At 36.7% G+C, this 115,343-nt stretch carries 102 protein-coding genes and 7 pseudogenes (2 of these 109 running past the window's edge); 54 read left to right on the forward strand and 55 right to left on the reverse strand.

Features of this window, described 5'->3' with window-relative positions; genetic code table 11:
• The 30 genes and pseudogenes from FI644_RS22615 to FI644_RS22755 all read left to right on the forward strand — a co-directional run.
• A protein-coding gene (locus FI644_RS22615) for a DUF4256 domain-containing protein (protein WP_053476021.1) crosses the window boundary here: on the forward strand, positions 1-512 show its 3' portion. Its footprint begins 70 nt before the window's first position; only the last 512 of its 582 coding nucleotides appear in the window; its start codon lies off the left edge, out of view; its stop codon occupies positions 510-512.
• 275 nt (positions 513-787) lie between these two features.
• A complete protein-coding gene (locus tag FI644_RS22620; RefSeq protein WP_082446578.1) occupies positions 788-889 on the forward strand; it encodes a hypothetical protein in 102 nt (33 codons plus the stop codon).
• A gap of 146 nt (positions 890-1,035) precedes the next feature.
• On the forward strand, positions 1,036-1,479 hold the full coding sequence (locus tag FI644_RS22625; protein ID WP_053476020.1) for a MarR family winged helix-turn-helix transcriptional regulator: 444 nt from the start codon (positions 1,036-1,038) through the stop codon (positions 1,477-1,479).
• Between the two features lie 51 nt (positions 1,480-1,530).
• Positions 1,531-2,474: pseudogene (locus tag FI644_RS22630) on the forward strand (ring-cleaving dioxygenase).
• A 2-nt stretch (positions 2,475-2,476) separates the two neighbouring features.
• Entirely contained in the window at positions 2,477-3,532 is a 1,056-nt protein-coding gene (locus tag FI644_RS22635) for an LLM class flavin-dependent oxidoreductase (RefSeq protein WP_053476018.1), read from the forward strand.
• A gap of 180 nt (positions 3,533-3,712) precedes the next feature.
• Positions 3,713-4,279, forward strand: coding sequence for an NADPH-dependent FMN reductase (locus FI644_RS22640; RefSeq protein ID WP_053476017.1), 567 nt, complete (start codon positions 3,713-3,715; stop codon positions 4,277-4,279).
• A gap of 611 nt (positions 4,280-4,890) precedes the next feature.
• A complete protein-coding gene (gene speD, locus FI644_RS22645; protein ID WP_056684640.1) occupies positions 4,891-6,396 on the forward strand; it encodes an adenosylmethionine decarboxylase in 1,506 nt (501 codons plus the stop codon).
• A 275-nt stretch (positions 6,397-6,671) separates the two neighbouring features.
• Positions 6,672-7,550 carry an alpha/beta hydrolase gene (locus FI644_RS22650; RefSeq protein WP_056684637.1) on the forward strand — a complete coding sequence of 293 codons (879 nt, stop codon included), beginning with the start codon at positions 6,672-6,674 and terminating at the stop codon, positions 7,548-7,550.
• A gap of 468 nt (positions 7,551-8,018) precedes the next feature.
• A complete protein-coding gene (locus tag FI644_RS22655; RefSeq protein ID WP_056684635.1) occupies positions 8,019-8,828 on the forward strand; it encodes a CPBP family intramembrane glutamic endopeptidase in 810 nt (269 codons plus the stop codon).
• An 83-nt stretch (positions 8,829-8,911) separates the two neighbouring features.
• Entirely contained in the window at positions 8,912-11,170 is a 2,259-nt protein-coding gene (locus FI644_RS22660) for an ATP-binding protein (protein ID WP_142108845.1), read from the forward strand.
• Complete coding sequence (locus FI644_RS22665) at positions 11,085-11,759, forward strand: response regulator transcription factor (protein WP_245637787.1); 675 nt, start codon at positions 11,085-11,087, stop codon at positions 11,757-11,759. The genes FI644_RS22660 and FI644_RS22665 overlap by 86 nt, the downstream gene beginning before the upstream one ends.
• 215 nt (positions 11,760-11,974) lie before the next feature.
• Entirely contained in the window at positions 11,975-12,688 is a 714-nt protein-coding gene (locus tag FI644_RS22670) for a response regulator transcription factor (protein WP_053476011.1), read from the forward strand.
• On the forward strand, positions 12,685-13,842 hold the full coding sequence (locus FI644_RS22675; protein ID WP_142108846.1) for a sensor histidine kinase: 1,158 nt from the start codon (positions 12,685-12,687) through the stop codon (positions 13,840-13,842). Before FI644_RS22670 ends, FI644_RS22675 begins: the two co-directional genes overlap by 4 nt.
• A gap of 127 nt (positions 13,843-13,969) precedes the next feature.
• Positions 13,970-16,210: a poly(ethylene terephthalate) hydrolase family protein gene (locus FI644_RS22680; RefSeq protein ID WP_053476009.1), complete on the forward strand. Its 2,241-nt coding sequence runs from the start codon at positions 13,970-13,972 to the stop codon at positions 16,208-16,210.
• A gap of 27 nt (positions 16,211-16,237) precedes the next feature.
• Complete coding sequence (locus FI644_RS22685) at positions 16,238-16,675, forward strand: GNAT family N-acetyltransferase (RefSeq protein ID WP_053476008.1); 438 nt, start codon at positions 16,238-16,240, stop codon at positions 16,673-16,675.
• Positions 16,676-17,422: 747 nt separating this feature from the next.
• Positions 17,423-17,914, forward strand: coding sequence for an arsinothricin resistance N-acetyltransferase ArsN1 family A (locus FI644_RS22690; RefSeq protein WP_053476007.1), 492 nt, complete (start codon positions 17,423-17,425; stop codon positions 17,912-17,914).
• A 106-nt stretch (positions 17,915-18,020) separates the two neighbouring features.
• On the forward strand, positions 18,021-18,824 hold the full coding sequence (locus FI644_RS22695) for an arsenite methyltransferase (protein WP_056684626.1): 804 nt from the start codon (positions 18,021-18,023) through the stop codon (positions 18,822-18,824).
• A 147-nt stretch (positions 18,825-18,971) separates the two neighbouring features.
• Positions 18,972-19,421 (forward strand): MarR family winged helix-turn-helix transcriptional regulator, encoded by a 450-nt coding sequence (locus FI644_RS22700; RefSeq protein ID WP_053476005.1) that lies wholly within the window; start codon positions 18,972-18,974, stop codon positions 19,419-19,421.
• A 52-nt stretch (positions 19,422-19,473) separates the two neighbouring features.
• Positions 19,474-20,538: a flavin-containing monooxygenase gene (locus FI644_RS22705; RefSeq protein WP_053476004.1), complete on the forward strand. Its 1,065-nt coding sequence runs from the start codon at positions 19,474-19,476 to the stop codon at positions 20,536-20,538.
• A gap of 31 nt (positions 20,539-20,569) precedes the next feature.
• On the forward strand, positions 20,570-21,955 hold the full coding sequence (locus tag FI644_RS22710) for an NAD(P)-binding domain-containing protein (protein WP_053476003.1): 1,386 nt from the start codon (positions 20,570-20,572) through the stop codon (positions 21,953-21,955).
• A gap of 73 nt (positions 21,956-22,028) precedes the next feature.
• Entirely contained in the window at positions 22,029-22,226 is a 198-nt protein-coding gene (locus FI644_RS22715; protein WP_053476002.1) for a hypothetical protein, read from the forward strand.
• Between the two features lie 453 nt (positions 22,227-22,679).
• Complete coding sequence (locus tag FI644_RS26515; RefSeq protein WP_181758140.1) at positions 22,680-22,838, forward strand: hypothetical protein; 159 nt, start codon at positions 22,680-22,682, stop codon at positions 22,836-22,838.
• A 6-nt stretch (positions 22,839-22,844) separates the two neighbouring features.
• Entirely contained in the window at positions 22,845-23,195 is a 351-nt protein-coding gene (locus tag FI644_RS22720) for a GNAT family N-acetyltransferase (RefSeq protein ID WP_142108847.1), read from the forward strand.
• Positions 23,196-23,517: 322 nt separating this feature from the next.
• A complete protein-coding gene (locus FI644_RS22725) occupies positions 23,518-23,862 on the forward strand; it encodes an ArsR/SmtB family transcription factor (protein WP_053476000.1) in 345 nt (114 codons plus the stop codon).
• A 14-nt stretch (positions 23,863-23,876) separates the two neighbouring features.
• Positions 23,877-25,175 carry an arsenic transporter gene (locus FI644_RS22730; protein WP_142108848.1) on the forward strand — a complete coding sequence of 433 codons (1,299 nt, stop codon included), beginning with the start codon at positions 23,877-23,879 and terminating at the stop codon, positions 25,173-25,175.
• Between the two features lie 21 nt (positions 25,176-25,196).
• Positions 25,197-25,616, forward strand: coding sequence for an arsenate reductase (thioredoxin) (gene arsC, locus FI644_RS22735; protein ID WP_056684610.1), 420 nt, complete (start codon positions 25,197-25,199; stop codon positions 25,614-25,616).
• Between the two features lie 87 nt (positions 25,617-25,703).
• Positions 25,704-26,069, forward strand: a complete 366-nt coding sequence (arsD, locus tag FI644_RS22740; RefSeq protein WP_056684607.1) for an arsenite efflux transporter metallochaperone ArsD — start codon at positions 25,704-25,706, stop codon at positions 26,067-26,069.
• Between the two features lie 16 nt (positions 26,070-26,085).
• On the forward strand, positions 26,086-27,855 hold the full coding sequence (arsA, locus tag FI644_RS22745; protein WP_142108849.1) for an arsenical pump-driving ATPase: 1,770 nt from the start codon (positions 26,086-26,088) through the stop codon (positions 27,853-27,855).
• Between the two features lie 56 nt (positions 27,856-27,911).
• Positions 27,912-28,340: pseudogene (locus FI644_RS22750) on the forward strand (protein-tyrosine phosphatase family protein).
• Positions 28,341-28,363: 23 nt separating this feature from the next.
• Positions 28,364-28,639: an adhesin gene (locus FI644_RS22755; protein WP_053475994.1), complete on the forward strand. Its 276-nt coding sequence runs from the start codon at positions 28,364-28,366 to the stop codon at positions 28,637-28,639.
• A gap of 735 nt (positions 28,640-29,374) precedes the next feature.
• On the opposite strand, the pseudogene FI644_RS22760 reads toward FI644_RS22755, so the two are convergent.
• Positions 29,375-30,614 (reverse strand): annotated as a pseudogene (locus FI644_RS22760) (IS110 family RNA-guided transposase).
• Positions 30,615-31,093: 479 nt separating this feature from the next.
• On the opposite strand from FI644_RS22760, the gene FI644_RS26980 reads away from it, so the two are divergent.
• The 4 genes and pseudogenes from FI644_RS26980 (at position 31,094) to FI644_RS22780 (ending at position 34,928) form a co-directional block, all read left to right on the forward strand.
• Positions 31,094-31,351, forward strand: a complete 258-nt coding sequence (locus FI644_RS26980) for a hypothetical protein (RefSeq protein WP_075209145.1) — start codon at positions 31,094-31,096, stop codon at positions 31,349-31,351.
• 226 nt (positions 31,352-31,577) lie between these two features.
• A complete protein-coding gene (locus FI644_RS22770) occupies positions 31,578-31,838 on the forward strand; it encodes a hypothetical protein (RefSeq protein WP_053478146.1) in 261 nt (86 codons plus the stop codon).
• A gap of 482 nt (positions 31,839-32,320) precedes the next feature.
• Complete coding sequence (locus tag FI644_RS22775) at positions 32,321-33,799, forward strand: WD40/YVTN/BNR-like repeat-containing protein (RefSeq protein WP_142108850.1); 1,479 nt, start codon at positions 32,321-32,323, stop codon at positions 33,797-33,799.
• Positions 33,800-34,287: 488 nt separating this feature from the next.
• Positions 34,288-34,928, forward strand: a pseudogene (locus FI644_RS22780) (HAD hydrolase-like protein).
• Between the two features lie 644 nt (positions 34,929-35,572).
• Here the strand turns inward: FI644_RS22780 and FI644_RS22785 are convergent.
• Positions 35,573-36,481 (reverse strand): AraC family transcriptional regulator, encoded by a 909-nt coding sequence (locus tag FI644_RS22785; protein ID WP_053475991.1) that lies wholly within the window; start codon positions 36,479-36,481, stop codon positions 35,573-35,575.
• Positions 36,482-36,655: 174 nt separating this feature from the next.
• Here FI644_RS22785 and FI644_RS22790 point away from each other — a divergent pair, with 174 nt between their 5' ends.
• The 6 genes from FI644_RS22790 to FI644_RS22815 all read left to right on the forward strand — a co-directional run bounded on the left by FI644_RS22790 (position 36,656) and on the right by FI644_RS22815 (position 44,316).
• Positions 36,656-37,906: a Zn-dependent hydrolase gene (locus FI644_RS22790; protein ID WP_053475990.1), complete on the forward strand. Its 1,251-nt coding sequence runs from the start codon at positions 36,656-36,658 to the stop codon at positions 37,904-37,906.
• A gap of 172 nt (positions 37,907-38,078) precedes the next feature.
• Positions 38,079-38,459: a RidA family protein gene (locus tag FI644_RS22795; RefSeq protein WP_056684602.1), complete on the forward strand. Its 381-nt coding sequence runs from the start codon at positions 38,079-38,081 to the stop codon at positions 38,457-38,459.
• Between the two features lie 25 nt (positions 38,460-38,484).
• Positions 38,485-39,711, forward strand: coding sequence for a diaminopropionate ammonia-lyase (dpaL, locus tag FI644_RS22800; protein ID WP_053475988.1), 1,227 nt, complete (start codon positions 38,485-38,487; stop codon positions 39,709-39,711).
• 107 nt (positions 39,712-39,818) lie between these two features.
• Positions 39,819-40,982 carry a M20 aminoacylase family protein gene (locus FI644_RS22805; protein ID WP_053475987.1) on the forward strand — a complete coding sequence of 388 codons (1,164 nt, stop codon included), beginning with the start codon at positions 39,819-39,821 and terminating at the stop codon, positions 40,980-40,982.
• A 1,279-nt stretch (positions 40,983-42,261) separates the two neighbouring features.
• On the forward strand, positions 42,262-43,725 hold the full coding sequence (locus FI644_RS22810) for a pyridoxal phosphate-dependent decarboxylase family protein (protein ID WP_056684597.1): 1,464 nt from the start codon (positions 42,262-42,264) through the stop codon (positions 43,723-43,725).
• Between the two features lie 390 nt (positions 43,726-44,115).
• Complete coding sequence (locus tag FI644_RS22815; protein WP_053474558.1) at positions 44,116-44,316, forward strand: cold-shock protein; 201 nt, start codon at positions 44,116-44,118, stop codon at positions 44,314-44,316.
• Positions 44,317-45,227: 911 nt separating this feature from the next.
• Here FI644_RS22815 and FI644_RS22820 read toward each other — a convergent pair.
• Positions 45,228-45,545 (reverse strand): hypothetical protein, encoded by a 318-nt coding sequence (locus FI644_RS22820; RefSeq protein WP_053475983.1) that lies wholly within the window; start codon positions 45,543-45,545, stop codon positions 45,228-45,230.
• A gap of 302 nt (positions 45,546-45,847) precedes the next feature.
• The gene (locus FI644_RS22825) at positions 45,848-46,582 is read right to left on the reverse strand and encodes a polysaccharide deacetylase family protein (protein ID WP_053475982.1); all 735 of its coding nucleotides are present in this window, start codon (positions 46,580-46,582) and stop codon (positions 45,848-45,850) included.
• A gap of 161 nt (positions 46,583-46,743) precedes the next feature.
• Here FI644_RS22825 and FI644_RS26520 point away from each other — a divergent pair, with 161 nt between their 5' ends.
• The gene (locus FI644_RS26520; protein ID WP_156319113.1) at positions 46,744-46,956 is read left to right on the forward strand and encodes a hypothetical protein; all 213 of its coding nucleotides are present in this window, start codon (positions 46,744-46,746) and stop codon (positions 46,954-46,956) included.
• Between the two features lie 135 nt (positions 46,957-47,091).
• Here FI644_RS26520 and FI644_RS22830 read toward each other — a convergent pair whose 3' ends face one another.
• From FI644_RS22830 to FI644_RS22905, 17 genes and pseudogenes are all read right to left on the reverse strand, one after another.
• Positions 47,092-48,486, reverse strand: coding sequence for a M48 family metallopeptidase (locus tag FI644_RS22830; RefSeq protein WP_142108851.1), 1,395 nt, complete (start codon positions 48,484-48,486; stop codon positions 47,092-47,094).
• 125 nt (positions 48,487-48,611) lie between these two features.
• Positions 48,612-48,863 (reverse strand): annotated as a pseudogene (locus FI644_RS27420) (DUF5694 domain-containing protein); the annotation flags it as partial.
• 35 nt (positions 48,864-48,898) lie between these two features.
• Positions 48,899-49,276 (reverse strand): hypothetical protein, encoded by a 378-nt coding sequence (locus FI644_RS22835; RefSeq protein ID WP_142108852.1) that lies wholly within the window; start codon positions 49,274-49,276, stop codon positions 48,899-48,901.
• 418 nt (positions 49,277-49,694) lie between these two features.
• Positions 49,695-50,717 (reverse strand): stage II sporulation protein P, encoded by a 1,023-nt coding sequence (gene spoIIP, locus FI644_RS22840; protein ID WP_053475978.1) that lies wholly within the window; start codon positions 50,715-50,717, stop codon positions 49,695-49,697.
• A 281-nt stretch (positions 50,718-50,998) separates the two neighbouring features.
• Complete coding sequence (locus FI644_RS22845) at positions 50,999-51,619, reverse strand: YdhK family protein (protein WP_053475977.1); 621 nt, start codon at positions 51,617-51,619, stop codon at positions 50,999-51,001.
• Between the two features lie 225 nt (positions 51,620-51,844).
• Positions 51,845-52,242 (reverse strand): annotated as a pseudogene (locus FI644_RS22850) (prolipoprotein diacylglyceryl transferase family protein); the annotation flags it as partial.
• 161 nt (positions 52,243-52,403) lie between these two features.
• On the reverse strand, positions 52,404-53,588 hold the full coding sequence (locus FI644_RS22855) for a YncE family protein (protein WP_053475976.1): 1,185 nt from the start codon (positions 53,586-53,588) through the stop codon (positions 52,404-52,406).
• Positions 53,589-54,097: 509 nt separating this feature from the next.
• Positions 54,098-54,835 (reverse strand): urease accessory protein UreH domain-containing protein, encoded by a 738-nt coding sequence (locus FI644_RS22860; RefSeq protein ID WP_053475975.1) that lies wholly within the window; start codon positions 54,833-54,835, stop codon positions 54,098-54,100.
• Between the two features lie 368 nt (positions 54,836-55,203).
• The gene (locus FI644_RS22865) at positions 55,204-55,860 is read right to left on the reverse strand and encodes an HAD family hydrolase (RefSeq protein ID WP_142109084.1); all 657 of its coding nucleotides are present in this window, start codon (positions 55,858-55,860) and stop codon (positions 55,204-55,206) included.
• A gap of 629 nt (positions 55,861-56,489) precedes the next feature.
• The gene (locus tag FI644_RS22870) at positions 56,490-57,086 is read right to left on the reverse strand and encodes a cell wall hydrolase (protein WP_142108853.1); all 597 of its coding nucleotides are present in this window, start codon (positions 57,084-57,086) and stop codon (positions 56,490-56,492) included.
• 431 nt (positions 57,087-57,517) lie between these two features.
• Positions 57,518-58,003 (reverse strand): glutathione peroxidase, encoded by a 486-nt coding sequence (locus tag FI644_RS22875; RefSeq protein WP_056684585.1) that lies wholly within the window; start codon positions 58,001-58,003, stop codon positions 57,518-57,520.
• Positions 58,004-58,389: 386 nt separating this feature from the next.
• Positions 58,390-59,073, reverse strand: a complete 684-nt coding sequence (locus FI644_RS22880; RefSeq protein ID WP_142108854.1) for a response regulator transcription factor — start codon at positions 59,071-59,073, stop codon at positions 58,390-58,392.
• Positions 59,070-60,530, reverse strand: a complete 1,461-nt coding sequence (locus FI644_RS22885) for a sensor histidine kinase (RefSeq protein WP_142108855.1) — start codon at positions 60,528-60,530, stop codon at positions 59,070-59,072. The genes FI644_RS22880 and FI644_RS22885 overlap by 4 nt, the downstream gene beginning before the upstream one ends.
• 245 nt (positions 60,531-60,775) lie before the next feature.
• Positions 60,776-61,600: pseudogene (locus tag FI644_RS22890) on the reverse strand (DUF4822 domain-containing protein); the annotation flags it as partial.
• Positions 61,601-62,337: 737 nt separating this feature from the next.
• Positions 62,338-63,567: an amidohydrolase gene (locus FI644_RS22895; protein WP_142108856.1), complete on the reverse strand. Its 1,230-nt coding sequence runs from the start codon at positions 63,565-63,567 to the stop codon at positions 62,338-62,340.
• 33 nt (positions 63,568-63,600) lie between these two features.
• Positions 63,601-64,824: an amidohydrolase family protein gene (locus FI644_RS22900; RefSeq protein WP_056684574.1), complete on the reverse strand. Its 1,224-nt coding sequence runs from the start codon at positions 64,822-64,824 to the stop codon at positions 63,601-63,603.
• Between the two features lie 19 nt (positions 64,825-64,843).
• On the reverse strand, positions 64,844-65,440 hold the full coding sequence (locus tag FI644_RS22905) for an ankyrin repeat domain-containing protein (protein ID WP_246067092.1): 597 nt from the start codon (positions 65,438-65,440) through the stop codon (positions 64,844-64,846).
• 230 nt (positions 65,441-65,670) lie between these two features.
• Here FI644_RS22905 and FI644_RS22910 point away from each other — a divergent pair, with 230 nt between their 5' ends.
• A complete protein-coding gene (locus FI644_RS22910) occupies positions 65,671-66,552 on the forward strand; it encodes a LysR family transcriptional regulator (protein WP_056684571.1) in 882 nt (293 codons plus the stop codon).
• A 33-nt stretch (positions 66,553-66,585) separates the two neighbouring features.
• Here the strand turns inward: FI644_RS22910 and FI644_RS27210 are convergent, their stop codons facing one another.
• The 24 genes from FI644_RS27210 to FI644_RS23025 form a co-directional block, all read right to left on the reverse strand.
• Positions 66,586-66,720: a hypothetical protein gene (locus FI644_RS27210; RefSeq protein WP_256376273.1), complete on the reverse strand. Its 135-nt coding sequence runs from the start codon at positions 66,718-66,720 to the stop codon at positions 66,586-66,588.
• Positions 66,721-66,839: 119 nt separating this feature from the next.
• The gene (locus FI644_RS22915) at positions 66,840-67,319 is read right to left on the reverse strand and encodes a staygreen family protein (RefSeq protein WP_056684568.1); all 480 of its coding nucleotides are present in this window, start codon (positions 67,317-67,319) and stop codon (positions 66,840-66,842) included.
• 64 nt (positions 67,320-67,383) lie between these two features.
• Positions 67,384-68,151 (reverse strand): YybI family spore inner coat protein, encoded by a 768-nt coding sequence (locus tag FI644_RS22920; protein WP_056684565.1) that lies wholly within the window; start codon positions 68,149-68,151, stop codon positions 67,384-67,386.
• A 125-nt stretch (positions 68,152-68,276) separates the two neighbouring features.
• Positions 68,277-69,704: an alanine/glycine:cation symporter family protein gene (locus FI644_RS22925; protein WP_053475966.1), complete on the reverse strand. Its 1,428-nt coding sequence runs from the start codon at positions 69,702-69,704 to the stop codon at positions 68,277-68,279.
• 172 nt (positions 69,705-69,876) lie between these two features.
• On the reverse strand, positions 69,877-72,324 hold the full coding sequence (gene parC, locus FI644_RS22930) for a DNA topoisomerase IV subunit A (RefSeq protein ID WP_053475965.1): 2,448 nt from the start codon (positions 72,322-72,324) through the stop codon (positions 69,877-69,879).
• Entirely contained in the window at positions 72,324-74,300 is a 1,977-nt protein-coding gene (gene parE, locus FI644_RS22935; protein ID WP_053475964.1) for a DNA topoisomerase IV subunit B, read from the reverse strand. Before parE ends, parC begins: the two co-directional genes overlap by 1 nt.
• Positions 74,301-74,761: 461 nt before the next feature.
• On the reverse strand, positions 74,762-75,175 hold the full coding sequence (locus FI644_RS22940; RefSeq protein WP_053475963.1) for a CoA-binding protein: 414 nt from the start codon (positions 75,173-75,175) through the stop codon (positions 74,762-74,764).
• A 216-nt stretch (positions 75,176-75,391) separates the two neighbouring features.
• Entirely contained in the window at positions 75,392-76,729 is a 1,338-nt protein-coding gene (locus tag FI644_RS22945) for a 5'-deoxyadenosine deaminase (protein ID WP_053475962.1), read from the reverse strand.
• Positions 76,726-77,895: a M20 family metallopeptidase gene (locus FI644_RS22950; RefSeq protein ID WP_142108857.1), complete on the reverse strand. Its 1,170-nt coding sequence runs from the start codon at positions 77,893-77,895 to the stop codon at positions 76,726-76,728. The genes FI644_RS22945 and FI644_RS22950 overlap by 4 nt, the downstream gene beginning before the upstream one ends.
• Complete coding sequence (locus tag FI644_RS22955) at positions 77,895-78,509, reverse strand: DUF1989 domain-containing protein (protein ID WP_231690066.1); 615 nt, start codon at positions 78,507-78,509, stop codon at positions 77,895-77,897. The genes FI644_RS22950 and FI644_RS22955 overlap by 1 nt, the downstream gene beginning before the upstream one ends.
• A gap of 116 nt (positions 78,510-78,625) precedes the next feature.
• Positions 78,626-79,309 carry a cyclase family protein gene (locus FI644_RS22960; RefSeq protein WP_142108858.1) on the reverse strand — a complete coding sequence of 228 codons (684 nt, stop codon included), beginning with the start codon at positions 79,307-79,309 and terminating at the stop codon, positions 78,626-78,628.
• A 170-nt stretch (positions 79,310-79,479) separates the two neighbouring features.
• Entirely contained in the window at positions 79,480-81,288 is a 1,809-nt protein-coding gene (gene ade, locus FI644_RS22965; RefSeq protein ID WP_142108859.1) for an adenine deaminase, read from the reverse strand.
• A gap of 5 nt (positions 81,289-81,293) precedes the next feature.
• Complete coding sequence (locus FI644_RS22970) at positions 81,294-81,572, reverse strand: EutN/CcmL family microcompartment protein (RefSeq protein WP_053475957.1); 279 nt, start codon at positions 81,570-81,572, stop codon at positions 81,294-81,296.
• A gap of 13 nt (positions 81,573-81,585) precedes the next feature.
• A complete protein-coding gene (locus FI644_RS22975) occupies positions 81,586-82,311 on the reverse strand; it encodes a hypothetical protein (protein ID WP_053475956.1) in 726 nt (241 codons plus the stop codon).
• Between the two features lie 2 nt (positions 82,312-82,313).
• Positions 82,314-82,595 (reverse strand): BMC domain-containing protein, encoded by a 282-nt coding sequence (locus FI644_RS22980; RefSeq protein ID WP_053475955.1) that lies wholly within the window; start codon positions 82,593-82,595, stop codon positions 82,314-82,316.
• A 21-nt stretch (positions 82,596-82,616) separates the two neighbouring features.
• Positions 82,617-82,946 (reverse strand): BMC domain-containing protein, encoded by a 330-nt coding sequence (locus FI644_RS22985; RefSeq protein WP_053475954.1) that lies wholly within the window; start codon positions 82,944-82,946, stop codon positions 82,617-82,619.
• A gap of 27 nt (positions 82,947-82,973) precedes the next feature.
• A complete protein-coding gene (locus tag FI644_RS22990) occupies positions 82,974-83,951 on the reverse strand; it encodes a hypothetical protein (protein WP_142108860.1) in 978 nt (325 codons plus the stop codon).
• A gap of 16 nt (positions 83,952-83,967) precedes the next feature.
• Positions 83,968-84,231 carry a BMC domain-containing protein gene (locus tag FI644_RS22995; protein ID WP_053475952.1) on the reverse strand — a complete coding sequence of 88 codons (264 nt, stop codon included), beginning with the start codon at positions 84,229-84,231 and terminating at the stop codon, positions 83,968-83,970.
• 296 nt (positions 84,232-84,527) lie between these two features.
• A complete protein-coding gene (locus FI644_RS23000; RefSeq protein ID WP_056684531.1) occupies positions 84,528-85,865 on the reverse strand; it encodes a UbiD family decarboxylase in 1,338 nt (445 codons plus the stop codon).
• Positions 85,862-86,452: a UbiX family flavin prenyltransferase gene (locus tag FI644_RS23005; RefSeq protein ID WP_231690065.1), complete on the reverse strand. Its 591-nt coding sequence runs from the start codon at positions 86,450-86,452 to the stop codon at positions 85,862-85,864. The genes FI644_RS23000 and FI644_RS23005 overlap by 4 nt, the downstream gene beginning before the upstream one ends.
• Positions 86,445-87,035, reverse strand: a complete 591-nt coding sequence (locus tag FI644_RS23010) for a cysteine hydrolase family protein (RefSeq protein WP_082446572.1) — start codon at positions 87,033-87,035, stop codon at positions 86,445-86,447. The genes FI644_RS23005 and FI644_RS23010 overlap by 8 nt, the downstream gene beginning before the upstream one ends.
• A 140-nt stretch (positions 87,036-87,175) precedes the next feature.
• Positions 87,176-88,636 (reverse strand): dihydroorotase, encoded by a 1,461-nt coding sequence (locus FI644_RS23015; RefSeq protein WP_053475950.1) that lies wholly within the window; start codon positions 88,634-88,636, stop codon positions 87,176-87,178.
• Positions 88,637-88,760: 124 nt separating this feature from the next.
• Positions 88,761-90,089 carry a nucleobase:cation symporter-2 family protein gene (locus tag FI644_RS23020; protein WP_142108861.1) on the reverse strand — a complete coding sequence of 443 codons (1,329 nt, stop codon included), beginning with the start codon at positions 90,087-90,089 and terminating at the stop codon, positions 88,761-88,763.
• Between the two features lie 252 nt (positions 90,090-90,341).
• Positions 90,342-90,698 (reverse strand): Na-translocating system protein MpsC family protein, encoded by a 357-nt coding sequence (locus tag FI644_RS23025; RefSeq protein ID WP_053475948.1) that lies wholly within the window; start codon positions 90,696-90,698, stop codon positions 90,342-90,344.
• Positions 90,699-90,955: 257 nt separating this feature from the next.
• On the opposite strand from FI644_RS23025, the gene FI644_RS23030 reads away from it, so the two are divergent.
• From FI644_RS23030 to ade (FI644_RS23060), 7 genes are read left to right on the forward strand one after another with little or no spacing between them, the layout of a single operon-like run.
• Positions 90,956-91,450: a (2Fe-2S)-binding protein gene (locus FI644_RS23030; RefSeq protein ID WP_053475947.1), complete on the forward strand. Its 495-nt coding sequence runs from the start codon at positions 90,956-90,958 to the stop codon at positions 91,448-91,450.
• Positions 91,447-92,091: a nucleotidyltransferase family protein gene (locus FI644_RS23035; protein WP_053475946.1), complete on the forward strand. Its 645-nt coding sequence runs from the start codon at positions 91,447-91,449 to the stop codon at positions 92,089-92,091. The genes FI644_RS23030 and FI644_RS23035 overlap by 4 nt, the downstream gene beginning before the upstream one ends.
• Complete coding sequence (locus FI644_RS23040) at positions 92,045-92,920, forward strand: FAD binding domain-containing protein (RefSeq protein ID WP_053475945.1); 876 nt, start codon at positions 92,045-92,047, stop codon at positions 92,918-92,920. The genes FI644_RS23035 and FI644_RS23040 overlap by 47 nt, the downstream gene beginning before the upstream one ends.
• Positions 92,917-95,226, forward strand: coding sequence for a xanthine dehydrogenase family protein molybdopterin-binding subunit (locus FI644_RS23045; RefSeq protein WP_053475944.1), 2,310 nt, complete (start codon positions 92,917-92,919; stop codon positions 95,224-95,226). Before FI644_RS23040 ends, FI644_RS23045 begins: the two co-directional genes overlap by 4 nt.
• Positions 95,216-96,028 carry an XdhC family protein gene (locus FI644_RS23050; RefSeq protein WP_246066977.1) on the forward strand — a complete coding sequence of 271 codons (813 nt, stop codon included), beginning with the start codon at positions 95,216-95,218 and terminating at the stop codon, positions 96,026-96,028. The genes FI644_RS23045 and FI644_RS23050 overlap by 11 nt, the downstream gene beginning before the upstream one ends.
• Positions 96,028-96,357, forward strand: a complete 330-nt coding sequence (locus FI644_RS23055; protein ID WP_053475942.1) for an XdhC family protein — start codon at positions 96,028-96,030, stop codon at positions 96,355-96,357. The genes FI644_RS23050 and FI644_RS23055 overlap by 1 nt, the downstream gene beginning before the upstream one ends.
• Entirely contained in the window at positions 96,354-98,114 is a 1,761-nt protein-coding gene (gene ade / locus FI644_RS23060; RefSeq protein WP_053475941.1) for an adenine deaminase, read from the forward strand. The genes FI644_RS23055 and ade (FI644_RS23060) overlap by 4 nt, the downstream gene beginning before the upstream one ends.
• 52 nt (positions 98,115-98,166) lie before the next feature.
• Here ade (FI644_RS23060) and FI644_RS23065 read toward each other — a convergent pair whose 3' ends face one another.
• Complete coding sequence (locus tag FI644_RS23065; RefSeq protein ID WP_056684523.1) at positions 98,167-99,894, reverse strand: glycosyl hydrolase family 18 protein; 1,728 nt, start codon at positions 99,892-99,894, stop codon at positions 98,167-98,169.
• Between the two features lie 231 nt (positions 99,895-100,125).
• Between FI644_RS23065 and plsY the strand changes: the two genes are divergently transcribed.
• From plsY to FI644_RS23080, 3 genes are all read left to right on the forward strand, one after another.
• The gene (plsY, locus tag FI644_RS23070; protein WP_053475939.1) at positions 100,126-100,713 is read left to right on the forward strand and encodes a glycerol-3-phosphate 1-O-acyltransferase PlsY; all 588 of its coding nucleotides are present in this window, start codon (positions 100,126-100,128) and stop codon (positions 100,711-100,713) included.
• 323 nt (positions 100,714-101,036) lie between these two features.
• Positions 101,037-101,804: an ATP-binding protein gene (locus tag FI644_RS23075; RefSeq protein ID WP_053475938.1), complete on the forward strand. Its 768-nt coding sequence runs from the start codon at positions 101,037-101,039 to the stop codon at positions 101,802-101,804.
• Between the two features lie 118 nt (positions 101,805-101,922).
• Complete coding sequence (locus FI644_RS23080) at positions 101,923-103,098, forward strand: CapA family protein (RefSeq protein ID WP_053475937.1); 1,176 nt, start codon at positions 101,923-101,925, stop codon at positions 103,096-103,098.
• Between the two features lie 1,284 nt (positions 103,099-104,382).
• On the opposite strand, the gene FI644_RS23085 is transcribed toward FI644_RS23080, so the two are convergent.
• Positions 104,383-104,799 carry an Lrp/AsnC family transcriptional regulator gene (locus FI644_RS23085; protein ID WP_053475934.1) on the reverse strand — a complete coding sequence of 139 codons (417 nt, stop codon included), beginning with the start codon at positions 104,797-104,799 and terminating at the stop codon, positions 104,383-104,385.
• A 135-nt stretch (positions 104,800-104,934) separates the two neighbouring features.
• Here FI644_RS23085 and FI644_RS23090 point away from each other — a divergent pair, with 135 nt between their 5' ends.
• The gene (locus FI644_RS23090; protein WP_053475933.1) at positions 104,935-105,531 is read left to right on the forward strand and encodes a DJ-1/PfpI family protein; all 597 of its coding nucleotides are present in this window, start codon (positions 104,935-104,937) and stop codon (positions 105,529-105,531) included.
• Positions 105,532-105,691: 160 nt separating this feature from the next.
• On the opposite strand, the gene FI644_RS23095 is transcribed toward FI644_RS23090, so the two are convergent.
• The 8 genes from FI644_RS23095 to FI644_RS23130 form a co-directional block, all read right to left on the reverse strand.
• Complete coding sequence (locus tag FI644_RS23095) at positions 105,692-106,336, reverse strand: hypothetical protein (protein WP_053475932.1); 645 nt, start codon at positions 106,334-106,336, stop codon at positions 105,692-105,694.
• Positions 106,337-106,691: 355 nt separating this feature from the next.
• A complete protein-coding gene (locus FI644_RS23100; RefSeq protein ID WP_056684513.1) occupies positions 106,692-107,312 on the reverse strand; it encodes a DUF2238 domain-containing protein in 621 nt (206 codons plus the stop codon).
• A 368-nt stretch (positions 107,313-107,680) separates the two neighbouring features.
• On the reverse strand, positions 107,681-108,055 hold the full coding sequence (locus FI644_RS23105; protein ID WP_056684510.1) for a hypothetical protein: 375 nt from the start codon (positions 108,053-108,055) through the stop codon (positions 107,681-107,683).
• Between the two features lie 134 nt (positions 108,056-108,189).
• The gene (locus FI644_RS23110; protein WP_053475929.1) at positions 108,190-109,071 is read right to left on the reverse strand and encodes a CoB--CoM heterodisulfide reductase iron-sulfur subunit B family protein; all 882 of its coding nucleotides are present in this window, start codon (positions 109,069-109,071) and stop codon (positions 108,190-108,192) included.
• The gene (locus FI644_RS23115; RefSeq protein WP_053475928.1) at positions 109,068-110,024 is read right to left on the reverse strand and encodes a succinate dehydrogenase/fumarate reductase iron-sulfur subunit; all 957 of its coding nucleotides are present in this window, start codon (positions 110,022-110,024) and stop codon (positions 109,068-109,070) included. The genes FI644_RS23110 and FI644_RS23115 overlap by 4 nt, the downstream gene beginning before the upstream one ends.
• On the reverse strand, positions 110,024-111,733 hold the full coding sequence (locus FI644_RS23120; RefSeq protein WP_053475927.1) for an FAD-dependent oxidoreductase: 1,710 nt from the start codon (positions 111,731-111,733) through the stop codon (positions 110,024-110,026). The genes FI644_RS23115 and FI644_RS23120 overlap by 1 nt, the downstream gene beginning before the upstream one ends.
• A gap of 330 nt (positions 111,734-112,063) precedes the next feature.
• Complete coding sequence (gene aspA, locus FI644_RS23125) at positions 112,064-113,527, reverse strand: aspartate ammonia-lyase (RefSeq protein ID WP_053475926.1); 1,464 nt, start codon at positions 113,525-113,527, stop codon at positions 112,064-112,066.
• A gap of 124 nt (positions 113,528-113,651) precedes the next feature.
• Positions 113,652-114,968: an anaerobic C4-dicarboxylate transporter family protein gene (locus tag FI644_RS23130; RefSeq protein WP_053475925.1), complete on the reverse strand. Its 1,317-nt coding sequence runs from the start codon at positions 114,966-114,968 to the stop codon at positions 113,652-113,654.
• Positions 114,969-115,330: 362 nt separating this feature from the next.
• On the opposite strand from FI644_RS23130, the gene FI644_RS23135 reads away from it, so the two are divergent.
• A protein-coding gene (locus FI644_RS23135) for an ATP-binding protein (RefSeq protein WP_053475924.1) crosses the window boundary here: on the forward strand, positions 115,331-115,343 show its 5' end (the start). 1,256 nt of this gene lie beyond the right edge of the window; only the first 13 of its 1,269 coding nucleotides appear in the window; the start codon lies at positions 115,331-115,333; its stop codon lies off the right edge, out of view.

The raw sequence follows: 115,343 nt of genomic DNA on the forward strand, positions 1-115,343 counted from the left end.
TGTTGAAAGCTCGTTTTGAAAAAAATATGAACCGCCATAAAGGTCTTGAATGGGCTAAAATCCAAGCAAAGCTGGAAGATAATACAGAAAAACTGTGGTCGCTCAATGAAATGGAAAGAACTGGCGGAGAACCGGATGTTGTTGACCATGATGAAAAGAAAGACGAATACATTTTTTATGATTGTTCAGCGGAAAGTCCTTCAGGCCGCAGAAGTGTTTGTTTCGACCGTGAGGCCCTGGAGTCAAGAAAAAAACATAAACCAGAAAATAGCGCTATTGATATGGCAGCTGACATGGGCATTGAACTTTTAACCGAAGATCAATATCGAGCGCTGCAGAAACTTGGAAATTTCGATAATAAAACGTCGAGTTGGGTGCAAACGCCCACTGATATTAGAAAACTCGGCGGTGCCCTTTTTTGCGATTATCGTTTCGGGCACGTCTTCGTGTACCACAACGGAGCAGACTCTTACTATGCTGCCAGGGGCTTCCGTGGCTCGCTAAGGGTCTAAATCTTGCATAGAAAGCTAAATTTGAATTTAAGAATGGATCACTAAGGGAAAGACTATATTTTCTTTCTTTATAATTATAATAATAAAAAAATGGTATTTAATTAAACAAAAAACCGTCATTTTGATTAATCTTTTTTCAAAATAACGGTTTTTTAATTGAAATTGTATACGGAGAGAAGGGAGATTTTTATCATTTTTTTTGACCAAAAAGTACCTACAAACGTGCTCATGGTGTCGTAAAAAGTTCTGATAGCAAGCGACTCTATGAGACAAATATGTTTGAAAACACGGTGACGATTATCGATACAGAACAAAATAAAGTAATTGATACAATTGAAATCGGGGAAGTACCTAATGATATCAGTATCTTGAAATAAGGAATTTTAGATATTGTACTAGGAGGAAAATCTAATTCTAATAGATTTATGGAAAATAATAAAGTGTTTCGAATTTGAGATATTTTTCTTGCAATGTCATCAATTGAGTGGTAAAGTGATTATGACGAAAGGGAGTGATAAACAATATGCAAAAAAATACTCGCGGGTCATTAATCTGGCTGCGGCTTACTCGATTCACACATCAAAGTAATTTATTATCAAATGACTTTTTAAAGCAATTTGATTTAACAACTGCACAATTTGATGTTTTAATGCAAATCTCAACATATGAACCATTAACACAAAGTGAGCTTGCTGAGAAAGTCACAGTGACACAAGGTGGTATTTCGCGTATGCTCGCTCGACTTGAAAAAGAAGGACTCATTGAACGCAAGCAAGAGTGGAAAACGAAAACGATCTCGTTAACGAATAAGGGACGCGAAAAACTAGAAAACGCCTTTGAGGATCAGCTTGAGTTTCAATCCTCATTCTTTGATGAGTGTTTATCGGAAGAGGAACAAAAAATGTTGTATTTGCTCATGTCACGTGTACAAAAAAATAGTGAAAAAAAGAAATTGCCGAACAGGTAATTTTTTTACTTTATCACTTGACTATTCAAATGATAATAGGAGGAAATACTTATGATTACAATTCCTGGACATCATCATATTTCAATGATTACAAAAAATGCAAAACAAAATAATTACTTTTATCGTGATGTACTTGGTTTACGGCGTGTGAAAGTAACGGTAAACCAAGATGATCCGTCGATGTATCACTTATTTTACGGAGATAAAACAGGAAGTGCCGGCACAGAGTTATCATTCTTTGAGATCCCACTCGCTGGACGCACATATCGAGGCACAAATGCTATCACCCAAATCGGTTTGCTTGTACCAACAGAAGCGAGCTTAATCTATTGGAAAGGCCGTTTTGAGGAATACGGCGTACAACACAGTGACATCACAACGTATGCCAATAAACCAGCCCTTCACTTTGAAGATTCTGATGCCTTCGTATGGTACTACTTGTGTCGAGCGTTGAGAAAGCCCGGCATTGGGAAACGTGGGAAAAATCAACCGTTCCAATAGAATATCAAATTCAAGGGATGGGCTCCGTGGAAATGACGGTGCGCCGACTCGATAAACTAGCGGATACACTTACTCAAGTTTTTGGCTATATAGAAGTATCACGTATGAAAAATGAAGCAATTTTCCAATCGATACAAGGCCAAGTATTTGGAGAAATCGTTGTGAAATCTTTAGACGGTCCTTCTGAAAAACCAGGACGTGGCAGTATTCATCATTTAGCCATTCGTGTTAAAGATGAGGTAGAGCTTGCTTACTGGGATAAACAAGTACGAGCACGAGGTTTCCAATCGTCGGGCATTGTGGATCGATTCTACTTTAAGAGCTTATACTTCCGCGAATCAAATGGTATTCTATTTGAAATTGCTACAGACGGACCGGGTTTTACAATCGACGGTGACATCGAAACACTAGGAGATAAATTAGATTTACCACCGTTTTTAGAAGGTCATCGTGCTGAAATTGAAGAAAAGCTACAACCAATTGAGGGGGATTAATTATGGAACAATATCGAATCAATCCATCAAAAGGCATGGAATTTGGACTGTACTCGTTGGGAGACCATATTCCCAACCCAATTACAGGTGAGCGTATTTCAGCCGGGCAACGAATTAATGAATTAATTGAGGCAAGCAAGCTTGCAGAACAAGCTGGTATTGATGTATTTGGTGTTGGTGAAAGTCATCAGACATACTTTACAACTCAAGCTCATACCGTAGTTCTTGGTGCCATAGCACAAGCAACAAGTAAAATTAAAATTACAAGTTCTGCAACGGTATTAAGCGTATCAGACCCTGTACGTGTGTATGAGGACTTCGCCACAATCGATTTAATTTCAGACGGCCGTGCTGAAATCGTTGCAGGTCGTGGTTCTCGTGTTGGCGCTTATCACTTACTTGGGATTGATTTACAGGATTATGAGGAAATTTTCGAGGAGAAATTAGAACTTCTCAAAAAAATAAACGAAGAAGATCATGTTACATGGCAAGGCGAATTCCGTGCTCCATTACAAAATGCACATATTCTGCCACAGCCAAAAAATGGCTCACTTCCCATTTGGCGTGCTGTCGGTGGGCCACCTGCGAGTGCCATTAAAGCCGGCCATATGGGAATTCCAATGATGCTGACTACATTAGGCGGACCAGCAATCAACTTTAAGCACTCAGTTGATGCATATCGTGAGGCAGCTGAACTGAGTGGCTTTGATTCAAAATCATTACCAATTGCAACAACAAGCTTGTTCTATGTAGCAAATACAACTAAAGAAGCATTGCAAGGCATGTATCCACATATCAATGGTGGATTCCAGGCGATTCGTGGTAGTGGCTACCCTAAACAGCAATTTGCCCAAGCACCTGATACACGTGACGCATTAATGGTGGGCAGCACACAACAAATAATCGAAAAAATCCTATATCAAAATGAACTTTACGGTATGCAGCGTTTTATGGCACAAATTGACTTCGGTGGCGTCCCTTTTGAAAAGATCATGAAAAACATCGAAATCATCGGGAACGATATCATTCCAGCTATCAAAAAATATACAGCCAAATAATGGGGAGAGAACAACATGAAAACCCTCGCACGCAGGTCCAATCGTAGGCATGAAAACAAATACAGTAATTGAAGATAGTGGGTTACAAAAGATAGAGTTTTTTTGTCATCGAAATCATCACAAACAATTTCATTCTAGCAATCAAAAAAACATTTAACCATTAGAATAGAGGCGAATAACATGAAAATTGTAGCATTAGCGGGATCTATCGTCGGTTCAAAGACAAAAACAGCCATGCTTAAAACAGTTAAAATGCTTAAACAAAAGTACCCTGAGCATGAAGTCATACTTTTAGATTTAGCAGAATATACAGTGGAATTTAGTGATGGACGTAATTACTTTGAATATGAAGGGGATACAAAATACGTTACAGAGACAATAATGGCAGCAGATGCCCTTATCATTGGGACACCAACATTCCAAGCATCCATTCCGGCAACACTCAAAAATATCTTTGACTTGCTACCGGTTAACGCATTCCGTGACAAAGTTGTAAGTAGTGTTGTGACAGCTGGTACAGCGAAGCACTATTTAATGGTGGAGCAACAATTAAAGCCAATCTTAGCGTATATGAAAGCTCATATCGTTCCAACGTATGTATTTATTGAAGAAAAGGACTTTTTACGTAAAAAAATTGTAAATGATGATATCCTTTTCCGGTTAGAACGCCTAGTCGAAGATACAGTATTAACAGTTGAAGCCTTTGAGTCCATCCGTGCGAAAAAAGACGAAGAATATGATTTTTAAAGAGAACGGCAATAGGGCATTAAAAACATAATTAACCTGTGTCATTCTGTCAATCTTCAAACCAGCTGAATTACATCTTAATAATGTGAATCTTATGCTAGACTAAGTGATTGCTTGGAGCGGCGCATTAAAAAGCATAAGGTAAAAGCAACTATATATAAGCAAATAGGAGGATAATAATTTATCCTCCTTCTTGTGCATTAGGCTGTAGAATCAAGCATGCAAGGCAATAGACGAATCATTATTGACAATGAAGGAAATAAAATCCAGATCACCAATTTATACATTTCCAAGCAAATATTATACTATCAACTTATGATTTACGAAATATTTGAGAAATTTTTTTACATATTATATAGTAGAAGTACTATTTTATTAAAGGGTGAACTTTTTGTTAATTGTAGAATTCTAATCTGAATCAACATAATAGCTTAATTTTGTCGAACAAACCACCCGTCCGGGGTGTTATTTGTTGTACAAAAAAAGCAAGATTAGAATTAGGTAGCTTCTTATAAACATTAGGCGCGACTAATTTTAGTCGCGCTTTTTCTATTCGTTGATTCAGACAATTTTAATTTTTCACATATTAAAATTGAGAGGACGAATCTACAATGCAAAAACAATTACAACAAATTACAGCTGATATGCAGCTTGAAGAACATTATCACACATTAGAAAAAGCTCTACTTGCTTTATATTTCCATAAAAATTGCACAACTAAATCTTTAGCTCATACGACAGACTTACCAATACCTATCGTTTCAGCAATGAAGAAAGAATTTGCTAAAAGAGGTTGGGGGAAACATAGCTTAACGAAAAAGGGCCAGCTTGCTGTCTCGCAATATTTTCAACTCTCAGGTGCTGATGCTAAACTCTACCTTCAATTAACGACCGATGATGCATTTCGTACAGAATGGATTACTCAAAATATAAGTGAATTAAGCACTATTTATGACGCTAGACCTACAGCTGACGTGGCAATTGATCAAGCAAAATGTACAGTTGAGACGGCCTTAAAACGTGCATTGCTTGCACTAGACTATACGATGCTATTCAATAAGCGTATTTTGTGTTTAGGCGACGATGATTTCATCAGTGTTGCATTAGCGTTTTTACTAAAGAAAATTGCTCCATTTTCTACAACTGAAATTGTTGTGTTAGATATTGATAGACGAATTTTATGTACGATTTACAAAATAGCTAAAGACTATGAATTACCGATTAAAACAGATTATTATAACGTTCAGGAGCCTTTGCCTAAAACATACGCCCATCAGTTTGATTGCGTATACACAGATACACCGTATACCTTAATTGGCGCACAGCTTTTTTTATCACGTGCGATTAACGCACTAAAGCCAGAAGCAATGCGACATGTGTTTTTTTCCTACGCTAAACGTAGCTATCAAAAGCAGTGGCAACTACAACAAAGCTTACATGCTATGGGCTTCGTAATTGAAAGTATTCAATACGACATAAACACCTATGAAGGTGCACAGATTTTAGGTGCTACTAGCCAATTATTCGTATTACAAACAACAGAGCAAATGAATTCCTATATTCCTAATCAGCGTAAATTTACGCGACCAATTTATACAGGAGAAATTGAGCGGAAATCCGTTGTTTATCAGTGTATCCATTGTCAGCACGCACTTACAGTCGGCGCTGGCTATCAGTACACCACGATTGCCCAACTTCAAGCAAGTGGTTGCCCGAATTGCAAAAATAAAAAGTTTTCACAAATTAAGAGAACAGTACAAAAGATACAATCCCAGCATGTATTAGGGCATCATATTTTATTAGAGTTGCATGATTGCAATGATGCATTACTCAATGACGTGCAAAAAATTAAAACGATTATGTGCCAAGCTGTCCATAAAGCAAAGGCAACAATTGTGGCCGAACATTTCCATCATTTTTTACCTTACGGGGTTAGCGGTGTAGTCATTATTCAAGAATCACATTTAACGATTCATACGTGGCCAGAATACCGTTATGCTGCAATAGATATTTTCACTTGTAACAGTAAATTAGCCCTACAAGAAGCTGTTCAATATATTACTGAGGAATTTAATGCAGGAAATGCCACACAACAATACCTGCATCGGGGTAAATAGAAGAATTGCAAGGGCTGTCCATAAGTCCTTAAAATGAAACAGGAAAAAAAAAACAAGTTGTTTTTCTTTTCCTGTTTTTGTATTTTCACTTGATTGAAACGAACGTTTCTGGGGTATTTCAGCAAATTTAGATTGTAACGATAATACAGAAAATTAATTTTTTGGACTTTTAATAGATGTTAAAGAAACATAAGTGTTTAACAAAGATAGTAAATTATGGTATTTTTGTTTTATAGATTCATACATTATTAAACTATCCAGGGAGAGTGGTATATGTGTTTGAGTATGAGCGTTCTTTGCCTTTAGATTTTAAAGAATTTTCAATTATTAGGAAGGATGGTTATACAGTCAGGGATGTATCCTATTTAAGCCCACTTGGTGGGAACGTACCTGCTTATTTAGTTGTTCCAAATAAAGAAGGACAGTCTTTTCCAGCAGTCGTTTTTTTGCACCCCGGTCAAGGGAATCGAGCGACTTTTTTATCAGAAGCTGAGGATTTGGCTTCGAAAGGTGTGATTTCTCTATTAATTGACGCACCTTCTATGCGAAAGGCTCCTCCCCAGGATTTGTCTCAAGAACAGGTACTAACCCTTATTGTAGAGGGGGTAGTTGACATTCAGGGATACATTCAGACTGTAGTAGACCTTCAAAGGGGTATTGACCTTCTTTCAAGTTTAGACAATGTTGACTCTGAACGACTTGTATATGTTGGGCATAGCCTGGGAGCCACTTGGGGTGGAGTGCTTGCTGGAGTTGATGAACGTATTAAATCATACGTTCTTATTGCTGGGTTCTCTAGTGTGTCCAAGTGGCATAAAACAAGTGAACACCCATTAGCAGTTTTGATTCGTAATAAGTTATCGAGAGAACAATTTAATAAATTTATTTCTGAATTGGAGCCATTGGATGCAGTTCATTACATTAAAAAAGCTGCACCTGCATCACTGTTCTTTCAATTTAGTAGTAATGACGAATTTATATCGAAAGACCAAGCGAATACATATTACACTGTTGCAAGTTCACCGAAGGAAGTTGCTTGGTATGAAACTGACCATCTTTTTACAGAGTGCGATACTGCTTATAGAGAGCGATTGCAATGGATTATGGGACAATTTGGGCTTGATTCTTATAATCATTTACAGCCTGAAAGGTAATAAGTTTATTTAATTAAACAAAATTGAACAAAAATCTCAACAAGTGGATGAAGTAAACTTCATCCTTTTTTCTTGAACTAACTAGTGCGTTAGTTCAACAAGGACTAATCTATTTCTTATTATACTTTTATAGTTCTGACCTTCAGCAAAATGGCGCTATCCTGTGGCAAGTTTTAAAAATAAACTATAGTCATTAATATCTTGTTAATTTATTTGGCGATTTTGTAAATATTTTCAATATAATTAATGGAGAGTGATTAGTATTAATCTTGGTAGCAATTTATTGAACGAAGTTTGAGCATAACAATAGAGCGATACAGTTCTTTGCGTGAACACGCAAAAATAATGCGTGGGAAAACTGAAAGTTGACGGCCAATACGGATTCTGTTGACAGCGAATTCCGCTATGATCAATGAGTGTACTAAGGGGATTAACACTCATTTTGAGATTGTATGGAGGGATGTTGTCATGTCCAAGGTCTACTATAAATTTGTTAATTTTTTCAACTTGTCCGATCCGAACTATGTCGGTTTTGTGCGTAAGTTTGAAGCCAAGACAAAGAAAGAAATCTCCTTCTACTTGTTTCTTGGCTTGTTACCCGGTCTGATTGCATATTTGTTCATCTATCCGCTTCGAGAGTTGATGATGGCATGGACCGGCTTATCAGCTCACTATGTGCAGTTATATGTTCTCGTCCTAATGAGCGCTGGCTGGCATATGCTTGTTCCTTTCCTGATGCTGCGTTATAAGGACGGACTCTCATTCAAGGAATCGTTCGTATACTTAGGTTTTGCCAGACTTGATTTGAAAGGGCTGCTGCTCATCTTTCCGATTTTGACAATTCTATTCACGTTTTTAGCGTTGCCTTATGTAAAATACGTCTATCCTCCGTTGTTTGAATGGTTGAATGGATTCCCAGCTTTCCATATGGGGGAATGGCATGTTTTTTATCAAGGGTATTACGACCCGAACTTTCCCTTGCTGTTGTTGCTAATTGGCCTAATTGGCAACTTTATTGGCGAGGAAATTTATTTTCGAGGCTATTTACTCCGTAAGGTTGGACGCCTCAAACTTGACTGGCTATGGATTGCGATTATTTTTCAGTTCTATCATATGTGGCAAGCACCAATCAACTGGGCGTACGTTCCGTTAGCTGTAATTATCCCGGAAGAAATCTTAGTCAAGTTGCGGAAAAATATTTATGGGGCTATCTTGCTGCATCTGTTCGTCAATTTTTTATGGGGAATGATTAATATGTATTTGGTTGGTGTGCGATAAGCCCTAGTTTGTTATGTACCTTAGCTTTTATGAGCGACTTATTGATTTTTTAGAGTATTACATTCGAAGAGAGGTGATGCAATTTGCCGGAAATTGCACACAAATATAATTTGGCAGTATACAGCTCAGCCTTGTTATTCCTGCTTGTTGCGGTCTATATTCATGCCATCACATTAAAAAACCCATATACTGGTTTAATGTTCCGCGAAGATGGGGGCACCTGGGTCGTTACATCCATCGATCCGGCCGGTAAAGCGAGAGAGAACGTCCATATCGGTGACAGACTTCTGTCAGTTGACGGCCAAAAACCAGAAGTGATGAAGCTCGGTGATCGTGCTTATTTGAAGCGATTGGGGGCACTTGAATTTGAGCGTGAGGGTTTGAGTCGCTTCGAATTGAGCATCGACGCAGGAATGCCAGATTTGTATAAGAGTTTGTTTGCAGCCTGCGCGGAACTGTCGCTACTCGTTATCGGACTGGCTGCTTATCGGAACAAGCCTGAGTCCTATATGGTGCGCCGCTTTTATGCATTAAACGTATTCATGGCGGCGACGCTGCTATCGGTCTATTCGACAGAGATGGTGCTAACTGGACTGATGTTGCCTGTCGTTGCAAGTTGGTTGCCTTACCTGCTGTTTGCCTTCTTCGTTGCCTTCGTGTTTCGTACGGTCCCAGGGTGGATTGGTTTAGTGATGGCTGCCTACAGGGTATTGGCTTCCTTATTCGCCGTATACGCTTTACTGGTTTTCTCGCTGGGGGACATCCCAGGGTGGACCCGAAGCGCTCTTAATGCAGCTCTGATTGGTACATTACTTGCCATATTAGTAATTGCTATCGTATATTGGCGCGGGATGGATCGAGCTGAAAAAAACCGGTTGCTGACATTTGTTACCGCGTTGACATTTGGCCTGATGCCCTACCTGTTTCTGTATGCACTCCCCGACCTGCTATGGGGGGAATACATAGCGTTGCCAGATATGACATTGGCCGGTCTCGTTATCCTTCCTGCTTCCATACTATGGCTGTGGACTAGACAAAAGCTGCTCGACATCCGCTTCTATCTTCCCAGTTTAGTTATTCATGGTTTGTATGTTGGGCTTGCGACAATCCTGATTGCGGCTCTTATCCGTTCTAGTGCATCTTTGCTAACACTTACATTGTGTGGCGCGTTCGTTGGCCTGACATGGCTGCATCGAATCGGCCTTGATAACTTCAAACGGCAGCGGGAGAAACGGGAAAATCGTCTGGAACGACAGCGCTTGGAGATGTCGATAAGGTTCGCCGAGCATCGAAATAGCCGTGATCTACTACGAATGCCAACAGAGCTTGTCCATAGTGTGACAGACATTGAGGGACTTTGCTTCGCTTGGAAGCGGGGAAGTGAACCAATTTTCTATGGAACAGGGCCATTTGTCGAGATGCGGGAGTTAACCCATTTCCGTCAATCCGACCTGAGTGTTTTTGCACAAGTGATGGGTCTTGTGCAGCCAGACGGAATGGTCATTGGCTATTTGGGACTTGGTTCAAAAAAGAATAATACATCCTTTACACCAGAAGAGCTCGGCTTAATCGACAAAGTAAGGCTGGAAACCGTCCGTCTACTAATGGGTGCTGCCCTACTCGACGATTTACGAGAAGCGAAAAGTGGGTTACCAAAGGAAACCACGGAATTCAAAATGCTTGAGGCACAGCAGGCAGAGCGGGTTCGAATGTCATATTACTTGCATGATCATGTTTTGCAGAACCTAATCTTTCTTGCACGCGATTTAGAAGAATTACACGATACCGAACAAAGTGACAAGCAGTTGACTGCCGTCTGGTTGAAATGTTTGTATGATACGCAACGCGATATCCGAATGCTGTGTGATCATTTATACCCGCACATCATCGATCAGGCAGGGCTAGATGCAGCGCTGCTCTGGCTCGCACGCACAGTTAAGGAGAATGGAGGCCCTGCTATCAAATTGGAAAACAAACTGCCCGTTACGTTGCCTTCGTTATACAAGATGACGCTATTTCGCATTGTGCGTGAACTTGCTAATAATACGGTCAAGCATGCGAGGGCACAGAAGCTAGAGATTCGGTTATGGGAGATGGATGATGCGTTCTACGGACAAATTATCGATAACGGCATTGGATTCGATCCAGCAAATGTGAGCGGGATTCGGTCCGATTCTCAAGGATTCGGACTTGTCACGATCAGCAGTCAAATCGCCCAATTTGGAGGAGACATCGAAATTGATTCAGAAGCTGAACGTGGAACGATTGTGCGCATTAGGCTGCCGAAACAGGGAGGTGAAGCAAAATATGGAGCAACCAATCAAGGTGTTATTACTAGATGATCATCCGCTTGTCATGGAGGGATTGAAGAATCGGCTGGAGCGTGAGCAGGATATGCTGGTCGTAGGGACATTCAATGAACCGCACGTGTTGCTTAAACGTATCGGTGCTCTGAAGCCGGACGTCGCCATTATTGATATTTCAATGCCAGGTATGACGGGGTTCGACTTGGCAGTAGAAATAAAGAGGACTTACGATATGGCAATCAAGTTGATCGTGCTGTCAGGTTATGTCTACGATGAGTATGTGCATAAAGCGTATGAGATAGGAATTCACGCTTATTTATCTAAACAGGCGACCTATCCACAAATTATAAACGCCATCCGGCAGAGTATGCTTGGGCTGCGGATTGTACCGGAGAAAATGACTATATTACCGAGAGCTGACCAATTGACACCGACAGAGAAGAAAGTACTAAAGCGAGTCGCACTGGAGAAGACAAATAAGGAAATTGCTAGGGAGTTAGCGATGAGCCAGCGCACGGTAGAATATCATATGGCTGCTATTAACCGAAAACTTGATGTGAAGACGAGGGTTGGAGCAGTAGCAAAGGGTTATGAGATAGGATTGCTAGAACGCTTGTATGACTAAAACTGGCATAGAAGGGAGTCCGCCCTTAATTATAATGTCAATTTTGTGGCGTAGCGGGTTGATGGTGAATTGAAATTCAATTTTGGGTAATTTTAAAAAAAATGTTCAGTTCAGATATCTACTAATCTTTCATTTATCTTACAATACACACATCTAAAAGGAATTGAAGATTGAGAAATAGAATCCATTAAATGAAATGTGAAGGAGGATAGACTATGGTCAAAACGATAATGATAGTTGATGATGATCCTGATATTGTAGACTTGTTAAAACTTTACTTAAAAGCGGAAGGATATATTACATTAGAAGCGTTAGATGGCAAAACAGCTTTCGATGAGTTGAAAAATCACGCGATTGACCTTGCTATTATTGATATAATGATGCCAAACATCGATGGTTACCAATTGCTGCAAATGATCCGTCAAGAATATAAAATCCCTGTTATTTTACTATCAGCCAAAAGCCAAGACTTCGATAAAATAACAGGATTGAAATTAGGAGCAGATGATTATATTTCTAAACCATTTAGTCCTTTAGAAGTAATTGCTAGAATTCAAGCCCAGTTACGGAGGTTTTATGAATTTAATGACTCATTTTCTGCTCAACAGCCCTCTCACCTGAAGTTAGGGCATTTACTTTTGTCCCACAGCGAATGTGTATTATATATCAAAGACAAACCGATTCCACTCAGTGCTCGAGAATATGAACTGTTAAAACTCTTGATGAGTGAACCGGGACGGGTCTTTACAAAAAAACAAATTTTTGAACGTGCATGGGATGAGTATTATATCGCAGATGACAATGCAATAATGGTTCAAATCAGCAGAATTCGTGAAAAGATTGAAAAATGTCCTAGGAAACCGGTATATATAAAAACCATTCGCGGACTTGGTTATCGGTTTGCCAAGAAAGATGAGCTGATTCCATGAAATCAAAGAATCGCCTTCAGCGGATGTTAATTATTACATATAGTTATTTCTTTATTATAATTGCTCTTATTGCTGCCTTTTCATTGTTTTTATTAAATGAGCAGATTCTTAATTATTTTGCGGACATTACCCATGAAAACGATACAGTTCTATCTGAAACGGTTAACACTATGGATGGTCAGGATAATCAAAACCACGAACAGGACTTTTACAAAATGCTCTTGCAGACTCTTCTTCTCTTTCTCTCTTTATTGACGATTGCTGTATATATTTTTGGAAAATGGACGGCATCCAGGCTTACCACGCCACTTCGTTCAATTGCAGATGGCATCCAAGACATTGCTCGTGGTCAATACAATAAACGACTAAAATTTAAAGCAAGTTATGAACTTGCCCAAATCCAAGACGATTTTAACACCATGGCAGAAAAACTAGAACGAATGAAAAAGGAAAAGCAACACCTAGAGGAAAACAAGCAACGTATGCTTGTGGACCTCTCTCATGATCTAAAGACACCGATTACCACAATTAGAGGTTATATCGAAGCGATGGAATTAGGGCTAATTAATGAAGACGACCGACGGCAGCGAATTTTACGTTTAATCTCTGATAAAGCAGAGCTTCTATCAATACTTATTGACGACATTTTTGCTTTATCTAAACTGGATAGCCCTCAGTATCCTTTTAACTTTCAAATAGATGATATAGCCGAATTCACAAGAGAAATCGCTGCAGAATATTACGAAGTATTTGCAGAAAAAAAATTTATCTTTCAATTTGATATCCCTAAAGGCGAAATCAATTTTCCATTTAACTATACATGGTTATACAGAGCTATATCTAACATTCTCTCGAATGCATTAAAATATAATCCACAAGGTACAACCGTGCAATTGAAGCTTTCGACAACGGTAAAAGGCGTTAAAATTTATATTCAAGATGACGGGGTGGGCATTCCACTAGCTATTAAAGATAACATATTTGATGCTTTTGTTCGCGGGGATCAGTCGCGCAAGAGCGATGGTGGTACAGGGTTAGGACTTGCGATTGCCAAACAAGTTATCGAAAAACACGGTGGAAATATTACGCTGACATCGAATGGCGGGACAAATTTCATACTTTTCTTGCCAAAACATGCTCTAGCATCCAACTAATTTATTTTTCTAAATATACATGCATAAATGTAAGATTATTGAAAGACAGATGAAAGCAAGTAGAAAGAGTTATCCTGTAACCTACAATAGAGTGTTTTTTAAAAGATTGTAGGTAGGGGGATGAAAATTGGAAGTATTAAAAAAGAAACTCACATATTTTGTTAGAGAGTTATATGCAAAACGAAAGCGTATTGAGCCATTGTCATTTGGCTGGAAAGGTGCAGCCATTTCTATAGGTACTTTCGCATTTCTACTTATTTTGATTCAAGGAAAGTTTTTATTAGATCAGCGCAGTTTATTAGACTTCACTATTGGAATACTTATATTTATTTTATTCGTAGCACTCTTAAGTGGGGTTATCACTCTCTTATTATATGGAGTCAAAAAAATTCCTAGCCGTTATATATGGGTACTGTTTAGTTCACTTATATTTCTCTTGTTCTGCTTTTTCGGCCCTTTAAATTTAGCTATCCCATTTATTCTAATAGTAGCGGTTGCCGTTTCCTTATGGGGTGCACTACTATACAAATGGTTAAAGGGCAGTTATAGAAATGCAAAAAGAATTAAAAAAGTTAGCGTCCTCACTTGTTTATTTATGTTGACTATCGGCATAGGCGTATGGAGTTTTTGGCTGATTCACCCTGGGGAAGCGACCACTCCAGAAGTTGTATTAAAGAAGCTGAAAACATCGAATCGGTATGACAAGGCCTTGCTTAATAATCCAGCGAAACCAGGCAGCTATCCAGTTATGAAGCTCACTTACGGTAGTCCAAATACTTATCGGGAAGAATTTAACCAAAAAAACTCTCTATTAACTAAAACAGTAGATGCTAGCGATTATGTAGAAAAGTGGTCTTCTATTCGCACTAGAACACTTGGTTTTGGACCTGATACAATGCCGTTAAATGGGCATGTATGGTACCCAGAAGGAAAAGGAGATTTTCCTTTAGTAATGATTGTTCATGGAAACCATTTAATGACTGATTACTCTGATACAGGTTACGAATATTTAGGGAACCTTCTTGCGAGCAGAGGCTATATAGTCGTATCTATAGATGAGAATTTTCTAAACGCTTCACCTTACAATGATTTGTTTTTGGTCAGTCCACTAGTGAATGAGAGTCCAGCGAGAGGTTTATTATTACTGGAACATTTACAGACGTGGAAAGAATGGAATAGTACTAAAAATAATCTATTTTATCAAAAGGTGGATATGGAACAAATTGCATTGATCGGGCATTCCAGAGGTGGAGAAGCTATTGCGATTGCAGCTGCTTTTAACGAAATGCAACACCCGCCTAATAACGGAAATATTCAATTTGATTATAACTTCTCTATCCGCTCACTCATTTCTATTGCTGGAATAGATGGTCTATATTTACCTGCTGGAAAACCCATTCCGTTAAAAAACGTAAATTATTTGGCACTGCAAGGGGCGCATGATATGGATGTAAACAGCTTTGACAGCACTAATCAGCAAAACCGGATTTCCTACACTAATAAGGAAGATTATATGAATGCTTCCGTCTATATTTATGGAGCTAATCATGGACAATTTAATGAAGAATGGGGACGACGCGATGGAGCTGGAACAGCTAACCAACTCTTTAATCTAAAACAAATTATGCCGCGCGATCAGCAAGAAACCATCGCTAAAGTATTGATATCGGCTTTTCTAGATAGTACGTTGAAAGAAAAGAAACAATACAAAGAAGTATTTAAAGATTTAGGTTATGCTAAAGAGTGGCTTCCTGACACGCTGTATATCAATAATTATTACGATTCACAAACATCTTTAATTGCTGCGTATAACGAAGATATTGATCTAAACACAACCACTGTCCCAGGCGGCAAACTGTCAGGTGAAAATTTAAAGGAATGGAAAGAAGAAAAAGTCAAAATGAAATTAAAAGAGGCTGATTACAGTGCTGTGCATTTAGGTTGGGAATCAAATGACTCCCCTCCGGCATCTTACACAGTGACACTGCCTGATAAAGGGATTGAGTTACAGAAAAATGATTCTATAGTATTTTCTCTTGCAAATGATGGAAAGGCAGTGAAAAAAGAAAAGCTAATTGATTTTACAATCACTTTAGAAGATAGCGACGGTGAAAAAGCAAGTCTGCCTCTTCATCATATTTCCAAATTACCACCAGCAGTAAAGGGGAGATTGCTGAAAAGACCTTTTTCTAATATAGGCAATATTACAGAACCGGTATTTCAGCATTACGCTTTTTTATTAAATGATTTTAAGGACGTGAATCCTCAGTTTGATTCTTTGAAATTAGCAAAAATACATTTTCATTTTAATTTAACGAAGCAGGGGAAGGTTTTAATAAATAATATTGGTATTAGGAATGAAAAATGATGTGAATATGAATTGGGGGATTTAAATTTGATTAGTTTAAGATTGATTGACCAAAATAATTGGGAAGAGTGTATAAACCTGAAGTTAAAGCAGGAGCAGCAAGGTTTTATCGCTTCAAATTTATATTCAATTGCAGAAAGTAAATTTTCTCCACAGCTAGAGATTAAATCAATTTATTGTGAAGAGAAGCTAATAGGTTTCGCAATGTATGGGATAGATTCAGACGATCAAAACTACTGGATATATAGATTTATGATTGATGAGCGTTTTCAAGGACATGGATATGGAAAGAACGCAATGAAGCTAATTATAGAAGACATTGGGAGTAGAGATGATTGCACGGACGTCATATGGCTTGGCTACCAACCTGAAAATGAACAGGGTAGAAGACTATATGCAAGTGTAGGTTTTGAAGAAGTAGGAATGGCTCCATGGGGAGAAATGTTAGCAAAATATAGTTTTTAGTTTGAAAAGCAACTTATACCTAGAGGGCTTTTAAAATTGTTTAGTTTATGAGAAATCTAGCAATTTGTTTAAATAAAAGAAGAGGGTTACACTCAAAGAAATGGTTATCTGTGAATGTGCTTTTATATTTAGAGTTTAGAATTCATTATTGTGCTAGGTGCTAATAAAGTGTTCAAAACACCAGTTGCAGCAGTTTTAAGTCTTCAAAATTTATAACCAGATTCACATTTAAAAGTGTGTATCTGGTCTTTTTTTTTATGTAGCATTAAATTTTAAGGAATAAAGATAAAAGGATCCTTTTGATGTCGCTCGGGACGCCGACCGTTTACACTAATTAAAGCGCTGATATAGCCGTACTTATCGTAGGTACTTTTATGTCAACCGTTGACGAGTGACACAAAAGTACCTACTATTATATGAAATGACATAAAAGTACCTACAAACTTGCTAATAAAAGAAAGATATTAATTTAACAGGTTTATCTTTATTCAAAGTCTTAACCAAAACATATTAATTAATTCTTTCTTTGCGTATACTCCTGTTAGCAAATTATATTAAGAATTATTAGCATAAAAATACTTGAAATTTAAAGATACCTATAAAACTTCCTTATTCACACTTCTAAATTCATATTTACACATTTTCATTTTTATCGAATTATCTAAAAACAATACTTGCAAATTGCAAATTATTAATGTATATTTTTTATAAGCAAAAAGAAAATTTTGCACTAGTTAGGGGGATTGGATGACTATAATCAGGGATGCATTTATAAAGGATATCGGTTCTATACTTAACATTTATAACGAGGGTATTGAAGACAGAATCGCAACTTTAGAAACGGAAACAAAGGATTTATCATACATGCAAGAATGGTTTAACAACCATAAAGGTCGCTTCAAAGTACTTGTAGCTGAGCAAGAGGGGAATATTATCGGCTGGTCATCGCTAAACCAATATAATAATAGGTGTGCATTTGCAGGTGTAGCAGATTTGTCTGTATACGTTGCAAGAGAATACAGGGGAAAAGGCATTGGAAAATTACTACTAACAGCAATTGAGGAATGTGCTAAAGAAAATGATTTTCATAAAATAGTGCTCTTCACATTTCCATTTAACCAGTTGGGGCAAAGTTTGTATCATAAAAAAGGGTATCGTGAAGTTGGTATATTTGAAAACCAAGGAATACTTGATGGGAAATATGTAGATGTAATGGCCATGGAAAAGTTATTGGTTTGATTAATAGTTGCAATTTACAATTAGTTACTATAAAAAATAGAAGTGCTTACTAAAATAACAGCGATTAATACAATTTAGATAAAATTTATTAAAGGGTGGGTTTATTATGAGTGAAGTGCAAAACGATAAAATTCGTAATAATGTTCGTCAAAATTATAAAGAGATTGCATTAAGAGTAGTTAGTAATGATAATTGTTGTGCACCGAGTTGCTGCACACCAGAAGAAAATCAAAACATTTCTATTGAAGAAATTTCCAAAAAAATGGGCTACACGACAGAAGAATTAAAAAATATTCCAAACGGAGCTAACATGGGATTAGGTTGTGGAAACCCTCAAGCAATTGCAGAATTAAAAGAAGGGGAAACTGTTCTTGACCTTGGTAGTGGCGGAGGTTTTGACTGCTTCCTGGCCTCACCAAAAGTAGGGGATAAAGGTAGGGTAATTGGTGTCGATATGACTCCAGAAATGATTACCAAGTCTAGAAACAATGCTGAGAAAAGTCAATTTAATAATGTGGAATTTCGATTAGGAGAAATAGAAAACCTGCCAGTTGCTGACTCCTCCGTGGATGTGATTATTTCAAACTGTGTTATCAATTTATCACCAAACAAAAAAAGAGTATTTAATGAGGCATATCGTGTTTTAAAAGAAGGTGGTCGATTGGCAATTTCCGATGTTGTTATGACAACTGAGTTACCAGAAAAACTACAAGCTGATATCCAATTGTATTCAGGATGCATCTCAGGAGCATCTACGGTTGATAATCTTGCTGATCTAATCAATCAGGCTGGCTTTAAGAATATAGCTATTATTCCAAAAGATGAATCAAAAGAATTCATCAAAGAGTGGGCACCAGATCATAATGTGGAAGAGTATATTCTTTCTGCAATAATAACAGCAGTTAAGTAATTAAATTTAGATAATTAGTAAATAGCTTACCCTGACACGAGTGGAAATGGGGTAAACTTACCTGAATTTGCTCGTGTTTTTCTTTCCAATAGAATTTGATATTTATTACAACTCATTGTTGTTTGAATACAAAAGAGGTGAAAAATAGTGGGAAATCTCCGTGAAATGTTTCAGATCATGACACGACGGTTTGGCTTGTTAGATAAAAATTGTTGCAGTGTTGGGGGCTTTGATATTTCAATCATCCATAGCCATATTCTTTATGAGATCGATAATCAGCATAATCCATCAATGCAGCAAATTGCAGAATTATTAGGAACAGATATTACCACCTTTAGCCGCCAAGTCCAATCATTAGTTAAAATGAATTTGGTAAAAAAGACGCCACTCCCGGAAGATAAAAGAGTCTATATCCTATCACTTACAACTGAAGGGAAGTTTGTCGCGACAACGATTGATCAGCAAATGAATACTTACTTGAATGATGTATTTTCTCACATGAATGAGTTTGAGAAAGAGACAGTAATTCGGTCTATTAAGTTATTAAATGATGCAATGGTAAAAACAAGCAATTGTTGCACTATTCCATTGAGGTGAAAACCTCAAAATAAATACTTGTAATTTGCAAATAAATTTCAAGGAGGATCAAATGAATAAAATTTGGGATGCGATTGTAATTGGTGGAGGACAGGCCGGTCTTGCTACGGGCTATCATTTACAAAAAAGTAAATTGCAATTTTTGATATTAGAATCAGAAGAAAGGGCTGCTGGTTCATGGCCAAAGTATTATGACAGTCTCAAATTGTTTTCGCCAGCACGATTTTCATCTTTACCGGGTATGAAAATTCCAGGGGAGCCTGAACGTTACCCGACAAAGTCAGAAGTTATTAGCTATCTTGAAGATTATCAAAAATATTTTAATTTACCCATAGTAAAGAATTCGAAGGTAATATCTGTAGTACAAGAAAACCATGTGTTTACGATACAAACAGCATCAGGTAGTAAGTATAAATCTAAAACAATCATAAATGCGACAGGATCATTCAATAATCCATTTACTCCTTCTATAAAGGGACAGGAGTTATTTATGGGAAGAACCATACATTCAGCAGATTACCTAACACCAGAAGCTTTTACTAATCAAAGGGTTGTAGTGGTGGGTAGTAGAAATTCTGCAGTACAAATTGCAATTGAATTGGCAGATGTAAGTAATACTACGTTAGCTGTACGTCACCCGGTCAAAATAGTTAGTCAAAAAATATTAGGTAGAGACTTGCATTTTTGGCTTAGAATTATTGGTTTTGATACTTTTCCATTTTGGAAGTTCGGCAAAACGGTACCTACTTCAGATTCAGTTATTGATTCAGGAAATTTTAAAGAACCATTAGATAATGGAAAACCGGATCAGAAGCAAATGTTTACTTCTTTTTATTCAGAAGGAGTGATTTGGGCAGATGGAACAAAAGAACCGGTGGATACGGTCATATTTGCAACTGGATACCGAAGTAATTTTCCGTATTTATTGGAAGTGGAGGCTCTTGACGCAGAAGGAAACCCAATGCATGCAGGGGGTGTAAGTAGCTCTACTCCAGGACTTTATTATGTAGGAATAGAAGGTCAACGATCATTTGCTTCTGCAACATTAAGAGGAGTCGGTTCTGATGCACGTTATGTTGTTAGAAAACTGTTAGCCTATATAGAAACTCATAAATAAAATATAGCATAAAGAAAAGAGGAGAAGGAAAATGACAAATTTAAATAATCTATTAGTAAATGTAAACGGATTTTGTGCTCCACAAGAAAGATCCCTTAACACTAAGTCAGAAAATAATAATGAAAAAGAAAAACTACCAGTAGCTATTATTGGCGCCGGTCCTGTTGGTTTGGCTGCTGCAGCTCATTTAGTTAGTCGGGGGCAGACGTTTATCTTATTAGAAAGTGGCAGTCAAGTAGGTGCAAACATATTGACTTGGGGCCATATCCGATTATTTTCACCATGGCGTTATAACGTTGATAAAGTAGCAAAGAGTTTACTGGAACAGAATAATTGGACACATCCAGAATTAGAAAAATTGCCAACAGGGAAAGAACTCGTAGAACAATATTTAGAACCACTTTCAAATCTTAGCGAATTTCAGCCTTATATTCAATTAAATACTAAAGTTGTATCTATTGGTAAAAAAGATACAGATAAAATGAAAACACTTAATCGAGAAAATATCCCTTTTATTATTCATACAGAATCTAATGGAACATATAAAACGTTTGAGGCAAGAGCTGTAATTGATGCAACGGGAACTTGGGGGAATCCAAATCCAGCTACTTCAAGTGGGGTGTGGCTTAATGAGGAAAAATCACTCCATGAACAAGTATTTTACGGAATCCCCAATATATTAGAAAAAGAAAAGAAACGTTATGCTAATAAACGTGTTGCAGTTGTTGGAGGTGGACATTCAGCTATAAATGCGTTATTGGATTTAGCAAAACTTAAGGAGACGTATGATAAAACGGAAATTATATGGATAATGAGAAGGAAGCGTGTTGAAGATGCGTATGGTAGAGAAGAAAAGGATGCATTAGCTGCACGCGGTGAATTAGGAAGTCGTATCCATAGTTTAGTAGATGAACAGAAGATTAAGGTAGTTACTCCTTTTAGAATCCAAGAGGTAAGAAAAACTCAGGAAGGAATAATGATTAAAGGACATAAGGATAATGAGGAAAGCATTCTTAATGGGATTGAAGAGATAATTGTAAATGCAGGGAGCCGACCAGATTTAACTATTTTAGGAGAAGTTAGAATAGCAATTGACTCAGCTACGGAAAGTGTTGAAGCATTAGCTCCACTTATCGACCCGAATATCCACAGTTGTGGAACCGTTCGGCCACATGGAGAAAAGGAATTGCGCCAGCCCGAAAAAGATCTATATATAGTTGGAGCGAAAAGCTATGGACGTGCTCCAACATTTCTAATGGCGACAGGATACGAACAGGTAAGATCAATTGTAGCCTATCTTAGTGGGGATGTTGAATCTGCAGAAAAAGTGGAATTGGATTTACCTGAAACTGGTGTGTGTAGTGTAAACTTTAACGAGAAAAAATCTGGTTGTGATAATTCAACGTCATGTAATTAAATTGATATAGGGAAACTCATTGTTTCCCTATATCATATAAAATAAAGATTATCGAGTGATGGGGGAAAATAAAATGACCATTAATCATGCAGGAACTCTGGGGAAAGAATACTTTATTTCATATATAAAATTAATTATGAATGCTTGTGGATGTTCTGTGGATGAAGCGAAAGAGCAAACATTTAAGCGCTTGTTTAATAGTCAAGAAGAAAATATGGGACGAGAAACGTTCAAACAATTTTTGAATGCCTATAAGGAATTACAAGGATGACCATCATAAAAATCCCAATTTACCTATGAATTATAAAGAGAAATTGGGATTTTTTTATAAAAGCCCTAGTTACATCAGCAGTATTTAATGACGGGGGCAAACAACATAACCGAAACTCCAACGAAACAGCTGACAGCGCCAACCCAATCATTTTATACAGGGAGCATTTTTATCATTGCTCACCCCCATATTACGATAGGACGATAAGTACTCCATCTTCATAAAAGCTACCAAGGGAAGGAGTGAAATGTAGTAATTGCACCTAGATTAAAAATTCTGTGTTGAATATGCAGGATTTATTCTTGTTCCACAATAGGTCCAGATTGTTGAACAAAGAAGGAGTTAAATAGTCATTCTTGGAATTTCGTTAAAGAGTAAGGGTGAAGAAGGATTTAGGTACTTTTCACAGAATACTTTAAAATAATTTCTAATATTGAAGGAAAGTGAAAAGTTATGAATATCGGACTAATTGATTTTGAAAACAATGGGCTGGATTTGTATGTTCGTGTAGTGAATTTAGAAAATGACAAGGATACTCTTATTCGATTTAGGAAAGATACCGAAATTAATAATGTTGGAACATCGGATAATTTTGATTTTAATGCTTACTGAAATAGAGTGAGTGAAAGAGTTAATAAACTTCCTATTGGTCAATTAGTTATTGAAAAGGATAATATTCCAGTGGGACAAATGGGGCTTGGTATTACGGATCACGAAGGTATCGAAATTGGTTATATAGATTTACTCTATCTAATACCAGATTATCGTGGAAAAGGTCTTGGCAAGGTTTTGATAAGATATGCGGATAAATTTTTTAGGGCAATGAATATATCCGAATATCATTTGAGGGTATCTTCTAATAATAAAATAGCTATAAATTTATATAGCCTTTCAGGAATGGTCAAAATAAAAGAAGAATACGTTGAAAATGAGAAGTATCCCGTATGGAGAATGAGAAAAGTATTGTAAATTTTTGATTTATTAAAAATTAAAATAAAACTGCTGAATATCGAGTCCATTTTGATTTTTTATCAAAATGGATTTTTTTATATTTACCATAAATAACAGGTTTTAAACAAACTTTATTTCAAAGCAACATTGTTTTTATAAAAAATAATTGCAGGAAATACATAAGTGTTTTATTATATAAGTAAATTGTTATATGTTTATTGAATATTATTTATATTGGATAGTAACAGGATTCCATTATAATACTAAATTAAATGTACACATCTATATTTAATATAAGTAAATTATTATGTGTTTATAATAAGAATAGGAGGTGCTTTTAATGCAACAAACGCTTATCAATATTACAAATGCTTCGACAATCCTAAAACTTTTGGGCGATAAAACTCGGCTAACAATGGTGAAAATTTTAGACTCTCATGATTGTTGTGTTTGTGAATTTGTTGAAATGTTTAAAACAAGTCAGCCTGCAATTAGCCAACATTTAAGAAAGTTAAAAGACTTAGGAATCGTGAAAGAAACGAGAAGAGGACAATGGATTATCTATTCTTTAAATAAAGAAAGTGAGTATTATCCATTGGTGCAAAATATTCTTCAACACCTTCCTAATCAGGATTTTAAATTAAAAGAACTAGAAAAACAGGGTTTACGCATCTCTTGTGAGTGATAGGGGGGAACATATTGTCATCAATTATTTTAGCATCAGTGATTTTTTTAATCACACTTATTTTAGTGATTTGGCAACCTAAAGGATTATCCATTGGTTGGTCTGCTTGTGGGGGAGCGATCCTCGCTTTAATTATTGGAGTTGTTGATTTTAAAGATGTAATCGATGTGACATCTATTGTGTGGAATGCAACGTTAGCATTTATTGCTATCATCATTATTTCATTAATTCTTGATGAAATTGGATTCTTTGAGTGGGCAGCTCTTCATATGGCAAGGGCTGCTAGAGGAAATGGAGTAAGGATGTTTGTCTATGTTTCTGTACTTGGAGCATTAGTGGCAGCATTCTTTGCGAATGATGGAGCTGCACTGATATTGACTCCTATTGTTTTAGCGATGGTTCGAAATCTAAAGTTCAATGAAAAAATGGTTTTTCCATTTATTATCGCAAGTGGATTTATTGCGGATACAACCTCGCTTCCACTAGTAGTTAGTAACTTAGTAAATATTGTGTCTGCAGATTTCTTTGGGATAGGATTTGCGGAGTTTGCTTCAAGAATGATAATTCCTAATTTCTTTTCATTGGCAGCAAGTATTTTGGTTCTCTTTCTCTATTTCCGTAAAAGCATACCAAAGAATTACGATATGTCACAGTTGAAAAAACCTGTGGAAGCTATTCGGGACAAAAATATGTTTCGGTTATCTTGGATCGTGTTAGGGATTCTGCTAGTTGGTTATTTTGCTAGTGAATTTACAGGTATTCCAGTATCTATTATCGCTAGCATCGTAGCAATCTTTTTCCTTATCATGGCAAGAAGAAGTCAAGCAGTAAATACTCGCACTGTTATCAAAGGGGCACCTTGGGCGATCGTCTTTTTCTCAATTGGTATGTATGTTGTTGTTTATGGATTAAGAAACGTTGGTCTGACTAACATCTTAGCCGACCTAATTCAAGTAACTGCAGACAAAGGTTTATTTGTTGCAACAGTAGGAATGGGATTCATTGCAGCTATTCTTTCTTCAATTATGAACAATATGCCAACTGTTATGATTGATGCTCTGGCGATTGCTGATACAAGTACAACTGGGGTCATTCGCGAAGCTCTAATATATGCGAATGTTATTGGTTCAGATTTAGGACCTAAAATTACACCTATTGGCTCTCTAGCAACATTATTATGGCTTCATGTTTTATCCCAAAAAGGGGTTAAAATATCTTGGGGAACCTACTTCAAAACAGGTATTGTTCTAACCATTCCAACACTATTTATTACATTAGTTGGCCTATATATATGGTTGTTGATTATTCACTAAATAATAAAGGAGAAATACTTTATGTCTAAAAAAACAATCTACTTTTTATGTACTGGAAACTCTTGCAGAAGCCAAATGGCAGAAGGATGGTCAAAGAAGTACTTAGGTGAGGATTGGGATGTATACAGTGCAGGAATCGAAGCACACGGTTTAAATCCGAATGCAGTTAAAGCAATGAAAGAAGTTGATATTGATATTTCCAATCAAACATCCGACATAATTGATCCTAAAATATTAAATAACGCTGATTTAGTGGTTACATTATGTGGGGATGCAGCTGATAAGTGTCCGATTACACCACCTCAAGTAAAACGTGAACACTGGGGCTTTGATGACCCAGCAAAAGCAGAAGGCACAGAAGAGGAAAAATGGGTATTTTTCCAACGTGTCCGTGATGAAGTTGGCGAAAGAATCAAGAGGTTTGCTGAAACAGGAAAATAAACAAATAAATAACCAAGAGGTATCTCTTGGTTTTCTTTTAAAATAAATATAAGCATATGCTTATTTGATATTATAGGAGGATTTAATATGAAAAAAGTTGAAATTTTTGACCCAGCAATGTGTTGTTCTACAGGTGTTTGCGGTCCCAGTGTAGATCCGGAGTTAACGAGAGTGGCATCAGCCATTTATTCATTAAAGGAAAAAGGCTTTGATATTAAACGATACCAACTAACAAATGATCCTGGTAAATTTGCTGAAAACAGTGAAGTGAATAATGTTTTACATGAAAAAGGGCCTGATGCCTTACCAATTATCTTAGTGGACAATCAGGTTGCTAGAGTGGGGAGTTATCCTTCAAATGAAGAATTTGCAGAATGGTTTAATGTAACACCAGAGGAACTAAGAGAAAAACCAAAAGCTCGTGTTTCTATTGATATAAACTCACTGAAATAAGAAGGGAGGGGAAATCATGTTTCAAGCTTTCCATCCAAAGAATGTAGTTAATACGCCCTTTCTATTTTTAACTGGAAAAGGGGGAGTAGGAAAAACGTCAACGGCTTGTGCAACAGCTGTGGCACTAGCTGATAGTGGAAAAAAGGTGTTGCTGATTAGCACAGATCCAGCCTCTAATTTACAAGATGTTTTTGGTCTAGAGCTAACAAACTCACCAAAAGAAGTACCTGGAGTTGAAAATTTATTTGCGAGTAATTTAGATCCGGAAGCTGCAGCAAGAGCGTATCGTGAGAAAGTTGTCGGACCATATCGTGGAAAACTTCCTGAATCGGTTGTGGCTACAATGGAAGAACAATTATCAGGTGCTTGTACAGTTGAGATTGCAGCATTTGATGAATTTACAAATTTGCTTACAAATCCTGAAATAATTGAACAGTATGATCATATTATCTTTGATACGGCTCCAACAGGTCATACATTAAGACTTTTACAGCTTCCAACAGCTTGGAATGGGTTTCTAGAAGAAAGCACACATGGTGCTTCATGTTTAGGTCCATTATCTGGTTTAGCAGATAAAAAAAATCTTTATTCAAAATCAGTAGAAGTTTTGTCTGAACCTAGCATGACCACTTTACTACTAGTAACAAGGCCAGATGTTTCGTCCCTAGTTGAAGCTGACAGAGCATCAATGGAACTGAAAGAAATCGGTATAAAAAGTCAAATACTTATCGTCAATGGGCTTCTTCAGTCATATTTAAAAGAGGATGAAGTATCTTCTGCCTTTTATCATCGACAAAGAAATTCATTAAAACAGATTCCGGAAAATTTAAAGCAGAACGAAATTTATTCTTTGCCGTTTGTATCCTATTCCCTAACAGGGGTGGAAAATCTAAGATATTTATTCAAGCAATACTCTATTCCTTCAATGGAGTTGTCCTTTGAAAATGAAACTGATAACCTTCCACGGTTGAATGGAGTCATTAATGATGTCTCCTCTGATCATACAAGACTAATCTTTTCAATGGGAAAAGGGGGAGTAGGAAAAACAACTGTTGCTTCCGCGATTGCGATTGGTTTGGTTGAAACAGGGCATAAGGTACATTTAACTACAACGGATCCTGCTGCACACCTAAGTCACCAATTCCAAAGTGATGAACTGAATCAAAACTTAACGATCAGCAGCATTAATCCAAAAGTAGAAGTTGAAAAATATAAAGCTGATGTTTTAGCAAACGCAAGTAAAGACTTAGACGAAGAGGGGCTTGCATATTTAGAGGAAGATCTTAATTCTCCATGTACGGAGGAAATAGCAGTCTTCCGAGCATTTGCAGAAGTAGTAGCAAAAACTGAAAATGAAATTGTCGTTATTGACACAGCACCAACGGGACATACCTTACTGTTGTTAGATGCAGCTCAGTCTTACAGTAAAGAAATTGCTAGATCAACAGGAGATGTACCTGATAGTGTATTAAAATTGCTTCCTCGAATTCGCAATCCTAAAGAAACTGCAGTTGTGATAGTAACGCTTGCTGAAGCAACACCTGTGTTAGAAGCCTCACGATTGCAAGATGATCTCAGACGGGCAAATATTGAACCAAAATGGTGGGTAATTAACCAAAGTCTATATGCAACAAATACAATAGATCCTATTTTAAGAGGGAAAGCTATAGCAGAAATAGAGTGGATTCATGAAGTGAACGAAAAACTAGCTAAAAAATGCTCAATTATTCCTTGGCAACATGAAGAAAAGGTTGGGTACGAAAAGCTAAAGGACTATATCGACTAAGGGATATATGTATGATTTTATGTACATGGCAATCAGATATAATTGGAGGATGAAAAATGACAGTTAAGAATTATCATGAATTAATTAAAGATCGTATCTATATTGGGGGTGCAGATGATGTCGAAGGTATGATGGAAAATGAAAAAGTAGATATTATTTTTGACTTACGAGCAGAAGCACCTACAGATAAATTGAAATATAATCGTGTTCATAGCCCAATTGTTGATGATGAAACTCATTAAGATGAATCCGTTAAGGAATCTATTGATCGGGTAGTAAAAGCATATAATGAAGGTAAAAATGTGTATTTTCACTGTCAAGGTGGCAGTAACCGTACTGGAACCGTTGCGATAGGTACACTTTTAGCTTTAGGGAAGGCTAACAAGATTGAAGAAGCAGAAGAAAAAGCTAAAACAGTACGACCAAAAATTAATATAAAACCAGAGATGAAGGAAGCTTTGAAAAGAATATTTCAAAATGCATAGAAAAAATTTAGGAGGAGAAACAAATGAAAATTACAGACGGAGCTAAACAATTATTAGAAAATGTATTAAGTCAGAATGATGCAGAAGGGATTCGCCTTTACTCAGTAGCTGGTTGCTGTGGACCGCAATTTGCATTATCTTTAGATGCACCTTTAGAATCTGATACAGTAACTACTATTAACGGAATTAAAGTAGCGATAGATTCAAATGTAACTACAATCGAAGAATTAACTTTAGATAAAGAAGAGAACACAGAGGGTACAGGATTGGTTTTATTAGGTGTCAATAATTGTTGTTAAGTATGATTTCAAAGTGGTTAGTTCAATTTAGAACTAACCACTTTTTTATTCCATTAGAATTTTTTTCTTTTTGAATGTAATTCCTACTTTATTTCATAAAAATTGATTTTTCAGCAAAACTAGTGCTTAGTCGATAAAGGATTCGACAAGAAAAAATAGAACATTGTGGAGAAAATTCATGTAATCTGGCGACTTGACTTATCCCATTACTTTAATTATGAGAAAAAATTTTTAGGAGTTGCTGCCATTTGTACATGCCAGTGAAACAAAAATCCAACAGTCACTTTGGAAGTAACATCCTTAAAATATCTGTAGTAGGTACTTTTATGTCAACCGTCAAGAGGGGATGACGAACGACACAAGAATACTTAAACCAAAAAGCCTTAGAAATAAGGTTTTTTTCTATTTTATTCAGTAAATTCGTGTCATTTTAATTGACACAATTTTACTTAATATGTTGAAAAATGAAACAAAAATACTGAATATGCTGAGTGCCTTTTTTCTTAATGTTTCATGAAAATAAAGTTGTTTAAATCATAATAAAGTCGATTTAATAACAGTAAAGTTGTTTTTAAAAAAGCCCCGTCAATATATTCAACAAAACCAGCCAATAGTTGTCAACATTTTTCAATAAAAAAATGAAAAATTAGATGATATACTAAAGATGAGTATGCCAAATAACCTTCCTGATTTTCATTATTGGAAGGTTTTGTTTTATGTTGTTAAATATAGTTTTTAAGCTAACTCTTGGAAGATGGTTTTGTTCTTTAAAAGTGTATAAATCAAGTGTAAAAGCTTATTAACACAAGCAATTATCGCTACTCTATAGGGTTTACCTTCATCGCGTTTTTTATCGTAAAACTCTCTTAATTTTTTGTTTCGAGGAATAACGGTATCGCTCGTTTTTTGTTTACGGGCATCTCGAATTCCACAGTACACAGCCATATATAAAGCTTGCCTTAACCTTCTAGATCCTCTTTTCGTTATGCGATTGTTTGTCGCTGTGAACCTTCCAGAAGAGTAAACACTAGGATCTATTCCTGCAAAGGCAACTAACTTTTTAGGGTGATTAAACCGATCTATTTCTCCAACTTCGTAAATGATTGTTGCCGCAATCTTTTCTCCGATACCAGGGATAGACTGGATAATCTTATATTCTTCAATTTCTTTAGCGAGGGCATCTATTTCTGTTTCTAGTTTTGATAGATGCTCTTGATATTGAAGAACGATAGTAATTAACATCTTTAGGTTAAAAATATGGCTTTCATACAAATTGGTTTGAAAAGGATTTCGTAGTGCAACCTCAATAAGCTTTTGTGCTTTTTCTTTTGCCCACTTTTCTGAACGTCTGGTACATAACGATACAATCTTGTCAGTTAATACGGATTCAGTAGTATTTAGTACATGTTCAGAAGTAGGAAATAAGGAGAGAGTCTGTAAAGAGACTTTTGAATATAAATTACCAAAGACACCTCTATATTCAGGAAATACCTGATCTAACACTGTTAGAAGCTGTACCTTGGTTTGTGTAGAGATACTTGAAATTGTCTCTTGTTGCCTTGTAAGATTACGAAGGTTTAAGAGTTGAATACCTCTTTTCTTATACGGTTCAATTTCTTCTTTGTAGTATAGTTCACAAAGAAGATAGGCATCGACAGCGTCTGTTTTTACCTTTCTTAAACTTGTGCTCCTTGCTCGATGATAGATAAGGGGATTCACAATAATATAAACATATTGCTGTTCCTCTAAAAATTGAATAACAGGAGAGTGGTAATGTCCTGTTGATTCTAAGATAACCGAAGGTTGCTTACCATCAGCTACTCTTTCAATCTCTTTTAAGAAGCCCTAATAAATTCTCAAAGCCCTCGACTGTATGTTTTACACTAAAACTTTTACGAAAAGGTTGACCCTTATCCAAGAATGCTTGTACCCGACTTTCCCCTTTAGAAACATCAAGACCTACTACTGGATTCATCATCATCTCCTCCTTAGAAATTAAGATTAGTCGGTTGTCCCTAGATCTGCTTGTACTATCATAGGTTCGCTTGTTAAACGGGATCATTGTCCCAACCAGCCTGAAACATGCTTATACAAGTAGGGAATGAACAGTTTTGCTGACGGGATCAAGTCCCACGGGCGCTACGTTCTACTCCGACTACCGCTATAATAAAACTAAATAAAAAAAATTCAACCAGTAAAAACTGGTTAAACTTATATTACGATCGGGCGCTTTTCTGAAATAAGGAAAGTCATCTTTCTTTATGAAAAGGACCATTTAATTGAATAACACTTCTAAATTAAAATGGGGTTTTATGTTAATATTGGTGTGGGTTTGTGAAACGATGTACTTATGCTAACGAGTAATGCAGTAAGAAATGAAACTAAATTAGTTATGAAACGTTAATTTAGAAAAAAGAAATATGGTATATATTTCTATAAAGAGGGGGAGTTAAAATAGTACCGATTATTTTATCTATAATATTAATACTTGCACTTGTTTTTTCCATAACTCTTGTGGTTCAAAAAAGAAAGAAGGCAGGTATAACAGGGATAAAAAGTGCTTTAACTCCAATTTGTTTTTATCTTATTGGTATAACAAATCTTTTAGCCTATTGGTTTAATTTTATGGGGTTATTGAATTGGTCAATTACTGTTGTTTTGTTGATTTTAGGTGCTTATTTTACAAAATATATGCCTATATCTGAAAAATGATTGTTAGGCTAACGGGTGCAATAGTTGAAGATCAAAGCTGTCATGAGGGCAGCTTTTTCTTGTTGTATTAACGGGAGCAGGCTACATTAAAAAGCAGATAATAAACGAATTATGAAATTAATCTCCTAATCGAACTGTTTCGGTCTACGTCGAACCTCTTCTGTAAATATTTTTCTTCTCCTTGGACAAACTTATTTTGTTAGATTTAATCAAGGAGGATTCAGATATGGTAAATGATATTAAACAGGAGATGGAGCGTATTTGGGGTGAAACGTGTGGTTCATGGGAAAACTGTACTGAGGAAAACATTCAGTCTTTCTTAGCACATTGCCAAGAAAAGAGCATAGACCCACAATATTGTATGAGTTGGGTAGAGCAGCATAGCAACCAAATCCCTAATTGGTCAGCCGTTTCGAAGGTGTCTCTTGATTGGGTAAATGAACATACTTCAACTGGTTCGCCAATAAACGGACATGAACCTCAGTAACTAGGAGAGAAATACTCTCCTCTTTTTTTTTGCTTGAAGTTAATACCGTTTCTGCTTTGCAATATGGCTCTACCTCATAAATTTTTTATCTAAAGGAAAGTGTGTGCTGCTTCAACAACAATCATCACCTGTTGTTATTGTTCTAAAGGTGGCATTTCTCTACGAAGGAGATATGCCTTTTCTTATTGAAGTAAAGGGGGAGTATAGTTGAATAAGAAAAATGTTTAAAGAGCGATTATTTAGTAACATCACATTCCTGGGAGCTACTTCACGGTGAAGCCGTGATACTCTTTTGGGCTTAAAAGGTTAGAAACCGGCCTTTTTTCCTGTTTCCAATTTATGTAGTTAAGACTATTTTTAAGGGGCTTTTTTATATAAACACGGGTATTATTGACCTTCATGTATAACATGATAATCACGAATCATGCAAAAATCTAGTAAAACAAAGTATACTCAATATAGATAAATAAGATGAAATAGGGGTGATCTACATATTTAGGGGAAATGTAAAAAGAGTACTTATTTCATTATTAACAAATCCAATCTTCATAATTGGATACTGGATTTTTGGACATGAGTTAGCTTCAATATGCAAGTATGGAAGAATGAATAATAATCTATATATTTTATTATTAAGCATAGTCTTATTATTATCGATCATTTTGTTTACTACAATTAAAATGATAAAAGAAAGTGAACATAAATTAAAAAATTTAACTAATTTGAAGTCATGGAAATATATTTCGATTATCATCTTTGTTGCAATTACATTATTATATGGAGTGAACATTTATAAAAGTGCAACAAATTACGGCGGTAAACTTGCATGGTATATAGAACGATTAAAAAATGAAAGGTCAGTTAAATTTGAACATAACAATATATATAATTATGGTTTAAAAGGTATTTTTGAAGATATAAATAAAGATCATACTTTGCCCCAAGAATTATATATGGTAAATAATTTTTCCCTTAAATTTAATTCAGATGGAACAATTACATCATTTGATACATTTGTATATGGGAAAAATGAAGATGGAAAAGAAGAGAGTTACCTAATAACTTTTGATAAAAATAAATCAAAAAATATTACTTTAATATTAAATGGTTATGCTGGGCCCACTTATAATGTCGATAAGTTGGTAGAGCCTTTAGTTAAAACAGTTAGTATTATTCCGATTAAACAAAAAGTTAGTAAGTGGAACGAAAATCAGTATGGGTTGGTTTATTATGGAAAAAGAAACTGGGGATATAATACAAATGGAATCATTAATATTGATAAGGACGGAAAAGAGTATAGTCCGGAAGTTGCAACTTCAGAGATAATTGGATATACGGTATCAATATTCATCCCTGGGAAGGAAAAAATGATTACCCCTGCAAGATATAACTTAATAGGTGATCCGAATTGGAGTAAGCCATCTACTACTCAAAATCAAGCAAATTCTAATGAGAAGAAAAATGAATTAAAGAATACTAAGGAACAATTTTATCTATCTAAAGAAGTCGGATTTAAACTAAATGTTACGGATAAAGCATTAGGAAGTACGTTTTATTCACTAAGCAAGACCATGGATGGGGAAAAAACATGGACTGTTATAAATAATGACCCATTTAGCGGGACAATCGGAAGTGCCTCAGGATTAGTTTTTTTGGATGACAAACTTGGATTTTTAGGAGCAGTCAATCCCTCAGGTAATGAAGGAGCATTATATCGTACGGATGACGGAGGTACTTCATTTAAGAAGGTAAATTTTACACCTCATAAAGTGAAATTAGATAATGGACAATCTATAAGCCCTTTTGATTCTCCAGGTATGCCTTATGAAGAAGATGGAGTTTTTAATCTGTTGATAGGACAAGGTTCAGATGGAGACTATAATGGTAATAGTAGTGCACTTTATCAATCAAAAGATAAAGGTCAAACATGGGAATATATAAAAGAGGTTAAAAATAGTTAGCTTGACAAACATTTATATCTTTAAAATTTTAATAATGCTATGTTAATACTCATCGTAAAAGACCTATAATTAACCTAAAAATGTTAGTCTAAGATCTCTCAGAAATCTGAGAGGTCTTTTTAATTATTTTTCCCTTTTACCTTCCGAATCGTAAAACACTGCAACCCGAATAAGCTTCCGGCCGGTAGGACACTCAAACCTTTCCGGCAAGAAGCTAAGACAGCTAGTCAATCGGCCAAGGGAAAGTATTAGGTTATGGCAAGATCAAGGGAACGATATAGCTCCTGCGGAGTCAGAAAATTAGCTTATTTAAAATTAATGGTCGCTGTGGCGACGTCCTTTCTATTTGACTAATGTGCAAAAGATTGTGAAGAATTTCACTTAAACTAACGGGTAGCGTTAGCTTAAGATTGGAGCTGTCTCTATGGCAGCGCTTTTTAAAAATTATATTATGTTTTACTGAGAGATAGAGGGAGGGGGAATTTTCAATGAGTAAAGCAATTATTTTTGATATGGATGGAACCTTATTTCAAACAAATTTAATTTTAGATCCTGCCCTAGAAGAAACATTTGATGTACTACGAAAAAAAGTTTATGGGATACAAAAACACCGATTGAGCAATATAGGGGAATTATGGGTGTCCCTCTACCAGTGGTATGGGAAACACTTTGCCCAAACCACTCACTAGAAATACGAGTAAAGAGCAATGAGATTTTTCATAAAAAGCTTATTGAACTAATTCAAGCACAAAAAGGTGCATTATATGCTGATGTGGAGAGAACATTAAATGAGTTAAGTAAAAAGTATCCTTTATTTATTTCCAGCAATGGACAGATAGAATATTTACAAGCAATTGTAGAAACTTATAATTTGGATAGATTTATTCAAAATACATATAGTATCCAACTGATTAAATCTGGGCATAAGTCTGATTTAGTACAAATGGTGAAAAGTAAAAATCAAATTGGAAAAGGTTACGTTGTCGGAGATCGTTCTTCAGATATAACTGCTGCTAAGGATAATGAACTTATTGCCGTTGGTGTGAACTTTGACTTTGCTCAAGAAGATGAATTAAAACAAGCTGATTTTGTAGTGAATAATTTCAAAGAAATCTTAGAGTTAGTTTAAACTTCAAAGGGCTGCCAATTGGCGGCCTTTTGAAAATACAATTCTTAGCATTATCATACATTCGCATTAAAGTGAAAAACTACCCTTAAAGAACTATCGGGGCAGGATAGTTCTAGAGTGCGTTTGTACTTTGTTCAACAATTGGGTCAGATTCTTGAATAACACTAGGTGGTTGATTTGGATATTTATGAAAAAAATAGTTTATGAATGTTTTCACTTAGAATAACTGTTGTGTTTAACAAAACTTTTTCTTAAAAATATAAAATACCCTTCCTGTGGGGAAGAACAATATATTTCTTTTGCGATTTCGGTTTTATTTGGAGCAAGTAGGGGTTGTTCTAACCATTTATTTTTTTACCATCAAATCAAACCTTTATTTTAACCATCAGATTTTTTAGAATAGTTCCTTCTTTACGATGCCTTTCTTTTTCTCCTTTAGTGCTTCATTTCCCCACCGTTTTCTGGTTTGTTCTTCTGTCATTCGGTGAAAAATGATTTTAGCTGCTTTCGGGAAACGGGGCCTGTTATCGGTGTTCAACCAAAACCTGCAATCTCCGGGTCATACATATTGATTCAATTGCTGGAAATTCTTTAAAGATGCAAGGATTCTTCCTGAAGGACGGATTGGTAGCATTCATGAACATTTAGTAGACAAAACCAGCTTCGTCCTTATGCATTTTATTTTTTTTGTATGCTAAGGGAGTCATGTTCATGGAATTTCTAAATTCTTTAATAAAATAGCTTGTACTATTAAAACCAACTTGATAGGCAACTTCAGTAATAGTAGAATCACCTTGCTGCAGTAGATATAAGCTCTTTTGAATACGATAATCTATAACATAATTTAATGGTGTACATTTTAAAAAGCGCTTGAAATACCGACAGCATTCAGAACGGCTCAGCTGACCAGCCCTAGCAATATCTTCTAACATAATTTTTTCTGCATAATGCTGATGTATCCAACTTAACATTTCCTTCATTCTTTTACTCTTTAATACTTCTGTCTGAACATATTCTAGTTTAAAACCATTATCGATTAAGTTTTTCCAAATTAATGTTAGTTGCATGGTTATATCGATTTCATAGTATTGGGGCTTTTGCTCAATACTTTGATAGATTTCTAAAATTGCATCTAAAATATTTTTCCCCCAAATCTCATTTGCATCTACATATAGGTAAGGTAAATTAGTCGCTTGAATATAAGGCTTTACATATGTAGTATAAAGTTCTTGTGATATAACAAAATAAGGAGAGAGGTTTAAGCAAATATAGACACAACCCGACTGATCTTTTTCCTGTGCCATGTGCAGGCGTCCACTATTAATAAACAGTCCATCACCTTCTCGAACCACTATCCAATCTTCATTAATTTGAAAAATTGCTTCCCCTTTCACGATCAACACAAATTGAATTTCGTCATGCCAATGAAGTGGAATATAGCCATGTATATTTTGAGTAATGGTGGTTTGATAACATGCAATTGGCAATACAACTGTATGATGTTTAGTTAGCTCTTTTAAACTTTCATCAATCAGGAAGTTTTTTATTTGCATGGTGAGCACCTCAATATTTTTATATTTTTATATTCAATATTAGTATTTTCTGAACAATTAATAAACTATTATAACATTATAATTACATTTTTATAAATGTGATTTACTATAAATCAGCTGATTTACTTTATGTTTAACAAATTTTTCTTTACCTTTTAAAAAGGGGGAATGAACATGACAGTTACTAATTTAAAACTATCAATCAACTCTGAACGCCTACTTAACCGCATTCAAGAACTTGGCCGAATTGGTCTGGGTAATGACAACAAACGAACGAGATTAGCTGCTTCAGATGCAGATAAAGCTGGACGTGACCAATTAGTCACTTGGATGAAGGAAGCTGGATTGGAAGTCGAAATCGACAGAATCGGTAATATCTTTGGTATTTGGTATGGTACTGAAAATAGAAATGAAGCACCAATTTTACTGGGTTCACACATCGACACAGTCATTAACGCGGGTATGTATGACGGATGCTATGGAGTACTTTCTGGGCTTGAAGTAATAAACACTTTGCAGGAGAAAGCTTTTATTCCAACTCGTCCAATTGCAGTCGTAGCATTTACCAATGAGGAGGGAGTGCGCTATCAGCCCGACATGATGGGATCCCTTGTGTATGTTAGCGGGCTCTCAGTTGATGATGCGCTTAAATCAGTAGGTACGGATGGCACACTATTAGGCGAGGAACTCGAACGTATTGGATATGCTGGTACGAAGGAGCCTGGGTTTTTAAAGCCACACGCTTACATTGAGCTTCATATAGAACAAGGTCCAATTCTTGATAAAATGGGTATTCCAATTGGTGCTGTTGAGAATCTTCAAGGCATTTCTTGGCAGCGCATTACGATTGAAGGCGTTGCAAATCACGCTGGTACTACACCAACTGATATGCGACGTGATGCAGGACTTGAGGCGGCTCGAGTAATAACATATTTACGCGATCGTGCAGACGCTTCTAATGGGCAAACTGTTGCAACAGTTGGAACAATTAGTTTTAAGCCAAATGCTGTTAATGTCGTTCCATCTTCGGCAACATTTACTGTTGATTTGCGTGACCCAAGTGAGCAGAGATTGCAAGAGGAAGAGCAAGCACTTGCAAAATACCTTAAAGAACTAGCTGCATCCAAAGAAGTACAAATTAAATCAGAACAACTAGTACGTTTCAACCCAGTTTCTTTTGATGAAACAATCGTTAAACTGATAGAGCAAGTTGTTAGTAAACACGGACTCCAATCAAGACGAATGACATCTGGCGCGGGACATGATGCTCAAATGATGGCTCGTATATGCCCTACAGCTATGATTTTCGTTCCAAGTATAGATGGTATTAGTCATAATCCTAAGGAGTATACAAAAGATACCGATTTGGTAGATGGAACCAATGTATTACTTGACGTAGTTAGCACTCTTGCAGGTAATCAGTAATAATCTGTCGAGGTAAATAAAAAAAGCATGGCTTAAGAATTTGAGGTATCTTTCCTATTTAATTAGAATGGCACGGTTATATAAAGAAATGTAAGTGTTTGCAAGGATGATACTTATGAAAAGCATATCTTTTAGATAGACACATGAAGAAAACACAAGGAGGAATATATTAATGGTTAAAGAAGTAATTTCAACAAAAAATGCACCTGGAGCAATAGGACCATATTCTCAAGCAATTAAAAAGGATCAATCTATTTTTGTTTCAGGTCAACTTCCTGTAAATCCTCAAACTGGAGAAATACCAGAGGATATAAAAGAACAAACAAAACAATCTTTAAATAATGTAAAAGAAATTTTAGAGGCAGCTGGATCTTCTTTAGAAGATGTTGTAAAAGTAACAGTATTTTTAAAAGATTTATCCAATTTTTCTGAGGTAAATGAAGTATATGGAGAATTTTTTATAGAAAATTATCCTGCTAGATGTTGTGTCGAGGTATCTAGGTTACCTAAAGATGCGGGTGTAGAAATTGAGGTCATGGCAATTTTAGAATAGAACGCTTTATTTAGGAGGTGTAAAAATGAGAGATTTAACAGAAATTAAATATATTGTAAATGAAAATGCTAGAAAAACAGATACAGAGAAAGCATCTGTAGAATTTATTAATAGTGAAGTAGTTGAAAAGGTAAGAATTTTTCATAAAAGTTTTCCAGAATATAGAGTAACTCCACTTCACAGCTTAGATCAGTTGTCTAAACAATTAGGAGTTAGCAATATATGGGTGAAAGATGAATCTTATAGATTTGGACTTAATGCTTTTAAAGTATTAGGTGGTTCCTATGCCGTTGGTAAATATCTAGCAGAAAAATTAAACGTCGATATTTCAGAGCTTTCTTTTGAAAAACTAAGAAGTAAAGAAGTAAAAGAGAAACTTGGAGATATTACTTTTGTAACAGCAACTGATGGAAATCATGGAAGAGGAATTGCCTGGGCTGCAAACCATCTGGGACAAAAATCAGTAGTATTTATGCCAAAAGGGTCTTCGGAAATAAGATTAAACAATATTAGAAAAGAAGGAGCAGAAGCTTCTATAACTGATTTAAACTATGATGATGCTGTCAGATTAGCTAGTAAATATGCAGATGAATATAATGGAGTATTGATACAGGATAGTGCTTGGGAAGGTTATGAAAAAATTCCAACATGGATTATGCAGGGATATGTAACACTTGTTGATGAAGCATTTGACCAGATTAAGGCTAATGGAAAAGATATGCCTACTCATGTATTCCTTCAAGCAGGTGTTGGTTCTTTTGCAGGAACTGTACAAGGATATTTAGCCTCCAAATTTGGCAAAGATAGACCAACAACTGTTATCGTTGAGCCAAATGATGCAGCATGTATATATAAATCTGCTAAAGCAAATGATAGAAAGCCTCATGCAGTAACAGGTTTTATGCCAACTATAATGGCAGGACTTGCTTGTGGAGAGCCTAGCACTGTTGGTTGGAAAATTTTAAGAGAATATTCAGATATGTATATATCCTGTCCAGATTATGTAGCAGCAAGAGCAATGAGAATACTTGGTCATCCATTAAAAGGAGATCCTAAAGTTATATCTGGAGAATCTGGTGCAGTAGGTCTGGGTATTTTGAGCCTAATTTTAGATGAAAACGGTTTAAAAGAAATAGCTGAAATTTTAAATTTAAATAAAGACTCAAAAATACTTATTATCAGCACAGAAGGTGACACTGATCCAGATAATTATAGAAAAGTAGTATGGGATGGTGCATATCCATCTGTATAATAAATTTTTTAAGGAGAGGGCTGCTTCTGACATGTCTCGCCTTAGCATGTTGCACCCCTTTCCATGAAAAATTAATCAAAAGTAATTTATGAGGGATTGAGATTAATATGAGTAACGAAAATTTTGAAAAACAGCTTACTGAGTGGAGGCATTATCTTCATTCGCATCCTGAAAGCGCTTTTGAAGAAAAAAATACTTCTGAATTTCTTGCTAAAGTACTAAAAGATATGGGATTAGAGGTTCACAGAAATATTGGTGGTACTGGAATCGTTGCTAATCTTACAGTGGGCGATGGGGAAGGTATTATCGGTATTCGATCAGATATAGATGCTATTAACTTAACAGAGGTGGGGCAACATCCATACACCTCCCAGAATCCGGGCAAAATGCATGCGTGTGGTCATGATGGACATATGGCCACAGTATTGGGGGCAGCCAAGTTATTAACAGAGCGTAAAAATTTTAGCGGAACAGTTAGATTTATTTTTCAACCTGCAGAGGAACCTGGTAAAGGCGCTTCTGCGATGATAAAAGATGGACTTTTTGAACGTTTCCCAATGGATGAGATTTATGGAATGCACAATAGGCCAGGTATGCCTGCAGGTTCAATTTCAACTCGTGTGGGTGGAATTATGGGAAGTGAGGATAACTTTGTGATCCGTATTAAGGGGCAAGGCTCACATGCTTCAAGTCCTCATATGGGGAAAGATCCAATCGTTATTGCGTCTGAAATTGTCCTTGCTTTGCAGACCATTATATCCCGTAATATGGACCCAAGTGTTCCTGCTGTGATTTCATGTACTGAATTTATTACAGATGGGATTCACAATGCGATTCCTACGAATGTACTGATTAAAGGGGATACTAGAAGTTATACTCAAGAGGTATCAAAGTTGCTAGAAGAAAGGATGCAAACGATTAGTGAGGGAATTTGTAAAATAAATGGGGCAGAATGTCAATTTGAATATACCCATGAATTCGCACCAACGGTTAACTCGGAAAAGTGTGTTGATATTGCGGTAAGAGCAGCCCGAAATGTTGTTGGTGAAAATAATGTGGATGGAAATTGTCAACAGTGGATGGCTTCTGAAGATTTTGGTACGTTTTTACAGAATATTCCTGGGTGTTTTGTATTTATAGGAAATGGTGATGATTCTGAAGGAATAGGCAATGTTCCACTTCATAACTCACGCTATGACTATAATGATAAGATACTAACAATTGGAGCGGAATATTTTGCAGAGTTAATTAAAGAACGCCTGCCAAAATAAAATTTTAGATGCCAGGTATGTTTGGAACGGTATTTATTTAGGGTCTTAGAATAATTTTTCTGAGACTTTGCTTAACAATTTTGTGAAAGCGGTTTCAGTAGGAGTGTGATATTAATTATTTCAAGGAAATCTCTATTTATTAGCCTACTCAAACACAGTATATTTAATTCAATAAAAGCTCGCTCAAACATTATGCTTTTATGTGGAATCTTAATCGTGGTCATTTCCTTAATATTTACTCTGAATTCAAAAGTAATAAAAGAAGTTAATTGATTTTTGAAGACATAAGTAAAGGAATATACTTGATAATAATGGGACCTATAAAGAAAAAATTTATAAGTTAAAACTTGTTATAAAAGATAATAACTCTTTCTTTAAATAGCGAGTTGGTAGCTTTTTCTTATTCAACTAACGGGGGCGATTGTTCAACAAGAACAGTCGCTTTTTCACTAAAGGGGCAGGTTAGCACAATAATAAAATGGATTTTTGTGGTAAAGTAAAGAAAAAGATAAAAAGGGGGAGGAACGTGGAAAAAACTTTAATAAAAACAGCTATTTAAAGAACAGATAGTATATATCTGTTCTCAGACAACTAAGTCGTGACCTAAAGTCATTTGAAACATTGATTATTAAATGTAAAATTATTAATATTAAACAACTCAAATATGACCCATGATTTGTTCCCTTTTACTTTTTATAGACAATTAAGTATGACCTAGCTACGAAAACTACAAGGTTGCTCCTAATTTAATCAATCATAAGTTTGAAATTTAGAAATTTTTAAAGAGATATATAAAGAGTGGTGATTCTTCAAATATGAAGGATCACCTTTTTATTAAATTATCGCAGCAGCATAGTTGAGGAACATGTTTTACATTTGTTCAACAAACGGGCCATTTAATGGAGGAAGAATCCCAAGAAGAATCGAATAAATAAGGTAATGCTAGTGTGATTTTTGTAAAAGATTACAATTATACTATAGGGAAGAAGAGTTTAATAAGTGAACGAGGGGATTCTTTTGCCTGCCAATAAAATGTCATTTTTTTGTGTAGCATTCAATATAACGATAAGTATAATAAGCATTCTTGAACTATTTCGGTGGTGTTATTATTCATTTCGGCTGCCGTCGCTGGCGAGCGCCAACAGCATCGCCAAGTGGAGAGAGATTGTTTCGAAATATTGCGGTTTTATTCGAAGATGCATACCACCCGAGTTCTGCTAATGTATAATCTGAATTAGCAATGGAATTTTTACAAAATGAAGGGAGATGCATTTTCCACATGCTGAAGCATAATTCAATTCTTAATCTTGATACGGATGAACGCATGCACATTGGAACCTACCTGTTGGAGCAAATCAATGATTATATGACGCACATACGCGGGGTTCGTGTTTCACCTGAACTCAGTGTGGATGAGGTTGCAGAATATGTACGTAGAATATCTTTTGAGCATCCCGTCAGCGCACGCGAGGCGATTTATCATATCTTGGAGGGGTTAAGGCAATACCAGGTACATACGCCACACCCGCGATATTTCGGTCTGTATAATCCGCGGCCCAACTTCATGGGAATTATGGCGGATACGATTACTGCAGCATTCAATCCGCAGCTTGCAGCCTGGAGCCATGCGCCTGTAGCGGTCGAAATAGAGAACTATGTATTGAAAGAGATAGCTTCAAAATTCGGTTATTCAGCAGAGGCAGCAGATGGGACATTTACAACGGGGGGAGCGGAAGCAAATTTGACGGCCGTACTGACCGCACTAGTGCATTATTTCCCATCTTATGCCAAAGAAGGGCTGAGGTCACTCCCCACGCATCCTGTCATGTACGCTTCTGCTGAAAGCCACCATTCTCTGGTAAAGGCAGCGCGTTCCTGCGGACTAGGTACAGATTCCCTTCGTATTATTACGACGGACTCTGAAATGCATATAGATGTTCCTGCGCTTCATCATCAGATTCAAGTGGATCGCGCTGCTGGATACACTCCTTTTCTCATCATTGCGACGGGTGGAACGACCGGCGCCGGAGCGATTGATCCCATTAATGAAATCGCAAACTTGGCTGAACGTGAGCAACTGTGGCTGCATGTGGATGCTGCGTACGGTGGAGCCTCCGTGTTTGCACCAGAAATGCTTGATCTACTTCATGGTATTGACCGAGCTGACTCCATTACCTTCGATGCGCACAAGTGGATGTCTGTCCCGATGGGGGCGGGAATTTATATTACACGGCATAAGGACATCTTACATAGAACTTTCAGCATCACGGCAGATTATATGCCGAAAGAAGGGGTTGATCTGGATGTAATTGATCCGTTCACCCATTCGATTCAATGGTCGCGAAGGTTTATCGGTTTGAAAGTGTATTTATCACTTGTAACTGCTGGTTGGGAAGGCTATCGCAGCATGGTGCAGCACCAGACAGAGATGGGCAATCGGTTACGCAGGGAGCTTGCATGCTCTAACTGGAAGGTTGTCAATGATACCATATTGCCTGTTGTATGCTTTACTGATTTCAATATTCAATCAAAGATCCAATCGAATTTCGCATCATTTATATGTCAAGAGATATTACGTTCAGGGCAGGCATGGATTTCAGTATACGAAATAAACAAGGTTCCAGTACTGCGAGCTTGCATTACGAACTACGATTCAACTGAGGAAGATATTATGGTATTGATGGAGTTGTTAAATGGAGCAAGAGCAGAATATTTGAAGAGACATCCGAACGGTCTGAGCTGAATTTAGCCTTGGAAGACATTATAACATCAATGGGCTGTTCCAATAGTCATGTCACGACATAGAATAGTCCATTGTTTTTTTGAAACCTGTTCTATTCTTCAGCATTACCACAAAAAAATTTTTGTTTCTTCAAGAAAAGGGCTCCATTCTTGAAGAAGGTGTTCTTTTGTATCGGACCATTTTCTTCAATAACATTAACATTTGATAAAGAAATACCTTCATCAGAAATGAGAGATATACTATTTGCTATTTCATGATATGTCTGTTATTCTTAAGAAGAATTATTTTTGTTCTTTTTTCAGATTGAGAATAGATTTTGTTTTTCGTCTAAGGTATTTGAGCAAGGATAGTAACACAATGTGTGGAGATCCACACGAGGAGGCAACAATTATGGAACAAGGTAAAGTTAAGTGGTTTAATGCAGAAAAAGGTTTTGGATTCATCGAGCGTGAAGCAGGAGAAGACGTATTCGTACATTTCTCAGCAATCCAAAGCGAAGGTTTCAAATCTTTAGACGAAGGTCAAAGTGTAACGTTTGAAGTTGAACAAGGACAGCGTGGCCCACAAGCTACAAACGTTCAAAAAGCTTAAAAATAGCAGATAACAGACCCTAAATGAAGGGTCTGTTTTTTTATTTGCTTAAATTGCTTTTATCTGTATTTAGGGACAGTAGGATTGCCAATTTAAGATAATATACAGAACAAGAGACTTTATCAACAAAATGAAAGCCCTATTCAATAAATGAATAGGGCATGTGCAACAATCATGAAACACAATCAGTAATAGTACAAATGGTAGACTAAGTATAGCACACTGTAGCAGTAATCGCTAATTTAACATTTTTATGGATATTTTTCCTTCTACAATTAAGATTAAGATTAAGATCATGTTCTAGTTATTCCATTATAGGGCGCGATTGTTGAAGAAGGAATTAAATATTATAAGTTAGAAAAAAGGATTGTCTCCAAACAAGAGGAGACGTATCAGGTTGTCCTGTTTTTTTATTTCATTTTTCTAGTTTACATAATATATATTATAGGAAGTTGAATTTCGAATAACACTTTCTGTCTCAATTTAAAAGTATACTTAAGATAGTGAGACGAACTAAAAAAATTCATGAACTACATGTTTTTCATATGGAATTGTACGTTGAAACAAAGTTTTATACATATTGGAATCCAAGTTGTATACATAAGTAAATTTTTGATAAATAATCTATACAGGTCAATGTTTTCTGTCTGTTATTGTGAATCAAACCTGTATACATAAATTACATCGTGTGAACGAAATTTGTGTACATACCATATTTTGAAGCAAAGTTGTATACAATAATTCCTCTATTTTCTTCAGATCACACTTTCCATAATTACCCAATATCACTAAATAAAACTCAGATTATTATTAAACTTACCTTTCATTTCATATTCTATTTATCAAGTTATATAAGTAACACTGCATAAAATCCTTCTGCAGTGTTACTTATTGGTTTGTTGGAGAAGAAACTACTTTCGGGTTCTTACAAGTCGAAATATGCTTAGTAATAAAAACAAAATACTAAAAGTCCATAAGATACCTGCGATTGCTATATTAAATGAAGCCTTTTCTGAACCCATGCCCGTTGGATATTCAAACGTATTTATTGATATCAATAGGTTATATCCCGCAAATGTGAATAAGACTAAGTAAATTTTAAGGTAAACAAATGAAAGTATATCAAATTTACGATTCATCCAAAGAACAACAAAAAAAATTAATTGTGTTGCCATTACAATTCCAAATCCCCAATTCAACATTCCATAAATCTCTTCTTCTAAAAACAACGTTAGTCATTTCCCCCTTTTTTAATATATTTTTTATAAAATTATCCTACTTCGATTGTTTAAGTACATTTTTTCACGAACATCATACTATCATTACCATAGTATTCAATTTTTCTTAAAACTCATAGTCGGAAAACTACTTTCTGGGGCTTCCCAAGTATCTTCCCCATTCTTTACTTTCGTTAAATAACTTCTTTTGCTCAACAAATGACATAAACTGCTTTAAGCTCATATACTTGTACAGTTTAATTTCAGGTTTTAAATCAGTTGTTTGATCCCCTTCTTTTTTATAGTAACCGTCTTCATTCTCCGTTAACGATCTTTGCAAAGTCATCAAGAGTAGTTGAATACTTGATATAGATCCGTGGTAAAAGATAGAATTCGTCTTTTATGCCCTTCTCAGAAAATAGTTCAGGAGTTGTCGTAAGTCCAAACATAAAGTATTTCTTCGTTTCTGCTACGACCTTGTTACTAAAATTTCCGTATGGATACGCAAGAGCATTAACTGGTTTGCCCGTTATTTTTTGAATTTTTTCTTTGGACCCTTTCAGTTCATATTCATAATTTTTTATTTTCGTCAAATCAGGATGTGTAGCAGTATGAGATTGAATTGAGATAATCCCCGAATCAGCCATCATTTTTAAATCCGATTTCGATAATCGGTTGGAGCGACCGATAAAGTCAGAAATAATAAAAATGGTACCAGTTGGTTTAAAACGTTCGTTTTTCAGTTTTTGAAAGATACCAAATGCATTCAAATTGTTTTTATACCCATCATCAAAGGTAATGAAAATGGGTTTGTTTACTTTATAAATGTCTTGCCATCGATCAAAAGTTAATAATGTGTAGCCATGGTCTCTTAGATAAATCATTTGTTTCTCGAAACTCTTTGGTGTTACATATAACTCCTTAGAACCCTGCCCTTTAAATTCGTCAATCGAATGATATATTAAAATAGGTATTTTACGTTGAGCAAAAGCTTGTGATGGAAGATATAATATAAGAAGACATAGGAAAAACATTGCAACCTTTTTCATAAAACACCTCGCTTTTTATCCTTTTTATTATTTTCCAATATATTGTTCCTCAAAAACATAGGACTATTATGATTTCTCCAATATTACATTCCATCTACCATTGATCAATTGTGACTTTGATAATCCCAAATAACATGCTAATTTTTATTGCAAGTTTTATATTGAAGAGCAAATTGACGAGACTTGATGATAATCTTCCAATAAAATTCCAGAATCTTCAATATACGAATTTAGCTGAAATGGTACTGGGAAACTGGGAATTTGATAAGGAATCTATTGATGTATTTAATATTACAGAATTTCTTCAAATGCAATTTAAAAAAGAAATTTATGCCGCTATAGAAGAATTATTGTTTAGGTATTTTAAAGGATGATTCAATCAAAAACAGAACAAGCGTGTTTTGATCAATCCTTTTTCAAAACACGCTTGTTCTATTCGCTCTTTTATGAAAGTAGATTAAGTTACTATAGCAACCCTTATTCCAAGGATACATTCATAATTGGGCATTTCATCTTCTAGGTTCTAATAATTTTGCAATATTCTCATGACCCATTTCAATTGCATACATATATGCGGTCATATTTGAGTAGTCCATAAGATTTGGATCTGCACCTAGCTGAAGCAAAACTTTAATTGTCTCTTCACTTTCCCCTTGTGCTGCATACATTAATGCGGTCATGCTGCTCTCTGAATCTTGAAAATTAACCTCTGCTCCCGCTGAATGAAGAGTTTTAATGATGTCTGCCCGTCCTTTTGTAGCAGCTGTCATCAGTGGTGTCATCATATAACCTGATTCATTATTTGGATTTGCACCGTTTTCAAGCAGGATTTTTACCATTTCACTATCCCCTGCTTTTATAGCCCAATCCATTGCTGTGTAACCGTTATAGTCCTCAAGATCAATGTCTTCATGAGCTTTGGCCAATTTCTCTGCCATTTCCTGATCTCTATTGATGACAGCTTGGATAATTGGAGGAGTGTCGGATACTACTTCTACAGATTCATTCTCAAACTCCTCAAAAGGAGTAAAGGGATTCATGGCACTCAGTCCATAATAAAGACCGCCAAAAAACATTCCGAATCCGATTAAAGCAATGAAACCATATACCCAATTATTCCTTTTCGGAAGAATAATGGGAGAATCCGTCTCCTTAAAATACGTCTGGAGAGCATGAATCCGTTTAGGAAGTGGTGGATGCGTCGAGATAAATTCGCTCAGCCAGATAAAGAATCCTTTTTCATGATTGATTTGCTTTATATACTCCGACTGGTTAGTCCGATAAAATAGTTTTTTTCCGATGGCTAGCATCATCAAGCTGTTTTTTGATGATGGCAAATTGCCGCTATAGTAAGCCGCATATCGGTCACAAGTGTATTCACAGGCACGCAAGTAGGTCTCTGCTACACCAGGTATCCACATGGAAGGCAGGATAAACGCCATCTTTCCAATATGGTTTCGTTTAATATGTGCCAGCTCATGTGCCAGGATAAAATAAAGCTCATCCTCCAATTCATTTTCAATCAAATCAAATATCTCCGAATAAACGATGACCATATTCTTTCCAAAAAAGCGGGTTGCAAAAGCATTCAGCACCCCACCTGACTGCATAACATACACATCCGGAACCCTTTTGAGTTCCATTTTCCGGCATAGCTCTTCTACTTTAGAATAAATTTCTGGAAATTGGGCGATGGACAGCTTGACTGCATTCGTCCGAATTCGTCCGATTGCCATTCCATGCAGCAAAAAAGACAGCAAGAATAATACCAAAATAATAGGCAATCCGATAATAGACAAACAGAAAAAGATGTAAGAAATGACACTAATTAGACAAACAATCCAAAAATAAATTTTCTCTTTATGGTAAATCAAATCTTTAGGCAATATTTCTTGTGTATTCAAAGTTATCTGTTCTCCTTTTGTAAACTAAGGAAATTATATTTGGTTTGAAAAGGTTTGTCACTAATCCTCATTTTCCCATTTTTCAATAAAAGTCCCTCCTGAAAGTCAAAAATTCAGGAGGGATTTCATAAAAGTAAGTGAAGATGATCATTATGCCAAAGTAAATATTCTTTTAACGAGTGGTGTTGATAATATTCTTCAGGTTGGATGGTCATTTCTTGTCCTATTTTTACAACCTCATCGAAAATATCTGATTGATTATCCTCTGCCAATTTTTCAAAATCGGGAATACCATCTAAATGATCATTCCAATCTACTGCATAAACTTTATCAAGATTGCATTTTTTTGCTACTTGAAATCCAATTTGGCGGATTTCATTTGAAGATAAGCCCCTAGTGGTTGAATAAGGTACTAGCCTTCAACCATTTTTAAATATGGTATCTCTTCTCCATTAACAATTGCGATATATGCTGGTGTATCTGTTTTAAATATCTTTGTTCCAATGGGCAATTTATTCGCTGTTCCGCTTTCAAATTTGGATGCCTTATTTGCTTGCTTTGTTATCTCGCCTACCTGCTCGCCTAATTCATATTTCAATTCTTTTACCCATTCAACATCTTGTGCATTTGAAAACACATACCCATCAAGTAGAAAAATATCAGCATTGCCGTTCTTTAGATATTCTTTTGGAGTTGGATTACTGATGGAACTACTTATGTCGTCATTATTACAACCAACCAAAAAAATCAATAAAATACTAAGTCGAAGCAAGTCTTTTGAAAAATTCACTCTGATACCCCCTTCATGAGTAACAGACGAAATAATTTTGAGGTAATACCATTAAATGGACATAAATTTGAAATAGACGCAATCATTTTTAAATAATCGTGCCCTAGTTTAGTCATTGTAAAGCAAAGAAACAAAAACAATATGTTCTACTCCTCTTTCCCTTGCCTCTATTAAAAAGGCAACATATCTTCTTTTGGTGTAGCTAATTGTGGGGGACGCATTAGAAAAATTTTCGAGACACTCTCTAATGAATCTACATGCTTTTTGTAGTATTTAAGAATAACAATCAAAAAAAGATTAAATAAAATAATAAAGTTTTAAATTGAAATCTTTCTCTCGAATTATATTAAAAAATTATGAAACCCGCGGCTTAAGATAGCTCAGCCGCGGGTGTTTTTAAAATAAATTAAAAAATATGTTACTTATGTAAGTTTCCCCAGTAATATTGACTAATAGCAATACCTAGTACATCTGCAGTTCGATAAAGTTCTTCTAAATTATTCTCTATCCCACCTACTTCAATAATTACACTATTAGCTAATAAATCCTGATTATACACGCCATTCCCTTGTTTCTTATCTTTTATGATGACTCCTCTTGAAAGACCTGGATAATTTTTTTCAATTACTTCGTTAATACCTTTCGTAAATTTAATATTCTCCTTGTAATTGTCATGTGCACTTCCAATTACAAATGAAATCTTAGCAAATGAATTCCCGTTTATATTTACTGTAGATAAATTTCTTGGTAATGCATCGCGGTGAATATCAAACGTCATTTCTAAGTCGCGATTTATTCTCATTTCATTTAAAACAATCTCTCTAGACATTTGATAGGAACTACCAAAATTTAGATTTCGTTTATTCAGCATTTTTATTACATCCACATCATTAACCATATTCCATATACCATTACGTTTCAATGATTTTCCTAATCTTTTACCTATAAGTGATACATTTAACTTTGAGTGATAAGCTTTATTGGGAGTTGTTCCATCTTTAAAATAGGGCAAAAAAGATTCACGATTATGAGAAAAATATATAAAAGCAACCTTACGACCAAATGTACTATGATATTTTTCAGTATTAATCTTAGGCATTCTTAAAGAATTTTCATTAAATGCATCAATTTTTGTTTGATCTAGTGCAGCATCTTTTTGAAGCGCTGATTTGTCTGGTAATATTTCATTTGACTGTTTTTCATCTTCAATATTATTGTTTGGTATAGCTGCCTTATTTTTTGAAATTGATTTTGTATTATTACTGTCATTTGTATTTTCCATTTCCTTTTTTTCCTTGCTCTTATCCTCTATTACATGTTTTTCTTTGTTGACATCGAGCACCTTTCCATATTGAAAAATAATAAGCGCTAGTAAACAAAAAAATAGGATAATCGAAATTGCTAGTAATACTTTTATTGTCCTTATGTTAAAATTTCTCACTTTACTCCCTCAAGTACATTATTTTGACTCTTTTTTTATCGGATTAAATTAAACTTTATTAATGTAAAAACTATTTCCATTTATATTAACATGCAATCTTTATAATAGAGAGATATCACCATCAAAGGTATGATAATAAGATTAATTAAAACCCATAAAAAAATGGCCAAAAAATGACCATTTTTTTCATTTAATAAGAATATCAACCAATGGGCAATACTTATTAGAAATGGTTATCTTAATTTTCTAATGATTTTTAAACCCAAAGAATTGTGCTTATATTATTCAATCGGTGATAATTCACTTTCTGTTACCCATTTATGATTTTTCACTTCAATATCACTGGTAGTTGTTGTGAAATCAACCATATACACAGTAGTTTTTTCAGCAGTATCAATTACTGCTTTAGCACCATCCATCCCCTCCATATGAGAAGCATCAATAGTAAATTCGGATCCTGGATCTAATGGTTGGTCACCAGCATCTGGAATTTCCTCATGAATCACCCACTTATGATTCTTCACTCTTTCTCCGCCTGTAGTTGGGTCATAAGAAATGGCATATGCAGTAGTATCAAAGGCTCCTACAATGGTTGCTTCAGCTCCCTTCATACCTTCCATATGATCAGAATTGATTATCGCTTTACTTCCAACTTTATAAGTTGGATCTTCGGCAACTTTCAAACCTTCAGGTACTGCACCTGAGCTGGACATGTCCATATTGTTATGATCCATTCCTTCCATTTCCTCTGAACCTTCTTTATTTTCTTCACTGGCTGTAGAGTTCTTCTCTTCATTATTCTCTTTGCCATCATCCGTTCCATTAGAGCAGGCTCCTAACACTAAGAAAATGCTTGCTAATAGTGAAATTAACACTGGCTTTTTAATTTTTTTAATCAACATTTATATAACTCCTCCTTCAGTATTTAGTAGTAACATAACAAAAAAATGTGCAGAAGTTCTGCAGCAGTTTCAAAAAACTAATTAATATGGATCGCTTTATCTGTATTCCCTTTTATCAATAAAATATTCTTCTTTGTCCCCTTTCCCCCCTCTTTAGTTGAAATCTCTATTTCTTCTTACTACTAGGAAGAGAAGAAAACCCATTAAATTCCAAAGTGATTCTTACAAGAAGGTTGGATAATAGTCTACTCATTCTTTGTACATTTGATTGATGATGTATTCTGGTAAATTAAGATTTTCTAAAAAGGATCTCGTTACCTTTGTTCCGTTTGCTTCCTGATTTATAAAGTTTCCCCATCGGCCAATGACTTGCCTACGAATAGTACTAGGTGCTGTTATATCCGCTAATTGCAAAATGAAACACCCTTCTTTTTAGCAAAAATGATTGTAGTTAATATTCTTCCAATTAAAACGCCGTGAATATCAATTCCACCTCTCCTGATTGGGATAATTTCACTAGGGTTTTGGGAGAAATAGTTCCATTTAAACAGCACATAGTAAATTCTTGCGCTAATAATCGATTACGGATTTTCCCACAATAATAGATCTGCAATTAAGCTCTTTTTGGAACTACTTTAATATAGATTACAATACGTATACGGAAAATTTGTACAAAAATGATTAGTAGGTAGGCTTGTAAAACACTCTTAATGCGTTTCCTCTAAACACAAAGCCGTTACCCATTATTAGGTAACGGCAGTTAGAAATCTAATATTTTTATTCCTTAGTTCATGATACTAATCCCATTAGGCATTTCCCCGACTTCAATTGTATCAATCACTTTATTTTGTTTTGTATCGATAATCGTAACCGTATTTTCAAACATATTTGTCACATAGAGTCGCTTGTTATCAGAGCTTGTTACAACTCCATGAGCACCCTTGCCTGTTTCAATCGTAGCTGTTACTTTTTTTGCTACTAAGTCAACTACAGAGACTGAATTAGATGGAACTTCTTCTGTTCCTTGATTTGCAACATATGCAAATTTATTGTTTCCATCAATATAGACTTGTGCTGGACCATTTCCAACTTCTACTTTTTCAATCTGTTCAGTTTTTACATCTACGATTGCAAGCATATTTTCTGAATTCAAAGTAGCTACAAGCGTTTTACCATCAGATGTAATGCCTGTTGTAACTGGAGTTGAACCAACCTTAATTCTTTTCTCTTCTTTCAACAATTCTAAATTTACAACACTAATAGTATCTTCACTCATATTTGCAATATATGCCTTTTGACTATCTGCAGAAATTCTAAAACCATGTGGTCCTTTTCCCGTTTTAATCGTGTCTGTTACAGTAAAGCTTTTCATATCAATAACGGAGACATTATTATCTTCCGTATTTGTTACTAAAGCATACTTCCCATCCTCTGTGAAAACAAAGTTAGCTGGATGACTGCCTACTTCAACAGTATTTAACAGTTCATTTGTATCAGTGTCAAAAAACAGGGCTTTTCCCATTGAGCCTACCCCATGTGAATTATTGTTATGTGAACTATCTCCATTTGATTTTTCGTGAGAATCTCCATGTGAATCATTACCATCAGACTCACCATATGATTCTTCTCCATGTCCCTCACCACCTCCTAGGATAACTGTGGCACCTAGCATTTTTCCGTCTGGTGATACCTGAACATTATGGACTACTCCATCAACATCGATTGTATCTACAACCTTATTAGTAGCTGCCTCTATTTTGGAAATACTTCCTCCCTCATTTGCAGTAAAATAATATTGGATTGTTTCTAAGTCTGATTCACTTGTATCTTTGGTTTCCACTGAAGACTTATTTACTTCATTCTCTTTTGCTACTGGTTCAGAACTTTTATCCGACTCTGTACTACAACCTGCAAGTATTACCCCCAGAACCATTAGTAGTGTGATCAAACTCATTTTTACTTTTTTCACTATTATTCCTCCTTTTTTTATGACATTGTTATAATAATGACTGCAATTTCTTCAAAGTGTGATGCAGTTCACTCAGTTAAAAAAAGAATGTCAACATAGTAAAGTTCTGTGAAAATCCCTAGAAACTGCAAACTTTACTATTAAAATTAATTAATTTGCTAAATGATTTATCCAAAGATTTTTAAAGAACTAATTTACAATAGTCCTAATTTCAAATATTTTAAAACAAAAAAACTCGTCAATTACTGACGAGTTCAAGCTGATATTTTTCAGAAGATCAGCATTGTTATTTTTCCATTTTTAAGGAAACAAATAAAACAATATAAAATTAACTTAGACTCTCATACTCCAATTTTTTATTAACTTGTGGGTTATTCCAATTTAATTTGTTTGACCATTCCTTGTAAATGGCTACTAGTTGCTCTTGTGCTGAAGCCGCAACTTGAATCGAGTTTTGGTTATTTTCTTTAGAAATTAATAATAAGTCCAGTCAAGAGAACAGTCTACTTTTAAAACCCCCAGTAAGTAATAGTATCGAAAATTCCTAGAATAAGCATAAATCCTCCTGCAATTTTTTGAACTACTACACCAAGCTTTCGACCATTTCTTCTTATGAGTGACCCACCTAACTCTAGATACCATATAAGAATAATAGCAATGATTAATGGAAGTGAAGTCCCTATTGCAAAAATAATAGGTAAAATTGCACCGTAGCTTACTGCTGAAGCCATTGGCATAAGAGTAACAAAAAATAAAGTAAACATGGTTGGACAGAATCCTAACGTAAAGCTTACTCCCATTAAAAATGCACCTAAACTTCCCTTTTGTTGAAATTTCTCAGGTATACTACCAAAAGTGAATGTTTTATGAAATTTAATAAGACCAAGCATAAAGAATCCTATTAGGATAAACATCGGACCTACGATCCTTCTTATCCAGGGGAAATAAGTTATAAATGAAACTTTAATTTCACTTCCCAATAACCAGACTAAAAAACCTAGAACGGAAAATACTACTATTTTTCCTGAAATAAAGAAGAGGACTTTCTTCCAAGCTATAGTTTTTTGAACTGATTGATTTCCATATATCGTAATTGCTCCTAGATTCCCTGTAAACTGGCAAGGAGCTAAAGCACCGACAATACCTAGTATGAATGCTGATAAAATAGGAATACTTTTTGTACTTAAACCAATATTGACTAACGGTTGAGTAAATAGATTGCTAATTTGACTGAAAAATTCATACATCTTCTTTTCTCCTTATATAAGGAATTCATTCCCAATATCATTATAATTACAAAAATGTGTGCAGATTTAGTTGAGAAGATATGAATAATATCAAAATTTCTATCAAAAAATGCGGTATATCTCTTTAATATGTTTGGGGGGAGATTTCATTTTGGTAGTTCGAAAACACGGAGATATTAAATGCTTCGAGTCATTTATTCAATTCATCAAACTATAATAAATAAAACTACAGAAAGTAGTTCTGCAGTTTATTATAACGAGTAGCAAATGAATGTCTTATTTTATGAACAGTAAGTGCTAGTTTTCCAAATGCATTAAGTTTTATTCTTTCTTCTTCTTTTCAATAATCATTATATTATTTATATTTATTATGTAATATAACTTAATAATCTATCAAAAGAATTGATCTCAGCATATGGTTTTATTGCGGTATCATTCTTATTCATATGAGGATTGAACCATATGCCCTTTATATTTGCATTTTGACAACCACCAATATCCTTTTCTAAGTCATCTCCAACGAATAATGCGGCTTCCGGTTCCACATTAAGCTGATTTAATGCTAATTCAAATATGCGTTTGTCAGGTTTACTACATCCCACTTCTTCAGAAATAAATATGCTATCAAAACAACTATTTAAATGCGTGTTAATTATTTTAGCATTTTGTCTGTGAGTTGAGCCGTTTGTTATAATTGCAACTTTAACATGCATCTTTATAGCATTTACGATATTTATAGTATTTTGGTTTATAGTAAAACAATGAGGAAAATGAGTATTCCAAAAATCTTGAATGTCATTTCGTGGCAAATTATATTTGGGTGGAAACTCATCAAAAAAAGATTCAAAAACTTTTGTTTTATCAGTATATCTATAGCCTCTTCTATCATATTCCTTGAATTTTAGCAACATTTCATTTTTGGTTGAATTTTCAACACCCTCATAACACTTCTCTAAAATAATTAAAAACATTTTATCTACTGCCTTATCCCTGTTAAGTAAGGTATCATCTAAATCAAATAGCATTGCTTTATAACCTTTCAAATAACTTCACAACCTTTCTCACATTATATTAATAATCTCTAATTCGCACTTCAACCTTTTAGTTTACAAAAAAATGTCGTATTCAACTATCGCACCTTTATCTGAGTAACTTATCTATATTTTTAATGGGCAGAAACTGTTTTTATCTGCCATCAAAGACCTATATAATAACGAAGTTGTTGCCTACTAAATTAGTAGGCACAAAGATTACAAACTAGTCTTGGATACGATTAAAAAAGCCATAAAAAGATGAATTGTAAATGGAATCTTTCTTCATAGTGATCAAGGATACCAATACACGTTCAATAACTATTAACAGCTACTCTTAATATATAAAATGAAAGCTAGTATGTCTAGAAAGGGAAACTGTTGGGATTACGCTAATATGGAAAGTTTTTCAGCCTGATTCTTTAATATTTAGATTTATTGATCAGCTTACTCTCCCTCATATATGTAAGTGAGGAAGTTTAATTTGCGCTTCATTACATTATTGGTAGAAAAATATCTCTTTAAAAAGAAAAATACCTCTAGAAAGAATTAGAGGTAAAACAATGCTATAACCCTTTCTTCATTACCGCAGAAAGTTATAATACTATTTAGTTGTCTATTTATTACCGTGCGAAGCGATGATTACCAATAGTTATTGTCACTTGACGGGAAAGGATCCATTTACTCGTTGAGGTTTTGGGATTATAAAAATATAATGAGCCTCTTCCCTGTCCTCTAAACGCTATGGCTTCTTCTACAGCCTTCCTGGAAGCGGCATCTGCTTGACGATTGATTTCTCCGTTTTGAACAGGTGTAAATGCATAATGCCCACTTACTTTTTGATAGATTACTTCCTTTACAGTGTTTGGGAAGAGTGAACTGTCGACTCTGTTTAAAATCACTGTAGCAACTGCCACTTTTCCTGCATAGGATTCACCCTTAGCTTCCGCAGTTACAAGACGTGCCATGAGTTCCTTATCTGCTTTTGAAATTGCAGTATTTGGGATAATTAGTTTTTCTCCAGACACCAGTAAATCACTAGATTTGTTATTTGCTTTCATTAAGCTGGCCACAGGAACCCCATAATTTTTCGCTATGGTCCAATAAGTTTCGCCTTTATGTACTTGGTGAATATTTGTTGCTGCATCTGATTGTGAGCTAAAACCAAATAGTGAAACGGCTAGAACTGGTACAATCATTAATTTCTTAAACTTATTCATCTTATTAGCCTCCTATTTTCCTCATAGAATGATATATTAGTAGGCTAACAGATGTAATAATGTTATTCATGCTCCAAAATATGGTATTTTATTAAATATCCCTGTGTTTCCCAAGAATACTAATATGGTATTAGTTATGGTTAAATATGGAGTAGGTAATTTTCATACAAAGGTTTACTTTATATACTAAAATTGGTTTTAATGTAACAATAATTTCGAAAGTGTAACAACGTAATTTAGTGATTAATTTAATGAAACATCAGTCCAAAAAAATTGTTCATTTACTCTTCACTTTTTCATAACCGCTAAACCTGATTATCTTGAACTAATTTTTATTCATACTATCTGCATGTTTTACCTGCTACTAACTTGTTTCCGGCCTTAGCAGATTACACACAAACAAGCGCTCTGGTTTTTCCGAGGATCAATAGTTACCTGATTGCTAAACTTTTTACTATATCATCTTCTAGTCTGCTAGGTTCAGTTGTCGGTGAATATCGGTCAACCACGAGTCCGTTTGTATCTACCAAAAATTTTGTGAAATTCCATTTAATATTTTTCAATAAAATTCCACTCTTTTGTTCCTTTAAAAAAGTATATAATGGCTGTTCATTTTCTCCGTTCACATCAATTTTAGCAAATATAGGAAAAGTAACCCCGTAATTTCTTTGACAAAACTGTAGTGTTTCTTCTATATGATCAAACTCTTGTTTATTAAATTGATCACAAGGAAAACCTAAAATTTCAAGCCCCTGTTCTTTATATTTTTCGTATAGTTTTTGAAGTCCTTCAAACTGAGGAGTAAATCCACACTTGCTTGCTGTATTCACAATGAGCAGAGTTTTTCCTTCATAATCCCTCAAAGATTTTTCACTGCCGTCAGCCTTTTTCACATTAAAATCATATACTGTTTTCAATTAAACTCCTCCTAACAATTGACTAATTAGTATTTTTAATCCTCATGTTTATTATTAGATATTTTATAGGTAAGTATATCTGATAAAGGTATCCTATTTGATATCCTTTTAAGGATTTTTTACTATATTTATTTTTTTACTAAGTAATGTAAATCAACAAACGTTTCTGTTCCCATCTTTTTTTATCCTTTTATTTTCTTTTGCTCTTTCCTTATACACAACATCATTCTAGCCGCAGTATTCAAGGAAATGCAAATCACTAATTAAGAGGAAGGCTTTTTGTCAGTTTGGAGAAAAATAAATTAGCTGCTTCACACGATCAGCAATAAGCTTGGTTCTATACATTGATAAAATTTGTAATGTATCTTCCATTAAAAAAGAACATTTTAAACATTAAAACGATAGCCAGCCCCCCACACAGTTTCCAAATATTTTGGATGTGCAGCATCCCTTTCGATTTTTTCCCTGATCTTCCGAATATGAACAGTCACTGTTGAAACATCACCTGCTGAATCTTCACCCCAAACTCTTTCAAATAATTGTTCTTTACTTAAAACTTGATTAGGATGCATGACAAAGAATGCTAATAAATCAAACTCCTTAGTTGTAAAAAATACATACTCATTATTTATATGAACTTTCCGTGCCACTTTATCAATGGACATTCCATGAACATGAATGGTAGATGTGACATTTCCTCCTGCTAATCGCTCATAACGTGTTATATGTGCTTTTACCCTTGCCACAAGTTCACTTGGACTAAAAGGCTTTGTAATATAATCATCTGCTCCTAATCCAAGGCCTCGAATTTTATCAATATCCTCCTTTTTAGCTGATACAAAAAGGATAGGGATGTTTTTAACAGACCGTATTTTTTGACAAATTTCAAACCCGCTTATACCTGGAAGCATGATGTCTAAAATAATTAAATCGTAATTTTCCTGTAATGCACACTGTAGTCCGCTTTCACCAGAATGCTGTATATCCACACTAAAACTGTTCAATTCTAAATAGTCCTTTTGCAATTCTGCAATACTTACCTCATCCTCAACAAGCAGTATTCTTTTCACTTTTCATCACCTATTTCTATCACTTTATTTAATGTAAAGAAGATACTTGTCCCCTTAGCAAGCTCACTTGTAGCCCAAACTTCCCCTCCGTGCTCAATAATGATTTTTTTAACAATGGCTAAACCTAAGCCGCTTCCACCCGTTTGAGAGTTCCTCGACTGCTCTGCGCGGTAAAAGCGATTAAAAATATAAGGCAAGGCTTCTGGTTTAATCCCGCTCCCATTATCTATCACTTGAATAATTAAATCATTGGATCTTTCATGTAATGAAATACAAATATGTTTTTCATCTTTATTCATATTTTTAATACTATTATTTATTAAGTTCGACATCACTCGTTTTAACTTTTCTCTATCAGCTATAACATAGACTGGTTTTAATCCAGGGCTTATTTCTAAAAGGATACCCTGCTGAACTAGATCAAGCGATAGTTCTTCCACAAAATCCTTTAAGTATTGGGTTAGTTCTACCTTCTCAAATGAAAACTGCTCTTTTTGAAGATCTAATTTAGAAAATAAAAATAGTTCATCAATTAATAGATCTAAGTCTTTAGCTTTTGTATATACAGTATTCAAATATTTGTTCATTTTTTCCGGTGTGTTTGCTACTCCATCTTTAATCCCCTCAACATACCCAATTATAGATGTAATCGGAGTCTTTAGATCGTGAGATATATTAGACAATAATTCTTTTCTATTTTCTTCGTATTGTATCTGGAGATCTACAGATTCTTTTAATTTGATTCTCATTTCTTCAAAAGCCTGATTCAACTGTCCAATTTCATTCTTTGAAGAAGTAACAATTTGAAAGTTTAAATCTCCAGACTTTATCCGTTCGGCACCTTTTCTAAGAACAGATATGGGCTTAATAATGCTTCTTGAGACCAAATAATTCAATATTCCAATCAACATAAAAAAAAGGAGGAGCAACGAACCTAATAAAATTGGAAATAATTCCTTTGACAACTCTGCATAGGAACTTACTTTTCTTAGTACAAAAATACTCCCTTTCTCATCATCTGAAAAACGAAAATCAAACTTTACATAGGTAAAAAAAAGGCTTCCTACTTTTATTGTATCTCTCGTATTGATATTGGTTTCTTCAAAAGGAGGGAGTTCATTTTGTAAATTGTTCCCGCGATAGGAAGGTGATATATACGTGATTTTAGCGTTCTTTCTAACAACAATGCTTATACCTTTTTGATTAATTTGCTCGATTACCTCTTGATCCAGTAATTTCTCAGGGCTATGCTTTGCCAATAGTTTTAAATCGAGGAACGCATTTTCTTCTGCAGCAGTTAAAGGTTTTTGAACATACGTATTTTTGTAAAAATGCTCGATTGATTTTATATCCCCAGTTATCGAAAATATGATTAAAAAAGTAGCGGCCAACAATAATCCTATTGATATAATAGTTACTCCAATATACGACAACAAAAACCTTGTTTTAATTGACATGATCAATCATCCTATAAATCGCCTTTCGTTTTGAGTATGTAATCACACTTTACAAACTGATTGCTCCATAATTTTACATATACATTTTAAATACTGCCATTCTGATTGAATTTAACATGCTTTGTATCCAAATGCCTACCGACACATATGTAAAATAGCCGGTTGAGAAAATGAATTAAAAAACAGCTGAGGGAATGGTCTTCACCATTCCCTTTTTAACTCAGACTAATCTTATTTAATATGTCTTAATGTGTAAATTCTGGTTTTAGGTCCCCGTTATAAGGTTCATGCTCTACAAATACAGTTATATCATTCCCATCTTGGTCTTTGCCAGTTCTTTTATAAGTAAATTTATTATTATTCATCTCTGTAATTTCGAGAGCTGCACCATACTTATTATTTCCAATTGAAACATGTGCCCTTATTTTATTTTCATGTACAACAGCAAAGTACCCATAATCCCCACGGCTTTCACCTGTTTCCGCATTAAAGAACTCATATTTATTCGTCTTATCATCAAATTTTGCTAGACTTATAAAATTTGAATTATATTCTGTTACATTATTGCCATCTTCATCTAAGACAAGTGTACCATGCCATAGAGTACTTCCTAAAACCTTATCACCAGCTACCTCTTTAACAATATCTCCTGTTGTATTGTCCAATATCTTATCAGGATCGGTAAAAGCTAGCTCCTTTTCTTTGTAAGGGACATGTTCAACGAATACTTCTACATCGTTGCCATTCGCATCTTTCCCCATTCTTTTATAAGTAAACACTTCATTATTTAGTTCTATCATGTCAACAACCGCTTGGTAGTTCTTTGATTCTGAAATTAGAATTCTCATTTCACCATCATTAGTAATAAAGAATGTCCCTTTATCCCCGCGGCTTTCACCTGTTTTAGCATCAAAAAACTCATAATGCCCTGTCGTTTCATCGTATTTTGCGAGTCCAATGAAATTAGCATTCTCAGTCGTTAAATTATTATTATCTTTGTCATATACTTTTGTTCCTTGCCAATCTGTACTGCCAAGAATCTGACTCATTTCCTGACCTTTAGTCATACGATCTTCTTGCAGCTGGTTTTCATTTTTTACATCTTGGTCTACATTCGCTTTCGTTTCCTCTGCATTTGCTGCTTTTCCAATTGAAGAATTTTCGATTGTGCCCTGATTAGATTGACAAGCAGTAAGCAGGGCTATAGAAGAAATACCTAAAACCATCGCTAATTTTAATCTTTTCATAATAAACCTTCCTCCGAGTATCTTCTCTTTTATTTTATTCATTGAATCTAGTAAAAATCATATTACCTTCACCTAGTAATTGCTGAGAGGTAATATTTTCAGGATATTTCCAACTAATAGGAAAATTACTTAATAGCTAGAAATTCTTCATCATTCATATGATTTGGAAGATTAGTAGTATAAAACCTCCTTGAAAATACTATTCTTAATGATCACCGCCTGGTTACTTGCTTCGCGTTCCCTCCACACTTATAGATTAGAATTACTAACATCTTGATTGTACAAATAACAACTTAACTGGCTATAAACTGCATCTTAAAAATATAGAAAAAAAGTATAAAATAAATTTAATATTTACCTATTTAAAATCCCGTACATTCCAGAAATATGGCTGTCTTTTATAGGGAAGGATTATTATCATTAATAGAAGATAAAGTGTCAATATCCAATACAAACCTAAATGTAAGCTCTAAAAACAGAAAGACTCCATTGAATGGAGTCTTTGCTTGTAGAAGTATTTATTATTAATTTTGAGTTTATTAAATCACTTACTGCTATTCTTATTTAGATTCAAGAGTACCTGAAACAATATTTCCTTTAAACATGGTAGCAACTCGGTTAGATCTTCTAGCGACCGCTTCAGCGGAACACGATGCTTCAACGAAAGCAAAACTTGCTTCATCTCCAGCTTTTGGCCAAACTTGATCTCCATTTTGATTTAGAGGTGTTTTTCCACCGGTAATAAAATAGAGTGTTTGTGCTAATGACCGTTCATCTGTCCATCCTGAAATTTCTGCTAAACGACCTGCTCGTTCTAGAATGTCTCCATTTCCAAATGGGGACCAAACATCCAAAATATTATCACACCCAACTGCAACTGTTACCCCTTTCCTATGTAATAAGCCCACAGGTGGAAACTTTCTCCCTAAAGGGACACTCGTAATAATTGTAATTCCTGCATCAGCCAATCGTTCTGCCATTTCTTCTGCTTGATATTGAGATATATCGCCAAGTCCAAATGCATGACTAATTGAAACTTTTCCTTGTAGACCAGCATCCTTTGTAAGCTGAGCCAACCTTTTCATAGTAAAGATCCCTAAATAGTCAGCATCATGTAAATGCAAATCTATTCCCGCTTCACCTTCCAAAGCCAGTGCGACCATTTCTTGAAGAGAGGCTTCAATATCTCCATCAACTGTAGCTGGATCTACACCTCCTATAAAGCTGACTCCTTGTTGAAGAGCTTCTCTAACTAATTCTTTGGCATTTGATCGTAATAAACCATGTTGCGGGAATGCAACAATTTCATATGATAACTTACCATTAAAAGTTTGAAGTGCTTTTTGAACCTCTTCTAAATTCTTTAATCCCACTTCAGGATAGATATCGACATGTGTCCTTACATGTGTAACTCCGGCTTTTAAATAAACATCGAGTAATTTTTCTGCCCGTTCCTGTGTAGTCGTTCCCAATGCAGGAAGAGTATCCTTCTCTATTTGAAGGCGTTCAAAAATACTTTTAACTGGTGTAACCGGACGCCATCTATCTCCTAGTAAAGTTTTATCTAAATGACAATGTTTTTCGATAAACGATGGAAGAACCAACAAGTGGTTTGCATCTATTTTCGGTAAATTGTCTGTAATGGCTTCGTAAGCAGCAATAATCTTCTCAATCTTCCCAGCCTTAATTAATAGATGGCAGGATTCAGTATTTGTTCCTGTTATAACTTCATTTTCTTTATGGTAGCTACTCTCTAACCGCGAATTTATTAACCAAAATTCAGAACTCATCTTAAACCAAACCTTTCTGTTATATATATATAATTATAGTGAACCGGAAACTACTTTCCCTTTAAAAAATACAGCAATTCTCCTTGCTCTTCTTGCTACAGCCTCAGCTGAACAACTCGCGTCAACAAAAACGAAGTCAGCATCGTCTCCAACTTTCGGCCAAACTCGTTCTCCTTCATCGTTTAAAGGGGTTACGCCTCCAGTAATAAACCTTAAGGTTTGCCCTAATGAACGTTCATCGCTGAAACCAAAACGTTCTGCTAACATACCTGCTTTTTCTAAACTATCTCCTTTTCCAAATGGGGACCAGTGATCGGTTATACTGTCATCACCTAATGAAATCTCTACTCCTTTTTCCTGTAAGAGAGGAATTGGAATCGTTCTTCTAATAGGAACAGAGGATGTAATTGATATCCCATTATGAGCCAGCAGTTGAGCAACTTCACCTGCTTCTTGTGGGGAGATGTTCGCTAAAGCTAACGCATGGCTTATCGTCACCCTTCCTTGCCATGCTGCTTCCTCTGTTAAAGATGCCAATCTCTTAAACGTAAAAATTCCGAGTTGACCTGGATCATGAATATGGAGATCAATGTTTGCATTTGCCTCAACCGCAAGTTCCATTACCGTTTGTAATGATTTCTCAATATTTTCGTCAATAGATGCTGGGTCAACACCACCTACTAAGGAAGCGCCATTACGCAATGCTTCTCGAATAAGTGAAACAGATTGACTTCGTAATAAGCCATGTTGCGGGAAAGCGACAATTTCGATGGAAACTTTACCTTTGTAAGCCTCTATGGCTCGTATAGTGGCTTCAAGATTTTTCAACCCGATATAAGGATCAATATTACAATGAGTACGAATATGGGTAGAACCGGCATGCAAGAGTAAATCTATTAATTTTTTTGCTCTTTCCTCTGCAACAGGTAATAAGCTCGGAAGTAGTTCCTTCTCTTCTTCTAATCTTGTCACAATTCCCTTCGTTGGAACAGTTGGTGCTTTCCACGGGCCGCCATAGTATGTTTTGTCAATATGGATATGCATATCTCTAAAGGATGGCAGCATTAAAAAATGATTTGCATTCCATCTAGGTAAATCGGTTTCTAACTCTTTATCTGCTGAAACAATTTCAATTACTCTTCCATCTTGAATTCTCACATGGAAACTTTCTGTTTTTGTTCCTGTAATAGTTTCATTTTCATAGTAATAACCAACTTCTAATCTAAGATTAGTTAACCAGTAATTATTATTTGTCACTTTCGTTTGCCCTCCTTTATTAGTTACTGCCACGCTTAAGCAGGATTGCTTCTATTTCTCGGAATCCTCGATTTTGAGCATGTTTTAGCGGTGTAATCCCATCTTTATCCGCTATAGAAACATTCGCTCCGTGGTCAACTAATAATTGAACTATTTCTTGATATTCCTTTTCCCCGTCTCCTAAAATAATCGCTTCCAATAATGCCGTCCAATGCAAATCATTGATATGATTAACATCTATATCCGAATTAGTGAGAAGTTCTTTCACAACCTCAACATGTCCACGTTCAGATGCTGGAATAAGGGCTGTGCCTCCAAATCGATTTGTAAGTGAAGTATCTGCCTCTGCTTCGATTGCTAATTTGACAACTTCGATTATCCCTTCAGCACCAGCGTACAACAGTACGTTATTCAGATTTTTATCACGAATATTAATGTCTGCTCCCTTTTCTATTAGAGTTCTTACCATTTCTGTCTGATTGTTATAGGTTGCTGCCATTACAGCTGTTCTTCCGCTGTTATCTGTCAAATTGATGTCCACTCCTCTATCAAGTAACTTCAATACGTTCTCAATGTCTCCTTTCTCCGCTGATTCAATTAATTGTTTTTGATCCATCATCTTTACCCCCTGATCTGTTTGTAATCTATTTGAAGGACTTTGTAATGATTCCTCATTTGACTGACACGCAGTGAGCAGAAAAACATATAAAACCAAGAGAATTCGATCTTTCATCATTTCTTTTCCCTCCGATACTAATATGCTATCATTGGATTAACTATATGAAAAATATAAAGAAAATAAGTCTTACTAATATTTTTCATATAGTTAAAAGGAGGCTCTTTCAAATGGATATTAGACAGCTGCGATATTTTATAGCCATTGTTGAGGAAGGGAAGATCTCTGCAGCTGCAGAGAAACTTCATATGTCACAACCGCCATTGAGCCAGCAATTGAAAACGATGGAAGAGGAACTTGGGACGAAATTAGTAGAAAGAAGTGGAAAATATTTTAAAGTTACAAATGCAGGGAAAATCTTATATAAATATGCATTACAAATGACCCAATTGATGGAAGAGGCGAAAATTGAGGTAAAAGAAGTCGGAAATGGGGTAAGCGGTCCACTAACAATAGGTGTTAATACATTTTCTGTAGATAGGTTATCTGAGATTCTACAAGAAATTCAAAAACAATATCCTAAAGTTTCATATAAAATACTCCAAAATGAATCCTTTCATCTCTGTCAACTAGTTAGAAATAGAACGATAGAACTGGCATTCATTCGTTTGCCGCTTAATGTGGATGATTTTTCAATTCTTCACCTATATACTGAGCCGTTTTATTTTGTTACATCCAACAAACGGAAAATAATTGATGAAGAAGTAACTCTTGATAAAATTAAAAAATGTCCACTTATTTTACCAAGCACGGAAGGTTTAGGTGTACATTATTTGATTTCCGAGGCATTTTCACGGCTTACCTTACAACCTCATATCATTGGCGAGTGTTCAGATATTACACTTTTGCTCGATCTAATTTCAGCCGATTTTGGCACATCCATTGTTCCAGAAACAGTTCTTAATCGGCATAGAGGATATCCTATACATGCATATAAAATAGAAAGTAATGCGTTTTCTTCCCCAATAGGTTTAATATGGTTAAAAAATCATAGTTTATCTAAAGCCGCACTCAATTTTGTTGATTTATTCAAATCTGACCAAAAGGAATGAGTAAAAAAACAGGCACATGTTGTGCCTGTTTTTTTATTCACTATTTTGCGTATTATTAAAGAAGATTTCTGCAGATTCTTTTTTCAAATTTGATACTTTCTTGCTCTTACCCATTTTCCCATCGGACTCATAGCTCAATTTAAATGATTTTTCCTTTTTCTTTTCCACTATATAATCACTCCCTTTACTATTATCTTGTTTCAGCTTAATAACCTTATACGATATTTCTTAAAAAGATCAAAAAACAAAAAAACACAGGTATCCATTCCTGTGCTTGAGCGGAGGAGTTACGTTCCTATAAGCTGCATGGCTTCATTTAGATATTGACGAGGGGTTTCATAATAGATAATTTTATTATATTCTTTATAATTTGATTGAAAATGAATATAAATCGGTGAATCTAATAGCCATGGATAGTTAGTGAAAAACGTTCGATCACCATATATCATTCCCGCTAGAGCCTGTCTTGCCTCCCGTTGAAAGATCAAGAAACGTATTTGAGCATATTTTTCATCAAATGATTCATCACTAATAAAAATCTTTCCACTAAGGACGTATTGACCCATTTGCGGTATCCATTCAGCAAGCACCTCATCACGGTATTCTACTTGTATGACGTTGAAATCATAATGATAGCCAATAGATAAACAAGATTCTCCTGTTGTTTTTGATTGTGACCACGTATACTTTCTACGATCAACTGGTCGAAATTCAGTAGCAGGAGGCAAGTATTGGACAGTGATTTTCGTTGGATCCCAATGACTCATTCTATGTGACCCCCTTTTACAGCTCCATTTTCAATAGTTTATGAAAACTACATACAAAATGTGATTAATGCCTATTTTTCTTTCTTTTTCCTTCCATAATTTTCGTGTCCTTTAAGATCCATTTCCCATTTTCATATATCCATGTAGATTGAACATTTGCAATCCAATCTGCATGGTAAGCGCCGCTTATAGCTTGAACTCCCATTAATCCATAATTTTCCCCTTCTACAATAACAGGTTTTAAAATAGAGTATCCATTCACCATTAGCTCTGTAGGTTCACTAAGCTTCCCATTTATAAAAAGACCGCTTTTTTCATAATCCATGCCCCTATTCCTTAAATCAAAGGTAACTGATTTTCCTGTCTCCTGAATTGTGATTGATGCTTTATAGCCATTATTAAATTGCCCATTAATTACTAGTGGATCAGGAACTGTTAAATCTGTGATCTTATAGTCCTTTAAGGTATACAAATAATGATTAGAAATTCCACCACTTCCACCTGTTTCTATACTCACATACATATCCTTCACGGCATCATGGTTCAAATCAACAAACTGAACCTGTGGATTATAACCGCCATCAATTTCTGCTTCGTATTCTTTCCCATTTGATGCAGAAATGTGCAGTTGAATTTCTTTTAAAAATTGCTGCCCTTCCTCATATGGAATCCCATTTATTTCAATTAAATCTTCTTTTCCATCCCCTGTTACATCGCTGTTATTCTCTGAAACAGTTATCCACTTATTTTTATTTTCACCTGCATAAACGCCCGTAATCGAAAGTGTCATAAAGAAAAGAGCTGCAAGCGCAAAAATCATTTCTTTTTTCATTCAAAATACCTCCCTTGCATTCTTATTATATTATGTCCACTTTTGGAAAAATAATGTAAGAATATAAGGGTTATTAAAGAAAAAAGCCCCCTGTATCTTATACATCAGGAGGCTTCCATTTGATATTACCCTTTATTTTTCAATGCTTCTTCCTTTGTTTCCCAGCATTCAATCCCATCTAATCCAGGAATGGAATCTGCATAGAAAACAGGATCTTTCCCTTCTTTACGCTGAGCCTTGTAATCCTTTAAAGCAGCGAAAGCTATTTTTCCTAGCATAACAATGGCAACTAGATTGATTAATGCCATAATCCCCATAAATAAATCGGCAAGATTCCAAACAATCGCTAAATCAACAACTGCACCGAAGATCACCATTCCGATAACGGCTAAACGATAGACGAATAAAGCCGTTGGGCTGTTTTTAATAAATTCAATATTTGTTTCCCCATAATAATAGTTACCAATTACTGATGTAAATGCGAATAAGAAGATTGCTACAGCAACAAAAATTGGTGCCCATGAACCAATATGGGAACTTAACGCAGCTTGAGTTAATTGAATCCCCGTTAAATCGGATGTTGAAAAGTCTCCATATAGTAGAATAATAAACGCTGTTGCTGAACAAATAAGAATTGTATCAACAAACACACCTAATGTTTGAATCAATCCCTGTTTGACTGGATGGCTAACAGCGGCAGTTGCAGCCGCATTCGGCGCACTACCCATTCCTGCTTCATTTGAGAACAGGCCTCGTTTAACCCCCATCATAATTGCAGCACCAATCGTTCCACCGAGTACCTCATCCAGTCCAAATGCCCCTTTAACAATCATAACGATCAGATTTGGAATTTCAGAGATATTCATGATGACCACTGCAATAGCAACGAATAAATAAATGACAGCCATAATTGGCACAACTACTTGCGAGACATTGGCAATACGCTTAACTCCACCAAAAATGATAATTGCTGTTAGTACAGCAAGAATAATTCCCATCGTTAAACGGCTAGTTCCAAAAGCTTCATTAAAAGCTAGAGAAATTGTATTTGATTGGACAGAGTTAAACACAAGACCAAAACAGAATGTAATAATAATAGCAAAAATAATCCCCATCCAGCGTTTATTTAGCCCTTTTTCCATATAATATGCAGGCCCGCCTCGGAAGCCGTCCTTATCCTTTACTTTGTAAATTTGAGCAAGCGTACTCTCGACAAAGCTCGATGCAGCACCTAAAAAGGCAATTAACCACATCCAGAATACAGCTCCAGGTCCACCAGCAGCAATAGCCGTTGCAACCCCAGCTATATTCCCAGTTCCTACTCGTGAGGCTGCACTAATACAGAAAGCCTGAAAAGAAGATATTCCTCTTTTCCCATCTGCGGAGACCATTGACTTGTCGCCCAATATACGAAACATTTCCCCAAAATAGCGCAATTGAACAAATTTACTTCTGAAACTAAAGTATAGACCTAATATAATTAATGCTGCAATTAAAATGTAGGTCCAAATGATGTCATTCAAAAATCCAATTATTGATTCTAATAATTCCATGCTTTTCCTCCCATGAGTTGTCGAATCTTGTTAGATGTCTTGCTATTTCAAAATAATATTACTTTTTTTAATCTATCAAAATTATAATTAATAGACAAGTTGATTTTTTTCCCTATAGGTTTTTTCTTCTTAGAAAAAAAGATAATCCCCCACCTTAGGCAGGGGATTTCATTTATTCACTAGATGTATTTTCTTCTTCCAATACAGTTACTTTCCAAACATCTGTCACTTGACCGAATTCTGATTCGTCAATCATAAATGAACCATTTGAATACCGGTCATTAAATCTAATGTTAACAGCTTTCGTTGATTCGATATGGCCTTTGTCCGTTTCAATAAAGACATCATCCTTACCCGATACAATAACAGATCCAATTACACGATGAGGATTTGATTTCAATTCTCTCAGCATGACAACACCGCGCTTCGCTCTGGAAGTTCGTTCAAATTCAGTTAATTTCATTTTTTTGATGGAACCTCGTTGGGTAACGATGACAACGGCTTGATTTTTTGATGGATCAATTAATTGACCACCACTAACAAAGTCACCGTCTTTTAAATTTATCCCTTTGACTCCAGCAGCTCTTGTACCAACGATGTTCACCTCTTCTTCATGGAACCAGAGGCCGTAGCCATTATATGTTGATAGAAAGAGTTCCTTCGTCCCGTCTGTTTCATATACATCAATGACCTCGTCATCACCTTTAACATTGATCGCAACTAACGGTTTTGAATAGCGCTGAGCCTTATAATCCTTCAATTCCGTTTTCTTCGCCATCCCATTTTTTGTTACAAAAAGTAAAAATGAAGAAGTGTCAAAGTCCTTTATAGGCATTGCCTTTATAATTGTTTCATCACTGTCGATCGGAATAATGTTGGCGATATGCTGACCAAGATCCTTCCAGCGAATATCTGGGAGTGTATGAACAGGGCAATATAAATAATTTCCCTTATTAGTGAATACAAGCAGCACATCTGTTGTATTCATCTCAAGCTGTGCAAGCAAACGATCCGAATCCTTCATTCCAAAATCCTGCCCATTTGAGGCCGCAAATGAACGCTGGCTCGTCCGCTTCACATATCCTTCCTTCGTAACAGTTACGATTACGTCCTCGCTTGCAACGAGGACTTCAAGATTAATTTTTATCTCTTCAATTTCCGCTTCAATCTTTGTTCGACGTTCATCTGCAAAACGCTTTTTCACATCTTTTAACTCTTTTTGAATAACAGCATAAAGCTTCTTTTCACTTTGTAAAATAGACGTCAGCTCAGCAATTTTCTTTGCTAATTCTTCTGCCTCGGCACGCAATGCTGTAATATCTGTATTCGTTAAGCGATAAAGCTGTAAGGAAACGATCGCTTCTGCCTGCGGTTCGGTGAACGCAAATTTGGCAATTAAGTTGTCTTTCGCATCCCGCTTATCCTTCGATGCACGGATAGCAGCAATAACTTCATCCAAAATGGAGAGCGCCTTCATTAAACCCTCAACAATATGCTGTCTTGCCTGAGCTTTTTCTAAATCAAACTCTGATCTTCTTGTGATAACTTCTTTACGATGACCAATATAGGCATCTAATAATTCTCTGAGGCCCATCAGCTTTGGATGACGGTTATGAATGGCAACCATATTAAAATTATACGTTATTTGCAAATCACTATTTTTATAAAGATAATGAAGGACACCTTCCGGATCTGCATCTTTCTTTAACTCTATAACAATACGCAAACCTGTTCGATCCGTTTCATCACGGACCTCTGCTATTCCCTCAACTTTGCGATCTAAGCGAAACTCGTCAATTTTCTTAACGAGGTTTGCTTTATTCACCTCATAAGGAATTTCCGTAATAACAATCTGTTTTTTACCGCCGCGAATATCTTCAAACTCAGCTTTTCCGCGAACAATGATTTTTCCTTTTCCTGTTTCATATGCCTTCTTAATCCCTTCAATTCCTTGGATTATTCCGCCTGTAGGAAAATCTGGACCTTTTACATGCTCCATAAGTTCATCAACAGTACAATTTGGATGGTCCATTCGGTGAATCACTCCATCAATCACTTCATTCAGGTGATGTGGGGGAATCTCTGTGGCATAACCTGCTGAAATCCCTGTTGAACCGTTGACGAGAAGATTCGGATACATGGCTGGAAGTACTGTTGGTTCCTCCGATGTATCATCGAAGTTTGGGATAAAATCGACTGTTCTTTTTTCAATATCCTTCAGTAATTCTGCCGAAATTGCTGACAATCTTGCTTCTGTATAACGCATCGCCGCAGGCGGGTCCCCGTCAATGCTGCCGTTATTCCCATGCATTTGAACGAGTACATTACGAACCTTCCAATCCTGGCTCATTCGAACCATTGCTTCATACACAGAAGAGTCGCCATGCGGGTGATAATTACCGATAACGTTACCAACCGTTTTCGCCGATTTTCTAAATCCTTTTTCATGCGTATTTCCTTCCACATGCATAGCATATAGGATTCTGCGCTGAACAGGCTTTAGCCCGTCACGTGCATCCGGTAATGCACGTTCTTGAATAATATATTTACTATATCTGCCAAAACGATCACCAAGTACGTCTTCAAGAGGGAGGTCACGAAATTTTTCTGATGCACTCATTATTCATTTTCCTCCTCTAATACAGAAATATTCTCATTTTCAAGAATACTAGCATCTTCTTCAAGGCCAAATGCCACATTTGATTCTATCCATTTACGCCGCGGCTCAACCTTGTCTCCCATAAGGGTTGTCACACGTCGCTCTGCTCTTGCAGCATCATCAATTCTCACTCGAATCAAAGTTCTTGTTTCTGGATCCATTGTCGTTTCCCAAAGCTGGTCCGCATTCATTTCTCCTAGCCCTTTGTACCGCTGCAGAATATATCCTTTGCCAACTTTTTTAATCGTATCCTGCAGGTCATCATCACTCCATGCATATTCAATGATTTCCTTTTTCCCTGTGCCTTTGCTTACTTTGTATAAAGGAGGTAAGGCGATGAAAATTTTTCCTGCGTCAATTAAAGGTCTCATATAACGATAAAAGAAGGTTAGAAGAAGCACTTGTATATGGGCTCCATCCGTATCTGCATCTGTCATGATAATAACTTTATCATAATTGATATCTTGAACGTTGAAATCCGCTCCTACTCCGCCGCCGACAGCATGAATAATTGTGTTAATCTCTTCGTTTTTGAAAATATCGGCAAGCTTGGCCTTCTCCGTATTAATTACTTTACCTCTCAGTGGCAGTACAGCCTGAAAGCGTCGATCTCTACCTTGCTTAGCGGAACCTCCAGCTGAATCACCCTCAACTAAATATAATTCATTCCTTTCAGGATTACGTGATTGTGCAGGCGTTAATTTACCTGAAAGGACAGCCTCTGATCGTTTCCTTTTCTTTCCGCTTCTTGCATCCTCTCGTGCTTTTCGAGCAGCTTCTCTCGCTTGATACGCTTTAATTGCCTTTTTTATCAACAACGAACTAACGTTCGGATTCTCTTCAAGGAAATAGGAAAGATGTTCAGATACAACAGAATCAACTGCTGACCTAGCTTCACTCGTCCCTAGCTTCCCTTTTGTTTGCCCTTCAAATTGAAGCTGGTCCTCAGGTACGCGCACAGATATGATCGAAGTGAACCCTTCGCGAATATCTGAACCGTCAAGATTTTTGTCTTTTTCTTTTAAGAGATTCACTTTTCTCGCATACTCATTAAAAATTCGAGTCATGGCTGTTTTTGATCCCGCTTCGTGTGTACCGCCATCTTTCGTCCGGACATTATTAACAAACGAAAGAACATTTTCTGAATAACCATCATTAAATTGAAAGGCAAACTCCACTTCAATTTCGTTATGCTGCCCTTCAAAGCTTATAACTGGATGAAGGACGTCTTTTTCCTCATTTAAATATTCCACAAATGCTTCTATCCCATTTTCATAATGGAAGATTTCCTGCACACTATTTCGATCATCAATGATTTCAATTTTCATCCCTTTTAATAGAAATGCCGATTCCCGCAAGCGCTCACAAAGGGTTTCATAATTATAAGTAGTTGTCGAAAAAATGGATGGATCTGGTTTAAAATGAATGGTTGTTCCTGATTGGTTTGTCTTTCCTACCTTTTCGAGGGTAGTAACCGGTTTTCCACCATCTTCAAACCGCTGTTCATACACAATTCCATCACGCTTAATCTTAACAACAAGCCATTCTGATAGTGCGTTCACAACCGAAGCTCCTACACCATGTAAGCCTCCGCTCGTTTTATAGCCGCCCTGTCCAAATTTACCGCCGGCATGAAGGACGGTTAAAATTACTTCTGGAGTTGGTTTTCCCATGCGGTGCATTCCAGTCGGCATTCCCCGGCCTTTATCAACTACACTTATAGAGTTATCTTTATGTATTTTGACAATAATATGGTCTCCAAATCCTGCCAACGCTTCATCCACCGCATTGTCGACAATTTCATAAACAAGATGATGAAGACCTCTTGCATCTGTGCTTCCAATGTACATCCCAGGGCGTTTTCTTACAGCTTCAAGCCCTTCGAGTACTTGTATGGCATCATCATTATAATCAAAAATTTCTTGATTCCTTGCCACAAACATACCCCTTTCATTTACCAAGAACGCAGGTTAACAACTTGCTTGTATATAGAAAACCTTTTGCGATTAGAAAAACTTGGCATTCACCAAGCCTTTCGGCGAATGCCTTAGTTTTTCTTATGCGTTCAGAATTTATGGATCTAATTCTGATTAGCTAAACAAAATTTTATTCTATGTATACAGTTAAACACTCGTTTATGTATTCGTTTAAAATAAAAAATATCCTTTATTTATATGGAAAAATCAGCATCGAGAACGAATGTTCCATTACTTTATTTTACCATAATTTTTATTGTTGCCTATTGTTTATTGTATCTATTTATTCAGTTTTGGCAAATGACGTATCTGTTAATTCTTTGTATCATCTACGCTTTTATCGCGTATAAAGCCCTTTGTTTCAACGTTTTTGAAGAATAATTAAAAAACATGAGACCTGAATCGATCTCATGCAAATTTGCTTATTTTGTTAAGGCATGCTCAACTTTAATACAGCGATCCATCACTACTGTATAACCCTTTTCCTTTAGAAAATGATAGGCTTCCTCATCGATACATCCTAACTGTGCCCAAAAGACTTCTGCATCAATGTCCGCAAATTCCTTAGCAACCTGAAGCAGGTGCTCTGAACGGCGAAAAACGTTGACGATATCAATATGGCCTTCAATTTCCTTTAATGATTTAACAGCTTTCACTCCTAGTACTTCATCCACCGTCGGATTAACGGGAATAATTTCATAGCCAGCATCCTGCATAGCCTTTGAAACCATATAAGAAGTTCTTTCAGGATTGCCGCTAAGACCTACGACAGCAATACGCTTTGCTTTTTTTAAAATGACACCGAGTTCATCCCGGCTAGGAACTTCAATCGTCAATTTTATGAACCTCCCTTGTTTAAAAGTGTAAGCGCCTTGCTCAGCCCCGACAAGCATAAGACAAGCCTTTCAGAAAGGTGTTCTTTACCTTTTTGGGAGGATTGGCTTATGACCTCGAGGGGCTAGGCGCTGAAGCTAGATATTTTTAATCTATCTCTATTTTACCGAAAAGATGGTCCATTTTCTAATCATTGACATTAAATATTTTTGAATGTGCTAATTTGCCACATTTTCAAGCTTACTCAGCAGCCGTTTAATCGCCCGGTTAGATTCTTGTAAAATAATTTTTTTATCGATTGTTTTCAACTGCCGATTTTCCATTAACACTTTCCCATTTACAATTGTCGATTCTACATCAGCACGAGTCGCTGAATAGACAATACGTGAAATTGGATCAATATCATACGAAGGATACACATGAAAATCGTTTAAGTTTAAGATCGCTAAATCAGCTTTTTTCCCCGGCTCAATGCTGCCAATCTCTTTCTCCATTCCTACAGCTTTAGCTCCCCCAATTGTCGCCATCCTGAAAACTGTTCTTGCATTCATCGCTGTTGGTCCATGAATCGGCTTCTGAATGATGGCAGCTAACCTCATCTCATTAAACATATCTAAATTATTATTGCATGGGGCACCATCAGCACCTAAACTCACATGTGCATGCTGATCAAGTAGGCCAGGCAAATCAGCTACCCCTGAAGCAAGCTTTAGATTGGAGCCTGGACAATGACTCACCTTTACGCCACGCTCTTTAATAATTCTTTTCTCTTCCTCGTCCAGCCATACGCAATGAGCTAGAATCAAACGTTCATTCGCTAGGCCGAGATGGTCTAAATAGACGACATTGCGCATTCCATGTTCTTTTTCAACGAGTAAGATTTCATTCGCATTCTCTGAAGCATGTGTATGGACTCTTACATTGTATTTTGCGGAAAGGTCCCTTACATTTGTTAATAATTCCTCTGTACATGAGACAACAAATCTAGGGCAAAAAGCATATTGAATACGTCCGCTCTCATACCCATGCCATTTTTCAAGCAAATCAACACTTTCTTGAAGGGAGAATTTTGTATTTTCTCGTAAGCGGATAGGAACCTCATTTCCCTTATCCATCATGACCTTACCTGCTAAGGCACGAATGCCGCTCTCTGCCAGAGCCTGGAATGCATATTCAGTATGGTGGACAGTTTCCATATCAACGACCGTTGTCGTTCCACTCTGCAAAAGTTCACCAATGCCTAGCATGGCCGAATAATAAATAGATTCTTCATCATGTGATGCTTCAAGCGGCCAAATTCGTTGTTTTAGCCAATCCATCAGTTCAAGATCATCAGCTTGCCCTCGAAATAATGTTTGACAAAGGTGAATATGTGTTTGAACAAAGCCTGGTATAACTGTTCGGCCGGCAGCATCGATTATTTTATTTGCCGAATGAGAGAGAGAATGTCCAATTTCCACAATCCTGTCATCTACAATATAAATATCACCGGTGATAATTTCTTCGTTCGCATTCATCGTGATGATTTCAGCATTTTTAATCAGGATGCTGCTCATTCTGTTCCTCCTTGCGCTAGGCTCTTATGCCCATTCATTGTGGTGTCAAAAGAGAGTGCAAGATTCTTATAAAATTCGATTGAACGTTTGAATGCATCAATTGCCACTGATTCATTTGGCTGATGGGCTAGTTTTTCATCGCCCGGCCCATAAATTAAAGTAGGGATTTCACTTCTCGGATTAAGTACTGCACCGTCAGTATAATAAGATACGCCGAAGCATTGAGCATCTGTTTCACCCTTAATGGCTAAGGCACATTGAATAAGGTCTGCGGATGATGACGTAATGATGGATGGCCGGTCTAATACTTTTGTTAATTTATATTCATAAAGCTTCTGTTTCTCGATAAGCTTATCTAATTTTCCCCTTAGTTCTTCGATTAGCTTTTCATGAGCTTGCGGAGGCACCGTGCGAATATCCACCCGGATGATACAACGATCAGGAATAACATTAGTCTGAATACCGCCCTCAATCATCGTCACAGCCAAACTGCTGCTGCCGAGTGGCTCTTTTGCTATTGTCCAGGTTAATTTCAATGATGTTAGTTCATTGATCACATGTACCATATGATCGACTGCATTAATTCCTTGATCTGGCATTGAACCATGAGCTGTTTTCCCAAAGGTTGTAATTTCTAGCCAAAGCGCACCTTTATGACCAACGACAACCTTCTCATTCGTCGGTTCACCGATTACGAGTGCATCAATCGTACGATTCTCGGTTTCTTCTAGGAATGCTCTAGCTCCACAGCTGTCTACCTCTTCACCAGCTGTAGCAAGGAACGTAATAGTTGGTATAGGAGTGATTTTTTCTAAATATATAGATTCAATAGCTAAAAACATCGCTGCTAATCCGCTCTTCATATCGGAAGCGCCTCTGCCATAAATCTTGTTATCAATAATCTCACCAGAAAAAGGAGGATACGTCCATTCCGTTTCCCCAGGGGATACCGTATCCATATGACCGCAAAAGAATAAATGTTTGTCTCCAGTGCCTTTCAGTGTTAGCTCAAAATTACTGCGGTTATTTCCAAGATTCGTTACTTTAAAAGGAAGCTCATTCATCTTACATCTTTCGATAAAGGCCTTTGTTACTTCATGCTCATTTCCTGGGGGATTAGAACTATTAATTCGGAGCAAGCTTTGGAGAAAGTGAACATCATCCATTATCTCGCCTCCACAATTTGCATTTTTAACGAAGTAACCTTCCATCCATTGACAGGAGCAAGGTCTTGGGAACATGTAGTGCATGCAATGACAGTATCATCCAACGCTTTCAGCCGCACATAATCACCTGGCTTCGAAAGCGGTTCAGCAATAAAATAATCTCCTAAATCATCTACAACATTATTCATAAATAGATTAATTGGATCCGGGATGACTGGAGGATGAATATTGTATTTTTTCAAAGCCATTTGCAGATTATCATGACAGTTCGGATGATCCTCTTGGTTAAAATCCATCTTATAGCGGTAATAATCACATGCTGGGAAGAAGAAGTCATGCTTACCTACCGTATCTTCAACAAGCTGCATAAGCGGGCGCCGTCTGTTGCTGTAAAGATAATCACCAATTTTCAGCCGAATGCTGCTTAAGGATGCCCTCATATGAACAGGAGAAACATATTCGCTCGGATCGGAGTGATTAAAGCAGACAAAATCCCCCACTTGCTTTCCATCCATATCGATAATAATGAGCTCTTCCCCTTTTCGTAAAAATGCACTTCTACCTTCATATGGAGGAATGATAATTTCCTCACGTATTCGTTCTTGATTATACATTTCATCACCTGCCATGCTATTTTATTTTGCGGGAACGCCTTATTTGGGAAGGAATTCATTATATTTGCAAAATACATAGTTTTATTTGCAATCTAACATAATAATTTTGCAAATACTTATTCGATAAAGACTGCTACAGCTCTGATCGGAGAACCGGTTCCTTTTCTGATCCGAAGCGGTAAGCCAAAATAAAGGAAACGCATCCCTGCAATTTGATCAAGATTACATAAATTCTCTGTATTCGTTATTCCATATTCCCTGCATACAAGATGCCCTGAATAGCTAGGATCATCTGGATGATCAATTGCAGGCGCATCAATGCCAATATTGACTGCACCTTTATCAGCAATCCACTTGGCCGCTTGATAATCAAGTCCTGTATATGTTGTCAGCCACTCATCTGTTCCATAAGAGCGATTGTAGTGTCCTGTGTAGAGGAGAACAATATCTCCTTTTTCGATAAATTGGCCTGATTGTGCTATGGCAGCTTCAAGATCACGGTTTGTAATGGAGCGATCAGCAGGAATATGAGAAAGATCCAAACATACAGCAGGTCCATAAAAATATTCAAGCGGCATTTCATCAATGTACTTTCCATTTGGGTCAAATTCATATGTAGCATCACTGTGGGTAGGACCGTGTTCATTGATGATTAGATTGTTAGTGGCAAAAGGGAAACCAATCTTTTCTATCGTTTCCTCATGTGTAATATTTGAAAAAATCATGGTGGTAGGATGAAGGGGGAAAACAGGCATGCCATGATAGATTTCTTGTGTCAGATCAACTAATTTGACGCCCATGATAATCTCCTTTCAAGTGTTTTTTACTAGTAAGCTACGAAATGTTCGATAAAAATTTAAAAGTGCTCAATAAATTGCGAAGTTTGCTAGATAATTTGCGATAAATGCTTGATAACATTCCTAAATTACTAGATAAATTGGATTCCCCAAATAGATATTTTCTATTTTCATCATAAAATCGTTGGAATAACCTCAAATTTATCCACATCAATCAAACCTTTATCAGTAATTTTCCATTTAGGACTTGTAACTAATGACCAGAAGGATAAATGCATAAATGGCACTTCCATTCCACAGCCAAGCACTTCTTTTGCAAGTCTTGACAATTCATCAACCTTCTCGCTCATTTCTTTTCCTGTTAATTCATCGGTCATTAGCCCGCCAATACGGAGCGGCAAGTCTCCTACGACCTTGCCATCCTTAATCATCGCAATTCCGCCGTCCATCGCAATTACTCGGTTAACAGCTGTCACCATATCCTCATAATTCGTTCCAGTCACAATAATATTATGTGTATCATGGGCAACACTTTCAGCAATAGCACCGCTTTTCAAATCGAAGCCCTGTAAAAAGGTTTTGCCGATTTTTCCAGTGCGTCCGTGGCGCTCGATAACGAGTAAAGGCAGCACATCCTGCTTCAAACAAGGCTGGACAATGCCATCCTTTACATTGAGGGTGAACTCACTTCCACCGGTTAAGTTCTGAAAAGGAATCGCTTCAATCGCACGCACCTTTGCCCGGCTTCCACTTGCTTTTACTGTAACTTCATCTTTTTTAACAGGCTTACGCTTCACAGATTTCTTTACACTTTCAGGATAGATATAGGAAGGGATCTCAATCGTTAATTCTCCTTTTTCCGCGACTTTTTTTCCTGCTAAATACACTTGGTCAATCGTCATATTCATTAAATCGCTAATGACTGCTATGTCTGCACGTTTACCGGGTGCAATCACGCCGACATCCTTAAAGCCAAAATGTGTAGCAGGATTAATCGTTGCCATTTGTATTGCTTCAACAGGATCAATGCCCTCCGCAATCGTACGGCGAATAATGTCATTCATATGGCCGTATTTTAAAAGATCGGCTGGCACCATATCATCAGAAACGACAATTGCGCGTCTGGAATCGAGCCCCTCCTCTGTAATCGCACGGATACACTCAGCCATATTGCGCTGTGAGGAACCTTCACGCATGAAAACACTCACACCATACCTAAGCTTCTCTACAGTTTCTTCTTTAGTCGTTGTTTCATGGCAGGATACATGTGTACCGCCGCTAATAATATGCGCAGCAAGTTCCCGTCCAAACAGCCCTGGTGCGTTTCCTTCCACTGTTTTTCCGATGGCATTTGCATACGAAACAGCAGCTACCAGATCATCAATTAACTCTGGCGCATGCTCATATACAGGTTTAATATTACTGAAGCTTTGTATCTCTCCGATTCCCTGGACATATGGGTCTGTCAGTAAATTCTTCATATCCTTTGCTGTTACATCAAATCCTGAAGTTTCAAGTCCCGGTGCATCTGGAACTGCACATGGAACAGTAAAAAGGATTCGGTTCGGCAGTGTCTTCGCTTCTTCAATCATTTCCTTCATTCCTGCAACACCAAGCACATTGCCGATTTCATGCGGATCACCGATTAAAGTCGTTGTTCCAGTAGGAATCGAGAGCTTCGAAAACTCTGTACACGTAAGCATTGCACTTTCGAAATGCATATGCGAATCGATAAATCCCGGACTGACGAATTTCCCCCTGATTTCTTCAATCCTTGTTTTCGGACCAATTAAATCCTTCACATCGCCGACCATTAATACATGCTCACCCTTGATTGCTACATCTGCTTCATAAATTTCTCGCGTAATGACATTGATAAAATAACCGCCCTGAAGTACGATGTCTGCGAAGAGGTTCGAGTCAAGTAAAACATCGATTAATTTGCGATACTCCAATGCCTTCTTTATTTGTAGTGCATCCACAAGCTTTAACCCCCCAACGTTGTTCCTTCTAAACTATCAATAATGCCAATGATTGCTGCATCAATTGGTGCTTCTTTATTTTTGATGGCTCTTCCCGCCATACTGCCTGATACAAATATCACTCGCTCACCTATTCCAGCACCTACTGTATCTACTGTAATAATGGGGTTCGATAACACATTGCCATCTATTCCAATCGGCTGAGTAATCAGCAGCTTTGTTCCTACTAAATTTTCATCCTTTTTTGTTGCTGTTACCCGACCGACTACTACGCCCATTTGCATTTTTACCGTCCCCTTATTCAAACTTAAGCGTTATATTTAGTTCCTTCGCTGTATCTTTAGCAAGTGGTGTAATAATCATTTCTTCTGACACGACAAAACTATGAATATTTTGCTGATGAAAATATCGAATAGCTTCCTTGTTTATGACTGTTTTTTTTTCTGAAAGATTAGGTAATTTTTCATTCTCACCTATTAAATTAATCCCCATATTCTTCAACTGGATCATTTGGTTATATAGATTTCTTTTTAATCCATTTGATCCTTTATCTATGCCTTTCAGACGCCAAAGCGGATGATATGGATCTGTTCCAGTTTTCAAGGCAATTACTGTTTTTCCTGTTAACAAGGCAGTTAAAACGAGGCGTACAAATGGCCGTTGTTCATTAAAAGAAAGGATATCTGACACAATTGAAAAAGAAAGAATGGGAATTAGAACAATATCTGCATGTGAGAGAGTCTTCTCTGTCAGCGAATGTTGAGGAATCCAGTTGTCCGATTGAGAGACCCTTACTAATTCTTCAATAGAAATATACGTTAATACCTCTTCTTCAATAGAGAAACGAATGATCGCTTCCTCACCGCTTATCCTTCTTAAAAAAGAAAGTCCTGAATCCATTCCAATCAGATGAGTGGTAATTAGAGCCAGAACAGTTAGCTTCCGCCTTTTGATTCCAGAATTACGGTAAATAAGTTCTTGCAGAGTATGCTCCATTAAGACACTCTGCTTTTCAGATGCCATCGTTATTCACCTTTTTTGGATAATAATGCTCTTTCTACTTCACTATGCGGTCTTGGAATAACATGAACAGATACAAGTTCACCTACACGGCTTGCTGCTTCCGCACCAGCATCAGTTGCCGCCTTCACTGCACCCACATCCCCTCTAACCATGACAGTGACAAGTCCGAAACCAACCTTTTCGTAGCCGCAAATTTCTACATTTGCTGCCTTTACCATCGCGTCTGCCGCTTCAACAGCACCAACTAACCCTTTCGTTTCAACCAAGCCTAATGCTTCACCCATTTCGTTCCCTCCTAAAATTGATTATTGTTCGGTGTTATCCGGTATATTTACTGCCTTCTCTTTTAATTTAAAGTGTGGCAGCAGTTTTCCTGCTACTTCCTGATGTGCCCTAGGAATCACATGTGAGGAAATTACTTTCCCTACTCGTTCAGCTGCATCTTTTCCAGACTCAACTGCTGATTTTACAGCGGCAACATCTCCACTAAAATGAACGGTCACTCCAAGATAGCCGCTCACTCCAATAACTTTTTCAATTCCGACAATTTCTACATCTGCTGCTTTTACTGCGGCATCTGCAGCCGAAACAGCTGTTAAATAGCCAACCGTTTCAATCAAACCAAGTGCTTGCAATCTTTTTCCCGCCTTTCAAGTTGAAAATTAGCTTAAACGCTCTGCTTGCTTTAGCAATTCTCCTGAGACTTCTTTAACAGTTTCATAGTTTCCGTACATTAATAGATAATTTGTTTCAATTTGGTAATGGATGTTTTTATCCGCTGATCTTTTCAATAAACGATCTAACAGAAATACAGCTGTATAATACTCAATCCCTTCGAGCACAGCTACGCCTTCCACTTGTGTTTTTAAATCTAATTGCTTTGTTAGCCAAGGACTTGGCGAATGAGCCTGATACACTTGGATTTGCTTATATGAAGACTGTGAAAGGCGCTGGAACATAACCTTTAATCCCTGCTTTAGCAGCTCTGCATTGTCTTCATACAATTCAAGAACGAAGCTTTGCTTACTTTCTTTATCCCATAATAAAAAATACTTCATTGAAGGATATTCTCTTAATAGTTCATTTAATATAAAAAGCTGAGCCGGCTGACATTTTTGAGAGGTAATAACCCCTATTGCATTTGATTTAATGGAACGCTGAAAATTTTGCAGCAATTTTGGATGGGGACTTGAATATATCCAAGCTTTCATGCCGTCCCTTGTCTGTCCAATCAATTGACTTTCTTCCTCGACATTGTTTTTTCTCATAGGTGAGTGGTGCCATTTTTGATGAATCGGCTGATTTCCTTGAACGAGTGACAGCGTTTGAAGCCTGGTAAGCGGATCCTTGTCATACCCATTTACTGGAGGAAGGGACTCTTTTTTAACAACTGATTCATTATTAGATCTACTCTCTGCACGATGATCAGCCAGCTCTTCTTTTATAAAAGATAAATTCTTCTGCCTGTTTTTTTGTTGATAGTTAGGCCGGTTAATTTTTGGAATCGTCTGTGGAGATTTATTTTCAACCGTTGATTTCGAATAGAGAAAACGAGTCTCACTGCCGAAAAGAGGATTCTCTTTCGGTTTCTGATTCGGTTTCATTACTTCCTGGACAATGCTTTTCATAAAATCAGACAATGTTTATTCACCTCCATTAAAGGATCTTGCTAAGCTCAGAATGCGGGCGAGGAATCACATTGAATGATACAAGCTCCCCGCCTGTTCTGCTGTGGGCTGTTTTGCCAATTTCAACGGCAGCTGAAACGGCTGCTACATCACCTTCCACGATAACGGTCACAAGACCAGAGCCTACTCTTTTTAAATCTACTAAACTGACATTCGCTGCCTTCGCCATAGAATCAAGCGCTTCAATGGCAGCAATTAATCCCCGGGTTTCAATCATGCCGATTGCCTTCATACGTTCTCACTCCCTACCAAGAAAAGCTCAAGCGCCTTGCTCAGCGCCGTATGGACTGGAGCGCCCCCGACGAGATAAAGGAAACACGAAGAGCGATAGCGATTCGATGTTGACTTATCGTAGGAGGGGAAGGGAAGTCCAATAGGCGCTAGGCGTTGGTGCTAGACAGTTCTCAAATTTGAAAAATGTTATACTTACTTAATCTGTAAAAAACGCAAATCCTCTAATATGTCCATCCTTCACGTACAAACACCCTAAAATGTCCACGAACGGTGCCAGGCACCGGTGAATGTTAGTTATAGATAGTCTGCTAGATTGATATCTATTGGAATGGAAGTTCTTCGGAAAAGTTCCTCTTTGCCAAGCGGATAGGTTGCATCAACCCCCATTTTGTCAGTAACCCCTCTTAAATTGTGGGAAGATTCAAGTGGCGAACCCTTTGCACCAGGAACAATGAAAATATCTTCAGATGCCTGTACTCTTGTAGCAACCGCCCATTCCACATCATCAGAATCAAAGATATTTACGTCATCATTTACAACAACTACATGTTTTAAATCTTTATCACTGGCAAATGCTGCAAGGGCTGCTTGCTTTCCATCACCCTCTGATTTCTTTTTAATCTGGATGACTGCATGGTAGCGGGCTACACCTCCCATTGGAATATGTACACCCGTAATATTCGGAACGACCTGCCGAACAGTACTAAGCAGAGTTGCTTCCCGAACAAGTGCCATCGGCAGTCTTTCTTCATAACTGGATGGGAAAATCGTTTGATTTATGGCCTGATTTCGATAGGTAACCGCTGATATCTCAACTACAGGCTGTGGAGATTGTGTGCCATAATATCCAGCCAGCTCTCCAAATGGACCTTCCATTTCTCTTTCATGTGGAAGCATATGTCCTTCGAAGACAATTTCAGCCTCGGCAAGAACATCCAAATCAACGGTTTTGCACCGGACCACATCTAAGGATTGTCCAAGCAAAGCACCTGCAACATTGAGCTTATCTGTATGATAGAGATGTGTGCTTATTTGGGAGCTTAATACGACAGCCGGAACAACGCCAAACATAACAGCTATTTCCATCGGCTGCCCTAATCTCTCAAAATAACTATATTGCTCCATTAATTCTGGAGAAGTAATTAAGATATTTGTCCGATTGCCTCCCAAATACTGCATTCTTCTAATTGATGTATACCTTTTTTGTCCAGTAATATCTTTAACAATTAAAATACCTGAAACATAATAGGCTCCCGAATCCTCTACATGGTAAGTAGGAATCGGAAATAGATCTGCTAGATCAAAATCTCCGGTTACTAAATTTTCTTGGACAGGACCTGACTCTTTTAAGGTTGTTGGAATCGGGTTCACGATTGAATCAATAATTTTTGGAATTAATTCTGAAGAAGGAATACCTATGCTATCCGCTAGCAGTTCTCTGTCTCCTCCAAGCCCCGCTGCCATTTGTGATTGATACCCTTTTACTTTTTCAAAGAGGAATGGCTGTTTCCCATTTTTCGTATTAATTATCGCTCCTAGTTCATAAAGGGGGTCCACTTCTTTCTTAATTCTGTACAATAGCCCTCTATTTTCCCAATCATCTAATAAAGCCCTCATCGTTACAGGATTCATGCCTTCTCACCCCATCTTTCAAGCAAACGATGATCGATCCCTAACATATCGAGAATGCGAGCCACCATGAAATTCGCAAGCTCCCAAATTTCCGTTGGTTTATGATAAAATCCCGGTGAAGCCGGCATGATGCAGGCGCCCGATTCAGCTAACCTGGTCATATTACGCAAATGAATAAGATTAAAAGGAGCTTCACGCGGAACGATGATGAAATTTCTCTTTTCCTTTAAAATAACACTAGCCGATCTGCTTAAAAGAGTGTCCCCAACCCCATTTGCAATTGATCCAAGCGTATTCATTGAACAAGGGACGATGACCATTCCATCTGTAAGATAAGAGCCGCTCGCTATGGATGCAAACAAGTTCTGGTTGCTATGAATCGTGGCATATTCCTTAAGCTCCTTCATCCCGATTCCGCACTCAAATTGCATGACTTTTTCTCCCATTTCCGTCGCAATGACATGCGTCTCAACACCTAATTGATGAAGGGCGCGGACCAATGTATATCCATAGATTGATCCGCTCGCTCCAGTAATTCCCACTAAAATCCGTATTTTTCTTTCACTTGTTTGCTTGAAATTAGACAACCTGTTCATCTTGGGAGAATTTACTTTTAACTGCCTCTTTATACTCCTCTGTTGAGAAAATATCACCAAAAATATCGATATCTCTTAAACCTGATACATGCATATCTTCATCCTGAGAAGTTGTTCCATCAGAAATACAGATGACATTATAGCCATGGTAAAGAGCATCTGATGCCGTGCTTCGTACACAAACATTTGTCCAAACCCCTGTTAATACAACAGTATCAATCTCTTCTTCTCTTAGAAATAAGTCAAAATCTGTAAAGCTGAAGGCACTATGTCTTCTTTTCTGAACGATATAATCGCCCTTCTCTTCTTCCGGCTTCAGCTCTGGGATGAAATCAGAACCCCACGTGCCTTTTACCGCATGCACCGGTCTCACCCGGAAATCGCGGTCATTTTTTCGATGTGCTTCTTGCACATGAACAACTTGAATATTATTGTCATGTGCAAAATCAACGAGTTCTCTAATTTTCGGGACAATTTTTACGCCATTTTTACAGCAAAGCGCGCCCTTTTCATCAATAAAATCGTTCAACATATCAATAACGACGATGCAATGCTTATTTCCTCTCAATTCCACTATAGAATCATCCTTTCTAGTTTTATCTACGAAATGCACCTGTTTATCTACGAAATTTATAAAATATCTACGGAATCGGCTAATATATCTACGAAATTTCAGATATATCGATTAATCGACAAAACTCAATGAGTTTCTGATTAATTTTGCTTAACCGTTTCCTTTGCTTCCACCTTCACTGCTTCAAATTTCTCATACTTAAATGTTCTTTCAAGACGCTGAATACTTTGGCGAGGTACATATTGACCATATCCCGCTTGCCCTAGGACACCTTTTCCATCTTCATATACAACATTGCCGCGGATTATCGTTTGAACTGGCTTTCCTTTTAATTTCATTCCATGCAGCGGATTATATTTTGCCATTGATTCTGTTTTTTGTTCATCGATCACATATTCTTTTTCAAGGTCAATTACCGTAAAATCTGCATCACTGCCAATTTCCATGGAGCCTTTCTTCGGATAAATGCCATAGTGAATAGCCGCATTTCGGCTTGTCACCTCAACAAAGCGAGATAGAGATAGGCGTCCTTTATTTAATCCTTCACTTACGAGAATCGGAACCATCGTTTCAACCCCAGGAATACCTGGGAATGTATTCCAAATCGTTGCACCTGGAAAATCCTTTTCTGTAGCAATTTCGTATGGGGCATGGTCTGTTCCAACAAAGTCGATCGTCCCATCTGCTAATGCTTGCCAGTGTGCTTCATTGTCTTCTTTTCCGCGTAAAGGCGGAGCAATTTTAGCAAAAGAACCTCTTTCAGACATTGAATCCTTTGCATTTAACACTAAATAGTGCGGGCAAGTTTCAGCCGTTACTTTTACTCCTCGTTTTTTCGCTGCTTTAACGAGCTCGGCGCCTCCCTTAGTAGTCATATGCACTACATGAACACGGGCATCTGTTGCTTCGGCAAAGCTAATGATTAATTCAATGGCCACCTTTTCAGCAAGAGTAGAGCGCGCTTCTGCCCATGCAGGTCCATCAAAACGACCTTCTTTTTCTAATTTCTTAGAATTAAACGTGCAAATATCATAGTTCTCAGCGTGTACTCCAATCGGCAATCCAGTTTTAGAGACAGCCTTAAAAATCTCCAGCATTTCTGCATCTGAAACACGAGGGAAGGTTGGGACGGATGGTGTCATATATACCTTGAATGCAACAACACCTTCATCTATTTGCGGGTAAACGTTATCAAGCCAGCCTTCACGAGCATCCTCGCCTGTCATCCCGCCCCAAAAGCAATAATCTACATACGCTTGATCACGGATTGGCCCAATTTTCTTTTGGAAGCTTTCCCCGTCCCGGACAGATGGCTTGCTGCAGCAAGGCATATCAATAATCGTAGTCAATCCGCCAGCAATAGCCGAGCGGCTTCCAGTCGCAAACGTTTCCCGATGAGTAAAACCAGGATCCATGAAATGTGTATGTGGATCAATACAGCCAGGAACAACGAGCTTACCGCCGATATCTATCACTTTCTCTGCATTTAGAAAGCTAATATCATTTGAAAAACCTACAATCTTACCATCATTGATAAGAATATTTGTTAATACTTGACGATCCCCCTGTGGGATATTTGCATTTTTCAAAATTAATTCCATATAAAGACCTCCACTTATTAAAATATGATTGCTTCTTTGGATCGAAGAATCGGCAATTGGATTGAACTTGTTTCTCAGCCTCTAATCTATTAAAAAAGAAGCTTGCAGATCCAAACTCAAATTGTCAAATGACATCAATTGAATGATCATTTTTCAATTGTTCAAACTGCTCATTCTTACTACTATTAATTTCTTTATAATTAAATACCAGATTTAATAAAATTGCTGTTAAACTTCCGACAACAATCCCATTTTCAACTAGTAAACGGACGCTTTCTGGAAGATTTCCAAAAATAGCTGGTTCAACGGCTGAACCAAGACCGATTCCAATCGAGCATGCCACAATAAGCAGATTTTCATTCTTACTGAAATCGACACTGGAAAGCATGCGAATCCCCGAAGAAATGACCATTCCAAACATCGGTATCATCGCTCCTCCCAATACAGCCATCGGAATAATCGTTGTTAAGGCAGCCACTTTTGGCAATAGTCCAAGAATCATGAGAATAACACCAGCAGCAATGACAACATTTCTTGTTTTTACCTTTGTGAGCGCAACAAGACCAACATTTTGTGAGAATGATGTATATGGAAAAGAATTAAATATTCCTCCAATTACAACCGCAAGACCTTCTGCCCGCAGCCCTTTTTTAATATCCTTTGAATCTAGCTTTCTTTCACAGACATCCCCTAATGCTAGAAACACTCCGGTTGATTCAATCATGCTCACAATGGCCACAAGGGTCATCGTAAGAATGGCTGATACATTAAAGGTCGGGAAGCCAAAGTAAAAAGGCTGAACTATATGAAACCAGGAAGCGTTGGACACTTCAGCAAAACTGACGATCCCCATAAAATAGGCAACAATTGTTCCTGCAATTAATGAAAGCAGAACCGAGATTGCCCGCATATACCCCTTAAAAAATCGATTCATCACAATAATCAAGACAAGAGTCAATGTTGCTAAAAATAAATTTTCTAAGCTTCCAAAGCTAGGAGCTCCCTGGCCTCCTGCTGCATTATTCATTGCAACAGGAATTAAAGACACCCCAATAATCGCTACAACAGAGCCAGTAACAATTGGCGGGAAAAATCGCATAATTTTACTCATAAACTGCGATAAAATCATAACGATAATTCCTGAGGCAATGATGGCTCCATAAATAGCTGTGATCCCTTGCATGTTCCCGATTGCAATCATTGGGCCAACTGCGGTAAACGTGCACCCTAGTATGACCGGCAGCCTAATCCCAAAATGCTTCCCGCCAATAACTTGCAGTAAGGTGGCAATCCCACAAGTAAATAAATCAATGGAGATTAAATAAGCTAGCTGTTCGGCATTTAATCCGATCGCAGGTCCAACAATTAGCGGTACGATTACAGCACCTGCATACATTGCAAGTACATGCTGGAATCCTAATGTACCCACTTTCCAAGAATTTAGCTTTTCCAAAGACATCCCCCCTGGTTTTTTCTTTGTTAAGCTTTTCCATGAAGACCATATACACGTATCAACTTTCACCTCCCTAATATGGAATAAAAGTTTATATAAAAAACCGCAGCAATAGAGCACATCCTTGAAGTAGAATGGTCTATTGCTGCGGTTTCAATTAACTTTCGATCAACAAAAGCTAGCGTAACCGCTTTCAATATAAGATTAAAGACAAATGCGCGCTGCACATCGATCTCTAAGTAAATCTTTCTCTTACATATATTCAGCAAGATAAATAATAGTACACGCTTCTTCCGTAATGGGGTCATAATCTTTTAAGATCGTTTTTACTTTCAAATGGAGAGTGCTTTCAATCTGACCTTTAAATAATGATTTAAATTCAGCAATCAATGCAGAATCAACCGAAATGGTCAGATGATGAAAATTTTTGCTAAGCATTTTCAGTGCCTGTACTCGTTTATGCTGGGCAAAAATAATTACACGGTCATCAAATATTTCAATTCGCTGTTTTTTCACACCCACACCATAAATTTCTTGATTTACCCGATTGTACAAAAAAGCGAGATCCTTTTTAAAGGTGTGCTGGAAATGTGTTGAAATAGTAGACATATTTGCCTCCTGTTCATCACTATATTAAATTAATCCACTTTTCATACCAATATAGTTATTGGGAATTTTGCATTACGTCGAAATAGATCTGAATAATAGGAACGAAACATTCTAGCATCTTACAATCTATTCTATCTAATTCTTTTTGGGAAAGATGTCAAAGGATGTCTACCATATCTTATTTCCGTTCGACGTCTTCTTACAATTTGCCCCCTGTTTTTCATGGTTTAATTATTTTTAGTCAAGGAGGAAAAAGGATGAAAGAACTAAATTTCACTGTAAATGGTTCCCTCCACTCTGTGTCATGCCATCCAGCGAAAACATTATTGGATGTATTGCGTGAGGATTTGGATATGACAGCAAGTAAAGAGTGCTGCGGGAAGGGCGAATGTGGATCATGCTCTGTCTTGCTAAATGGTGAGGTTGTCTGTTCATGTCTAGTACTCGTTGGTCAGTTAGAAAATGAAGAAATTACAACATGTGAAGGGATAGGCTTAACTGCCAATATGGATGTCATCCAAGAATCCTTTGTTGAAGAAGGAGCGACTCAATGCGGTTACTGTACCCCTGGAATCATTGTCGCATCAAAAGCGTTCCTTAAAAATATTGATCAAGTACCAACGATTGATGAAATTAAAACCGCTCTTGGAGGAAACCTCTGCCGCTGTACTGGTTACACAAAAATTATTAATGCTATCCAAATGGCAGCAAAAAAGGAGCTCCAAGAAAAAGGAGCAATGCCGGCCGTATGAAAGTTGCTGCTATACTTCTTGCTGCAGGCAAATCTACTCGTATGGGCTGTCTGAAAGGTATCCTTCCCTGGCAAGGAACGACATTATTCGAGCATCAGCTTGAAATTTTGGAAGCTTCTAATCTATCACAAATCGTCATTGTAACTGGCTACAAGTCTGAACGTTTTTTGAAGTTAGCTGCAAATTACGATGTACAAACCGTTTTAAACACCAACTATTTGAAAGGAAAATGCTCCTCCATTTTGACAGGACTTCGGAATATTAACAATGAAGCTGAAGCGGTATTAATTGCTGCAGTTGATCAGCCGACAGACTCTCTCATTATTAAAAAGCTTATTAAAACGCTGCAAATGACTAATTCATCCATTGTGGTCCCAGTTTATGGCGGAAAAAGAGGACATCCTATTCTTTTTTCTACAAAAATTATGACAGACTTATTATCAATCCAGGAGGAAACAAAGGGACTTCGCTCCTTATTTAAAAAACACCAGGTATATGAGATTCCTATTAATCATTCGCTCGTAGAAATTAATATCAACACTCCATCCGATTATCAAAAAGCACTGAATTTGAACAACTTAAAGGAGGGACAAAATGCTAATTTCAGAAATGGATATTATCACACCACAAACAGTAAATGATTGCTTGCTCATTCTATCAAAAAAAGAAACTGAACATCGCATAATCGCTGGTGGCACAGACGCAGTTGTGCGTATGAAAGAAGGAAAATGGCTGCCTTCTACTTGGATTAACATTAAGGGATTAAAAGAATTGCGCTATATTAAAGAAATAAATGGAACGATACATATCGGTCCTTTAATAACCCATACAGATATTATCCACTCCTCCCTTTTACAAAAAAAAGCGAATATACTTGTTGAAGCTGCTCGTGAAGTTGGAGCAATACAAATGCAAAATATGGGTACTATAGGCGGGAATATTGGAACAGCTTCTCCTGCAGGTGATACCATTCCTGCTCTTTATGTACTGAATGCAGCTGTCGAGCTTCAATCACTGCATAACAAAAGGCTCATACCAATCAATCTTTTGTTTACTGGTCCTGGGCGAACAGTAATTAAACCAAATGAAATGATAACAAATATTATCATCCAGCCACAAACTGAAAACGAAATTGGGATATTCCAAAAATTAGGTCCGCGTAAGGCTCAATCAATTTCAATTGTGAATGTTGCAATCATGCTTAGCATGGCTAAGGATCGCGAGTGCTTAGGAGGAAAAATCGCCTTTGGCTCCGTCGCACCAACCATTATCCGCGCAAAAAAATGTGAAGCACTCCTACCCTTGAATCCATTAACAGATGACATCATTGAAAATATCGCAAAGATCGCTTGGAAGGAAGTTATGCCGATTACCGATGGGAGAGCAACGGCTGAATACCGGCGCGACATGGCAAGCGCACTGCTAGAGAGAGGTCTTTATCGCTTAATGAGGAGATGGGAAAGGAAATGAAACCATCATTGAATTGGGTAGGAAAGCGCGTGAAGCGTATTGACGGACCAGAAAAAGTAACCGGTGAATTAAAATATATGACAGATTATCATTTTGAAAATATGGTTTGGGGCAAAGTGCTTCGTGCGAAATACCCATACGCTAGAATCCATTCAATACAAACTGAAAAGGCCCGGCAGCTTCCAGGAGTCATTTGCGTTCTTACACACGAAGACATTCCCGGATTTAATGGCTTTGGCATCGTTATCCCCGATCAGCCTGTCCTTGCTTCAGATATTGTCAGGTGTACAGGTGATGCTGTTGCATTAGTGGCTGCCGAAACACAGGAAATTGCTGAACAAGCACTTAGATTAATCGAAGTTGATTATGAACTGCTCGAAGCCATTACAGATGCAGAGCTAGCAATGTCCTCTTCAGCACCCAAGCTCCATCCTGACGGTAATATTCATAGCCACGTAAAAATAATAAATGGCGACACCGATGCAGCTTTTAAAGAAGCGGATATCATCATTGAAAACACATTCTATTCACCTAGACAAATGCATGCCTTCATCGAAACGGAGGGCGGATGGGGTGTGATGGATGATGAAGGATTGATTACAATCCGCTGCCCTGGCCAATATGCATACAGAGATCGAATGCAAATCGCTCGTGCACTCGCCTATAATCCAGAGCTCATAAGAGTAATTTCTAGTCCAATTGGTGGTGCATTTGGCGGGAAGGATGAAATTACTGTCCAGATTTACCTTGCACTCCTTGCAATGTACACGAACGGACGACCAGTGAAAATCCACTTAAGCCGTGAAGAATCCGTTATTGCAGGCATCAAAAGGCATCCTTTCAAAGTACAAATGAGAACTGCTGCCAAAAAGGACGGAACCTTGCTTGCCAACGAAGTAAGGGCGGTTGCCGATACAGGTGCCTACGCTTCCCTTGGCGGTGCTGTGATTGCCCTAGCCATCGAACATTCCTGCGGTCCATACAAAATTCCAAATGTAAATCTTGAAGGTTTTTGCGTATATACAAATAACGGCATCTCTGGTGCATTCAGAGGTTTTGGCGTTAATCAAGTCTGCATAGGAATTGAAACCCATCTGGATATGATCGCTGAGCAGCTCGAATTAGACCCAGTCGAGATTCGTAAGAAAAATGTGTATCATCAAGGAGACATTTCAAGCATGGGGCATGTTGTGAAGACAAGTGTCGGCACCTTTAAAACGCTTGAAATCGCGGAAAATTGTGACCTTTGGAAGAATCGCAGTCAATTCAAAAAAGAGGTTAGCGAGCCTTGGAAAAAAAGAGGCGTTGCCTTAGCAACCTCCTTCCATGGGATCGGTATGGGAATCGGATTGCCAGACTATGGAGCAGCTTCTATTGAACTATTGCCAAATGGAAAATTTTTAGTCGCTGTTGGCTGTGAAGAAATTGGCGGTGGAAACGGAACCACCTATGCACAGATTGCTGCAGAAATACTAAATTGTGATATTAGTAAAATAAAAGTTGTTCAAGGTGACACTTCTAAAACGCTTGATGGCGGGACAGTAACCGCTTCCCGCTCCACTTATACAGGCGGAAGAGCCGTTGCAGCGGCCGCACCGAAAATGATCAAGCTTCTCACAAGTGCTGCTGCTGAAATTCTCCAAGTTCCTTTATCTGATATAATCGTTCAGCGTGACTGCTTAACTGCCAAGGAGGAAAGTCTCACATACAAAGCGATCTATGAATATCTTTATATCCACCATAAGCCAGCTAAAGTAGAAGGACATTTCCTCCTCCCAAAAGAAAAAGTAGAAATTAAAGGTTCCGGTGGAGCTCCCCACCACTTGTATGGCTATTTAACTCATGTGGTGATGGTTGAGGTTGATACATTAACGGGTGAAACAGACGTCCTTCGAGTTGTCTCTATCCCTGATGCTGGAAAAGTGATAAATCCTCAAGGATTAGAAGGCCAGGCTGAAGGCGGTGCAGTCATGGGGATTGGCTACACACTTTATGAGGACGTAATCATCGAGGAAGGCTTCCATAAGACAAAAAATTTTACTGATTATATCATTCCTACCATCCGAGAAACGCCCGTGATTGAAACCTTCCCTGTTGAGGATGCGGAGCAAACGGGACCATTCGGTGCAAAAGGAATTGGTGAAGTAGTGATGATTCCAATCATTCCAGCGATTATGTCTGCTATTTATGATGCAACTGGAGCAAGAATTTATCATCTGCCAGCAACTCCCGAAAGAATTTTCAATGCGTTAAAAGACGTAAAAAACAAAATGCCCAACATTCAAGGTGATAAAAATGATGAATGACAGCTTATACCTGAATCTTTCTGAATCAATAAAACAGCGCAAAGAAGTCTTTTTACTTACGATTACTGATTGTGACAATCACGAGCTAATAGGACGAAAAGTACTTTTAAACCCTATGGGGGAAATTTATTCAACTTCCCCCTTCCCTCCTTCTTTACAGCAAATGATCATAAATTATTCTGAAAAATTGATTAGGAAAAAACGCTCGGGCACATTTACTTTTTCTTGGAACGGTTCAATGGTTGAATGTTTTGCTGAACATTTTCCGGTGCCAATCCATTTAATTGTTGCAGGTGCTGGACATGTTTGTGAACCTGTTGCTATGATCGGGAAATCGCTTGGATTCTATGTAACCGTCATAGACGATCGAAAGGAATTTGCTAACAGGGATCGATTTCCTCATGTTGATGAAGTTGTCTGCCAATCCTTTCTTCATTTTTTCCAAAAGGCCGAGTTAACAGCGCAAACCTATATTCTTCTTCTGACAAGAGGACATAAATACGATGTTTTAAGCTTGCAGGAACTGTTAAACCGGAAAGAAAAGCCTGCCTATATCGGAATGATTGGCAGCAGACGACGAATTTCGGGTGTCTTTGAACAATTAAAGAATGACTTTCCTAACGAAAGCTTCGATCATTTTTTTACCCCAGTAGGACTAGATATTGGAGCACAAACGCCTGCAGAAATTGCTATAAGTATTATGGCGGAAATTTTGAAGGTGAAAAATCAAGCATCGGGTGTCTCACTAAGCACGAAGTTTCACAAATTTACGAGAATGGGGTTTCGTGAGGGGGCAATTTAATGGAACAACTTCACCTAATCAAACGGACTATGGAGATTAGAGCTGCTGGTGAGAATGCAGCACTAGCAACGATTATCCGAACAAAAGGCTCGACTCCCCGAAAAACTGGCAGCAAGATGATTATTTTTCCATCCGGAAGAATTGAAGGGACAATCGGTGGTGGCTGTGGAGAAGCGGAGGTGATTGAAAAGGCGATCGAAGTCATACAATCAAGTAATCCAGCTAAACATATCGTCGATCTCACAAAAGGACTTTTCTACGAAGATGGAGGAATTTGTGGCGGAATCATGGAAGTATATATAGAAATAGTTTTAGAAAGGGGGATATGAGATTGAAGCTCACAATGGATCGGCTAAAAAGAAGGATTGCTGTTGCGGCAAAAAGAGTTCCTGCTGATTTAGTTATCAAAAACGCAAAGATCATCAATGTTTTTACGAGAGAAATTTTAGAAGATAATATCGCAGTAGTAGATGGTTTTATTGCTGGGATTGGCCAGTTTGAAGGATACGAAACGATTGATGCGAGTGGAAAATACATCGTCCCTGGTTTTATTGATGGTCATGTGCATATTGAATCAGCGATGGTTACCCCAGCTGAATTTTCTAATGTTGTCGTTCCCCATGGAGTAACAACAATCATTGCAGATCCTCACGAAATTGCCAATGTAAGTGGAACGAACGGCATTGAATATATGCTGAATGCATCGGAAGGTATCCCATTGGAAGTTTTGATAAAGCTGCCATCCTGTGTTCCTGCTACTCCATTCGAAAACGCAGGAGCCACGCTTGACTATGCAGATCTAACCCCTTTTTATAACCATCCTCGAGTGATCGGACTTGGGGAAGTAATGGATTACCCATCTGTTATGCAAAATGCTGAAAACATGCTCCATAAGCTGATCGATGCCCATTCAAAAGACAAACATATTGATGGCCACGCGGCTGGTTTAAATGGAGATGGGATTAATGTTTATATGGCTGCCGGCATTCGAACAGACCATGAATGTGTTACTTCTGATGAGGCATTGGAACGCCTCCGGAAAGGGATGTACGTCATGCTCCGAGAAGGATCTGCTGCTAAAGACTTAATCACTCTCCTCAAAGCAGTGAATGAAAACAATGCAAGACGTTGTTTATTCGTAACGGATGACAAGCATTTAGATGAACTAATTAATCAAGGAAGTATCGACTACAATATTAAGCTTGCAATTAATCAAGGGCTAGATCCCCTTCTGGCCATTCAAATGGCCACATTAAATGCGGCAGAATGCTTTGGCCTGAAAAGCAAAGGGGCGATTGCTCCTGGGTATGAAGCTGACTTTTTAATAGTAAACGATCTCCATTTAATCGAAATTGATCAAGTTTATAAATCTGGTAAACTCGTTGCCAAAAACGGAAAAGTAACAAATTCTCCGGTTTTAAAAATTGAACCCGATCCTTCAATCGTTAATAGTGTGAAAATAAAACCACTTTCAAGGGAACAACTGCAGATTAAAATAGGCAATGGAAGCCTTGCGAATATTATTGAAATCCTGCCAAACATGATAATAACGAAGCATCTTATTGAGGAAGTCGATTCTCATAAAGGTCTATTCCAATATAATTTGGAGAAAGACTTGTTAAAAATAGCTGTACTCGAGCGGCACAAAATGACTGGCAATATCGGTTTAGGAATTATTAAAGGACTTGGCATTAAAAATGGAGCTATTTCTGCAACCGTTGCTCATGATTCACATAACATTGTCGCGGCTGGTTCGTCTGATGAGGATCTTTTAGAAGCAATTGCCCATACCTCAGAAATGAAAGGCGGCTTAGCTGTTGTTCAGAACGGAAAACTTCTCGCCTCCCTTCCGCTATCAATCGCAGGTCTTATGTCTGATATGCAGTCAATCGAAATTTATGAACGATTAAAGGAAATCACTCAAGCCTTAATAAAAATCGGCTGTACTTTTGAATTTAATCCGTTTATCACTCTCTCCTTTTTAGCCCTGCCAGTGATACCCGAACTTAAGATCACGGATCTTGGCTTATTTGATGTTAAAACATTTAGGCATATTGAGATCGAAATACAAAAGATGATGAACTAACTAAAACTATGATCTAAAAAAGCTAGGGGTTTATCCCCCTAGCCTGATCAACTTACTTCTTCGTCACTTGTCCTTCTTCTTCTTTTAAAGAAAGTGCGGTCCAAGCGGATTCATCCGCAAAAAATCTTGACCAGCTGGCCACACCCGCCAGATCATATTTCATTGCCAAATCCGCACGTTTGCTTAATGACAATTCATCTTCCAGCCAAATTTTGTACGTTGTTTGTTCTGCTTCTAAATAAAGCTCGGCATAGTTCTGCCCACTTGCTTCATCATACGCAGGTGTTAATCCATTTTCTGTAAGCCACTCCTGTACTTTGCTCATTGAAAGCGCCTTAGATGAAACCTCTCCAGTATCTTTTTCTGCCCAAAGTCTTGCATATAATGGTACACCCAATATTAAGTGGTCGTTCGGAACAATATCCAATAGCTTCTGCAAATTAGCCTCAACCCATGGAAGGCTAGCAACACTTCCAGCTACTGGAGATGATCCCCAATGCTCGTCATATGCCATAACAATCATATAGTCTACGAGACTAGCAAGCTTATCTCTTTCATAAAAGGCAGACCAATTTCCACTTGCAATAAACGTAACATCCATTGAGACGACAAGACCTGCTTCATGAAAATACGGAACAGCTTCACGAACAAATTGTGTAATAAGCGGGCCATCATCTGGATTTACATTTTCTATATCGAGATTAATTCCGTTTAATTGATAAATTTGACTGAAATGCAGGAGCTGTCTAATCATCTTCTGTCTTGTTTCAAAGTCTTTAAAGGCTTCATGGGTTAGCTTCGGATCAAACGCGTTAGAAAATAAGCCCCATACTTGATAGCCTTGCTTCCCAGCCCAAGTAGAAAAATCAAGTGAACCTAGATTTTTTATCGCCCCACTGCTATCTCCTAATTCAAACCATGTTGGTGAAATCACGTTGACACCTGGCATTTTGGGCATCTTTGCCGGATCCGGATTTTTTGTATAGACTGCTTCCCATGTGAGATGGATTGGTCCATCTATTTTCGGAACAACGATTTCTTCTTTTTCATGTGTGATCGAAACTTTTTCAATGAGATCCTCTTTCATAACAAAATCCTTTTTTAAATATCCAGCGATTCCATTTTCTTTTCTAACAAAATAGTAATCTTCCTTTTCCCCTTCAATAAATAGCTTGTCATCCTTCCCTGCTTGAACAGTATAAGGAGATTGTAAATTAGAATCCGTTCGCAATCGAAGCTTTTCCTCGTTAATCTTCTTGTCTGTCACATGTCCGTGAACTATTTTCTCGCCATCTTTTTTCAGCCAGATGGCATTCGTTTCCGGCATGATTGAGTATTCGATTGGATAATAAGCCAATATCGGTTCAAGAGCAATATACTTTTCACCGTTATTCACTTTAAAAACGGAAAAGTGTAATTGAACGGGTTTTTCATTCACATAATAGGTCAGTGATTCAGAAGGCATTTGTATAACCTTGTTTTTCGTTGTCAAAATAATAGAATTAGACTTTTCATCAAATGTAATCGAGTCATCAATATATTCTTTTAGGAAAGTATATGGCATATAGACACTATCGTTTTCAATGATTGCATTTCCTGCCTGTTTTCCTTCGAATAAAATGGGATTATCCCCTTGAAAATATGCTTCCTTTTCAGAGGATGCAAAGGGATAAAATAATAAAATAATACTTGAAATAATTAATAAAAAGGCAATTAATAGTCCAGCAATAATCCAGCCTATTGAATGCGTTTTTTGTTTATGAAATTCTACACGAGCCATTGTAAACTTCCCCCTCAAAACTATCGTATCGAAAAATGCCGGAATATGAAAGGCATAAGAGCAAAAACATCCTTTAATGATAACGAAAACGGTAATAGGAAAGTTTCAAAGTTTTCATTTTGCAGATAATAATATCATTCTGGGGTATTTCATTACGATTGTACATAGTATTTTTTATTTTCCTCATGGTACAATATAGGCACCGTACTTAAAGATTGAAGGAGAGTTTACATGGTAACAAACGGAATAATCATTGTATTAGCTTATTTACTCGGCTCTATCCCCTCTGGTTTAATTATCGGAAAGGTTTTTCATGGAGTGGACATTCGTGAGCATGGCAGCGGAAATTTGGGCGGGACAAACTCTTTTCGAGTACTCGGCAAGAAAGCTGGATTAGTTGTTACAATTGCAGATATCTTAAAAGGAACCATTGCCGTATTACTGCCATTTATTTTTGGTTCAGAGGATATGCATAAGCTAATTCCAGGTATTTTTGCCGTCATCGGGCATATGTACCCGATCTTTGCTGGCTTTAAAGGAGGAAAAGCGGTAGCCACATCAGGTGGAGTTCTGCTGGGATACGCATTTCCTATGTTTATTATTATGTTAATTGTATTTTTTGTTTGTTTATATATTACAAAATACGTTTCTTTATCATCTATGCTAGCAGCAATTGTTGCTGTCATATACTCATTAATTGTTTGGGATCTCGCTCTTATTATAGTGGTCTCGATCATGTCCACCTTTGTTATTTATCGGCATCGGGCAAATATTAAACGAATAATCAACAAAACTGAGCCAAAAGTAAAATGGATATAGATCCACTACATTTTTTATTTTCTAAGCAGCAGAGTATTCTGCTGTTTTTCTTTTGCCTTTGTCTCCTCATTTGTTTTTTACAATTTTGTGATTTTTTGTTGTTCTAATTAAAAGTAATTATCGTTCGTTATTGATAACTTTATAATATTTAGTATAATATAGTCAGAAAGTCATATTTTTACTTTTTTTCATTCCTTACGTAGAAAATATTACATATCTGAACATAATTAGATTTTTTTCGTCATAGTTTAGATTAAGAAAAAAATTCTTGTTAGTTAGCCGCCGTGTGTTTTAAGAAATAATCATAGTAAGGATGATTAATTATGAAAGATTCAAACAAGCCATTCCTTGAAAAAGATAACAGAGTTAAGCTAGATTCGACTGAATTACTTGAAACCTTCATTTATCCGCAATATTTAGAGAATATTAACACACTTGCTGCTGGAATTGCTCATGAAATTAGGAATCCATTAACATCAGTTAAAGGCTTCCTTCAGCTGTTAAGACCGTATTTAATTGATAGCGGCAAGGAACAGTATATTGATATCGCTCTTGATGAATTAAACAGAGCAAATAATCTCATATTTGAATATTTAAATGCATCGAAACCGCAAATAAATAAAAAAGAGGAGCTTTCTTTACGCAAAATTATTCATGAGACAGGCTTATTATATGAAAGTGAAGCAATGTTTCATGACATTATACTGAACATACAACTCCCAGATCATATACCAGCCATATTTGCAAATGGAATGCAATTGAAACAAGTACTCGTGAATCTCTTAAAAAATGCCATTGATGCCATTAAAGAAAAAAATGAAAAGATTCCTGGGAAAATAGAAATCTTCATAGAAATAGAGGATTTATCAACTGTTTCCATTTGTATTTCTGACAATGGCTGTGGAATGACAAATGAAACATTAAACCATCTATTTACCCCTTTTTATACGACAAAGACTACTGGAACGGGTATTGGGCTCCCGATATGCAAGAAAATTATTGAAGAACATTCAGGTCAAATATTTATAACTAGCAAACTCGGAAAAGGATCAACATTTAAAATTGTATTACCGATCCACAAAAAATTATAGTTTTAATGAATTAAGCGGCACCTTATGGCGGCCGCTTATTTTTTATCTTCATATTATTAAAGAATAATTCCTATTTTTATATTATATTTAACGTAAACAATAAACTAAGGAGTACGCGATGAAAAGGAAGCTATCATTCTTATTTTCTATCTTATTCTGTATAGCATTAATTACACTATCTTCCCTTCTCATTCTAAATATGTACAAAGAATCAAAGGAAAGTGAGTTTGTCTTCCTGCCTATTCAATCACATGAGCCAAGAATAACATTTGTTGAAGCAAAAACTTACAGCGAAACAATTACTCTCGGTGCGATCGGCGATATTCTTATACATGATTGGGTATATAATGATGCAAAAACATCTGCTGGTTACGATTTCACCCCCATGTTTCAGCATATTAAACAAACCCTCCAGCAGCCAGATCTTCTGCTTGCCAACCAGGAAACCATACTAGGAGGAAATGAAATTGGAATATCAAGCTATCCATTATTTAATAGCCCTCAAGAGATTGGAGATGCCTTAAAAGATGCTGGTGTGGATATCGTCTCAACAGCCAATAATCATTCTTTGGATAAAGGAGAAAAGGGTCTAGTTACTTCTCTGCATTATTTGGATACAATCAGCTTGCCGCATGTAGGTACAAATAGAAATGCAAGTGAAAAACAACAACTGAAAATATTAAACTCAAAAGGGATCCAAGTCGCATATTTATCTTATACTTACGGGACAAACGGCATTCCCGTCCCTAATGGGAAAGAGTTTCTCGTAAATTTAATTGATCGAAAAGCAATGAAAGAGGAAATTACTCGGGCTAAAAAGGAAGCAGACATCATAGTAATGAGCATTCATTGGGGAAATGAGTATCAACGTTTTCCAAATGTAGAACAGAAAGAATTGGCACAATTTCTCGCTGATGAAGGTATCGATATAGTTTTCGGACATCACCCTCATGTCCTGCAGCCAATGGAATGGAGAACAGGTGCTGATGGACATCAGACTCTCGTCGTCTACTCCTTAGGAAATTTCATTTCAGGACAAAATAATAATTATAAAGATATCGGTGGAATGGCGACGATTGAGGTGACAAAGACCGTAGATACTGCTGGAGTAAATATTACTTTAAAGAACCCGCATTTTTACCCTACATATGTTTCAAATATTGAACGTATTCGAAACTATCGTGTAGTGCCTCTTATGAATGCAGATAAATTTGGTATGAAGAATGCCAAAACAAAATATAAAGAAATCCAACAGCATATGTTAGGAAATTTATCAAAATTTAATGGACAGTAAGACCCTAATAAATTGAGTTTCACTTTAAAAATGTTACACAACTTTCGAAAATCCAAAATAGTACCTCTTACCTATAGATTATAATTAAGTTAGAAAGAAAAGTTTCTTATAGGGTTTAGGGGGCAATCCTTATTTCAGAATAGCGCCCGATCGTAATATAAGTTTAACCAGTTTTTACTGGCTGAACTTTTTTTATTTGGTTTTATAATAGCGGTAATCGGAGTAGAACGTAGCGCCCGTGGGACTTGATCCCGTCCGCGAAACTGTTCACTCCCTACTTGTATAAGCATGTTTCAGGCTGGTTGGTGTCAAATACTCTAAATATAAAACGCACAATGATGCCCTAATTTAACCCCCTGCACATTTGCTTTTTATTTTAATAATCTTATTAAGTACCAATAGTTTCAATCCATCCATGTATTTCCTTTTGTAGTGCTAATGACATTTTTACCACTAATTCTTTATCTATATTCATACTTGCATTCACTTTATGAGTTGTATCATTACCCAATAATCGAATTGATTTTAATAGGTCATAAGATTGGTTTGTAAGTAAACCTTCCGAAAGCTAATATTTTAGGCGCACATCTTGATCACTAAAACCCCGCTTAATATTATTTAAACTTAAAATTTCTTTTGAATAGAATTCCGCTATTGAACGTAATGTCCTTGCTGCAGGTCCAAATAATTCACTAGCAATGCTTTTTTGTAATTCGGCTAAATTCCAAACAATAACATGAAAATTCAGCATAAAAACGATAATTTAGATAAGAATGTTATTAAAAAATTTATTAAAGCTCATAATCAAAGAAATTTCCTAGAAGATCACTCTGTATTCAGTTTTGTTGAACAGTCAAGCAAGGGATATGGAAAAAATATTATAATAAAATCCTCCTTGGCTTCAACTCAAAAAGAAGCGATACAAAATAATATAACGGTGTACGAACAATTAATATGGGGTAAAAAAGCCCTTATCATTGTTTATGTATCAAAAGAAAATATCAAGATGCTATATGATATTAATCTGTTGGAGGTAGTTAGAAGATAAAAAAAATATAAATTGGCAATGTTATTACTTTTGCAGGGAGTTTATGAAAGCTGCTGCAAAGGAGTTAGGACTCCCACTTGAACCAATCAATTAGTAAGGCACCGCAGGATAATTAAAATGGATAGGGTTAAATTTAAATAGTTGAATATTTATATATATAATTATGCTGCTTCAAGAAAATGATTTCTGTATTGAACAGGAATCATTTCTTGATTTTAATCCTCTGTATCATTTCGTTATAATATATTATTTTCATGAGCAGATAACACTATATTCGTTGATGGAGTGCCAAAGGGCATCGCCTGATCAATAAATTGTTCTAATGTTTCGACTGATTTCGTCGCTACCTTAGCGATATAACTAATTTCTCCAGCTACCCGATAACACTCGATCACATCTGGATGTGTGTGACAAAATTGAGCAAGATTCTTACAATCCGTCGATTTAAATAGAATCAGTGCAACGATTGAGCGATCAAGCTTATTCAAATTTATTTTAGCTTGATATCCTTCAATGACTTGCCTTTCCTCCAATTTTTTCACTCGTTCTGCTGCAGCAGGTGCCGATAAGTGAACATGAGAAGCAATTTCCTTCATCGACATCTTCGCTTTTTTCTGAAGCAGTTTTAATATTTCATAATCAACGTGATTCATTGTATCACCTTTTTTTATTAATAATATAAACGATTTTTCAAGGAAAATAAAAGTATATATATGAAATTCCCTTTTTTGCATTCTGTATTTGAAAGACTTGCTTATTTAAAATTTAGTGTAAAGGAGGAGTTCAAATTGAAAAAAATATTATTACTATTAGCAAATGGATTTGAAGCTGTAGAAGCGAGTGTCTTCACAGATGTACTAGGCTGGAACAAGTGGGAAGGCGACGGTTCTACGGAAGTAACTACTGTAGGGCTACATCCTCAACTGCAATGTACATGGAATTTTCAAGTATCACCTGAAAAGCAATTAGATGATATCGTTTTAGATGAATTTGATGCACTAGCGATTCCTGGCGGATTTGAAGAAGCTGGATTTTACGAAGACGCATTTAGTGAGTCTTTTCAGGAAGTAATTCAGTATTTCGATTCTCATAAAAAGCCGATTGCCTCGATTTGTGTAGCCTCTTTAATGGTTGCGCATAGCGGTGTTTTACAAAATCGAAAAGCGACCACTTATAATCATCCAACTAGCAAGCGGTTAGAACAATTAAAACAATACGGAGTGCAGGTTGTGAATCAACGAATTGTCTGTGACGAAAATATTATTACCTCATCTAATCCTGGTACAGCTTTTGAAGTTGCATTTATGCTGCTCGAAATGTTAACGTCAAAGGAAAATACAGAGAAAATAAAAGATTTAATGGGGTTTCATTCAATTAATAAGTAATGGGTAAAATATCTCTTATCGATTTTTTTAAATATGCTAAAAAAGAATCCATTTTGATTAAGCTTTTTTCAAAATGGATTCTTTCCCTAAGTGACGACCTTATGCTTGGAAGACACTTGATTTATGTTTGTCAAAAGTTATACTCGCTGCTCGTACTGTTTTAAAATTTTTTAGGGAATTGTTTCACGATTTCATTTGATAGTGTGTCAGCAAGCATGATAATATGATCGATCCCTTTGTCTAAAGCATCGACACTTGCTTCCCAATCTTTTACGAGTCTTGCAGCAACATCCTCTGTAATTAATTCTAAATGTATTTCCAACAGCTTCTTTAATTCTGCTTTTGGCCAATTTGGATTGGCTTTGCTAAGGAAATCGGCTATATCATCAGCATTTTTATACCACTCTTTATTGAATTTTTCCAAATTAGCTTTGTTACCGCTTTTTGCAGCATCAACCACTTTTCCTGCGATGAGGATATGGTCCTTTAACAGCTTAGTCAGTTTGTTGCCCGCAGCTTCTCCATAATACGTCTTAAAAAAATCCCCTAAGTCCTCTTGATTTTCTAATAATCTCCCTAGTACATTTTCTTGATCATCCAGACCTTCCAACGCGCTTACAATATAAAGCCTCGTCCACATGACATGGTCTGTCCAAAGTTTTCTTAAGTCCCCCTTCAGCTGACATGCTGCTTGGCTAATACGCTTTTCTTGGGGTACATTTCCCTGCGCCTCTGCTGATAATGGAGAAAATATCATAGCAAAAGACATAAATAATAACACTAACTTCAGAAACTGTTTTTTCATTCTATCTGCTCCTTTTAAAGAATTGTAAAATTGTCATTATTATTTTGGTTAGATTCTTTAATTTCATCCATCTTTGTACAGGGGTATTGAATTTTCCGTACATGATCAGCTACAGAGAAGAATTGGTTGTTACAGATTAAATTCAAGTTATGAAACGAAGTAAAATAGAGAAGACCATGTGCTGATGGGTTGTCTAGATGCAGAAAATGGAGCGAAGGCTGTTGCAGAAATGCGTAAAGATGGGCTAATTGCTGATCAATAGTTGAAGTAGATGAGATAAAAAGTGTCTACTAGATGATAAAACGAGTTAAAAAGAGGATGGTTGGCTGGATGGACTCGTGAATAATGCCAGCCATTACCGTTTTTTTTCTAACAGCTTGTTATGTAACTTTGAAAAGATGATTATTGCTAATATAGAACCCACCAATGTTAATGACATATCCCACTGTGAATCCCAAACATCACCCTGTGTCCCTAAAAATTCTGTAGATGCTTTTTTGCCTTTTGTTATTTTTGAAGCAAGCCATTCAGTAATTTCATATAAAGCTCCAATGGAAAGTGAAAAACTTAATGTAACTGCTAATAACCATGGACCTCTTACTAGCGGTGTTTTCCTTATTAAAATTTCTCTTATCACAATTGCAAATAACCCCTTCAAGAAATGCCCGAACCTGTCATAGTGATTGCGATTTAGATCAAAATAATCTTTTATCCAATTGAAAAGAGGAACCTTTGAGTACGTATAATGTCCGCCAATGAACATAGTAATTGATAGTATGGCAATAATGACATAAGATAGCGTGGTAAGACGAAACTTATTATAGGTAACAATTACAATAACAAGTACTACAACGGCAGGAAGCACTTCCATTGTCCATATTAAGTATCCGGCTGGCCGAATAACTGACCATATAAAAACTGAAACAACAAGCAGCAGCAATAAAATATGAATGATTGTACCTTTATCTCTGACCACTTTTCCCACTCCTGTATATCATATTTTTGCAAGCAGTAAAGGAAAAAAAGCTTCCTAACCGGATTCAAAAGACAGAAGAATGTTTTTAAATGTGTTTTTTATATATTGTCCAGTGTTGATTTTATTAAACTAAGAACTAAAGAAATATCGACGAACAGAGATTTTACAAAATTTATGATAAAAATAGCCGGAGTTTCATAACGGGACATTCATTTGGTACTCGATAGTAACTTGTGGAAAATGAATGAAGAAACAATATATCTCTTTACATATGAAAACCAGATTCCTTTAGCGTAAGGGAGTCTGGTTTTTGAATGTATATAGATATAAGACTGATATTTTAGCTCAGAGTAGGTGGGGTGAAAAGTTTAATTAAAGTTCTGTTTTCGCTTTAAATTAGGGTTAATAGGATGCTTTAGCTTTATATATTTACCTGTTTTAAAATGGATCGAGACAAGTTCTTCAAAACTCATCTTCCAACTAATAGAAGGGTCTTCAGAGTTGAGAATTGCAACCCCATTTTTAACTTTAATCCATTTTCCTGTCTCTTCATCTTGGAAATAGCCTGTAATCGAAATAGACTGTGGGTGAAAAGGCATATTGGATGAATAAATAGTACCATGGATAATGAAGCTTTCACGATATTGGTCATGAATCCAGTCATCCTTACTATTTAATAGACAAAGGACTTTTTCTTCAATATGACCAACAAGCTTTGCATTTTTTTGATAAATATATTTCATGCCATTCGTCTCCAGTAATAGATTGATCGAAAATAGCACAGAAGGAATCTACTCGGTAGTGCAGTGATTTTACTAATTTATTGATAAAAAGGATTATTTGCTAATTTCAATCTGCGAATTTAAACAAACTATTTTTAAACTAATACATTTTCGGTTAATACAGGAATAGCATCGACCACATGGCGTTGGATCGCAAGCTCCTGTGGTGAAAATCCAAGAGCAAGACCGATTAATTGTGGCAGATGAAGTACAGGCATTGTAATATCTTTAGAGAAACCTTTTTGTGCATCTGGCTGATAAGCATCTAGTTGCATCTGGCATAATGGGCATGGAGTAATTAAACAATCAGCACCAGAAGCTTTTGGTGACAAACAGTTCATTCCTGTTAAGTTCATTACCTCTTTTTCTGCTGGAAAGACAGCATGAAATCCGCAGCATGCTAGACGTTGGTCAAACTTTACACTTTCAGCGCCAAGTACTTCAGCAATCATTTCCATTGATTGAGGGTTCATGTGATTTTCGAAACCCATAATTTTCGGTGGCATTAAGATATGACAGCCATAAAAATTTGCTACCTTCAAGCCTGTTAGCGGACGCTTTACTTTTTCCTTCAAGCGGTCAAGGCCGTAATCTTCAATTAACGCCCACAGCAGATGGGTTACTTCGACGTTGCCTTTATATTGCATACCAGTACTTCTTAAGCTTTCGTTCACCCTAGTACGCAGCTTTTTATTTTTATCAAGCTTAGCCTTTGCAGTACGAAGCATTAGTGTACATGTATTACAAACCGTGATAATTTTCGAAACACCCAGTTTCTCTCCTAAAGCAATATTACGAGCATTGATGGAGGTGGCTAAAAAATCATCTATATCTTGAATATGGCTTGCTCCACAGCATGTCCAACCTTTTAGCTCAATTAATTCAATTCCTAAGGCCTCTGCAACCTTCATTGTCGAAATCATGAGTTCCTCTGCAGCTGATTCTAATGTACATCCTGGGAAAAAAGCGTATCTCATGAGTGTTTGACCTCCTCGGCATATTTGTAAATTTCCTTTACGCCTTTAATACCTTCAATAGCTTTAGGCATATGAAATGGATTGATTTTTCCTTTTTTGATCATACGCAGGGCAAAAGGAATTTTAGTTGTGGCTGTTTTTAACAATCCGTCCGTCTTAATTGGGAGCATTGTTTCATTTAAACGACCTTTATTCCGAACGTCATCATAGAAGGCAAAAGCATGTTTTGCACCTTGATTATTGACTTCGCCCATTTTGATGGATTCCTGTCTCAAATAGGCAATCTCGTCTGTTAATGGTATTCCTTTCGGACAGCTTGATATACATTGCATACAGTGTATGCATTTCCAAAGCTCATTTTCATATACTGGGCGAATATGCTCTTCTGGAGCACAATCTCTTGAATCCACGGAAAAACGATAGGCTCGATTTAAAATGAATGGGTCTAAATAAGTACCGTCATTAACAGCTAATTGGTTACATTCCGATGTACATACCCCACAAAGAATACAGTCTGTTGGAGAGGATATTTCGTGAAAATCATCTTCACTTTGGATAAATCCTCTTTCGACACTGCCTTTGTTTGACGGAATTAACCAAGGTTTCACCTGCTTCATTTTTTCCATCTTTGGCTCCCAAGCAATGGCGAGATCTTTTATAACCTCAAAATTGCTTAATGGTTCAAATACAAGATAGTCGGATTTGAAGGTTTCTAATACTTCATCAAGTGATGTTTTACAAGCCAAAAATGACTTTCCATTGACTTTAATTGCACAGCTGCCACAAATCGCGTGGCGACAAGCTGATGTAAAAACAAGCGTTGGATCTAATTGTTCACGTATTGCTGTTAAGGCCCACAGAATCGTTTTGCCTTTTTCGTATTGTAATTGATAGTCTTGATACCATTCTCTTTTCCCGTCGAATCGTTTGATTTTATAATGTATCGTTCTCATTAGTATTTACGCTCCTCCGGTTGATATTTCGTAATGGTGACCGGGCTATATTCTAGGCGATAATATTCTCCTTCGTTATAAATCAGCGTATGCTTTAAGAAATTTTCATCATCCCTAGTTGGATAATCTCCTCTCGAATGAGAACCGCGGCTCTCTTTTCGATTGATTGCCCCCAATGTTACTGCTTTTGCGAGCTTTAACAGGTTGCTGATTTCAACATAGTTTATGAATGCCATATTGTAGGATTCGGAGGAATCACCAATAAAAGCATCCTTGAATTGCTCAAGCAGGTCTTCAATCGTGTAGTAAGCTTGTTTCATTTCGTCTTCTGTACGGAAAATTCCTACATTGTACCACATTGTTTCAGCCATCTTGTCACGAATTTCAAACATATTGATTCCTGTTTTTTTCTTACGGATTAAATCGAATTTTTCAGTCCACTTTATTTTCTCTAGCTCCAGTTTCGCTGTCGAAGTAAATGATCGTTTTTTTGCTGATTGCTGCGCACCTTGTCCAGCATATTTTCCAAATAATACGACGTCGGCAACTGAATTGCCACCCAATCGATTAGCACCGTGAATGGAAACTGCACAGCATTCACCAGCTGCATGAATTCCTTCGATAGGTGTAGCGCAAGTTTTGTGATCTACTATATGGATACCGCCCATCATGTAGTGGCAGCTAGGTCGTATTGGCACAGGTTCTTTAACGAGGTCGACACCTTCAAAGTCCATTGCTAATTCACGAACTTGCGGCAGACGTTCCATAATTTTTTCCTCGCCTAAGTGCCGTAAATCCATTAATACGTAAGAACCCATCCCATCACCAAAGCCTCGACCCTCTTTAATTTCTGTTTCAATCGAACGTGAAACGAGATCACGCGGACCGAGCTCCATTTTATCTGGTGCGTAGCGTGCCATAAATCGTTCGCCGTCTTTATTGATTAAATATCCGCCTTCACCTCGACATGCTTCAGATAAAAGAACGCCTGTAGAAGCAAGACCAGTTGGATGGAATTGAACAAATTCTGGATCCTTTAATGGAATCCCAATGTCGAAGCATGCTGCTGTTCCATCTCCTGTCATATTAATCGCATTCGTTGTTCTGCTCCAGTACACACGGCCATAGCCGCCTGTTGCAATAACTACTGCCTTAGCTTGGATAGCATGAACTTTGGCTGTACGGATATCCATTGCAACTAACCCTTCAAAATGACCGTTATCAACTGCTAGAGATAGTAAATACCAGTCATTGTGAAAGCGAACATTATTCTTTAAACATTGTTCATATAAAGCGTGGAGAATGACATGCCCTGTTTTATCTGCGGAATAACAGGTTCTTGGACTTGATGCACCGCCGAAAGGACGTTGTGCAACCTTTCCATTTTTATCGCGAGAGAACGGAACCCCCATATAATCAAGCTCAGATATAAGTTCCGGCATATGAGTGGTGAAAAACTCGACAGCATCTTGATCTGCAAGGAAATCGCTGCCCTTTACTGTATCTCTAAAATGCTTTTCAGCAGAATCGCTATTATCACGATAACCCATAGCTGCATTGATTCCGCCTTGAGCTGCACCTGTATGGGAACGGGTGGGGAATATTTTACTAAGGACTGCTACTTTTAAGCTTGGATCTTTACTGGCATAAAGAGCTGCCATCATTCCAGCTCCACCAGCACCAACTACAACAACATCATATTTGAACATGAAGAATGCCTCCATATCTATAAAACTTTTTAAAAAAGCACTGTATACTAACAAAGCCTTTGGCTATGTTAAACTTCCCTGTTGATTTCCGCTGTAAGCACACACCTGCAGCGAAAATCAACAACAAAATAGCATTATCAACACTGAGCTTTAACATAGCCAAAACTTATAAAAATTTTCAGAGATTGCTATTTCATATTAATTAATAGAAACGGGGAGGAGGCAGGTGAACCTCACCCCGTTATACTCTTTTTACTAGAGTAGCTTGAGTGATTGAAAATAATAGATTGTCCTCTAGTTACTTCATCTCAATAATATTTATTTAATCAGTTAAACTAAAACTGCTTCTTTCGCTTTTTCTTTCGTCTTCAGCAATTCTTTTCCAGAAATGCCCGGATGAGTCATTTCGAATGGATTTAGAATTGTATCTAACTCTATTTCTGTTAATACTCCTCTTTCAAGTACGATGTCTCTCACTGCTCTTTTTTCCATTATGGCTTCTTTAGCAATAGATGCAGCAGTCTCATAACCAACGTGCGGATTAATAGCTGTAATGATACCCACACTATTATTCACGTAAGCTTCCATCTGATTAATATTTGCTGTAATCCCGCTTAAACAATATTCACGGAAGACATGAAAGACATTTTTCATGATCTTAATTGATTGTAATAAGTTGAATACAATTACAGGCTCCATAACGTTTAGGTCAAATTGACCAGCTTCAGTCGCCATACTTATTGTTGTATCATTCCCTATTACTTGGAAGGCACTTTGATTCAACACTTCAGCCATAACAGGATTTACTTTACCAGGCATAATAGATGATCCTGGCTGACGAGCTGGCAGATTAATTTCCCCTAGTCCGCAGCGAGGGCCGGAAGCCATCAGTCTTAAATCATTTGCTATTTTTGACATGTTTAACATGCATATTCTTAAAGCGGAAGACACTTCTATATAGCAATCTGTATTTTGGGTTCCGTCTACCAGGTCTTCTACTCCAGTAATAGGGAGGTCGCTATAGTATGCTATTTTTCGTACTACTTTCTCTATATAATTCGGATCAGCGTTTAAACCAGTTCCAACTGCTGTTGCCCCCATATTTATTGCATATAAGTTTTCTTTTGATGCTTGAATGCGTTTAATATCTCTTTTTAGGACTTGGGCATACGCTGCAAATTCCTGCCCTAGGCGAATAGGTACAGCATCTTGTAGATGTGTGCGTCCCATTTTGATAAAACCGTCGAATTCTTGAGCTTTATGTAAGAATTCTTCATGCAGCCCGTCCATTACCTCAAGAAGTCCCTCTAAAGATGCCAATGTAGAAAGATGAATAGCAGTCGGGAAAGCATCGTTAGTTGATTGAGCCATATTCACATGAGAGTTAGGGCTAATAATGCTATATGAGCCTTTATTCTCTCCTGATATTTCCAAAGCACGGTTTGCAATGACTTCATTTGCGTTCATATTAATGGAAGTGCCGGCACCTCCCTGAATCGGGTCGACAATAAACTGATCTGATAACTTCCCTTCTATAACTTCGTCAGCCGCTTTTACAATAGCTTCAGCAATTTCACCATTCAACTGTCCAATTTCCGCATTTGCAAGGGCTGAACATTTTTTTACGATTCCCATCGCTTTAATCAGTGCCTCATCAATTCGGTATCCAGTGATCGGGAAGTTTTCAATTGCTCTCAATGTTTGAATTCCATAGTATGCATTTGCAGGAACTTGCTTTTCACCTAAAAAGTCTTTCTCAATACGAAATTGATCTGTGTTTATCACAATAATCATCTCCACTGTTTTTTGCCGATTTTATGGCTTATTTAAATTGATGCAAATGTATAATTTATTGAACATGTACTGCTAGCTTCTCTCAACGCCTTGTTTCATTTGGATAAAGAGTCCATGTGTTTTCTCATAAAACAATCATGCTTAGTAGAATTCCAATACCAACAGCTAAAACAGTCGCGACTAATCCAGGTACCATGAAGCTGTGATTCAAAATATATTTACCGATTCTTGTCGTGCCTGTTCGGTCAAAGTTAATGGCAGCAACGACTGTAGGATAGTTAGGGATAAAAAAGTATCCATTCACTGCAGGGAACATTGCAATTAATAAAGCTGGATTTATCCCTAATGAAATTCCAAGTGGCATTAGTGTCCGTACTGTTGCTGCTTGGCTATAAAGCAAGATAGATAAAGCGAATAATGCTATAGCGAAAAGCCATGGTGCTTGAGTAACAAGGCTAGAAATAGAGCCAGAAATTATTTCAATATTACCGTTAAAAAAGGTATCACCCATCCATGCTATACCAAAAATAGCCACGACTGCAGTTGCTCCCGCTTTGAAAATGCTGCCCGAAACAATTTCTTCAATATTCGGTTTGCAAAAAATAATAACTAAAGCTGCGATCGTTAGCATAATGATCTCAATCGATGCAGGCATTGACATCCGTGTGAACACGCCATCAATCGTCCAGCCTGGACGTAACTTTTCAAATGACCCTAATAATACGACTAGTAAAGTTCCTAATAGGAAAAGTACAACAGATAATTTTGACTCTTTTGTAGCTATATACTCTTTTTTATCTTTCTTAATTGGTGCTAGCCCTTGTTCAAGGCGTCTCAAATATTCTGGGTCTTCATTTAGCTCTTTCCCTATTTTGCTAGAAACAAATGCCGCAATCATACATGCGATAAACGTAGAAGGGATACAAATCATCAAAATATCAATTAAATCAATTTTGAAATCAGCTAATAGTGCAACCAGTGCTACAGTTGCTGCTGAAATTGGGCTTGCCGTTATCGCCTGCTGTGAAGCAATAACAGCAATCGACATTGGTCTTTCAGGTCTTACCCCTGACTCACGTGCTACTTCCGCAATAACAGGAAGAACAGAATAAGCAACATGGCCGGTACCTGCACAAAGCGTGAATAAATAAGTAACGATTGGAGCAACAAAGGTAATACGCTTTGGATTTTTACGAAGAGACTTTTCAGCAAGATAAACTAAATATTCCATCCCACCAGCTGCTTGGAGCGCGCCAGCTGCAGTGATAACGGCTAAAATCATCAGCATTACATCAATAGGTGCAGTTGTAGGCTGTAGGCCAAATATGAATACTAAAATGGCAAGGCCTACGCCTCCCATTACTCCAAGACCAACACCACCAAGTCGTGCACCAATAAAAATACACGCCAGTAAAATTAGGAATTGAATCCAAAATGTCATTTTGATTTCCTCCAATTTAATAGAACTCATTGCAGGTTTGCTCTTTTTATAAAAATTGATGAACATTTATAAAAATTACTGTTATTTATAAGTCACCACCCTTTATAATTAAATTTGTGAAATACTGAACATAAACGTATAATGCAAATCGCATACAGCATTCTTAGTAACGTTTATGTTGAATTCATCATAAATTGTGCCCTACTGAAATCTACTGAATCTAACTATCTTATTTTTTTATTTTTTATTAAAAAGTTTTCTTCTATACAAAAATTTGTCATATTTACATCCGGTAAAAAAGAATGAATCCATTACAATAAGGGTGACTACAACACTATTTTTCCTAGAAGGAAGAAAATAAGATGAAGGACAAAC

Source organism: Cytobacillus solani, from assembly GCF_006704205.1.
Taxonomy (GTDB): domain Bacteria; phylum Bacillota; class Bacilli; order Bacillales; family Cytobacillaceae; genus Cytobacillus; species Cytobacillus solani.

Bases quoted from the DNA above. Each gene is read 5' to 3' on its own strand.
- FI644_RS22955 (WP_231690066.1), bottom strand. From the start codon at position 78,509: ATGTATAATCAAGAACGAATACGTGAGGAAATTATCATTCCTCCATAT.
- FI644_RS22725 (WP_053476000.1), top strand. From the start codon at position 23,518: ATGCAACAAACGCTTATCAATATTACAAATGCTTCGACAATCCTAAAA.
- FI644_RS22635 (WP_053476018.1), top strand. From the start codon at position 2,477: ATGGAACAATATCGAATCAATCCATCAAAAGGCATGGAATTTGGACTG.
- FI644_RS22655 (WP_056684635.1), top strand. From the start codon at position 8,019: ATGTCCAAGGTCTACTATAAATTTGTTAATTTTTTCAACTTGTCCGAT.
- FI644_RS23085 (WP_053475934.1), bottom strand. From the start codon at position 104,799: ATGAATCACGTTGATTATGAAATATTAAAACTGCTTCAGAAAAAAGCG.
- FI644_RS23110 (WP_053475929.1), bottom strand. From the start codon at position 109,071: ATGAGATACGCTTTTTTCCCAGGATGTACATTAGAATCAGCTGCAGAG.
- aspA (WP_053475926.1), bottom strand. From the start codon at position 113,527: ATGATTATTGTGATAAACACAGATCAATTTCGTATTGAGAAAGACTTT.
- FI644_RS23130 (WP_053475925.1), bottom strand. From the start codon at position 114,968: ATGACATTTTGGATTCAATTCCTAATTTTACTGGCGTGTATTTTTATT.
- FI644_RS22810 (WP_056684597.1), top strand. From the start codon at position 42,262: ATGCTGAAGCATAATTCAATTCTTAATCTTGATACGGATGAACGCATG.
- FI644_RS22620 (WP_082446578.1), top strand. From the start codon at position 788: ATGTTTGAAAACACGGTGACGATTATCGATACAGAACAAAATAAAGTA.
- FI644_RS22980 (WP_053475955.1), bottom strand. From the start codon at position 82,595: ATGGGTGAAGCATTAGGCTTGGTTGAAACGAAAGGGTTAGTTGGTGCT.
- FI644_RS23040 (WP_053475945.1), top strand. From the start codon at position 92,045: ATGCTAATTTCAGAAATGGATATTATCACACCACAAACAGTAAATGAT.
- FI644_RS23095 (WP_053475932.1), bottom strand. From the start codon at position 106,336: ATGAAAAAACAGTTTCTGAAGTTAGTGTTATTATTTATGTCTTTTGCT.
- FI644_RS22695 (WP_056684626.1), top strand. From the start codon at position 18,021: ATGAGTGAAGTGCAAAACGATAAAATTCGTAATAATGTTCGTCAAAAT.
- FI644_RS22675 (WP_142108846.1), top strand. From the start codon at position 12,685: ATGAAATCAAAGAATCGCCTTCAGCGGATGTTAATTATTACATATAGT.
- FI644_RS23000 (WP_056684531.1), bottom strand. From the start codon at position 85,865: ATGAATCCTGTAACGATGAGGGCTTTATTAGATGATTGGGAAAATAGA.
- FI644_RS22905 (WP_246067092.1), bottom strand. From the start codon at position 65,440: ATGGATCAAAAACAATTAATTGAATCAGCGGAGAAAGGAGACATTGAG.
- FI644_RS23055 (WP_053475942.1), top strand. From the start codon at position 96,028: ATGGAACAACTTCACCTAATCAAACGGACTATGGAGATTAGAGCTGCT.
- FI644_RS22975 (WP_053475956.1), bottom strand. From the start codon at position 82,311: ATGGCATCTGAAAAGCAGAGTGTCTTAATGGAGCATACTCTGCAAGAA.
- FI644_RS22815 (WP_053474558.1), top strand. From the start codon at position 44,116: ATGGAACAAGGTAAAGTTAAGTGGTTTAATGCAGAAAAAGGTTTTGGA.
- FI644_RS22755 (WP_053475994.1), top strand. From the start codon at position 28,364: ATGAAAATTACAGACGGAGCTAAACAATTATTAGAAAATGTATTAAGT.
- FI644_RS22705 (WP_053476004.1), top strand. From the start codon at position 19,474: ATGAATAAAATTTGGGATGCGATTGTAATTGGTGGAGGACAGGCCGGT.
- arsA (WP_142108849.1), top strand. From the start codon at position 26,086: ATGTTTCAAGCTTTCCATCCAAAGAATGTAGTTAATACGCCCTTTCTA.
- plsY (WP_053475939.1), top strand. From the start codon at position 100,126: ATGGTAACAAACGGAATAATCATTGTATTAGCTTATTTACTCGGCTCT.
- FI644_RS22910 (WP_056684571.1), top strand. From the start codon at position 65,671: ATGGATATTAGACAGCTGCGATATTTTATAGCCATTGTTGAGGAAGGG.
- ade (WP_053475941.1), top strand. From the start codon at position 96,354: ATGAGATTGAAGCTCACAATGGATCGGCTAAAAAGAAGGATTGCTGTT.
- FI644_RS22785 (WP_053475991.1), bottom strand. From the start codon at position 36,481: ATGCAAATAAAAAACTTCCTGATTGATGAAAGTTTAAAAGAGCTAACT.
- FI644_RS22870 (WP_142108853.1), bottom strand. From the start codon at position 57,086: ATGAATAAGTTTAAGAAATTAATGATTGTACCAGTTCTAGCCGTTTCA.
- FI644_RS23065 (WP_056684523.1), bottom strand. From the start codon at position 99,894: ATGGCTCGTGTAGAATTTCATAAACAAAAAACGCATTCAATAGGCTGG.
- FI644_RS22805 (WP_053475987.1), top strand. From the start codon at position 39,819: ATGAGTAACGAAAATTTTGAAAAACAGCTTACTGAGTGGAGGCATTAT.
- FI644_RS22895 (WP_142108856.1), bottom strand. From the start codon at position 63,567: ATGAGTTCTGAATTTTGGTTAATAAATTCGCGGTTAGAGAGTAGCTAC.
- FI644_RS22710 (WP_053476003.1), top strand. From the start codon at position 20,570: ATGACAAATTTAAATAATCTATTAGTAAATGTAAACGGATTTTGTGCT.
- FI644_RS22950 (WP_142108857.1), bottom strand. From the start codon at position 77,895: ATGGATGATGTTCACTTTCTCCAAAGCTTGCTCCGAATTAATAGTTCT.
- FI644_RS26515 (WP_181758140.1), top strand. From the start codon at position 22,680: ATGAATATCGGACTAATTGATTTTGAAAACAATGGGCTGGATTTGTAT.
- FI644_RS23025 (WP_053475948.1), bottom strand. From the start codon at position 90,698: ATGTCTACTATTTCAACACATTTCCAGCACACCTTTAAAAAGGATCTC.
- FI644_RS22920 (WP_056684565.1), bottom strand. From the start codon at position 68,151: ATGAAAAAAGAAATGATTTTTGCGCTTGCAGCTCTTTTCTTTATGACA.
- parC (WP_053475965.1), bottom strand. From the start codon at position 72,324: ATGAGTGCATCAGAAAAATTTCGTGACCTCCCTCTTGAAGACGTACTT.
- FI644_RS22825 (WP_053475982.1), bottom strand. From the start codon at position 46,582: ATGAAAAAGGTTGCAATGTTTTTCCTATGTCTTCTTATATTATATCTT.
- FI644_RS23075 (WP_053475938.1), top strand. From the start codon at position 101,037: ATGAAAGATTCAAACAAGCCATTCCTTGAAAAAGATAACAGAGTTAAG.
- arsC (WP_056684610.1), top strand. From the start codon at position 25,197: ATGTCTAAAAAAACAATCTACTTTTTATGTACTGGAAACTCTTGCAGA.
- FI644_RS23105 (WP_056684510.1), bottom strand. From the start codon at position 108,055: ATGAAATATATTTATCAAAAAAATGCAAAGCTTGTTGGTCATATTGAA.
- FI644_RS22625 (WP_053476020.1), top strand. From the start codon at position 1,036: ATGCAAAAAAATACTCGCGGGTCATTAATCTGGCTGCGGCTTACTCGA.
- FI644_RS22770 (WP_053478146.1), top strand. From the start codon at position 31,578: ATGGTAAATGATATTAAACAGGAGATGGAGCGTATTTGGGGTGAAACG.
- FI644_RS23050 (WP_246066977.1), top strand. From the start codon at position 95,216: ATGATGAATGACAGCTTATACCTGAATCTTTCTGAATCAATAAAACAG.
- FI644_RS22925 (WP_053475966.1), bottom strand. From the start codon at position 69,704: ATGGAATTATTAGAATCAATAATTGGATTTTTGAATGACATCATTTGG.
- FI644_RS23035 (WP_053475946.1), top strand. From the start codon at position 91,447: ATGAAAGTTGCTGCTATACTTCTTGCTGCAGGCAAATCTACTCGTATG.
- FI644_RS22860 (WP_053475975.1), bottom strand. From the start codon at position 54,835: ATGTATGAATTTTTCAGTCAAATTAGCAATCTATTTACTCAACCGTTA.
- dpaL (WP_053475988.1), top strand. From the start codon at position 38,485: ATGAGAGATTTAACAGAAATTAAATATATTGTAAATGAAAATGCTAGA.
- FI644_RS22690 (WP_053476007.1), top strand. From the start codon at position 17,423: ATGACTATAATCAGGGATGCATTTATAAAGGATATCGGTTCTATACTT.
- FI644_RS22670 (WP_053476011.1), top strand. From the start codon at position 11,975: ATGGTCAAAACGATAATGATAGTTGATGATGATCCTGATATTGTAGAC.
- FI644_RS22640 (WP_053476017.1), top strand. From the start codon at position 3,713: ATGAAAATTGTAGCATTAGCGGGATCTATCGTCGGTTCAAAGACAAAA.
- FI644_RS22845 (WP_053475977.1), bottom strand. From the start codon at position 51,619: ATGTTGATTAAAAAAATTAAAAAGCCAGTGTTAATTTCACTATTAGCA.
- FI644_RS23120 (WP_053475927.1), bottom strand. From the start codon at position 111,733: ATGTTCAAATATGATGTTGTTGTAGTTGGTGCTGGTGGAGCTGGAATG.
- FI644_RS22885 (WP_142108855.1), bottom strand. From the start codon at position 60,530: ATGTCAATTAAAACAAGGTTTTTGTTGTCGTATATTGGAGTAACTATT.
- FI644_RS22995 (WP_053475952.1), bottom strand. From the start codon at position 84,231: ATGAAGGCAATCGGCATGATTGAAACCCGGGGATTAATTGCTGCCATT.
- FI644_RS23080 (WP_053475937.1), top strand. From the start codon at position 101,923: ATGAAAAGGAAGCTATCATTCTTATTTTCTATCTTATTCTGTATAGCA.
- FI644_RS23030 (WP_053475947.1), top strand. From the start codon at position 90,956: ATGAAAGAACTAAATTTCACTGTAAATGGTTCCCTCCACTCTGTGTCA.
- speD (WP_056684640.1), top strand. From the start codon at position 4,891: ATGCAAAAACAATTACAACAAATTACAGCTGATATGCAGCTTGAAGAA.
- FI644_RS22970 (WP_053475957.1), bottom strand. From the start codon at position 81,572: ATGCAAATGGGCGTAGTAGTCGGTCGGGTAACAGCAACAAAAAAGGAT.
- arsD (WP_056684607.1), top strand. From the start codon at position 25,704: ATGAAAAAAGTTGAAATTTTTGACCCAGCAATGTGTTGTTCTACAGGT.
- FI644_RS22915 (WP_056684568.1), bottom strand. From the start codon at position 67,319: ATGAGTCATTGGGATCCAACGAAAATCACTGTCCAATACTTGCCTCCT.
- FI644_RS23045 (WP_053475944.1), top strand. From the start codon at position 92,917: ATGAAACCATCATTGAATTGGGTAGGAAAGCGCGTGAAGCGTATTGAC.
- FI644_RS22865 (WP_142109084.1), bottom strand. From the start codon at position 55,860: ATGCTATTTGATTTAGATGATACCTTACTTAACAGGGATAAGGCAGTA.
- FI644_RS23115 (WP_053475928.1), bottom strand. From the start codon at position 110,024: ATGAGAACGATACATTATAAAATCAAACGATTCGACGGGAAAAGAGAA.
- FI644_RS22790 (WP_053475990.1), top strand. From the start codon at position 36,656: ATGACAGTTACTAATTTAAAACTATCAATCAACTCTGAACGCCTACTT.
- FI644_RS22945 (WP_053475962.1), bottom strand. From the start codon at position 76,729: ATGAGCAGCATCCTGATTAAAAATGCTGAAATCATCACGATGAATGCG.
- FI644_RS23015 (WP_053475950.1), bottom strand. From the start codon at position 88,636: ATGGAATTAATTTTGAAAAATGCAAATATCCCACAGGGGGATCGTCAA.
- FI644_RS22960 (WP_142108858.1), bottom strand. From the start codon at position 79,309: ATGGGCGTCAAATTAGTTGATCTGACACAAGAAATCTATCATGGCATG.
- FI644_RS22795 (WP_056684602.1), top strand. From the start codon at position 38,079: ATGGTTAAAGAAGTAATTTCAACAAAAAATGCACCTGGAGCAATAGGA.
- FI644_RS22715 (WP_053476002.1), top strand. From the start codon at position 22,029: ATGACCATTAATCATGCAGGAACTCTGGGGAAAGAATACTTTATTTCA.